The 115,343-nt window shown below is 38.9% G+C and carries 101 protein-coding genes, 1 other RNA gene and 3 pseudogenes (1 of these 105 running past the window's edge); 57 read left to right on the plus strand and 48 right to left on the minus strand.

The window, feature by feature from the left end:
• Positions 1 to 213: 213 nt before the first annotated feature.
• Together murI and rho are read right to left on the minus strand one after the other, a co-directional pair.
• Complete coding sequence (gene murI / locus J5F42_RS02965; RefSeq protein WP_097699206.1) at positions 214 to 981, minus strand: glutamate racemase; 768 nt, start codon at positions 979 to 981, stop codon at positions 214 to 216.
• A 35-nt stretch (positions 982 to 1,016) separates the two neighbouring features.
• Positions 1,017 to 2,333: a transcription termination factor Rho gene (rho, locus tag J5F42_RS02970; RefSeq protein ID WP_001004709.1), complete on the minus strand. Its 1,317-nt coding sequence runs from the start codon at positions 2,331 to 2,333 to the stop codon at positions 1,017 to 1,019.
• Positions 2,334 to 2,597: 264 nt separating this feature from the next.
• Between rho and rpmE the strand changes: the two genes are divergently transcribed.
• The 5 genes from rpmE to J5F42_RS02995 are packed head-to-tail and all read left to right on the plus strand — an operon-like array spanning position 2,598 to position 6,181.
• On the plus strand, positions 2,598 to 2,801 hold the full coding sequence (gene rpmE, locus J5F42_RS02975; protein ID WP_000715278.1) for a 50S ribosomal protein L31: 204 nt from the start codon (positions 2,598 to 2,600) through the stop codon (positions 2,799 to 2,801).
• A gap of 24 nt (positions 2,802 to 2,825) precedes the next feature.
• Positions 2,826 to 3,689, plus strand: coding sequence for a 16S rRNA (cytidine(1402)-2'-O)-methyltransferase (gene rsmI, locus J5F42_RS02980; RefSeq protein WP_283491531.1), 864 nt, complete (start codon positions 2,826 to 2,828; stop codon positions 3,687 to 3,689).
• Between the two features lie 12 nt (positions 3,690 to 3,701).
• Positions 3,702 to 4,385 (plus strand): 23S rRNA (guanosine(2251)-2'-O)-methyltransferase RlmB, encoded by a 684-nt coding sequence (gene rlmB / locus J5F42_RS02985; RefSeq protein WP_283491532.1) that lies wholly within the window; start codon positions 3,702 to 3,704, stop codon positions 4,383 to 4,385.
• Positions 4,386 to 4,397: 12 nt separating this feature from the next.
• Positions 4,398 to 5,363: a sialidase gene (locus tag J5F42_RS02990; protein ID WP_283491533.1), complete on the plus strand. Its 966-nt coding sequence runs from the start codon at positions 4,398 to 4,400 to the stop codon at positions 5,361 to 5,363.
• Positions 5,360 to 6,181, plus strand: coding sequence for a hypothetical protein (locus J5F42_RS02995; protein WP_097699204.1), 822 nt, complete (start codon positions 5,360 to 5,362; stop codon positions 6,179 to 6,181). Before J5F42_RS02990 ends, J5F42_RS02995 begins: the two co-directional genes overlap by 4 nt.
• A 68-nt stretch (positions 6,182 to 6,249) precedes the next feature.
• Here the strand turns inward: J5F42_RS02995 and J5F42_RS03000 are convergent, their stop codons facing one another.
• The 7 genes from J5F42_RS03000 to J5F42_RS03030 form a co-directional block, all read right to left on the minus strand.
• Positions 6,250 to 6,687 carry a hypothetical protein gene (locus tag J5F42_RS03000; protein WP_283491534.1) on the minus strand — a complete coding sequence of 146 codons (438 nt, stop codon included), beginning with the start codon at positions 6,685 to 6,687 and terminating at the stop codon, positions 6,250 to 6,252.
• A gap of 473 nt (positions 6,688 to 7,160) precedes the next feature.
• Complete coding sequence (accA, locus tag J5F42_RS03005) at positions 7,161 to 8,099, minus strand: acetyl-CoA carboxylase carboxyl transferase subunit alpha (protein WP_001029385.1); 939 nt, start codon at positions 8,097 to 8,099, stop codon at positions 7,161 to 7,163.
• Between the two features lie 22 nt (positions 8,100 to 8,121).
• Entirely contained in the window at positions 8,122 to 9,360 is a 1,239-nt protein-coding gene (locus J5F42_RS03010; RefSeq protein ID WP_033604981.1) for a beta-ketoacyl-ACP synthase II, read from the minus strand.
• Between the two features lie 103 nt (positions 9,361 to 9,463).
• A complete protein-coding gene (gene acpP / locus J5F42_RS03015) occupies positions 9,464 to 9,700 on the minus strand; it encodes an acyl carrier protein (RefSeq protein ID WP_001163104.1) in 237 nt (78 codons plus the stop codon).
• Between the two features lie 230 nt (positions 9,701 to 9,930).
• Positions 9,931 to 10,674 (minus strand): 3-oxoacyl-ACP reductase FabG, encoded by a 744-nt coding sequence (gene fabG / locus J5F42_RS03020; RefSeq protein ID WP_001160879.1) that lies wholly within the window; start codon positions 10,672 to 10,674, stop codon positions 9,931 to 9,933.
• Between the two features lie 38 nt (positions 10,675 to 10,712).
• On the minus strand, positions 10,713 to 10,925 hold the full coding sequence (gene rpsU / locus J5F42_RS03025) for a 30S ribosomal protein S21 (protein WP_001117778.1): 213 nt from the start codon (positions 10,923 to 10,925) through the stop codon (positions 10,713 to 10,715).
• A gap of 100 nt (positions 10,926 to 11,025) precedes the next feature.
• Complete coding sequence (locus J5F42_RS03030) at positions 11,026 to 12,276, minus strand: hypothetical protein (protein WP_021173713.1); 1,251 nt, start codon at positions 12,274 to 12,276, stop codon at positions 11,026 to 11,028.
• Positions 12,277 to 12,449: 173 nt separating this feature from the next.
• Between J5F42_RS03030 and J5F42_RS03035 the strand changes: the two genes are divergently transcribed.
• Positions 12,450 to 12,695: a ribbon-helix-helix domain-containing protein gene (locus J5F42_RS03035; protein WP_000418874.1), complete on the plus strand. Its 246-nt coding sequence runs from the start codon at positions 12,450 to 12,452 to the stop codon at positions 12,693 to 12,695.
• A gap of 23 nt (positions 12,696 to 12,718) precedes the next feature.
• Here the strand turns inward: J5F42_RS03035 and J5F42_RS03040 are convergent, their stop codons facing one another.
• Positions 12,719 to 13,366 (minus strand): YkgB family protein, encoded by a 648-nt coding sequence (locus J5F42_RS03040; protein ID WP_001148297.1) that lies wholly within the window; start codon positions 13,364 to 13,366, stop codon positions 12,719 to 12,721.
• A 96-nt stretch (positions 13,367 to 13,462) separates the two neighbouring features.
• On the minus strand, positions 13,463 to 14,284 hold the full coding sequence (dapF, locus tag J5F42_RS03045) for a diaminopimelate epimerase (protein ID WP_078259226.1): 822 nt from the start codon (positions 14,282 to 14,284) through the stop codon (positions 13,463 to 13,465).
• Between the two features lie 114 nt (positions 14,285 to 14,398).
• On the opposite strand from dapF, the gene J5F42_RS03050 reads away from it, so the two are divergent.
• Positions 14,399 to 15,448, plus strand: coding sequence for an AI-2E family transporter (locus tag J5F42_RS03050; protein WP_077657215.1), 1,050 nt, complete (start codon positions 14,399 to 14,401; stop codon positions 15,446 to 15,448).
• A 683-nt stretch (positions 15,449 to 16,131) separates the two neighbouring features.
• On the opposite strand, the gene J5F42_RS03055 is transcribed toward J5F42_RS03050, so the two are convergent.
• The 20 genes from J5F42_RS03055 to J5F42_RS03150 all read right to left on the minus strand — a co-directional run bounded on the left by J5F42_RS03055 (position 16,132) and on the right by J5F42_RS03150 (position 35,065).
• Positions 16,132 to 17,004, minus strand: a complete 873-nt coding sequence (locus J5F42_RS03055) for a radical SAM/SPASM domain-containing protein (protein ID WP_024369377.1) — start codon at positions 17,002 to 17,004, stop codon at positions 16,132 to 16,134.
• A 14-nt stretch (positions 17,005 to 17,018) separates the two neighbouring features.
• Entirely contained in the window at positions 17,019 to 18,119 is a 1,101-nt protein-coding gene (gene ychF, locus J5F42_RS03060) for a redox-regulated ATPase YchF (protein ID WP_097699202.1), read from the minus strand.
• 1 nt (position 18,120) lies between these two features.
• The gene (locus J5F42_RS03065) at positions 18,121 to 19,611 is read right to left on the minus strand and encodes a leucyl aminopeptidase (RefSeq protein ID WP_097699201.1); all 1,491 of its coding nucleotides are present in this window, start codon (positions 19,609 to 19,611) and stop codon (positions 18,121 to 18,123) included.
• A gap of 48 nt (positions 19,612 to 19,659) precedes the next feature.
• Positions 19,660 to 20,238, minus strand: a complete 579-nt coding sequence (locus tag J5F42_RS03070) for a DedA family protein (protein WP_077656835.1) — start codon at positions 20,236 to 20,238, stop codon at positions 19,660 to 19,662.
• Positions 20,239 to 20,252: 14 nt separating this feature from the next.
• Positions 20,253 to 20,792: an adenine phosphoribosyltransferase gene (gene apt / locus J5F42_RS03075; RefSeq protein WP_001006106.1), complete on the minus strand. Its 540-nt coding sequence runs from the start codon at positions 20,790 to 20,792 to the stop codon at positions 20,253 to 20,255.
• 57 nt (positions 20,793 to 20,849) lie between these two features.
• Positions 20,850 to 21,182, minus strand: a complete 333-nt coding sequence (locus tag J5F42_RS03080; RefSeq protein WP_000495089.1) for a hypothetical protein — start codon at positions 21,180 to 21,182, stop codon at positions 20,850 to 20,852.
• Positions 21,183 to 21,233: 51 nt separating this feature from the next.
• On the minus strand, positions 21,234 to 21,689 hold the full coding sequence (gene rpiB, locus J5F42_RS03085) for a ribose 5-phosphate isomerase B (RefSeq protein ID WP_001039764.1): 456 nt from the start codon (positions 21,687 to 21,689) through the stop codon (positions 21,234 to 21,236).
• 20 nt (positions 21,690 to 21,709) lie between these two features.
• On the minus strand, positions 21,710 to 22,408 hold the full coding sequence (locus J5F42_RS03090) for a site-2 protease family protein (RefSeq protein ID WP_097699200.1): 699 nt from the start codon (positions 22,406 to 22,408) through the stop codon (positions 21,710 to 21,712).
• An 8-nt stretch (positions 22,409 to 22,416) separates the two neighbouring features.
• Positions 22,417 to 23,289, minus strand: coding sequence for a signal peptidase I (gene lepB / locus J5F42_RS03095; protein ID WP_283491535.1), 873 nt, complete (start codon positions 23,287 to 23,289; stop codon positions 22,417 to 22,419).
• Positions 23,290 to 24,162: a bifunctional methylenetetrahydrofolate dehydrogenase/methenyltetrahydrofolate cyclohydrolase FolD gene (folD, locus tag J5F42_RS03100; protein WP_187348445.1), complete on the minus strand. Its 873-nt coding sequence runs from the start codon at positions 24,160 to 24,162 to the stop codon at positions 23,290 to 23,292. It lies immediately after the preceding gene.
• 86 nt (positions 24,163 to 24,248) lie between these two features.
• On the minus strand, positions 24,249 to 26,285 hold the full coding sequence (locus J5F42_RS03105) for an LTA synthase family protein (RefSeq protein ID WP_097699197.1): 2,037 nt from the start codon (positions 26,283 to 26,285) through the stop codon (positions 24,249 to 24,251).
• Positions 26,286 to 26,290: 5 nt separating this feature from the next.
• Positions 26,291 to 26,845, minus strand: coding sequence for a 3-deoxy-d-manno-octulosonic acid hydrolase subunit 1 (locus J5F42_RS03110; protein ID WP_097699196.1), 555 nt, complete (start codon positions 26,843 to 26,845; stop codon positions 26,291 to 26,293).
• 6 nt (positions 26,846 to 26,851) lie between these two features.
• Entirely contained in the window at positions 26,852 to 27,970 is a 1,119-nt protein-coding gene (locus J5F42_RS03115; RefSeq protein ID WP_283491536.1) for a 3-deoxy-d-manno-octulosonic acid hydrolase subunit 2, read from the minus strand.
• Entirely contained in the window at positions 27,946 to 28,965 is a 1,020-nt protein-coding gene (gene pyrC, locus J5F42_RS03120) for a dihydroorotase (RefSeq protein WP_097699126.1), read from the minus strand. The genes J5F42_RS03115 and pyrC overlap by 25 nt, the downstream gene beginning before the upstream one ends.
• Positions 28,966 to 28,968: 3 nt before the next feature.
• A complete protein-coding gene (locus J5F42_RS03125) occupies positions 28,969 to 29,931 on the minus strand; it encodes an energy transducer TonB (protein ID WP_001114774.1) in 963 nt (320 codons plus the stop codon).
• Positions 29,915 to 30,796: a hypothetical protein gene (locus J5F42_RS03130; RefSeq protein WP_283491537.1), complete on the minus strand. Its 882-nt coding sequence runs from the start codon at positions 30,794 to 30,796 to the stop codon at positions 29,915 to 29,917. Before J5F42_RS03130 ends, J5F42_RS03125 begins: the two co-directional genes overlap by 17 nt.
• Positions 30,793 to 31,164, minus strand: coding sequence for a flagellar motor switch protein FliN (gene fliN, locus J5F42_RS03135; protein WP_001115284.1), 372 nt, complete (start codon positions 31,162 to 31,164; stop codon positions 30,793 to 30,795). The genes J5F42_RS03130 and fliN overlap by 4 nt, the downstream gene beginning before the upstream one ends.
• Positions 31,165 to 31,245: 81 nt before the next feature.
• The gene (gene nth, locus J5F42_RS03140; RefSeq protein ID WP_185081648.1) at positions 31,246 to 31,896 is read right to left on the minus strand and encodes an endonuclease III; all 651 of its coding nucleotides are present in this window, start codon (positions 31,894 to 31,896) and stop codon (positions 31,246 to 31,248) included.
• 2 nt (positions 31,897 to 31,898) lie between these two features.
• Positions 31,899 to 32,129: a FeoA family protein gene (locus J5F42_RS03145; RefSeq protein WP_001922328.1), complete on the minus strand. Its 231-nt coding sequence runs from the start codon at positions 32,127 to 32,129 to the stop codon at positions 31,899 to 31,901.
• On the minus strand, positions 32,126 to 35,065 hold the full coding sequence (locus tag J5F42_RS03150; RefSeq protein ID WP_283491538.1) for a DUF3971 domain-containing protein: 2,940 nt from the start codon (positions 35,063 to 35,065) through the stop codon (positions 32,126 to 32,128). Before J5F42_RS03150 ends, J5F42_RS03145 begins: the two co-directional genes overlap by 4 nt.
• Here J5F42_RS03150 and mltG point away from each other — a divergent pair.
• The 11 genes from mltG (at position 34,983) to J5F42_RS03205 (ending at position 46,858) form a co-directional block, all read left to right on the plus strand.
• Positions 34,983 to 35,972: an endolytic transglycosylase MltG gene (gene mltG / locus J5F42_RS03155; protein ID WP_097699310.1), complete on the plus strand. Its 990-nt coding sequence runs from the start codon at positions 34,983 to 34,985 to the stop codon at positions 35,970 to 35,972. The two genes, J5F42_RS03150 and mltG, sit on opposite strands and share 83 nt — an antisense overlap.
• A gap of 184 nt (positions 35,973 to 36,156) precedes the next feature.
• The gene (locus J5F42_RS03160; RefSeq protein WP_001096895.1) at positions 36,157 to 36,498 is read left to right on the plus strand and encodes a 4Fe-4S dicluster domain-containing protein; all 342 of its coding nucleotides are present in this window, start codon (positions 36,157 to 36,159) and stop codon (positions 36,496 to 36,498) included.
• On the plus strand, positions 36,498 to 37,625 hold the full coding sequence (locus tag J5F42_RS03165; RefSeq protein WP_097699311.1) for a 2-oxoglutarate synthase subunit alpha: 1,128 nt from the start codon (positions 36,498 to 36,500) through the stop codon (positions 37,623 to 37,625). The genes J5F42_RS03160 and J5F42_RS03165 overlap by 1 nt, the downstream gene beginning before the upstream one ends.
• A 1-nt stretch (position 37,626) precedes the next feature.
• Positions 37,627 to 38,448, plus strand: coding sequence for a 2-oxoglutarate ferredoxin oxidoreductase subunit beta (locus J5F42_RS03170; RefSeq protein ID WP_000885304.1), 822 nt, complete (start codon positions 37,627 to 37,629; stop codon positions 38,446 to 38,448).
• Complete coding sequence (locus J5F42_RS03175; protein ID WP_033589414.1) at positions 38,448 to 39,008, plus strand: 2-oxoglutarate:acceptor oxidoreductase subunit OorC; 561 nt, start codon at positions 38,448 to 38,450, stop codon at positions 39,006 to 39,008. The genes J5F42_RS03170 and J5F42_RS03175 overlap by 1 nt, the downstream gene beginning before the upstream one ends.
• Before the next feature lie 154 nt (positions 39,009 to 39,162).
• Complete coding sequence (locus tag J5F42_RS03180) at positions 39,163 to 42,105, plus strand: restriction endonuclease (RefSeq protein ID WP_283491539.1); 2,943 nt, start codon at positions 39,163 to 39,165, stop codon at positions 42,103 to 42,105.
• The gene (locus J5F42_RS03185; protein WP_283491540.1) at positions 42,102 to 44,051 is read left to right on the plus strand and encodes a site-specific DNA-methyltransferase; all 1,950 of its coding nucleotides are present in this window, start codon (positions 42,102 to 42,104) and stop codon (positions 44,049 to 44,051) included. Before J5F42_RS03180 ends, J5F42_RS03185 begins: the two co-directional genes overlap by 4 nt.
• A 107-nt stretch (positions 44,052 to 44,158) precedes the next feature.
• Complete coding sequence (locus J5F42_RS03190) at positions 44,159 to 44,323, plus strand: hypothetical protein (protein WP_000394803.1); 165 nt, start codon at positions 44,159 to 44,161, stop codon at positions 44,321 to 44,323.
• Between the two features lie 9 nt (positions 44,324 to 44,332).
• On the plus strand, positions 44,333 to 45,805 hold the full coding sequence (locus J5F42_RS03195; protein ID WP_283491541.1) for a disulfide bond formation protein B: 1,473 nt from the start codon (positions 44,333 to 44,335) through the stop codon (positions 45,803 to 45,805).
• A gap of 35 nt (positions 45,806 to 45,840) precedes the next feature.
• Positions 45,841 to 46,156: RNase P RNA component class A (gene rnpB, locus J5F42_RS03200), an RNA gene on the plus strand.
• A gap of 123 nt (positions 46,157 to 46,279) precedes the next feature.
• Positions 46,280 to 46,858 carry a tumor necrosis factor alpha-inducing protein gene (locus J5F42_RS03205; RefSeq protein ID WP_000890826.1) on the plus strand — a complete coding sequence of 193 codons (579 nt, stop codon included), beginning with the start codon at positions 46,280 to 46,282 and terminating at the stop codon, positions 46,856 to 46,858.
• A gap of 2 nt (positions 46,859 to 46,860) precedes the next feature.
• Here the strand turns inward: J5F42_RS03205 and pbp1a are convergent, their stop codons facing one another.
• From pbp1a to J5F42_RS03225, 4 genes are all read right to left on the minus strand, one after another.
• The gene (pbp1a, locus tag J5F42_RS03210; protein WP_283491542.1) at positions 46,861 to 48,843 is read right to left on the minus strand and encodes a penicillin-binding protein 1A; all 1,983 of its coding nucleotides are present in this window, start codon (positions 48,841 to 48,843) and stop codon (positions 46,861 to 46,863) included.
• Positions 48,843 to 49,964 (minus strand): aminotransferase class I/II-fold pyridoxal phosphate-dependent enzyme, encoded by a 1,122-nt coding sequence (locus J5F42_RS03215; RefSeq protein WP_283491543.1) that lies wholly within the window; start codon positions 49,962 to 49,964, stop codon positions 48,843 to 48,845. Before J5F42_RS03215 ends, pbp1a begins: the two co-directional genes overlap by 1 nt.
• Positions 49,965 to 49,986: 22 nt before the next feature.
• On the minus strand, positions 49,987 to 51,288 hold the full coding sequence (gene tlpD / locus J5F42_RS03220; protein ID WP_283491544.1) for a chemotaxis chemoreceptor TlpD: 1,302 nt from the start codon (positions 51,286 to 51,288) through the stop codon (positions 49,987 to 49,989).
• Between the two features lie 71 nt (positions 51,289 to 51,359).
• A complete protein-coding gene (locus tag J5F42_RS03225; protein WP_198973042.1) occupies positions 51,360 to 53,129 on the minus strand; it encodes an ATP-binding cassette domain-containing protein in 1,770 nt (589 codons plus the stop codon).
• Between the two features lie 164 nt (positions 53,130 to 53,293).
• Here J5F42_RS03225 and J5F42_RS03230 point away from each other — a divergent pair, with 164 nt between their 5' ends.
• The 9 genes from J5F42_RS03230 to J5F42_RS03270 all read left to right on the plus strand — a co-directional run bounded on the left by J5F42_RS03230 (position 53,294) and on the right by J5F42_RS03270 (position 72,833).
• Entirely contained in the window at positions 53,294 to 54,826 is a 1,533-nt protein-coding gene (locus J5F42_RS03230) for a flagellin A (protein WP_000885686.1), read from the plus strand.
• A gap of 117 nt (positions 54,827 to 54,943) precedes the next feature.
• Positions 54,944 to 55,600: a 3-methyladenine DNA glycosylase gene (locus tag J5F42_RS03235; RefSeq protein ID WP_283491545.1), complete on the plus strand. Its 657-nt coding sequence runs from the start codon at positions 54,944 to 54,946 to the stop codon at positions 55,598 to 55,600.
• Positions 55,597 to 56,214 carry a hypothetical protein gene (locus tag J5F42_RS03240; protein ID WP_162966107.1) on the plus strand — a complete coding sequence of 206 codons (618 nt, stop codon included), beginning with the start codon at positions 55,597 to 55,599 and terminating at the stop codon, positions 56,212 to 56,214. The genes J5F42_RS03235 and J5F42_RS03240 overlap by 4 nt, the downstream gene beginning before the upstream one ends.
• 68 nt (positions 56,215 to 56,282) lie before the next feature.
• Positions 56,283 to 57,302 (plus strand): uroporphyrinogen decarboxylase, encoded by a 1,020-nt coding sequence (hemE, locus tag J5F42_RS03245; protein ID WP_000576194.1) that lies wholly within the window; start codon positions 56,283 to 56,285, stop codon positions 57,300 to 57,302.
• 9 nt (positions 57,303 to 57,311) lie between these two features.
• Complete coding sequence (gene hefA / locus J5F42_RS03250) at positions 57,312 to 58,745, plus strand: efflux RND transporter outer membrane subunit HefA (protein WP_108369162.1); 1,434 nt, start codon at positions 57,312 to 57,314, stop codon at positions 58,743 to 58,745.
• 9 nt (positions 58,746 to 58,754) lie between these two features.
• Positions 58,755 to 59,459, plus strand: a complete 705-nt coding sequence (hefB, locus tag J5F42_RS03255; RefSeq protein WP_078245622.1) for an efflux RND transporter periplasmic adaptor subunit HefB — start codon at positions 58,755 to 58,757, stop codon at positions 59,457 to 59,459.
• 12 nt (positions 59,460 to 59,471) lie between these two features.
• Complete coding sequence (gene hefC / locus J5F42_RS03260; RefSeq protein ID WP_078265156.1) at positions 59,472 to 62,552, plus strand: efflux RND transporter permease subunit HefC; 3,081 nt, start codon at positions 59,472 to 59,474, stop codon at positions 62,550 to 62,552.
• Positions 62,549 to 63,118 carry an outer membrane beta-barrel protein gene (locus J5F42_RS03265; RefSeq protein WP_097687476.1) on the plus strand — a complete coding sequence of 190 codons (570 nt, stop codon included), beginning with the start codon at positions 62,549 to 62,551 and terminating at the stop codon, positions 63,116 to 63,118. Before hefC ends, J5F42_RS03265 begins: the two co-directional genes overlap by 4 nt.
• A gap of 151 nt (positions 63,119 to 63,269) precedes the next feature.
• Positions 63,270 to 72,833, plus strand: coding sequence for a vacuolating cytotoxin domain-containing protein (locus tag J5F42_RS03270; RefSeq protein WP_283491546.1), 9,564 nt, complete (start codon positions 63,270 to 63,272; stop codon positions 72,831 to 72,833).
• A 65-nt stretch (positions 72,834 to 72,898) separates the two neighbouring features.
• Here the strand turns inward: J5F42_RS03270 and J5F42_RS03275 are convergent, their stop codons facing one another.
• The 4 genes from J5F42_RS03275 to ligA form a co-directional block, all read right to left on the minus strand.
• On the minus strand, positions 72,899 to 73,654 hold the full coding sequence (locus J5F42_RS03275; RefSeq protein WP_097699492.1) for an ABC transporter permease: 756 nt from the start codon (positions 73,652 to 73,654) through the stop codon (positions 72,899 to 72,901).
• On the minus strand, positions 73,654 to 74,355 hold the full coding sequence (locus tag J5F42_RS03280; RefSeq protein ID WP_000625011.1) for an ATP-binding cassette domain-containing protein: 702 nt from the start codon (positions 74,353 to 74,355) through the stop codon (positions 73,654 to 73,656). The genes J5F42_RS03275 and J5F42_RS03280 overlap by 1 nt, the downstream gene beginning before the upstream one ends.
• A gap of 300 nt (positions 74,356 to 74,655) precedes the next feature.
• The gene (locus J5F42_RS03285) at positions 74,656 to 74,988 is read right to left on the minus strand and encodes a hypothetical protein (RefSeq protein ID WP_187933293.1); all 333 of its coding nucleotides are present in this window, start codon (positions 74,986 to 74,988) and stop codon (positions 74,656 to 74,658) included.
• Positions 74,989 to 75,112: 124 nt separating this feature from the next.
• Positions 75,113 to 77,083 (minus strand): NAD-dependent DNA ligase LigA, encoded by a 1,971-nt coding sequence (gene ligA, locus J5F42_RS03290; RefSeq protein ID WP_097699490.1) that lies wholly within the window; start codon positions 77,081 to 77,083, stop codon positions 75,113 to 75,115.
• Positions 77,084 to 77,153: 70 nt separating this feature from the next.
• Here ligA and J5F42_RS03295 point away from each other — a divergent pair, with 70 nt between their 5' ends.
• The 8 genes from J5F42_RS03295 to ppa are packed head-to-tail and all read left to right on the plus strand — an operon-like array spanning position 77,154 to position 83,696.
• Positions 77,154 to 78,095, plus strand: a complete 942-nt coding sequence (locus J5F42_RS03295; RefSeq protein ID WP_283491547.1) for a chemotaxis protein — start codon at positions 77,154 to 77,156, stop codon at positions 78,093 to 78,095.
• Positions 78,096 to 78,129: 34 nt separating this feature from the next.
• Complete coding sequence (aspS, locus tag J5F42_RS03300) at positions 78,130 to 79,863, plus strand: aspartate--tRNA ligase (RefSeq protein WP_097699917.1); 1,734 nt, start codon at positions 78,130 to 78,132, stop codon at positions 79,861 to 79,863.
• 16 nt (positions 79,864 to 79,879) lie between these two features.
• Complete coding sequence (locus J5F42_RS03305) at positions 79,880 to 80,455, plus strand: adenylate kinase (RefSeq protein WP_097699916.1); 576 nt, start codon at positions 79,880 to 79,882, stop codon at positions 80,453 to 80,455.
• A gap of 25 nt (positions 80,456 to 80,480) precedes the next feature.
• Positions 80,481 to 81,113 (plus strand): glycosyltransferase family 25 protein, encoded by a 633-nt coding sequence (locus J5F42_RS03310; protein ID WP_283491548.1) that lies wholly within the window; start codon positions 80,481 to 80,483, stop codon positions 81,111 to 81,113.
• A gap of 26 nt (positions 81,114 to 81,139) precedes the next feature.
• Positions 81,140 to 81,805, plus strand: a complete 666-nt coding sequence (locus J5F42_RS03315; protein ID WP_283491549.1) for a glycosyltransferase family 25 protein — start codon at positions 81,140 to 81,142, stop codon at positions 81,803 to 81,805.
• A gap of 40 nt (positions 81,806 to 81,845) precedes the next feature.
• Positions 81,846 to 82,448 carry a glycosyltransferase family 25 protein gene (locus tag J5F42_RS03320; RefSeq protein WP_283491550.1) on the plus strand — a complete coding sequence of 201 codons (603 nt, stop codon included), beginning with the start codon at positions 81,846 to 81,848 and terminating at the stop codon, positions 82,446 to 82,448.
• Between the two features lie 26 nt (positions 82,449 to 82,474).
• Positions 82,475 to 83,119, plus strand: a complete 645-nt coding sequence (locus J5F42_RS03325) for a glycosyltransferase family 25 protein (RefSeq protein ID WP_283491551.1) — start codon at positions 82,475 to 82,477, stop codon at positions 83,117 to 83,119.
• Between the two features lie 55 nt (positions 83,120 to 83,174).
• Positions 83,175 to 83,696 carry an inorganic diphosphatase gene (gene ppa, locus J5F42_RS03330; RefSeq protein ID WP_001047002.1) on the plus strand — a complete coding sequence of 174 codons (522 nt, stop codon included), beginning with the start codon at positions 83,175 to 83,177 and terminating at the stop codon, positions 83,694 to 83,696.
• A gap of 146 nt (positions 83,697 to 83,842) precedes the next feature.
• Here the strand turns inward: ppa and J5F42_RS03335 are convergent, their stop codons facing one another.
• From J5F42_RS03335 to J5F42_RS03350, 4 genes are read right to left on the minus strand one after another with little or no spacing between them, the layout of a single operon-like run.
• Positions 83,843 to 86,092, minus strand: a complete 2,250-nt coding sequence (locus tag J5F42_RS03335) for an endonuclease MutS2 (RefSeq protein WP_283491552.1) — start codon at positions 86,090 to 86,092, stop codon at positions 83,843 to 83,845.
• Positions 86,085 to 86,465 carry a hypothetical protein gene (locus J5F42_RS03340; protein WP_078298957.1) on the minus strand — a complete coding sequence of 127 codons (381 nt, stop codon included), beginning with the start codon at positions 86,463 to 86,465 and terminating at the stop codon, positions 86,085 to 86,087. Before J5F42_RS03340 ends, J5F42_RS03335 begins: the two co-directional genes overlap by 8 nt.
• The gene (murC, locus tag J5F42_RS03345) at positions 86,465 to 87,814 is read right to left on the minus strand and encodes a UDP-N-acetylmuramate--L-alanine ligase (protein ID WP_097699826.1); all 1,350 of its coding nucleotides are present in this window, start codon (positions 87,812 to 87,814) and stop codon (positions 86,465 to 86,467) included. Before murC ends, J5F42_RS03340 begins: the two co-directional genes overlap by 1 nt.
• Positions 87,807 to 88,934, minus strand: coding sequence for a succinyldiaminopimelate transaminase (locus J5F42_RS03350; RefSeq protein WP_283491553.1), 1,128 nt, complete (start codon positions 88,932 to 88,934; stop codon positions 87,807 to 87,809). The genes murC and J5F42_RS03350 overlap by 8 nt, the downstream gene beginning before the upstream one ends.
• Positions 88,935 to 89,087: 153 nt before the next feature.
• Between J5F42_RS03350 and ispG the strand changes: the two genes are divergently transcribed.
• The 4 genes from ispG (at position 89,088) to J5F42_RS03370 (ending at position 94,728) form a co-directional block, all read left to right on the plus strand.
• Entirely contained in the window at positions 89,088 to 90,167 is a 1,080-nt protein-coding gene (gene ispG, locus J5F42_RS03355; protein ID WP_097699828.1) for a flavodoxin-dependent (E)-4-hydroxy-3-methylbut-2-enyl-diphosphate synthase, read from the plus strand.
• A 2-nt stretch (positions 90,168 to 90,169) separates the two neighbouring features.
• A complete protein-coding gene (locus tag J5F42_RS03360) occupies positions 90,170 to 91,375 on the plus strand; it encodes a 2,3,4,5-tetrahydropyridine-2,6-carboxylate N-succinyltransferase (RefSeq protein WP_283491554.1) in 1,206 nt (401 codons plus the stop codon).
• Between the two features lie 11 nt (positions 91,376 to 91,386).
• On the plus strand, positions 91,387 to 92,445 hold the full coding sequence (locus J5F42_RS03365; protein WP_000914848.1) for a tetratricopeptide repeat protein: 1,059 nt from the start codon (positions 91,387 to 91,389) through the stop codon (positions 92,443 to 92,445).
• Between the two features lie 231 nt (positions 92,446 to 92,676).
• The gene (locus J5F42_RS03370) at positions 92,677 to 94,728 is read left to right on the plus strand and encodes a DUF262 domain-containing protein (RefSeq protein WP_283491555.1); all 2,052 of its coding nucleotides are present in this window, start codon (positions 92,677 to 92,679) and stop codon (positions 94,726 to 94,728) included.
• A 44-nt stretch (positions 94,729 to 94,772) separates the two neighbouring features.
• On the opposite strand, the gene mdaB is transcribed toward J5F42_RS03370, so the two are convergent.
• Entirely contained in the window at positions 94,773 to 95,357 is a 585-nt protein-coding gene (gene mdaB, locus J5F42_RS03375; RefSeq protein WP_283491556.1) for an NADPH:quinone oxidoreductase MdaB, read from the minus strand.
• 159 nt (positions 95,358 to 95,516) lie between these two features.
• Between mdaB and J5F42_RS03380 the strand changes: the two genes are divergently transcribed.
• From J5F42_RS03380 to hydE, 5 genes are read left to right on the plus strand one after another with little or no spacing between them, the layout of a single operon-like run.
• The gene (locus J5F42_RS03380) at positions 95,517 to 96,671 is read left to right on the plus strand and encodes a hydrogenase 1 small subunit (protein WP_000499087.1); all 1,155 of its coding nucleotides are present in this window, start codon (positions 95,517 to 95,519) and stop codon (positions 96,669 to 96,671) included.
• A 9-nt stretch (positions 96,672 to 96,680) separates the two neighbouring features.
• On the plus strand, positions 96,681 to 98,417 hold the full coding sequence (locus J5F42_RS03385; RefSeq protein WP_022576694.1) for a nickel-dependent hydrogenase large subunit: 1,737 nt from the start codon (positions 96,681 to 96,683) through the stop codon (positions 98,415 to 98,417).
• A 12-nt stretch (positions 98,418 to 98,429) separates the two neighbouring features.
• A complete protein-coding gene (gene cybH / locus J5F42_RS03390) occupies positions 98,430 to 99,104 on the plus strand; it encodes a Ni/Fe-hydrogenase, b-type cytochrome subunit (protein WP_075653815.1) in 675 nt (224 codons plus the stop codon).
• Positions 99,101 to 99,637 (plus strand): hydrogenase biosynthesis protein HydD, encoded by a 537-nt coding sequence (gene hydD, locus J5F42_RS03395; protein WP_000078614.1) that lies wholly within the window; start codon positions 99,101 to 99,103, stop codon positions 99,635 to 99,637. The genes cybH and hydD overlap by 4 nt, the downstream gene beginning before the upstream one ends.
• 1 nt (position 99,638) lies before the next feature.
• Positions 99,639 to 101,177 carry a hydrogenase biosynthesis protein HydE gene (gene hydE / locus J5F42_RS03400; RefSeq protein WP_283491557.1) on the plus strand — a complete coding sequence of 513 codons (1,539 nt, stop codon included), beginning with the start codon at positions 99,639 to 99,641 and terminating at the stop codon, positions 101,175 to 101,177.
• A 4-nt stretch (positions 101,178 to 101,181) separates the two neighbouring features.
• Here hydE and J5F42_RS03405 read toward each other — a convergent pair whose 3' ends face one another.
• The gene (locus J5F42_RS03405; protein WP_283491558.1) at positions 101,182 to 101,595 is read right to left on the minus strand and encodes a hypothetical protein; all 414 of its coding nucleotides are present in this window, start codon (positions 101,593 to 101,595) and stop codon (positions 101,182 to 101,184) included.
• A 128-nt stretch (positions 101,596 to 101,723) separates the two neighbouring features.
• Positions 101,724 to 102,155 carry a hypothetical protein gene (locus tag J5F42_RS03410; RefSeq protein WP_203059343.1) on the minus strand — a complete coding sequence of 144 codons (432 nt, stop codon included), beginning with the start codon at positions 102,153 to 102,155 and terminating at the stop codon, positions 101,724 to 101,726.
• 180 nt (positions 102,156 to 102,335) lie between these two features.
• Here J5F42_RS03410 and oipA point away from each other — a divergent pair, with 180 nt between their 5' ends.
• Complete coding sequence (oipA, locus tag J5F42_RS03415) at positions 102,336 to 103,253, plus strand: outer inflammatory protein OipA (protein ID WP_203059345.1); 918 nt, start codon at positions 102,336 to 102,338, stop codon at positions 103,251 to 103,253.
• Between the two features lie 237 nt (positions 103,254 to 103,490).
• Here the strand turns inward: oipA and J5F42_RS03420 are convergent.
• A pseudogene (locus J5F42_RS03420) lies at positions 103,491 to 103,640 on the minus strand (7-cyano-7-deazaguanine synthase); the annotation flags it as partial.
• 126 nt (positions 103,641 to 103,766) lie between these two features.
• Here J5F42_RS03420 and J5F42_RS03425 point away from each other — a divergent pair.
• Positions 103,767 to 104,709: pseudogene (locus J5F42_RS03425) on the plus strand (outer membrane protein).
• A 45-nt stretch (positions 104,710 to 104,754) separates the two neighbouring features.
• On the opposite strand, the gene queC reads toward J5F42_RS03425, so the two are convergent.
• Positions 104,755 to 105,435, minus strand: a complete 681-nt coding sequence (gene queC / locus J5F42_RS03430) for a 7-cyano-7-deazaguanine synthase QueC (RefSeq protein WP_283491559.1) — start codon at positions 105,433 to 105,435, stop codon at positions 104,755 to 104,757.
• Between the two features lie 62 nt (positions 105,436 to 105,497).
• Here queC and J5F42_RS03435 point away from each other — a divergent pair, with 62 nt between their 5' ends.
• The 11 genes and pseudogenes from J5F42_RS03435 to aspA all read left to right on the plus strand — a co-directional run.
• A complete protein-coding gene (locus tag J5F42_RS03435) occupies positions 105,498 to 106,706 on the plus strand; it encodes a CCA tRNA nucleotidyltransferase (protein ID WP_283491560.1) in 1,209 nt (402 codons plus the stop codon).
• A 13-nt stretch (positions 106,707 to 106,719) separates the two neighbouring features.
• A complete protein-coding gene (locus tag J5F42_RS03440) occupies positions 106,720 to 107,223 on the plus strand; it encodes an SRPBCC family protein (protein ID WP_097699170.1) in 504 nt (167 codons plus the stop codon).
• A gap of 14 nt (positions 107,224 to 107,237) precedes the next feature.
• Positions 107,238 to 108,095, plus strand: coding sequence for an NAD(P)-dependent oxidoreductase (locus J5F42_RS03445; RefSeq protein WP_097699169.1), 858 nt, complete (start codon positions 107,238 to 107,240; stop codon positions 108,093 to 108,095).
• Position 108,096: 1 nt separating this feature from the next.
• Positions 108,097 to 108,749 (plus strand): annotated as a pseudogene (gene frxA, locus J5F42_RS03450) (NAD(P)H-dependent flavin oxidoreductase FrxA).
• 165 nt (positions 108,750 to 108,914) lie between these two features.
• Entirely contained in the window at positions 108,915 to 110,234 is a 1,320-nt protein-coding gene (gene gltX / locus J5F42_RS03455; protein ID WP_097699168.1) for a glutamate--tRNA ligase, read from the plus strand.
• Positions 110,231 to 110,524 (plus strand): YggT family protein, encoded by a 294-nt coding sequence (locus tag J5F42_RS03460; protein ID WP_039090505.1) that lies wholly within the window; start codon positions 110,231 to 110,233, stop codon positions 110,522 to 110,524. The genes gltX and J5F42_RS03460 overlap by 4 nt, the downstream gene beginning before the upstream one ends.
• Before the next feature lie 13 nt (positions 110,525 to 110,537).
• Complete coding sequence (locus tag J5F42_RS03465; protein ID WP_283491561.1) at positions 110,538 to 112,220, plus strand: lytic transglycosylase domain-containing protein; 1,683 nt, start codon at positions 110,538 to 110,540, stop codon at positions 112,218 to 112,220.
• A complete protein-coding gene (gene galU, locus J5F42_RS03470) occupies positions 112,217 to 113,038 on the plus strand; it encodes a UTP--glucose-1-phosphate uridylyltransferase GalU (protein WP_079356179.1) in 822 nt (273 codons plus the stop codon). Before J5F42_RS03465 ends, galU begins: the two co-directional genes overlap by 4 nt.
• Before the next feature lie 11 nt (positions 113,039 to 113,049).
• Positions 113,050 to 113,457 carry a hypothetical protein gene (locus tag J5F42_RS03475; protein ID WP_097699166.1) on the plus strand — a complete coding sequence of 136 codons (408 nt, stop codon included), beginning with the start codon at positions 113,050 to 113,052 and terminating at the stop codon, positions 113,455 to 113,457.
• Between the two features lie 2 nt (positions 113,458 to 113,459).
• Positions 113,460 to 114,728 (plus strand): UDP-N-acetylglucosamine 1-carboxyvinyltransferase, encoded by a 1,269-nt coding sequence (gene murA / locus J5F42_RS03480; RefSeq protein ID WP_097693531.1) that lies wholly within the window; start codon positions 113,460 to 113,462, stop codon positions 114,726 to 114,728.
• Between the two features lie 57 nt (positions 114,729 to 114,785).
• On the plus strand, positions 114,786 to 115,343 hold the 5' portion of the coding sequence (aspA, locus tag J5F42_RS03485; RefSeq protein WP_001217488.1) for an aspartate ammonia-lyase. It continues 849 nt past the right edge of the window; only the first 558 of its 1,407 coding nucleotides appear in the window; its start codon is at positions 114,786 to 114,788; its stop codon lies off the right edge, out of view.

The following is a 115,343-nucleotide window of genomic DNA, read 5'->3' on the forward strand; positions in this document are numbered from 1 at the left end:
AGAATTTACGAAGCGATGAGAAGAATATCTTTAGCGCTATTTTGCAAGTCTGTAGATAGGTAATCTTTTCCAAAGATAACCATTAGGCATTATCCGCTTCAAAACGCTTTCATAAATCTCTCTAAAGCGCTTTTTATAATCAACACAATACCCTTATAGTGTGAGAGGCCCTTTTGGGGAATTGAGTTATTTGACCCTAAATTTTTATTAGCGTTACAATTTGAGCCATTCCTTAGCTTGTTTTTCTAGCCAGATCACATCACCGCTCGCATGAAATTCCACTTTAGGGAATGCGCATGCGTTTTTCTTAAGGGCGTATTTTTGCTGCAAATATCCCACAATAGCGTCGCCAGAATGGATGAGTAGGGGGGGTGTTGAAAGGGCAAAATGCTCCATAAAATAGCCCTCAATTTTTTGAGCGATCAAGGGAAAATGCGTGCAACCTAAAATAATCACTTCAGGTAAAATCTTTAAGGGAGTGAAATAATAACGCATGCAAGTCTCTAACAATTCGCCCTCTAAAATACTTTCTTCAATCAAAGGCACAAAAAGAGAAGTGGCTAAATGCGAAACGTTCAAATAGCCTTGTTGTTTTAGGGCGTTGTCATAAGCGTTAGATTGAATCGTCGCTTTTGTCCCTAGCACTAAAATGGGGGCGTTTTTATCTTTTACTTGTTGCTTGATCGCTAAAATGCTTGGCTCAATCACGCCCACAATAGGGATTTTGGAATGCTTTTGCATCTCTTCTAAAGCCAGAGCGCTCGCTGTGTTGCATGCCACAATCAATAATTTAATCTGGTGCGGTTTGAAAAAATCCAAAGCCTCTAAGCCAAATTGCTTGATCGTGGTGGGGTCTTTAGTGCCATAAGGCACTCTAGCGCTATCGCCATAATAGATGATTTCATCAAATAGTTGCGCTTTTAAAAGGCTTTTTAAAACGCTAAACCCTCCCACACCGCTATCAAAAACGCCTATTTTCATGACACTTTTTAATTTAATGGAATTAATTAGGGATTTTATTTTTCATTCATTAAATTTAAAAATTCTTCATTGTCCTTAGTTTGTTGCATTTTAGAATACACAAAGCTTAAGGCTTCTATGTCGTCCATTTGTTGCATCACATTCCTTAAAACCCACACTTTAGTCAAGCGGTCTTTACCAAGCAAGATATTGTCTTTTCGTGTGCCGGATTTTAAAATATCAAAGGCCGGGTAAATGCGCCTGTCTGCAATATTTCTCGCTAAAACGATTTCGCTATTCCCGGTGCCTTTAAATTCTTCAAAAATCACCTCATCCATTCTAGATCCTGTTTCAATCAACGCTGTAGCGATAATCGTCAAGCTCCCGCCTTCTTCAATATTCCTTGCAGCTCCAAAAAAGCGCTTGGGCCTGTGCAAGGCGTTTGCATCCACGCCCCCACTTAAAACCTTACCGCTTGAAGGCGTTACAGCATTATACGCTCTGGCTAAACGGGTGATAGAATCTAATAAAACCACCACATCTTTACCCATTTCCACTCGCCTTTTAGCCCTTTCTAAGACTAATTCAGCGATTCTTATGTGGTTATTGGCGGGCAAATCAAAAGTGGAGCTAAAAACTTGACCCTTAACGCTTCGTTGCATATCCGTAACTTCTTCAGGGCGCTCATCCACTAAAAGGATAATCAATTCCACTTCAGGGTGGTTAGAAGTGATGCCTTGGGCGAGTTCTTTCATCAGTTCCGTTTTCCCAGTCCTTGGTGGCGCGACAATCAAAGCCCTTTGACCTTTCCCCACAGGGCTGAATAAATCTAGCATTCTGCCGGTAACTTTAGTGGGTTCGTATTCTAATTTGATTTGTTCATCAGGGAATAGGGGGGTTAGATTGTCAAACAAAGGGCGGTTTTTAATCTCATCTGAAGGCAAGTAATTGATGGCTTCTATTTTTAAAAGGGCGTAGTATTTTTCCTGATCCTTGGGGGATCGCACTTGACCGGTAACAATATCGCCATTCCTTAAAGCAAAACGCCTGATTTGAGAAGGGCTAACATAAGTGTCATTATGCCCGTCTGAAAAACTCCCATCAAACCCTCTTAAAAAGCCATAGCCATCAGGCATGATTTCTAAAATCCCGGTAAAAAGAATGTATCCGCCTTGCGTGACTTGGGTTTTTAAAATTTCAAACATCAAGTCTTGTCGTTTGAATTCTTGGGGGTTTTCCACTTTGAGCTTGTTAGCGATTTCTAAAAGCTTTTCAGTAGGATAGGTGCGTAAATCTTCAATGTGATAACCGCTCACTGGCGTGTGTGTTTTGACTTTGTGCGAACTTTTGTGCGTAGGCGCGTTTTCGTTCATTAAATTTCCTTTTAACAAAAAGAGGTTTCTAGTTTGTTGCAATTAAGATAAAAATACAAAAAGCTAAAGCATTCTTAAAAAATTAGTGTAACCAAAAGATGCTAATAAGTGACCCATGCCACAAGTGTTGAATTTCGTAATGCTTTGCTATGCTATCATAATTTTTTTAACAAAGTCAAATTTTATTTTAACTTTAGAGTGGTTTTAATTTGTTGTTACTTGCGCTATAATTTTAAGTTTAAATTTAAAAATAAAGGATACTTGATGAAAAAAGGCATTCACCCCGAATATATCCCATGCAAAGTTACTTGCGTAACGAGCGGGAAAGAAATTGAAGTTTTAAGCACCAAACCTGAAATGCGTATTGATATTTCTAGCTTTTGCCACCCTTTCTATACCGGTAGCGATAAGATCGCTGACACTGCAGGGAGAGTAGAGAAATTCAAGCAACGCTACAACTTGAAGTAACTCTTTTAAAAAGCGTGGCTTTTTGTGCTGTATTTTTTGCCCACTCCTATAGGTAATCTCGCTGACATTACGCTACGCGCTTTAGAAGTTTTAGAGCGTTGCGAGATTTTTTTATGCGAGGATACAAGGGTGAGTAAGAGGTTGTTGCACTTGCTCGCACAAAACCCTGTTATTAGCCATTCTTTCCCAAATATCGCTACTAAAAAAAGAGAGTTTATCGCCTTCCATTCGCACAATGACCAGGAATTTTTAAACCAAATAGAGCTTTCTTTTTTTGACAAAGAAATCGCTGTGATGAGCGATGCGGGCATGCCAAGTTTGAGCGATCCATGCATGAGTTTAGCCGCTTACGCTTTGAAACACAACATTCAATACGATGTTTTGCCTGGGGCTAACGCGCTCACTACAGCGTTTTGCGCGAGCGGGTTTTTAGAAGGGCGGTTTTTTTATGCTGGCTTTTTACCCCATAAGAGTAAGGAAAGGCGCTTAAAAATCGCTAAAATTTTAAACGCTTTAGCGTATTTAGAAGAAAAAACCCCGGTGGTTTTTTATGAAAGCCCGCACCGATTGTTGGAGACTTTAAAGGATTTAAACGATTTGGCTCAAGGCATGCATTTGTTTGCGGCTAAAGAGCTTACCAAACTCCACCAGCAATATTATTTAGGAGAAATTTCTCAAATCATAGAGCGGTTGCAAAAAAGCAATATCCAAGGGGAGTGGGTTTTAGTGCTTTTGAATGAGAAAAAAATAGAGCCTTGCATGGGGCTATCGGCGTTATTGGAGTTGGATTTGCCTCCTAAAATTAAGGCTAAAATTGAAGCCGCTATGACGCAAAAAAACGCTAAAGAGCTTTATTTCCAGCGTTTGTTAGAAGAAAAAAATCAATGAAAGGGGTTTAGCATGCAAGCAGTAATTTATGGCAAGCAGGTGATTATGCACCTTCTAAACTCTCATCAAGAAAAATTGCAAGAAATCTATCTTTCTAAAGAAATAGACAAAAAATTTTTTTTCGCGCTCAAAAAAGCATGCCCTAATATCATCAAAGTGGATAATAAAAAAGCGCAAAGCTTGGCTAGGGGGGGGAACCATCAAGGGGTTTTAGCTAAAGTAGAACTGCCATTAGCCGCTTCTTTAAAAGAGGTTAAAAAAGCTCAAAAACTTTTGGTGCTTTGCGGGATTACGGATGTGGGGAATATTGGGGGTATTTTTAGGAGCGCGTATTGCTTAGGAATGGATGGCGTTATTTTAGATTTTGCTAAAGAATTGGCTTATGAGGGGATTGTGCGATCCAGCTTGGGGCTTATGTATGATTTGCCTTTTAGCGTTATGCCTAACACGCTGGATTTAATCAATGAATTGAAAACGAGTGGGTTTTTATGTTTGGGCGCGAGCATGCAAGGCTCTAGTCAAGTAGAAAATCTATCCTTAAAAAAATGCGCTCTTTTTTTGGGGAGCGAGCATGAGGGGTTGTCTAAAAAAATCCTTGCTAAAATGGATGCTATATTGAGCGTAAAAATGCGAAGAGATTTTGATTCGCTCAATGTGAGCGTGGCAGCAGGGATCTTAATGGATAAAATCAACTAGGTGGTCAATTGAATGGAACAGAATAAAAAAAGTTTAGAAAATTTAGATATTTCTGATGTTCAAAACATTTCTAAAGATATTTCTGGTGCGGCATTAGAAGAATTATCGCTTAAAAATTTAGATAAAAATTTGCAGATTTTAAAAGAAGTTGGAGTGGCAGAAATTTGCAAAGCGACTAGAATCGCTTCTAAAAATATCCATTCTATCTTGGAAAAACGCTATGAGTCTTTATCAAGGGTGCATGCTAGGGGTTTTATACAGATTTTAGAACGCGAGTATAAAATTGATTTGAGCGCATGGATGAAAGAATTTGACAAAGTGTGTGTTTTTAAAGAGGGCGTGGGAGAAGAAAAAAATCAAGAAACAGACCCTGAAGAAAAAACAAAAAACCCTTTGAAAGTTGAGATAGATTATAGCATCAATCAGGCCAATACTTCATTATCCAAAAAATCTTCCAAATGGAAACCCTTTGTTTTGGTTTTAGGGGTGATTGTCATTATTTTAGTGGTCGTTATCATTCAAAACAACTCTTCTTTAAAAGAAGAAAGAGAGCAAGAAAGCGCTATTAAATCCGGCACTAAAAAGAATTCTTTCAATGAAGCTAATCCTACAGAAGAAAACAAGCCAGAGCCAACGCCTAAACTAGAAGAAAAACCAAAAGAACACGACAAGCAAGGAAAAGAAGCGATCAAAGAAGATCCTAATACCATTTATATTATCCCTAAAAAAGATATTTGGGTAGAAGTGATTGATTTGGATGAGAAAAAAAACTCCTTTCAAAAGGTTTTTAAAAAAAATTATTCTTTAGAAACCAAAAACCACCGCTTGTTGTTGCATTTTGGGCATGGGCATCTTAGCCTTAAAAACAATAATCAAGAACAAAATTATAACGACAGCAAAGCTAGGCGGTTTTTATACGAGCCAGCTAAAGGCTTGACGCTCATCAATGAGGCCCAATACAAAGCGCTCCAGCGATGAAAAACCTTTTTTTAGCTTTTATTTTAGGAGGGACACTATTAAGCGCTGATGCTTTAAACGATAAGATTGAGAATTTAATGGGGGAGCGGGCTTATCATACGAACAAGCTTTTTTTAGAGCGTTTGTTTAAAAATCGTAAGGATTTCTATATAATGGGGCGTTTGGATTCCTTGAAACTGCTCAACACTCTCAAAGAAAACGGGCTTTTGTCTTTTAATTTTGACAAGCCAAGCATGTTAAAAATCACTTTCAAGGCTTCAAGCAATCCCCTAGCGTTTGCCAAAAGCATCAATAATTCTTTAAGCATGATGGGGTATTCGTATGTTTTGCCTATTAAAATGCAAAGCTCTTCGGGCGAGAATGTTTTTTCATACGAGCTTAAAACGGAATATGTTTTAGACCCTAACATTTTGATAGAGACGATGAAAAGGCATGGTTTTGATTTTATGGATATTAGGCACATATCCTTGAAAGAGTGGGAATACGATTTTTCTTTGCAAGAAGTCAAGCTCCCTAATGCGAGAGCTTTAGTTTTGAGTAGCGATCCTGTGGAGTTTAAGGAAGCGAGCGGGAAATACTGGCTGAGCGTGAATCAAAACGCGTATTTAAAAATAAGCTCTAATAACCCTTTGTGGCAACCCAAAATTATTTTTTATGATGAAAACTTGAAGATCATTCAAATCATTGCTAAAGAAAACAAACAACAAGAAATCGCTCTTAACTTGCTTGATGGCGTGCGTTTTATCCATATCACTGACGCAAAAAACCCTATCATTTTAAAAAATGGGATTAGCGTGGTTTTTGATGCGATGCCTTAAGTAGGGGTAACCCTTATCCAATTGATTGGAATATAAGAAAATACGCTTTCAGGCTTAAAAAAAGAGCCTTAATAATAGCGATCCACCCAATATTTACCAAAAAAAATCTTTTGTATCACACAGCCCACCAATAGATCAGCTCCCGCTTCTATAAAAAAGACAGCCCACCAATTAATAAAACCAAACCATACAAAAAACAAATGCGCTGGTAAAGCGCCAAGCAATAGTGAAACGCCGCTCACAATAGAAATTCCAAAGCGGGTTTTAAAGATCTTACTTTTTTTGCCAAACGCCATGTCTGCTACAAATTCCCCACTAAAAGAAATCAAAAACCACCAAATCAAATGTTCAGGCATCAATAACCAAGCAACTGCACTACTTCTATTAACCGCTGTAATGACAAAAAGTGAGAAAAAATACACGCTTGAAGATGCAAAATGCCTGCCCCTATTCCTTAAAGACCAATTCCTAGAAAAGCGGCTTTTGATTTTTTCATATGTAACCATGGGATTTCTTTCTTTTTTAAAATACTATTAAACCTAGCTTTTGTATTGTAAAATAAGAATGCTTTCATTCAATACGCTGAGCATGATGATTGTCTTTTTGTATTCAAACAAAAGGAGAGAGATAGCAGATTGGTAACACAATGATATTTTTTATATTATTTTACAAACTATGTAAAATACCCGCTTTTTTCTAAAATGATAGCAAGTAGTGAAAAATTTGGCTTTGTTTTTATTGAGCGTTGGTTATAAAAAAATATTGCATTTTTTAAGATTGGATAGTAGAGAGCTTGATTTTATTCAAGCGGTATTTTTTAAAGCGATCTTTAGGGGGGATTTTAGTTGTAGGGGAGAATTATTTCAAAATACCCCTTATTTCTTTAAGAGAATGGGTTTAAAATAAAGTTTAAAAACACAATTTTAAAAATTAAAAAACCAGTTATCAATATTTTATTAAGGCAAAGTTTTTTATAGATCTAATTCATTCCCTCCACAAACGAACCAAGCGACATCAATTTTTGATAGCGGTTGTCAAGGAAATGAGGGTCTTGTTGGATAGTTCTTAGAGCGTCTAAAAAATACTCTTTGATCGTGTTAGCGGCTGAAAATTTGTCTCTATGAGCCCCTTTGCTAGGCTCTAAAATAATATCATCAATAAGCCCCGCCTCCTTTAAGTCTCTAGGCGTGATTTTCATCGCTTTAATAGCCACTTCAGTCTTGCTAGGGTCATCCCAAAGAATTGCCGCACAACCTTCTGGGGATATAACGCTAAAAATGGAATATTCCATCATAGCCAATTTATCAGCTACCGCAATCGCTAACGCACCACCACTACCCCCTTCACCGATAATTACAGAAATAGTAGGGACTTTTAAAGAAGCGAACTCTTGGAGGTTTTTAGCGATCGCTTCACTCTGGCCTCTTTCCTCTGCACCAATCCCCGGATACGCTCCGGCTGTATCCACAAGCATTAGAATAGGCAAATTAAATTTTTCAGCAAACTTTGCCATTTTCAAAGCCTTACGATAGCCACAAGGGTTAGGCATGCCAAAATTTCTTAAGAGCTTGTTTTTAGTCCCTCTGCCTTTTTCTTCTCCGATCACCACAACCGGAACATTATCAATTTTCCCTATAAAACACACGATCGCTTTATCATCGTTATAGTGCCTATCCCCAAAGACTTCATATTTATCTTTTAAGATGAGATCAATGTAATCCATAGCGTAGGGTCTGTCAGGGTGTCTTGCTAATTGGAGTTTTTGAAAATCAGTGAGATTGGAATAAATGCTTTTAACTTCCTTATCCAATCTTTTTTCTAAGATTTCTTTAGCGTCCTCATCGCCTCTAATAAGGGCTAATTCAATTTCATTTTGAATCTCTTTAATATGATTTTCAAAATCTAAATAAATGGCCATTCAAAATCCTAACTTTGTAAAACTAGGCTTTTTTGAAAATCACAACACCATTAGTGCCACCAAAACCAAATGAGTTACTCATCACCGCATCCACTTGCTTTTCTCTGGCCGCATTAGGGATATAATCTAGATCGCATTCTGGGTCAGGCGTTTCTTGATTGATGGTAGGAGGTAAGATTCCTTGATTCATGGCCATGATAGAAATAACGGCTTCTAACGCACCCGCAGCGCCCAAGCAATGCCCAATCTGCCCTTTAGTGGAGCTAACAGGAGGGACTTTTTCTTTAGAACCAAACACATTTTTTAGAGCGATGCTTTCATACCAATCGTTATAATGCGTGCTAGTCCCATGAGCGTTCACATAGCCTACTTCCACTTTCGCCATCTCTAAAGCCATTTTCATGGCTCTAAAAGCCCCTTCACCCTCAGGGGCTGGGGCTGTGATGTGGTTAGCATCGCCGCTCTCGCCATATCCGGCAAATTCTGCATAAATTTTTGCTCCTCTTTTTTTCGCGCTCTCGTATTCTTCAAGCACCAAAGCCCCAGCGCCTTCGCCCATCACAAAACCATTGCGATCCTTATCAAAAGGTCTTGAAGCTTTTTTGGGCTCATCATTCCTTGTAGAAAGGGCTTTAATGCTCGCAAACCCTCCAATCCCTACAGGACAAATGGTGGATTCCGCTCCCACGACGAGCATGCGATCAGCCCCATTAAGCAGAATGGTTTTAACGGCTTCAATAATGGCATGAGTGCCTGCTGCACAAGCCGTTACACTAGAGAGATTAGGCCCTTTAATGCCAAACTCAATGGAAGTGAAACCACCAATCATATTCACTAACGCAGAAGTGATAAAAAAGGGATTGACTTTTCTAGGGCCTTTTTCAAAACAAAAAATGGAATTCGCTTCAATATTGCCTAACCCGCCAATCCCAGAGCCAGAGCTTACGCCCATGCGATTTGCCAATTCTTCAGGGCATCTATTGTGAGCGTCTAAAATCCCACTATCTTTCATCGCCTCTCTTGTGGCTTTCAAGGCTAATTGAATGAAACGACCCGCCTTTTTAACATCTTTGGGATTCATCACCTCTGTAGGGTCAAAGTCAGTGATTTCTCCAGCAATACGCACAGGAAACGCGCTCGCATCAAAACTTTCTATGTGTTTGATACCGCATTCCCCTTTAGCGATCGCTAAAAAAGAATCTTCTTTATTTAAACCTAGCGAATTGATCATTCCCATTCCAGTTACTACAATCCGACGCACCAATAGCTCCTCATTTCAAAAACTTTCATTCAATAAAACTAGATTTTAGCTAAAGCCAAATTTTTGACTAAAACCTGGAGACAAACGCTCCAAGTTAAAAAGATTAAGCTAGTTTATTGTCCTCAATATACTTCACCACATCGCCCACATTGACGATTTTTTCCGCTTGCTCATCGGGAATCTCAATGCCAAACTTTTCTTCTAACGCCATGATCAATTCCACGACATCTAAAGAGTCCGCACCCAAATCCTTCACAAATTCCGCCTCTGGCGTAACTTGCGCCGTATCCACATTCAACTGCTCAGCAATAACTGCCTGAATATCTTCAAATAAAGCCATAATTAAAACTCCCTTGTTTTGTAAAAATTAAATCAACCATTCATTGAAGCGTTTATTTTTGCTCCAAAACATCTAAAATCCTATACAACAAATAAATTACAATGAGAAACAATATTAAGTAAATAATCCCCATTTGATAATAACCTCTTTGTTTTAGAATAACCTCATAATGTTAGCATGATTTTTGCTACTTACAAACTTTTATCGCTAAAAGAATCCTTTGTTTAGGACTACATATAAAGCCCGCCATTGACTTTGAGAGTCTCCCCAGTGATGTAACTAGAGTGATCGCTCAAAAGAAACGCTACCGCTTGCGCCACTTCCTTAGCAGACCCTAGCCTGTTTAAAGGAATGTTTTTAACATAATCCGCTTTGAGTTCGTCTTTCAAATTAGCGTTCATGTCGGTTTCTATAAAGCCTGGCGTTACAGAGTTGAAACGAATATTCCTTAAAGCTCCCTCATAAGCAAAGGACTTGCTCATCGCAATCATCCCCCCCTTACTCGCTGAGTAGTTTGTCTGCCCCATATTACCTCTTTCACCAATGATAGAAGCGACATTAACCACGCTCCCAAAACGACTCTTACTCATCACCTTTAAAGCCTCTCGGCAACCTATAAAAGCTGAAGTGAGATTATTGTCTATGACATGGTGAAAGTCTTCTGTCTTCATTTTGATGGCTAATTTATCGCGCACCACACCAGCGTTATTCACCAAATAAGACAAACCTCCATCGCTTTGAACAATGGTTTGTATCGCTTCAACGAAATCGCTTTCAGAAGTCGCATCAAATTTAATGACGGCCACTTTATAGCCTTTTTCTTCAAGCTCATTTTTCAAAGCGTCAGCCACTTCAGCATTACTGCGGTAGTTGATCCAAACTTTCAGCCCCATAGAAGCGAGAGTTTTGGCGATTTCGGCCCCAATGCCTTTAGAAGCTCCAGTAATGAGAACATTTTTCCCTGTGAATTGCATCATTCAATAATCCTTAAATTTTAAATTCGTTCAAGTTCTTATAGTCTTGATTCATAACGCCTTAACATGTAAAGACGCTTTAAGACCTTCTTTTTAGCGCTGATTTTTTGTTTTTTGCGTTTTTCAGTTTTAGACTCAAAGAATCTCCTTGCACGGCATTCTGTTACCACCAGATTGCGATCGGTTTGCTTTTTGAATCTCCTATAAGCTTCATCAAACGCATCGCCTTCTCTAACCTTAATCCCTGGCATACTGCTATCACCTCTTTTCCATAGCTTAAAATCATTGCTTAACAATGGCTACAAACGAAATAATATTATATAAGACAGATTAACCGATTGTCAAGAATTTTCACTTTTTTCTAGCGATTTTGTTAATAAGGTTATAAGGATCAAAGGCGACCGTCATATACACTTGGTAAGATTCTGACCAAGGCAAGCTCCTATCAAAGCCCCCACGCATCGCATTAAGCACGAAATTGATTCGAACGGACGCGAAGTCGTTTTTCCAATTGTAATAAAAATCAAAACGATTGTATAAATTGGCTTGAAAGAATGGCACGCCACGATAAATAGGCGTGGGGCAATAAGAAGGCGTGCAATACATTTCAACATATTGGTATTGGTTATAAAAAGGCATCTCTGGGGTCTTGGCGAAGAAAAATAAATTGTGTATGCCAAAGCCTTTGTATTGAATCTCCACATCAAATTGTCCCCCCACGCTATTGATAAAAGGCACATTTTTGTGGATTTGCCTTAATCGGCTTAATTCAGAAACCATGCCAAAACTGGCATTGAGCTTTTCCATAAAGGGGGCGATGTCTAAAAGGCTTGTCCCTATGTAAGCGTTAAAATAAAGGCGATCCATAAGATAAATATTATTATTGTCAATCGCTTTTTTTTCATTAAATTGCATGCCATCAGCCCCATTCAAAAGGTATTTGTCTTCATTATGAAACAAGACAAAATTCCCTCCAATACCCAATAGATCCTTAAAGAAATGATAACCGACAGAGCCATTCATTTGAAACCTATCCATCGCATTCCCATAAGGGTTTCTCCCGAATTTACAAGTGTTATAACAATTGCCTCCAAACCAATCTAGCATGAACTCCGCATGCCCATAATAGGGTTTTGAAGGCGAATAATGGTTTTGAAACTGCAATAAAAACCCTCTAGCGTTGGGGTCTATAAACCAATAATAGGGGGCAAAAATATTCAAACCATACCTCCCTAAGAGGTTTTTTCTAGGAAAAATCCCTCCATAAAAAGTAAAATGCTTTCCCTTAGCCTTATAATACATCGTAGGCCCCCAACGATAGGGAAAATTAGTGCTGTAATTATGGAAGTTTTGAAAAAAATACGCCCCCACAGTCAGGCTTTGCTCCACACCTCTTGTATAAAATTGGATCCCAAAATTTGGAGTCAAACGGCTTTTAAGATTGGTGTTAGTATTGACCCAATAAGGCGTTGAGCCTTCATGATCCATGATAAACATATTAAAACCCAGATTGTATTTAAAAATATTCCAATCAAAAGCATGCGAATTAACGGCTAGCAAACAGACTAGAGAAGAATGTTTTAAAAAGGTGTTGATTGCCACTTGTTACCCCTATGTCATCATTATTTTTGATAAAAAAGCTTATCTTGTAACCAATGGGTATTCTAGCACATCTAAAAATATTTTTCTTTAGATTTAATATTAAAATAGCGCTTATTTCATGTTAGAATAGCCGTTATGATGTTACAACATACTAACTAAAAAAGGAAATTTTAATGGAATTAGGAAATAAAAATATAAAACCCGGTCGTAAGCGTGTCGCTGTAGATGAGTTGAAACGCAATTTTTCAGTGACTTTTTATCTCTCTAAAGAAGAGCATGATGTTTTGAGACGCTTGGCTGACGAAGAAGTAGAAAGCGTCAATTCTTTTGTCAAACGCCACATTTTAAAAACGATCATTTACAAAAAAGGCACTAACCAAGATTCTTCTATCAATTGTGATTCTCCTAGTAGGCTTTAAGCCTACTTTAAAGTATTGGCTCTTTAAGAGCAACACCCGCTAGAGCATTTGGTTTTAATCCCTACCGATGAGCGATCCATCAAGCAAAACCCTTTCCCCTCCAAATAGCGTTTCGCATCAAACCCGGCCACAAACAAGCCTCCAGCAAACAACGCCAAGTCTTTAACCACTAGCCTTCCAGCTCCAGAAAGCCATGGGAAATGCTGATTGACAAACACTTCTGGCGTTGTGAATAAAAAAGATAGGGTGGTGATCGTCATTCCAGCGACAAGTAAGCCCCCAACTACGCCCATTAAAGGCATCCAAAGCCCCAAAAGCACCAAAATGCCTAGGATCATGATCGTAATCCCTAAACCTTCAGCCACTAAATAAGTGCGGTTTTCTTTATGCCATTCTTTGTTTTCAACGATTTTAGGGTCATCTTGCATTTCTTCTTGCATGGATTGGGATTCAGACATTTTGTGTTGTTTGTATGCGGGTTTTTCAAATTTATACATGAAAGAAAAGAAAGGGGAGTTAGCCACAAAAGGGGCGATCCCTTCAGCCTCGTAAGGCACAAACTTAAGCCCTCCAATCCAAATAAAAATGATGAAAATAGCTATATGCATCAAATAGCCGCCTAGATTCTGGAGTTTTGTAATCACTTCAAGCAATGATTTTAACGCTTGCATGGTTTTATTCCTTTAGGATATTTTTTATATTGCTAAAAACAGCCTAGGAATGATAGCGCATTATGTTTAATTGCGATAAAATCATTTTAATTACCATTATAAGAAATGATGATCAAAAACACCCATGCCCAAAACGCTCATGCCAATATAACGCGCGATTCCTTTATAAAAAATTTCATCATTTTTTAAAGAAAGCTCTAAAGATTCGTTGCTTTTAGGGATGAGAGTGGCTTTTTTAGGGGTGTTATGAAAAAGGCATGCGGCGATAAAAACCGCTGCCATGCCTGTCCCGCAAGCCAGCGTGAAATCTTCAACCCCTCTTTCATAAGTTTGTAAAAAAATCGTCTCTTTATTTTCTATAAAAGCGATGTTAATATTAGCGTTAAAAGCATGCCTTAAAGCCCTTAATTCCAGTGTGTTAAGAGAAAATAACCATTCTTTATTTTTCACAAACCCCACTAAATGAGGCACTCCTGTATTGATAAGATAGAACATAGGGATATGTTCTAAAACGCTGTCGCTTGAAAAAAATTTTTTGCATCTTAAGGCGGGTATGGTGTCTAGGATTTTGTAGTTACCGAGATTGCTCTCTATAATATTGGGTTCTTCTATGCAAATAGAAATCTCTCTTTTTCCGGCTAAAAAAACATGCTCTTTAGGGGCTATAGCATGTTGGTAGGCAAATAACCCCACGCAACGGCTCGCATTCCCGCACATGCCAGCTTTAGAGCCGTCTGAATTGTAAAAATCCCATTCGTAGTCATAATCTTTACTCGGTAAGACGACCACAAGCCCATCAGCCCCAAAACCCTCATGCCTATGGCACACCTGTTTGGCTAAATTGGAAAAATCTTTTTTTTTAAAACTTTGCGTGATTAAAAAATCATTCCCACTCCCTGAATATTTGTAAAACACCATCTGTATAAGCCTTTTTGATTTTAATTATAGGTTAAAAGAAATTTTTTATCCTTAAAAGAGCGTTTTTTAGCTAACATTTGATAATTTTTGGTTCAGTTTAATGGGGATAATTTCATGAAAGCTCAGTATTTCTTTTGGATTCTTTTTTTGATTGGTTTTTATTGGATGATCTATCTGTATCAAGATTTTTTAATGGATGCGCTGATTGCTGGGCTTTTGTGCGTGGGGTTTTTTCAAGTGAAAGTTTTTTTAGATAAGCGTTTTTTCAATGTTGTCAGTTCGTTTTTATGCGTTTTAATTTTAGCGAGCGTTTTGATCGTGCCGTTGTATTTTATTGTTTATAAAAGTTCTAATATCATTTTTGAAATCAATTTTGAAAAATTTTCAGCCCTAATCAAATGGCTTAAAGGGACAATCACCGAAAATTTGTCGCATTTTCCTGCCATTCATGATGGAGTGAGCAAGTTTTTAGAAAATTTTAGCGCCGCTTCCATCACGGGTTATTTGTTGAAAATAAGCAGCTATGTGGGAAGATACAGCTTGAAACTCGTTACAGACGCTTTATTTATCTTGGGGTTATTGTTTTTCTTTTTTTACTATGGGGAGAAATTTTATCGTTATTTTTTAGGGGTCTTGCCTCTTGAAATGAATCAAAGTAAAAAAATTTTTGAAGAAGTGGCTGGGATTTTACGAATCGTGCTTTTAACTTCTCTCATCACGGTTATTTTAGAGGGCGTGGCGTTTGGGACGATGATAATATGGTTTGGGCATGATGGCTGGTCTTTAGGGATTTTATACGGCCTAGCGTCTTTGGTGCCGGCTGTTGGGGGGGCTTTGATTTGGATCCCTATAGCGATTTATGAGCTTTATCATGGGCATGTGAATGAGGCTATTTTTATCGTTTTGTATTCCATTTTGTTAATTGGTGTGTTGATTGATAGCGTGATCAAGCCAATTTTAATCGTTTTTATCAAAAAAAGAATCTTTAAAACCACCCTTAAAATCAATGAAATATTGATTTTCTTTTCTATGATTGCTGGGATTTCTCAATTTGGTTTTTGGGGGATTATCGTAGGGCCTACCATTACGGCGTTTTTTATCGCACTACTACGATTGTATGAAAATTACTTTATTCAAAAGGAGCAAAAAGCATGCGAGTGTTGAATGGAAATAACGCATGCGTTTACATGCCAATCACGCAAAATAATGACAATGAAAAGTAAAAAATGCGGACATTATCCACTCTTTCATTCCGCCGGCAAGAACGCTTAAAAATTAAGCCAATGGAGTGGGCTTGCTTTGAAATTATAATATAAATCTAATGCAAAGAATGTTGAATAACTAAAAAGTGCAGAAAAAGATCAATTAGTGTTTTGAATCACACAAAGAGAAGCCCACGATTTTTTCGACCCAGCAAAGCTATTACAAAAGAAAAGGACCTTAATTCTTTAAACTCTTTTGCTAATCCTACCATAAAATCCATTCAGCGCGCTAAAACACCCTAACGCATAAAAGGGCTTATACATGGTTAAGGTGGAGCTTTTGAAACATTTGTTTTTTGACAAGCTATTCAGTGGGTTTTTTTAGGGGAGTTAGTCGCTTGCGACCCACTAACGACGACAAAAGCGAGAGAACCATTTGTCTTTTAACCCTTAAAATCTTGATCATTCTAACGCGCCAATCCAAACATAAAAGATAAGAATATCAAAGAGCAAAAAGCTTCGCTATTTATTGCCCAAAGCGCATTAAACCCCACCACGGCTATGAAACCAATAACTAACGAGCTATTAATAGGATTACAAAACGCGCTAAAGGGATAAGTAAAACTTAGCCTTAAGGGAGTGGTTTCATTTTTTATAGCGGATCAAAGGGTAGGAGCAGTTTTTGCATAAGAGTTCTAACGCTTCGCCCTTTAAAAAATGGGTTTTGATAGCCATAGCTTTTTGGCTCTTTAAAACATCTTTTAGGGGCGTATGGTTTAAATCGCCAAGGCTGATATTAGCTTGCGTGTCCATGCAGCATGGCACGACAACGCCATTAGATAAAATAGCGATTTGCTTGATTAGGCCGTAACAATAGGGAATCTTTGATTCTTGTTTTAAAGGATTTTGGGCGTTCAAATTCGGCCATTTAAAGGTCTTTTGGATATTCAAAAAACTTTTTTTAAACAAACGAGCGCGGCCTTGCATTTTTAAACCCTCTAAAGAAACGCATTCAAAGCTTTCTAAAAAAGGCTTGATCAAATTCTGGTGTTTTTCAAGGGTGCTATCTTGAATGCGTAAATTCAAAAACACTTCGCTATTTTTTTCACATTTGTAGCGGCAAAATTCTAAAATCTTTTGGATATAGCGGTGCTGGTTGATTTTGTTATGATTGTCTAGCCCTGCGTCTAAAGAAATAGAGATTTGATAGATCACATCTTGTAGGAGTGTTTCAAAATCGTGCCAATACGCCCCGCTGGTAACCAAATCCACTTTCAAAGAAAAGCGTTTAGCGGTGCTTAAATAGTGGTTTAAATTTTTGAGCTTGCAAGGATCGCCTAAAACATGCAAGGTGATGATTGGGGTTAAGGGGGCCGCTTCTTTACAAACTTTTTCAAACAATTCTAAAGGCATCACGCCTCTGATATTTTTGGGGTTAGGGCAAAAACTACACTGCAACCCGCAAATATCGCTTAACTCTATATAGATTTTTTTAAAAAGTTTCTTGTTGGGTGTCAATTCTTAAAAAGACACTAAACATTGAAGCGAAAATGCAACACATCGCCATCTTGAACGATATAGTCCTTACCTTCAATGCGTAACGCTCCCTTTTCTTTCGCTCCGGCTTCGCCCTTATAAGCGATAAAATCATCATAACTGATGGTTTCAGCTCTAATGAAGCCTTTTTCAAAATCCTTATGGATCACCCCAGCAGCCACAGGCGCGCTAGAACCTTTTTTAATTGTCCATGAACGCACTTCCTTGACTCCAGCGGTAAAATAATTGATCAAGCCTAACTCCTTAAAACTCAAACGAATGGTTTTTTCTAGCCCGCTTTCTTCTACGCCCAAACTTTGCAAAAATTCTTTGACTTCATCTCCACTCATAGAAACCATTTCTTCTTCCAATTTAGCGCACAAGGCAACAAACTCGCTATTTTGCTCTTTCGCATGGTTTTTGACTTTTTTGGCATGCTCATTGAGCGCGTTTAAATCTTCTTCGCCCACATTAGCGACATAGATCATTTTTTTATGAGATAAAAAACGCAATTCCTTGTCCAATTCTAAAAAAGTCTCGCTTGCATTCAAGGGGAAAGTTTTCGCCGGCTTTAATTCTTCTAAATGCGTTTTTAAACTCAAAGCGCATTCTAAAAGATTTTTAGCGTCTTTTGAGCTTTTTAGGGCTTTTTGCAAGCGATCGATCCTTTTGTCTAAAGTGGCAATATCCGCTAAAATCAACTCCAATTCAATGGTCTCTATATCATTCAAAGGGTCAATTTTGTCGTTCACATGCGTGATATTGTCATCTTCAAAACAGCGCACCACTTGCAAGATCACTTCGCATTCCTTAATATTGGCTAAAAATTGATTGCCCAAACCCTCCCCCTTGCTCGCCCCCTTAATCAACCCGGCAATATCCACAAATTCCACCACAGAATGCAAAATGCGTTCAGGCTTTACGATTTGAGCCAACGCATCAAGCCGCTTATCAGGCACATTCACAATGGCTTTATTGGGTTCAATGGTGCAAAAAGGGTAGTTCGCACTTTGGGCGTTTTGGGTTTTGGTGAGCGCGTTAAAGGTGCTGGATTTGCCCACATTAGGCAAACCCACAATGCCTACAGACAAGCCCATTTCAAGCCTTTTTCAAAAGCTCTTCCACAAAAGCTGTGCAAGCTCTCACGCCAGCCCCACTCGCTCCAAAGCTATTCACATCCCATTCTTTTTCCACATAAGCAGGGCCTGCAATGTCAATGTGTAGCCACTTATCCTTAAACTCATCTCTAATAAATTCATTCAAAAACAAGCCCGCCGTGATCGCACCGCCATAGCGTGAAGAAGAAATATTGCACACATCAGCGATTTTAGATTCAATCAATTTCTTTAAATGGCGGTTAAAGGGGAGTTTGGCTAATAATTCGCCGGATTCTAACCCTGAAGTTTCAAAGAGATTTTTTAACTCTTCATTATGCCCCATGATCGCTGAAGTGAATTCGCCTAAGCCCACAACGCATGCCCCAGTAAGGGTCGCAAAATCCACGATCACATCAGGGCTTAAATCTTGAGCGTAGCTCAAACAATCCGCTAAAACCAAACGCCCTTCAGCGTCAGTATTGCGGACTTCTATGCTTTTGCCTTCTTTAGAGATTAAAATATCATCAGGTTTATAAGCAGCCGGGCCTATCATGTTTTCTGTAGCCCCAATAATGCCATGCACTTCAGCTTCCACGCCCAGTTTGGCTAACGCGTTTAAAAGCCCAATCACCGCAGAGCCACCGCCTTTATCCGCTTTCATGGTAACCATGTAATCGGCCGGTTTCAAGCTCAAACCCCCGCAATCATAAGTCAAGCCCTTACCCACTAAAGCGATTTTTTTCTTCGCTTTTTTGGGCTTATAGACTAAATGGATCAAGCGAGGAGGATTGACGCCAAGAGAGGCTTTATTGACCGCTAAAAAGGCGTTCATTTTCTTTTCTTCTAAAAATTTTTCATCATGGACATGGATTTCTAAATGGTTTTCTTTAGCCACTTTTTGCGCCACTTCAGCCATATAAACCGGGGTGCCAATCATAGGGGGGGTATTGACTAAATCTTTAACGATATTCAAGCTTTCTGTCATGATTTCAGCGTATTTTAAAGCTTCTTTAGCGCTCTTTTCTAAAGAATTTGTGCAAGTTTTTTCGCAAGGTTTGTGCAATTCTAAAGCGACAATGGCTTCTTTTAAAACGCTTTCTTTTTTGTTGGATTTAAAAGTGTCGTATTCATACAAGCCTAATTTTAAGCCCAAGAACAACGCTTTCAGGTTTTCTAAAAGCGCGTTATCTTTAGAATGCGTCCCGCAAGTATAAACGCCCACTTTAACGCTTTTAAAAGCGAGTTTTTTAAGGGTGCGAACGGCTAAACACGCGCTCTCTCTCAATAAATGCACATCGTCTTCTTTAACGCCCGCATACAGGATTTTATTTTCTTGGTCTAAAAATACGCCTTCGCCTTCGTATTTAAAGGTTTCTAGCAATTCTTTATTTTTGATCCAAGCGTGATCAAAATCCTTATTAATAATAAAAACTAAACCGCATTCAGCTTTTGCGTTTTCAAAAGTGGTTTTTTCTAATTTGATTTTTAACATAAAGTCTCCTTTTTTTAATTTCATATCTTTCAAGAATTGTATTGCACTCTAGCGGTTTTTCTTACTATAGTATTGGAAATACCACAGCACTAACGCTAAGAAAGATACTAATAGTAATATTAGCGCATAAGGGTGTTTTTTAAGCCACTCTAACGCATGCAATAATTCTTCTCCTAAATACCACGCTAGAATAATGGTAATGCTCGCCCACACCATCGCACTAATGAGGTTGATGATAGCGAATTTTAAAGCGCTATAACGCGTGAGGCCTATGCTAATGGGAATGATGGTGCGCATGCCATACATGTAGCGTTGGATAAAAATGATAAACCAGCCATGTTTTTGCAACAATAAATGGGCTAGGGCTAGTTTTCGGCGTTGTTTTTCTAGCTTTTTTTGGATGTAAGATTTATTGGTGCGCCCGATGTAAAAATAGATCTGATCCCCCACAAAACCCCCAATCCCTGCGACTAAAATGGCTAACCCTAAATGCATATGACCGGTATAGCTGGCAATCCCTGCTAAAATCAGCCCGATTTCGCCTTCTAAAATACTCCACCCAAATAAAATGAGATACCCCCAAGTCGCTGCATGCTGATTCCATAAGTTAATGATGTATTCTTCCAAAATTCACCCTTATTCTAGCACTCTAACAAACAAAAGGTTTTCACGCGTTCTTCTAAAAGTTGGATACCCGGTAATTCTTTTAACCCTATCAAAAAGCATGCTTCTATGCATTCAGCTTGTAGGGCTTTGATAAGCTCAAGGCTCGCTAAAGCTGTGCCTCCAGTGGCTAATAAATCATCAATCAACACCACCCTTACCCCCTTAATTCCCCTAAAAGCGTCAGAGTGGATTTCTATGCTATCGCTCCCGTATTCTAGGCTGTAGCTTTGAGACAAGGTGTGTGCGGGGAGTTTGCCCTTTTTTCTCACAGGCACAAAACCCACCCCAAGCGCATAAGCGAGAGCAGAGCCTAAAATAAACCCCCTAGCTTCAATGCCCACGATAAAGTCTATATTGAGAGCGAGATAGCGTTTTTTGAGCGCGTCAATGAGCTTGTTAAAGAGTTTAGGGTAGTTGAGTAGCGTGGTAATGTCTTTGAATAAAATCCCTTTTTTAGGGTAGTCTTTCACTTCTCTGATGCTTTGTAAAAGTTCTTCTTTGAGCGTTTCATTCATTTTGATTTCCTTTAATATAACGGATTGGTTGTAGAATTTTGGTTTATTATAGCGTTTTTAAAGGAGAGCTTCTATTTTTTGCTCCAATTCTTTAATACGATTTTTATATTTATCCGATTCGCCTTTGTATTCAGAGTTGCGCTGTTTAAGGGCTTTTAGTTCTGTTTTTAACGAGCTCATTTCTTGGGTGAGAATATCAATATTACCCAAAGCTCTTTGGAGTTGCAACTGGTGTTTTTGGATCAAAATTTCAGCTTCTTGTAAGGTGAGCTTCATGGATGCGTTGGTGCGTTCTTGCCGTTTAGCCACGGTTTTAAAAAAGAAAGTACGCACACCCATATAAAGGATAAAAACAATAGCGATAGTGATGATAAACCATTGGGTAAACATTCTGTTAAAATATCCTTTTTAGCGAAACGATGCAATTATACTACATTAGGTTTATGATTTCAGCGATTCATCTAGCTTTTGGATGCGCAACACATGGCGGCCTTGTTCAAATTCTGTAGAGAAAAACGCTTCTAAAATGCTTTCCACCACGCCAATACCGCTAATCTTTTCGCCCAAACACAAGACATTAGCGTTATTGTGCAAGCGAGTCATTTTAGCCATGTAAGCATCAAGGCACAAGGCGGCTCTAATACCCTTAAAACGATTAGCGCCCATGCTCATGCCTATCCCTGTAGCGCACACTAAAATACCATAGCTTTGCGCATTTTCTAAGACCTTTTGGCACACTAATTTGGCGTAATCAGGGTAATCCACCCTCATGGTGGGTAAAAAAGCTTGGATCTTAAAATCCTTGTCTTCTAAAAAATGTTGGACAAACTCTGCAAGATGCAACCCTGCATGATCGCTCCCTATAAAAACTTGAGAAAACTTTAAGGGCTTATTCATAAACTCTCCTTGATAAAAGATTAAGAAAGGAGTAAGGAAAATAAAAATCTTGTGGGCACATGGATAAAAAACTCCGATAAAGGGGGGATAAACAAAAAGATAAACACTACCAAAAAGCCGTAGCGTTCCATTTTAGAAAACCATTCCAATAAAAACGCGCTTTTAAAATGCAACGCTAAAAAGCCTAACGCTTTGGATCCGTCTAAGGGCGGGATAGGGAGGCTGTTGAAAACGCCTAAGACAAGATTATAAAGAATGCCTTGAATGAGAAAGGTTACTAAAGCGAGCTGATAAAGATTCAATTCATTGATGCTTAAAGCGTTGATCCCTAGTTTTTGGAAGCTCAAATGCGTGATGAAAGCGAGCAGAACGGCTAGGGTGAAATTATAAGCCACCCCGGCTAAACTCACCACTACGCATGCCAAAGAGCCTTTTTGAGAGACAATGTAGCGCATATCCACCGGCACGGGTTTAGCCCACCCAAACAAAAAAGGGGCTTGAAAAATGAGTAATAAAGCCGGTAAAAGCACCGAACCCATCATGTCTAAATGCCTGATAGGGTTTAAACTCAAACGATTAGCGTCTTTCGCACTCCTATCCCCAAATAAAAACGCGCTCAAGCCATGCATGATCTCATGCCCTATGATAGCGATTAAAAGGGCTAGGATTTTCATTAAGGTGGTAATAAAACTTTCTAAAGAGAAATCAAAAAATTGCACAAAAAACCTTAACGCGTTGCGTTTTCTTTTTTAATGATTTTTTCTAAGCCTTCAACGCTTTTAAACATGCGTTCCCAACGCACCAGATAGCGTTTTTTGGGGTTATTTTCTGCATCCATTTCCAGGCTATTTTTTAAACTCAAACTGAAATAAACAAACCAAGGCGAACCCACGATGTTTTTATAAGCCACGCTCCCCCAAAAGCGCGAGTCGCTAGAATTATCCCTATTATCGCCGATCATGAAGAATTCATCGTTATTGATTTTCTTGTAAAACACCTTTTCGCCCTCCATTTGAATGAGTTGCATGCTGATATTAGCTTCTGCGCCTTGAGTGGCTAACTGCTCCATTAAATGGAAGGTTTCATTGTCTTTTTGGTAATGGATACCCGGATGCTCACTTTTATAAGGGTTTAAAACAAAAATTTTACCCATAAATTCTTTTGTCATGGCGTTAGGGTAATGTTTAGCGATGTAATTTTTGTCCGTGTCGCTCTCAAAAGGGTGCAAATAAAACCCCTCATTAGTGAATAACACCTCATCGCCTCCAATGGCAAAATTCCTTTTGACATAGTAAGATTTTTTTTCATGGGGAGGGATAAACACCACCACTTCGCCGCGCTTAGGGCGATCCCCCTCTATCAAATGCCCGTTATTTTTAAAATCAGGCATAACAGGAAGCTCAATCCATGGGATTTTAGGAATGGGTATGCCGTAAGAAAATTTTTTGACAAAGAGCATGTCGCCCTCATAGAGCGTGCCTACCATAGAGCGAGAGGGAATGATAAAGGCTTGCGCGATAAAAAAGATAACCAACAGCACAATAATGATCGTCCCCACCCAACTGGAGCAAAATGCATAAACAGAGCGCAAAAATTTCATTTAAAATCCCTTCCTTTGTTGTTTTTCAAAAGCGATTAGAGTGTTTTCTAAAAGCGAAACGATCGTCATAGGCCCCACGCCTTTAGGCACAGGAGTGATAAAACCGGCAACTTTTTGCGCGTTGGTAAAATCCACATCGCCCACGATACGCCCATCGTTCAAATGATTGATCCCAATATCCACCACTACAGCCCCTTTTTTTAACATGCTCGCTTTAATCAAATCAGGCTTACCCACGCCCACGCAGACAATATCAGCGTTTTTAGTGTAAAAACTAATGTCTTTAGTCAAAATATGGCACACGCTCACGCTAGCCCCAGCGTTTAGCATGAGCATGCTCAAAGGCTTTCCAATGATATTGCTCGCCCCGATAATCGCCACATCCTTGCCCTTGATTTCAATGTGATAATGCTCTAAAAGACGCATCACGCCCATAGGGGTGGCTGGCAGAAACGATTCCTTTTGGGTGCAGAGTTTGCCGATATTAAGGGGGTGGAAACCATCCACATCTTTACTAGGGTCAATGGCTTCTAAAATCATTTTAGAATCAATGCTTCTAGGTAGGGGGAGCTGGACTAAAATCCCTGAAATATTTTGATCAGTATTGTAATCCTTAATCAAGGACAGCAATTCGGCTTCAGTAATATTTTCTTGGAGGGTTTTTAAGTCAAAATCCATGCCCACCCTTTCGCATGCTTTGATCTTCATATTGACATAAGTGATACTCGCAGGGTCTTTTCCCACTAAAATCACGGCTAGTTTGGGGCGTTTATGCGTTTGTGTATGGATTATTTGGATTTTATGTTTCAAATCTTTTTCTATATCATAAGCTAACGCTTGCCCGTCTAATAAAACAACGCCCCTATTTGGCATACCCATTTATCCTTTATATAATTAAAATCCTATTATTGTAGCAAAAATCATGCGTTTAATGGAATTAAAAAACTCCCTTTAGCTTGTCAATCTTTAAGATTAGCCCCATGATAGAGCAAGTAATAACTAAGGGCTTTCAAAGATTCTAATTGCTGGTAAAACTTGGAAGCTTCTATTTTGTCGTTTTGTTTATCCTCTGGCTCTTTGTAATTTTTATTCAAATACCTTAACCCCAAACTCGGGTTATAAAAATAATCTTTGGTAGCGATCGCTTCATAACCTAGCGCGTAATTGGGGTGGCTTGGAGGGTTTGTTGTATTGTTAGAAAATAAAGGCTTTCCAAAACTCACAAATTGAAAACCTTTAGGGGCGACTAATTCAACAATCGTAGGGGCGATGTCTAAATGCGATCCGACTTGACTGATTGTTTCAGGCTTTAAAGTAGGGGCATATAAAATAAGCGGCACGGATTTAATGGTATATAAATCGTTTTTAGCGTATTCATAGCTCCTGTCAAAATGATCCCCTGTGATGATAAAAAGCGAGTTAGGGAATTTTTGGCTGGCTTTTTTGATGAAATTGACGATTACTTTGTCATACCAGTAAATATGCCCTAAAGAATTAGCGTCCGGTAGATTTTCTGATTTGGGGGTTTTTTCCACAAATTGTTGGATTTTTTCTAAAGGCACGCCAAAGGCTTTGAGATTCACGTTTTTGATCGCGTGGTTGCTTAAAGTCATGATCATGCTGAAAGTTTTTTCATGGGGGTTGGTGTTTTCTAAAATATAGTCAAATAAAATATTATCATGCACTCCCCAGTTGCTCTCTATGGGTTTGGGGTAGGGCTTGTTTTTGGCAAATTCTAAGAGATGGTTATTGAAATAAAGGGCATGAAAACCTTGTTTTTTGGTGAAACTCGTTAGTTTGTTCCAAATCCCGCTACCCCCATAATAAAAGTTGTTTCTATAACCTAGAGTTTTTGTGATATTGCCAATCGCCATAGGAAAACTAGGGAGGATCACCCCTGAATTGACTAAATTATTATCATTGATATAGGGTAAGCCTGTGATCTGAACATCCAGGCTTTTAACGGTCCGTGGGGCGCTTTCAATAAAAGCAGAAAGCATGTGGGCATGCTCTTTTTTAACCAAATCTTGTAAAGCGCTCGTTAGCCCTATGGAATCAAATTTTTTATCAAAATGCCATGAGCTTAAGGACTCTGAAACGATATAGAAAACATGTTGAATGGTTTGAAGAGAATTGTTGTGGCTTGTCTGAGTTAGCAACTCATAGAGGTTGTTTTGGGGGTTTTCTTTAAGATTGAAATAATTTTTCGCCACTTCTAAAGGCGTTTCTTTAGCAAAATCGCTGAATTTAAGGTTATGGCTTTGTCTGTAATTGCGTGCTAAAAGATAAAGGTTGCGAAACGCCCCGGGGGTAATTTTCATTAAAAAAGGATCTTTGGCTGGCTCTATGCTGAGATCTAAAGACGCGCCCACAAAGCTCAATTGCGCGTTAATGTAAAACATTTGTGTGAGGGAAAAAAGCGCAAATAAAATGAAAGTTTTAAGGGGTTTGGTGTGGGTGGCTTGATAAGCATTTTTGGGTTTAAAAAGGGCGTTTTGGAGTTTGAAATAGATAAAAGAGGTTAAAACGCTAAGGATTATAAAGAGTGAAAAACTAGAAAGAATAGGGTATTCCCCACTCATTTTTAAAATCGTGAGCGTGTCTTCATGCAAAAATTCCAATAAATTTTCATCAAACACATTCCCATAAATGCCATAATAAACAATGTTCGCAATATTTAAAAACAGGATAATAGCGATAGAAAAATACGCCGTAATATTAAGCATTTTGGTTTGGTGTTTAGGGATAAATAACCCTAATAACCCGATGATGATAAAAAGAATCGCTAAGCTTGAGACCACACGATTATCGTATCTGGCTCCATTGAATAGGGTTTTGATGATTTCATCAAAAATAGGGTTTTTTAAAGCATGCTTATAATAGCCAGTATAAAGGATAAAGCCGATACGATTGAACACAAACAACAAGCTCATAAAAAAGGTGAAATAAAAACCTTTTAAAAAGAGCGAAAAAAGGGCATGGGATAGGGATTTCATGAGCGTTAATACAACCTTTTTTTAACAAGATATAAAGTCTTAAAAAAGACAAAAAGAAGCAAGGGGAAATCCAATAAAGAATCTAAGATTTGAAAATTAGAACGCATCAAAAGCGAACTGGATAACGCTACTAAAGCGATCACGCCCAATAAAGGGCTGCTCAAAAACAAACTGCCACAAAAAAGTGCGCTAAAAATAAGAGAAGCCATGAAATGATGGTAGATTGAAAAAGGCAAAAACCCTAAAATATCTATCAAAAGCAACAGATTGAAAAACAGCATGACGCTATAAGATTGCAAGGTTTCTAAAGGGGGCTTTTGGAGGAGGCGGCAAGAAAAGAGCGCATAAGAAAGGATCAAAAGACAGCTAAAGGGGCTTAAGGGGGCTGTAAAACTGCTTAAAAAGGCGTTGAGCGATAGAGAGTCTTTAAAAGCGATATTGCTTAAAATCACGCTTATAAAAGAGAGCGAAAACCTCAAACCCAATGGCTTATTTTTGAAAAAAAAGAAAATTAAAAAAAGCCATACAAAACTCAGCGTGTAAGAAGAAGATATAAACATGATCAATTACTTGAGAAGGGAATTTAAATAAGCCATATTGAAACGGATGTGTTTGATATGAGAGCGGTTATAGGTATAAACAATATCTATAAAATGCGGATTAAGGCTATAGCTTGGGTAACTCACTTCATTCGCTTTGTCCAAAACTTTTAAGGTTTTAAACGAGTTGGAGTTTTCTAATTTAGAAAGCCAAAGTTCTTTACGACGCAGTGATAAATCGCTAGGGTTGTGGATCAAATACAATATTCCATTTAAATTGAGTAAATTCAAAGAATCATCTAAGTTTTTAAGATTTGTAGAAATGGGTTTTTGCCAAGCGGTGGGGGTCTTGCAGGTTTCTAGCATGAGGCTATCTTTAAGAGAATGGTTTCTAAACGCCATGACAGCGCAGTCTTTAAAGGGGGTTAGGCTTGGTTGGAGCTGGTGGTTTAGGGTATTAGGCCTTAAAAGCTCTCTTGGGTTATTTTGTTTGTCAAATTTCAACAACAAGGGGTATTGGGTGGCTAATTCGTGATAGAGTGGTAGCATAAACCCGCCATCAGTGGTGTTTAAAGGTTTATTTTTTATCAAATGGCTTAAGTTTAAAAAAGGGCTTAAAGAGAGTTTTCGCACAAACTTAAAATGAATCGGCTCTAAAGCGCTTTCAAGTTGATAGATTTTAGAAGTGGCCCACCCGCCCATGCTCACCCCTACGACAAACAACAAAATTTTATCGTCATGCAAAAAAAGCAAGGGGTTACCTAGTTTTTTGATGCATTCATGCGAATAATGAGAAAGCTCTTCTTTGGTTAAAATAATGAAAGCTTCGCTCCAGCGATTAATCTTGCCATCAAAAAGATTCGCGCTGATTTTCACATCCCTTGCCCCTTCTTTAGTGCCGCTAAAATAAGCACTCAAGAGGTTATCGTTAGGCAAGCTGATTAAAGAGCTCGCATGCACGCTTAAAGCGTCATTTGGTTTAGGGATAGTGAGTTGCATGAAATAGGGGGGGTTTTGAGTAACAAGGGTTTGATTGTGCGTGAAAGCATAGGGGGGGGTTTGGCGCTTCATTATAATTAAAAATAAAACGATAAAAAGCCCCACAAAAAAGGCGGCATGCTTTAGGCGATTTCTTGAAGGTTCCAAGATAGCGTTTCGCCCCCTCTTAAGATAGCGATTTTTTCATTCAAGCAAAGCGTGTGTGTAGGGACTATAAAGGGTTTTTTAGACAAACGCGCTTTTTTATTAGGCAAATTGTCTAGCCCATAGATTGTTTTAGCGTTATCGCTGATAAAGGCTTGCAAGTTTTCTAAAGCGTTGTGTTTTTCAAAAAGTTCGCATAACGCAGGCAACAAAATAGGGGCAGAAAAGATGCCCGCCGGGATGCTAGCGCTATGCTTTTTAGAGACAAAATGCGGAGCGCTATCAGAGCCAAAAGAGATTTTAGGGTGGGCTTTTAAAGCAAGGGATAAAAGCCTTTCTTGGTCTTTTTTGGTTTTGATTAAAGGCTTGCAAAAACAATGCGGGTTCAAACTCCCCCCTAATAAATCATCTAAAGTCATGCTGATATGGTGTAAGGTCAAAGTTGCATAGAGGTTGTCATGCTTTTCAATCAAAGCGATACTGCGCCAATCGCTCAAATGCTCTATAATGATTTTGAGTTTAGGGAATGAAAGGGCGAAAGTCTCTAAAACGTTATGGCATAAAAATTCTTTATCCAAACAAAACCCAGCTTGTTCTGCATGGATGCATAAAATAAAGCCTAATTTTTGGGCGTTTTCTAAAACCTCTAAAGTCTTTTCACCCAACAAATCCGAAGTGCCGTTTTGCGCGTTTGTGGTCATGCCTTTGGGGTAGAGTTTTAGAAATTTAATGCCTTTTTCGTGAGCGCGTTGCAATTCTTCTAAAGTCAAGTCATCATTGAAATACAAACTCATTAGAGGCTTGAAGTTTGAAGAATGGTTTAAAATTTCTTCTTCGTATTCAAGGGTGGTTGGAGTGTCAATCAAGGGCTTACTGAGGTTTGGCATGATCACTGCGGCGCTAAAAGGCTCGCTAGAATATTTTAACACCGCTTTTAAAAGCGCGTTTTCTCGCACATGCAAGTGGGCGTCTATGGGGTCAAAAAGCGTGATTTCCATTTTCTAATTGCCTCCTAAGTAATAGCGCACTCTAATGCGAATGAGGGTTTTGGTTTTGGGGCGTGGGTAATCCTTATAAGCGATCTGAATGGTCTTTAAGGTGTTGTCATCAAGCATTTTGTATTCAGAGCCAATGATGATTTTAAGATCGGTAATATCGCCATTAGGGTGCAAGTAAAACTCTACCGCATTCGTCCCGTCCTGCCCTAAATAAGCCGCTACTTGAGGGTATTCTAAATATTTTTGCGTGATGCGCCCAATATCTCTTAAATTATTCCTGATGAAATCTTTTTCGGCTGTGCCTAAATCCCCAAATTCTTCGCCATACAATTCATCAATATCCCTTCTAGTCTGGTTATCCAAGCCTTTATTGTTTTCCTGTCTGGGTGGTGCAACTTCTTTAGGTAAGAAAGAAAGCTGGTTAGGGTCAAATTCTTTTTTGACAGGTTTTTTCTCTTCTATTTTTTTCTGCTCTACTTTTTGTTCTACTACTTTTTTCTCTTCTTTTTTCTCCTCTACTATTTTTTTCTCTTCCACTTTTTCCACTTTTTTAAGAGCCTTATGTTTGTGGTTGGGCTTTTTGGGTTCTGGTTTTGGCTTTGGTTTAGGCTCAGGCTTTGGCTTTTCTATGGGTTTTGGCGGGGTTGGCGGAGTTGGGGGCGTGGGTGGGGTGGGGGGTGTTGGGGGTTTTTGGGGGCCAGCCAGCGTGGGTTTAGGAGCGCCTGGGGTGTTTTTATTGGGATCTTGCGAATGGCCTCTTTTTAAAACCAATAAATTTTCAGGATTTAATTTAACAAGCTTGGGTTTTGAAGGAAAAAAATCTTCTCTGTGTTCAAATAAAAAATAAATCAACCAGTGTAACAATACAGATAGAATGAGAGAAAAGAAAAAATTCCTGTTAGAATGATCCACAGGGTCAAAATTTTTCCCTAATTTAGCAGGTTGTAGTTTAGAATTTTCTGGCATATAAATTTCCTAATTTTGAATTCTTTATCTTATTTTCAGCTTCTTTAATCAGTTCTTCTTTAGATGTTTTTGGGCTTATTTTGTCTAAAAGCAGGCCGTATTTATCGCTTAGTAAGACCAAGTAACGCTCCTTATTAGTTTCTATGGAAATGATTTTATGGTTCGCACCAACACGACCCAAAACACTAATTTCTAACTTAAAATCTTTTGCAGAAAAAGACCCTTGTGTGGGAACAATTTTTTTTTTGATTATATACAATATTAAGAGTAAGGCAACAATAACCGCTAGCGCCTTGTAAGCATGGCTTAAATCTAGTGGGGGTTTTAACTCTAGGGTGTTTGAGAGGCTTTGGGGTTGCTCTTTCTCATCTTGGCTTGCGAGATTGGCATGCTGAGATTTTTCTTTCAGGCCAGGCGGTGGGGCTAAATGAAACCCTTTAGGCAAAAAAAGAAAGCGGAGTTGCTTTTTATCCTTGCTGTTTGAGGCTTGGATTTCTAATTCCACTTTAGCTTTTTTAGACAAGAGGTAGATGTCATTTTGATAGGAAAACATTTCTAAGGCATTCAAAGAGGCTTCTTTAAAATCCATCATTTTTTTAGAATCCAGTTTAGCGTTTTTTAAGACGATCACCTTTTGCCCTTCAACTTCCATGATTTTAGGCGTTTTGTTAAAAGGCGTTTCAAAAGTGAGCGTGGTTTGCACGGCCTTTATAGGTGGCGTTGCTGAAGCGTTTGAATCGGGTTGGACTTCTTTTAGCGCATTTTGCCAATGAACCAATTTAATGGGGGCGTCATCATTTAAAGGTATTTTTTCTTCAGCCAGTAACATCAAAGTAGCGCTCAGTAACAAGAACAACAATCTCATGAATTTTTAGCGAGATAATACACAATGGCGTTAGAATCAAGGATTTCATTCAAACGAATGGCTAAATTCCTTTCAAAAACCATCACCTCACCCTTACCAATCACCCGCCCGTTCACAAAAGTATCCACGCTTTCTCCGGCGGGTTTTTGCAAATCAATCACAGAGCCTTTTTCAAAACGCAAAATTTGCAACAAAGGGATTTGCGTAGAGCCAAGTTCTGCACTAAAAACAATCTCCATGTCTAAAAGGTTTTTATAATCGCAGATGAGTTCTTCTAAATAAGTGGAAAGCTCTAGTTCTCTTTCTTTATTCGCTTTCTCTTTTTCTTTTTCGGCTATTTTTAACTTATTAGCTTCTGTTTCTGGCATAAAACTCTACTCTTTCAAGAATGATTTGACTTTGATTATAAAATCTTAATTTTACTATAAATTTTATAACAAATAAAGCCACTACGCCTTAAAGCTAGCTTTAGAAACGCAAAATTCCTTTAAAAAACACGCGCCGCATAAGGGGTTTTTAGCCTTGCAGGTGTAACGGCCAAACAAGATTAAGGCATGGTGGAGTTTGGACAGGTTGTCTTTAAACAGATCGCTGAGTTCTTCTTCGGTTTTAATAGGCGTTTTAGCGTTGCTTAAGCCCAAGCGGTGCGTTGCGCGGAACACATGGGTATCTACCGCTAGATAATTTGCATCAAAGCACACTGAAAGCACCACATTAGCGGTTTTTTGCCCCACGCCATCTAGGCTCATCAATTCTTTTTGCGTAGAGGGGATAACGCCCTTAAAATCCCTAACCACTTTTTGCGCCATACTGATTAAATGCTTGCTTTTGTTGTTGGAATACGAAACGGATTTAATAATCTCTTTAACCTCTTCTAAAGAAGCGAGGGCTAAATCGTTCACGCTCGGGTATTTTTCAAACAGCTTGGGCGTTATTTGATTCACTCTAGCGTCCGTGCATTGAGCGCTTAAAATGGTCGCCACTAACAATTCATAGGGGTTTTTATGGCGCAATTCGGTGGTTTGGTTGGGGTAATGTTTTAAGAGCAGCTCTTTGATTTGTTGGGCTTTTTGGTAAGTTTTAGTGCATTTTAAACCCATTTTCACACGCTTTCTTTGATGACAAGGTATTGCGCTTCATGGGATCTTAAAGCCACTTGAATGCGGTTGATTTTAATTGAAAGCGTGGCTTTTTTCATGGAAGAATGCAAAAGGGTGCATTGAACCCCTTCATGGATACCAAAAGAGAGGAAGCGTTTTTTAAGGGCTTCATCGCAGTTAGCGATTTCTACGATTTCATAAACTTTGTCTTTAATGGCTTCATTGAGCGTCATTTTAATTTCCTTTTTGATTCAATGTTCTTTTTGACTTCATCCACGATGATGTCAATAGGCGTGAAAATACGGCGCAAGATTTTAAAAGGCGCTTGGATAATATCTGATGCTAAAGTTACTTGGGTTTTAGGTTTATCCAGCGTGCCTTTGACATTCACATTAGTGGTGATTTTACCTCCTTTTCCTAAAACAAGATAGCCCACAATAGGGATTTTATTTAAGACATTACTCAAAGCCTTGATAGTGGAAACTTCTAAATTCAAATCCAATTTGTTTTTGTCTAATTCAATGATCCCATTGCCAGCAATATCAAGCGTTTTGCCGACAAGATCAATTTTTTCTAACCCTAAATATTCTTTAGTGATCCCAAAAACAACGGAGCCGGTTTTGATTTGATAGCCATTAGCCCCTAAATGAGGGTTTCTAAAGACAATGAGGGAGGGAATGGTGTTGATGAGATTGACCATGTTTTGCATGAGAGCGAAATTCTTTAAGCTTGTGTTTTGGAATTTCAATTCGCCATTGAAAACCTGATCTTCAAGAGCCCCAATAAGCGTGAATAAGCCTCCTTCTACGAAATCTTTTTGGAGGATAGTGTTGATATAATCCCCGGTAAAATTATGGGCCTTAAGATACAAAGCCCCATGCACTAAATCCGCCATGATCATGGCGTTTTTATAATTGCCATCAATTTTCACTCTGTCATCTTGAGCGACAATATCAAGATTTTCTAAAGGAAAAGGCATTTTTTTATAGATTAACACGACATCTTTAGCATGGATGCGTGTAGAGATAGGGATAATTTTGTGGGCTTTTTCATAGCGTTGTTTAGCGCTAATGAAAATATCTTCATCTTGGATTTCTTTAGAGCTAGGCTTTTCTTTTCGTTCTTTGGAGAATAATCCCGCAATAGCTGGCATCTTACTATCTAAAAAATCATCAATACTCAAATCAATGTTATTAAGAGTAATATCCTTTTGATCCCCCTTAACTTTTATGGATATGCTTTTGCTTGGAGTATAGACAGAAATTTCATCTTTATTAATAGAGCCAAATAAAGAGAGGGAATCAAATTGCTTGCCGTTGCTATGATAGATGGGTAAAGTGATTTTCAAATCCTTAGCAAAAAAATCAATATTAATAAAATCGCTCGTAGAAACTTCTAAAGAGCCGTCTTCTAAGGCGAAATATTTCATAATAGGGGAATAGGGTTTGATTTTTTTCAAATCTTTGATTCTAAAAACATAGGCGTTATCTTTAAATTCGCCCTCTAATAAGAGTTGTGGCACGCTCCATTGCATGTGGTTGGGGTTAGAAAAATCAAAATTCAAAGAAAGGTTTTTAAGAGTGTCTTCTGTGGCGTAGAAAACATCTTTAGTGAATTTGTCTTCACTTTGGGCTTTAATGGTGTCTATGATTTTTCTTCTAAACACCTCTGAGTTTTCACCCTCTTGAATAATAGAATGCAAGCTTTTTAAATCTAAAGAAAATTTAGTAGGCTGTGGGTTATCTTGGTCGTTATTCAAGCCATAAGAACGCATGTTGATATTATTGTTAGTGTTGAATCGTATTTTATGGACTAAAGAATCCAAAGAAAGGATTTTTTTATTCAAATCTAAAGCGATTTTAGCGTCTAAATCCAGCATGTTTTCATAGCGGGTGTGGGTAGTTTCTATGTAGATGTATTGGTATTCTTGGGTAATATCTAAGCTTATATTAGCGTTTTGCGTATAAAGGGGGATATTATAGAGCGAGAGGGTGCCTTCTTGCAAATTAACATTGCCTTGAACGCTAAATAAGGGGGCGGTGTTTTTCAGGAATTGTAAGGTGAGTTTCAAATCCGCACTAGATGGCATGCTGATTTTATCCAAAGGTAAAACGACTTTATAAGCGCTCAATAAATCCTTAATGCTATCGCCATAATAATTAGGGGTCGTTTTTAAAAAAATCTCCAACTTGGGGGCTTCTAACAAATTGGAAAAAGTGGCGTAAGAGCCGGTTAATTCCATGGTTTCATAAGTGATTTTTTGGGGCTGTATGAGAAGCTGTTTGTTTTTGAAGATCAATTCGGTTTTATCCATTTTAATGGGCGATAAGCCATCATTAAAAACGACTGAAGGTTTAATCAAAGTGGCTTTAACTACAGAATTTTCCAAAAGCGATGGGACAAACTCGCTGGGAGTGAAATTGGCTTTGATTAAAGCGTTATCAATCTTAAAGCTAGCAAATTGGATCTTGTCAAAAATCCATGTTTTTAAATTTTTTTGCGATTGGCGTTGGAAAAGAGGCTTTAAAAACGCTAGGCTTTTCATTGGAGAAGTGTTAATTTTTAATTCTATGGTTTTTAAATCGGTTAGCCCTTGCAAATAAATTGCAGCGCTGGGTTCAATTAAAGGCTTGACAATCAAATTGAACGCCATTTTCCTAGCTTTGGGTGAATAGTGGGCGTTGCCATCCACTTGGACTTTAATGTCTTTAAAAAGCAGATTGATGATTTTAAGCTTGATGTTTTTATCATCTTCTAGGGAAAATTCCCCTTTGACTCCTGGAAATTCTAACTCGTATTTATTCCCATCAAAAAAGATATTGGCTTTATTTTTATCATCTAAAATGATTTCTTTGACTTTAAGCTTTTCAAAATAAGACACCGCCCAGATGCCATAACGGATATTTTTAATCAAATCAGAAACTTCTAAATGCTTTTTAGTGGGTTTTTGATGGAAGAAAGAAGAGAGATCAATGCGTTCAATTTCTAAAGAAAGCTTGTTGTTAAGTTTTAAGTATAATTCAGAAATGCCAAGCTTCCCAATTTTTAAATTTTGTATGTGAATGCCGTTTGAAAGGGTTTTGTGAATGACGACTAAAAGAGTGAATACTGCCACAAACAAGATAATGACATTAAATACTTTTTTGGATACATGTTTTCTTTTATTCATCAGTATTCTTTTTTATTTAAGTATACCAATTTATCCTAACAAAGTGGTGGTTGTCCCGCAAGGTTCGCTCAAAAAAGTGTTTTTTTCTTTAAAAGATCAGGGCGTGGATATGAACGCTTTGGATTTGCTTTTTTTACGCCTGATGGGCATGCCTAAAAAAGGTTATATTGACATGGGCGATGGGGCTTTAAGAAAGGGGGATTTTTTAGTCCGTTTGATTAAAGCAAAAGTGGCGCAAAAAAGCGCGACTTTAATCCCTGGAGAAACCCGCTATTTTTTCACGCAAATTTTGAGCGAGACTTACCAACTAGAAACAAGCGATCTCAATGAAGCTTATGAAAGCATTGCGCCACGATTAAACGGCTCTGTGATAGAAGATGGGGTGATATGGCCAGACACTTATCATTTGCCTTTAGGGGAGGACGCTTTTAAAATCATGCAAACTTTAATCAGTCAATCTCTCAAAAAACACGAAGCCTTAAGCAAACAATGGCTTGGATACTACCATAAAGAAGAGTGGTTTGAAAAAATCATTCTCGCTTCCATTGTGCAAAAAGAAGCCGCCAATGTTGAAGAAATGCCCTTGATTGCGAGCGTGATTTTTAACCGCTTGAAAAAAGGCATGCCTTTACAAATGGATGGGGCTTTGAATTATCAGGAATTTTCACACGCTAAAGTAACAAAAGAGCGCATTAAAACCGATAACACCCCCTACAATACCTATAAATTTAAGGGCTTGCCTAAAAATCCTGTAGGGAGCGTGAGCCTAGAAGCGATTAGAGCCGTGGTTTTTCCTAAAAAAACGGATTTCTTGTATTTTGTGAAAATGCCGGATAAAAAACATGCTTTCAGCGCGACTTATAAAGAGCATCTAAAAAACATTAATCTTTCTAATAATCATTTTTAAAATTAAGGTTAATGGGGCGTTTTTTCTTTTAAATTGAGTAAAAAGTGTTTAGTATTTTCTCATTTCAATTTTAAGTTCCTACTATTAAAGCATTTTAGATTTTATTAAAAAAGGCTTGCTACAATTTTAGGCAAATTTTGATTGCTAGGGCTTTAAATACAGCTTTTAGCACAAAGGAGAATGAATGGCTAAAATGAGCGCTCCAGATGGGGTTGCCGTTTGGGTGAATGAAGACAGGTGTAAGGGTTGTGATATTTGCGTATCGGTATGCCCTGCTGGGGTTCTTGGCATGGGGATTGAAAAAGAAAGGGTGCTTGGAAAAGTGGCCAAAGTAGCCTACCCAGAGAGCTGTATCGGTTGCGTGCAATGCGAGTTGCACTGCCCGGATTTTGCGATTTATGTGGCTGACAGGAAGGATTTCAAATTCGCTAAAGTTTCTAAAGAAGCCCAAGAAAGAAGCGAAAAGGTTAAGGCCAATAAATACATGCTCTTAGAAGAGACTATTTTAGAAGGGAGAGGCAAGTAATGCGTGAGATTATTTCTGATGGGAATGAATTAGTCGCTAAAGCGGCGATTGAAGTGGGGTGTCGGTTTTTTGGGGGCTATCCTATCACGCCAAGCTCGGATATTATGCATGCGATGAGCGTGGCTTTACCCAAATGCGGCGGTCATTTTATCCAAATGGAAGATGAAATCAGCGGGATTAGCGTGTCTTTAGGAGCGAGCATGAGCGGGACGAAGTCTATGACAGCAAGCTCTGGGCCTGGCATTTCATTGAAAGTGGAGCAAATCGGTTATTCTTTCATGGCAGAAATCCCTTTAGTGATCGCTGATGTGATGCGTTCAGGCCCATCAACCGGAATGCCCACTCGTGTGGCTCAAGGCGATGTGAATTTCTTAAAACACCCCATACATGGGGATTTTAAAGCCGTTGCGCTCGCTCCTGCTAGTTTGGAAGAAGCTTACACAGAGACCGTTCGTGCGTTCAATTTGGCTGAAATGCTCATGACTCCTGTATTCTTGCTCATGGATGAAACCGTGGGGCATATGTATGGCAAGGTGCAAATCCCGGATTTAGAAGAAGTGCAAAGGATGACCATTAATCGTAAGGAATTTCTGGGCGATAAAAAAGACTACAAGCCTTATGGAGTTGCACAAGATGAGCCGGCTGTTCTAAACCCTTTCTTTAAAGGCTATCGCTACCATGTTTCAGGCTTGCACCATGGGCCTATTGGCTTTCCTACTGAAGACGCTAAAATCGGGGGGGATTTGATTGACAGATTATTCCATAAGATTGAATTCAAGCAAGACATTATTGATGAAAATGAGGAAATGGATTTAGAGGGCGCTGAAATCATTATTATCGCTTATGGCTCGGTTTCTCTAGCGGTTAAAGAAGCCTTGAAAGATTACAACAAAGAAAGCAAGCAAAAAGTCGGCTTTTTCAGGCCTAAAACCTTATGGCCAAGCCCGGCTAAACGCTTGAAAGAAATAGGGGACAAATACGAAAAAATCCTTGTGATTGAATTGAATAAAGGGCAGTATTTAGAAGAAATTGAAAGGGCTATGCAAAGAAAGGTGCATTTCTTTGGGCAAGCCAATGGGCGCACGATTTCGCCCAAACAAATCATCGCAAAGTTGAAGGAGCTTTAAAATGGCGTTTAATTATGATGAATATTTGCGTGTGGATAAAATACCCACTTTGTGGTGTTGGGGCTGTGGCGATGGCGTGATTTTAAAATCCATTATCCGCACGATTGACGCTTTAGGCTGGAAAATGGATGATGTGTGTTTGGTGAGTGGGATTGGTTGTAGCGGGCGCATGAGTTCGTATGTGAATTGCAACACCGTTCATACCACGCATGGTAGGGCTGTAGCGTATGCGACAGGGATTAAATTGGCTAACCCTAGTAAGCATGTGATCGTGGTTTCTGGCGATGGCGATGGCTTTGCTATTGGAGGCAATCACACCATGCATGCATGCAGAAGAAACATTGATTTGAATTTTATTTTAGTGAATAATTTCATTTATGGTTTGACTAACTCCCAAACTTCGCCCACCACGCCTAATGGCATGTGGACGGTTACGGCTCAATGGGGGAATATTGATAACCAATTTGACCCATGCGCTTTAACCACCGCTGCAGGGGCGAGTTTTGTCGCTAGAGAGAGCGTTTTAGACCCTCAAAAATTAGAAAAAGTGCTTAAAGAAGGTTTCTCGCACAAGGGTTTTAGCTTTTTTGATGTCCATAGCAATTGCCATATCAATTTAGGGCGTAAGAATAAAATGGGCGAAGCGTCTCAAATGCTAAAATGGATGGAAAGCCGATTGGTGAGCAAACGCCAATTTGAAGCCATGAGCCCTGAAGAAAGGGTGGATAAATTCCCTACAGGCGTTTTAAAGCATGACACGGACAGGAAAGAATATTGCGAAGCGTATCAAGAAATCATTGAAAAAGCACAAGGAAAACAATAATGGAAGCGCAATTACGATTTACGGGCGTTGGAGGGCAAGGCGTGCTGTTAGCGGGGGAAATTTTAGCTGAAGCTAAGATTGTGAGTGGGGGCTATGGCACTAAGACTTCCACCTACACTTCGCAAGTGCGTGGAGGACCCACTAAGGTGGATATTTTGCTAGATAAAGATGAAATCATTTTCCCTTATGCTAAAGAGGGCGAGATTGATTTCATGCTTTCAGTCGCTCAAATCAGCTACAACCAGTTTAAAAGCGATATTAAAAAAGGCGGTATCGTTGTCATTGATCCCAATTTGGTAACCCCCACTAAAGAAGATGAAGAAAAGTATCAAATTTATAAAATCCCCATTATCAGCATCGCTAAAGATGAAGTGGGTAACATTATCACGCAATCTGTGGTGGCGTTAGCCATTACCGTGGAGCTGACTAAATGCGTAGAAGAAAATATCGTGCTAGACACCATGCTTAAAAAAGTCCCTGCAAAAGTCGCTGAAACGAACAAAAAAGCCTTTGAAATTGGCAAAAAACATGCTTTAGAAGCTTTGAAAGTTAGGGCTTAATGGCTCTAAACTCTTGTTTTGAATTGATTTTCTTAATAAATTTTTGAGAACTTGATTGTAATGGGTTCAAGATAACTCAAGCTCTAAAAAGGGGCTTTGCTTTTTTACCCATTTTAGATTAAGACGCTCGCAAACACCAAAGGCAAAAACACCAATGATTTTTGAAAAGCAAGACTACCAGCAAGAGTGTATTAATAACATTATCACGCTTTTAGATGGCTTTGATTTTAAGCGCCACGATGCCTTAAATCTAAAAGATTGTTTAAGTCAATTCCACGCCACATGCGAAATTCCTGTCAGAAATTTAAGCGGCAAGCTTAATGTTGATATTTTAATGGAGACAGGCACGGGCAAAACTTTCACTTATTTGAATTTGATCTTTGCACTCCATAAGGCTTACAAGCAAAATAAATTCATCATCTTTGTCCCACGCAAAGCCATTTTAGAATCAGTTAAGCAAAATATCCGCCTTACGAAAGATTATTTTTATTTAGAATTCAAACGCCACCTGAAAACCTACACTTATGAAGGGGTTAAATCGCAAAGCAACATTATCAACCATTACATTAAAAACCAAGATGAACTGAGTGTCTTGCTCCTCACTAACAGCGCGATTGACAAGGAGGGAAACATACTCAATAAAAACAGCGAAAACCTTTTTAACACTAAAAGCATTTTTGAAAATATCGCTGATTTAAAGCCTATTTCCATCATAGACGAGCCGCATTTGCTTAAGGGTGAGGCGTTTGGTAAGTATTTTGGTAAAATAGGTGCGCTTTATTTTCGCTTTGGGGCGACTTTTGCCAAAGAAAAAGAGCATGCTTTAAGCAATGTCGCCTTTTGTTTGGATTCAATCAGCGCGTTTAGAAATTACCTTGTCAAACAAATCCGTGTCCATTCTGTCATGCAAGATGCGCAAAGCCCGTTTTTGCTCAATGCGGATTCAAAAAGCGCAAAAATTGCCTTTTACAAAGCGGGCATTCTTAAACAAATCACGCTTTCAAAAGGAGAGGATTTAGGCAAAATTAACGCTTCTTTTAACGGCGTTAGCTTGGTCAAAACCACCAAAGATAAGGCTTATTTGAGTAATGGCGCTACGCTTGAAAAGGCTTCTTATAAACTCACGCAAGATGAAATCAGCACTCTTTTAGAAAAAGCCATTGACTTGCATTTTGAAAAAGAGGCGTTTTTATTTGATCAAAATATTAAAGCGTTAAGTCTGTTTTTTATCCCAAAAATTGAGGATTTTAGGCAAATTGATAACAAAGGCACGCCCTTTATTAAAACCGAATTTGAAAGGCTTTACAAACTCAAACGCGCTTCAATTCTAACAAAGGAAAATTTATCGCCAAGCTATAGAGAATATTTAGCGAGAGATTTTGATGATAGCGGTAATTTACGCGTCCATCAAGGCTATTTTAGCGGCGATAGCATAGCGCTCAATAAGGGCAAAAAAGAAAGCAGCAAAGAAAATATTGAAGCCAACGACATTAAAATGATTTTAAGCGAAAAAGAAAAACTGCTTTCATTTCAAACGCCTTTGCGTTTTATTTTTAGCGTGTGGGCTTTGCAAGAGGGTTGGGATAATCCAAACATTTTTACCCTTATTAAATTGGCAAGCTCCACCAGCGAAACAAGCCGCCATCAGCAAGTGGGGCGCGGGTTAAGGATCGCACTTAATCAAGAGGGCAAGCGCGTTACGCATGGATTTTTAAAAGGCAATGACAACGCCTTTTATAAAATAAACTACCTTGATATGCTAGTGAGTGGCGAAGAAGTGGGCTTTATAGAGGATTTGCAAAAAGAGATTGAAGCGAGCAGTTTTATTGGTGGTGGCAGCATGCTAGACAGAGAGAAGTTAGCCAGGTTAGGGCTTAATGAAAGAAAGATCAATAAATTTTGCGATGCATTAGAAACATTAAACGCCGTAGAATTTGACGAAACAAACAACGCTTACAAAATCATTGCCCCTATTTGCGAGATAATGCAAAACAACGAAGAAAGGATAAAAAGCTTTTTAAGCGATGAAGAATATCACGCCGTTTTAAGCGCCTTTAAAATGGCTGAAAATCCAACCAACAAGTGCGATCAAGTTATAAACGCCAATCAGTCTCCAGAAAAAGTCAAAATCCGCCAAAATTTAGCTAAGGAATTTAAAGAGTTATGGCAAACCATCAACGCGCAAAGCCAGTTAAGCTATCAAAATATCCAAAAAAACAAGCTGATAGAATCTATCGCCAAAGCGTTTAATGAAAGCCAAGTGGTGCATGAGATAATCACTTTTGAAAGCAAAAGGTATGATGCAAAAACAAATCAAATCATCACAGAGCAATCAAACACCCTAAAAATCAAAAACTACGCTAACGCCTTACAAAAAGAAATCAACGCGCTTCTGCTTGACTTTGCCAAAGATGAGCGCTTACCCTTAAAATTCACGCTTGAACTCTACAACGCTTTAAACAAAGAGCATTTTACAAACTCACCCAAAAAAGCCTTTAAATTGCTTAAAGGCATCATTAAAGATAAGTTGCATGAAAATTTGCTTTCTTGCGTGAGTTATGGATTTTGCCAAAACGCCTTTTCTAACACGGCTTTTGATAAAACCGATCCGCTTTATTTTGAAGATGGCTCGCCAAAAAATGAGATTGAAAAACACAAATTAGGCAAATACAAAAGCGCGCAAACTCCAAACCAAAACTATCTTTATGAGACGATCATTTATGATTCTAAAATTGAAGAAGAAGTGAGTGAAGAGCGGGTGCAAACACTGGAAGGTAAAAGAATAGAAGTTTTTGCCAAGCTCCCTAAATTTAAAATCCCAACGCCTTATAAAAACTATGAGCCTGATTTTGCTTATTTGCTTAAAGATGAAAAGGGTGCAAAAATCTTTTTTGTTTGCGAAACCAAAGGCTATGACAAAGAAAGCGATATCCCACCAGATGAAAAGCGTAAAATGGACTACGCTAAGATCTTTTTTGAAACGCTATCTCAAAATTTAAAGAACGCAAAAAAAGAAATACGAGTCGTTTTTGCCACACGCATTAACAAACAAGATTTATTGAGCGCGCTTAAAAGTGCATTAAAGGAAACGCCATGACAGACAAAAATCAAGCCAAAAAAATGGGTATCAACATTATCCAAAGCCAGCAAGAAAATAACCCCCTTTTTGACATGCTTTTAAAGAACTTCCCGCAAACGATAAAAGACGGACAAGTGAGCTTAAGCGCTATCAAAATGCTTTTAGGCTTTAATGAAAGCATGAACGATATCAGCGGCTATGAGCTCACTTGGACGGGAAAAGGGCTTGCCAACGCTCTTTATTCTGAACCTTGCCAAAAACAACTCAAATTACAAGAAAGTTTTACGCCCCAAACTTCAGCCAACAAACACTCCAACAACGCTATTATCATAGGCGACAATCTTGATGTGCTCAAACTTTTAAAATCCGCTTACAGCGAAAAAATCAAAATGATTTACATTGATCCGCCCTACAACACTGGAAACGATGATTTTATTTATCCGGATAATTTCAGGCAAGATTATCAAAAGATTTTAAGGGAAGTGGGTTTAATGGAAATAGATGAAAACGGAAAGGAAACAGAAAGCGAGAGCTTGAAATTTTTTAAAAACACTCAAGGGAGCGGAACGCATAGCGGTTGGCTCTCTTTCATGCTACCTCGCCTAAAACTCGCACGCGATTTGCTTAAAGAAGATGGCGTGATTTTTATTAGCATTGACGATAACGAATGCGCGAATTTAAAAATCTTGTGCGATGAAATTTTTGGGGAGGATAATTTTGTGGCTGAAATTGTTAGGAATACTAATAGTTCTAAAAATCAAAGTTTGTTTGTTTCTGTTTCGCATGAGTATTGTTTAATTTATGCAAAAGATATTTCATTTTTAAGTAAAAAACATGAGAATGATAAATGGCAAGTTCCAAAAAATAATGTTAAAGAATATTATTCAAGGGTTAAGACTTTACAAAATAAAGATTTAAGTAATGATGAAATTACAGAAGAATTAAAAGAACTAACAAAATATCCAAGATTTATGGATTTTACAAATTATTGGTATTTTGATGAAAAAGGACTTTATCGTAAGGATAATTTGGGAGGTGTAAAGAATGGTAATAAGTTTAAGATTATAAACCCCTTGACTAATCAAGAAGATCCTATTCCGCCCGGTGGCTTTAGATATTCCAAAGAAAAATTACAAGAGTTAATCAAAGACAATCGCATTCATTTCCATACAGATGGGAGTTTGCCTACTCTTAAAAGATATTTAGATGAAAATCATACACAGCGTCCTAAATCTATAATGAGTGATGATCAACGCCCTGACTATGCTCTATTACAAGAATTGTTTAATGGGATTATGGTTTTTGATAATCCTAAGCAAATGGCATTTATGCAGAGAATTATTGGGATTGCTACCGAAAAAGGCGACATCATCTTAGATTTTTTCGCCGGGAGCGGGACGACCGCGCATGCGGTGATGGAATTAAACGCAGAAGATAAAGGCAATAGGGAATTTATTTTAGTTCAAATTGACGAAGAGATAAAAGAAGATAAAAGTGCTTATGATTTTTGTAAGAATGTTTTAAAAAGCACAAAGCCTGTCATTAGCGATATTACCATAGAAAGGGTTAAAAGAGCCGCTCAAAAAATCATCGAATCTTCAAAAGATAGCGGTTTGGATTTAGGCTTTAAAGTTTATACCTTACAAGACAAAGCGCAAATTACAAACGACAAAGAAGAAATAACGCTTTTCAACCATTCTCATTTAACGCCCTTTGACAAAGCCCTAAATTTAGCCTTACAATGCGGCAAAACGCTCGATCAAGCGCTAGAGATTATCATCAAAGACAAACTCTACAAATGCGAAGACGCTTACTTTTGTATCGTGTGCGATAAAGAAGCGCAAGAATATTTAGCCAAAAGCAAAAACGAAATGATATTTTTAGACGGCTATGAAGAGATTGATTTAGAAGCCTTTCTCAATCTCAACGCTAGCTTTAAAGAGCGTTTAAGCGTGGTGTATTGATTGGAAATAAAAGGGGTTAAAACCGCTTGAGTGGTCTCGCTTCTAATCTTTTATTTATCCAATAGTTTGTTTTTGAGTATAATCCTACGAAAATTTTAAGGAACGGCATGGAGTTTTTAGGACTGATTTTAAGTCTGGCCGCTATTTTGATAGCGTTTAAAAAGCCTGAAAAAGAAAATTGGGCGTTTGGGATTTTGATTGTGGTGTGGTTAGTGGAGCTTATTATTTTTATAGCCCACAGCTCTAGCGTTTTGCCTAACATGAATCTATAAGGGGGATACATGGATAAAGAAGCTAAATTTTACAATCTTTTTTCTTTGGCAATTTTAGGGATTTTGATCTTTCCTGTGGGTTTGGCGAATTTTTATTTTGGCTATGTTTTGAAGGATTCGCCTTGTATTTTTTGCTGGGCGCAACGCATCAACATGATTTTAATAGGGGCGGTGGCGCTTTTGGTGGTGCGTTTTGGGTTTAAGCCTAAATACATTGCCTTGCTGTTGCTCATGGCTAGTAGCGGGCTATATGAGAGCTTTTATCATACGGGTAGTCATGCTTTAGAAGATGTGGGGCAGGGCTTTGCACTCGCTATTTTGGGCTTGCACACGCAGTTTTGGGCGCTTTTTGTCTTTTTTAGCGTGGTGGCGCTTTTAGCGGTCTTGCTCTTTTTTGCCCCTAATACCCAACTTTTTAAAGATGATTCGTTAAACGCACTCCAAAAAAGCGCTTTTTATGTTTTCCTTATAGTGGTGGGTTCTAACGCCGTGCAAGCGTTTATTTCTACCGGGCCTTTCCCTTACATAGGGCAAAGCGATCCGGTGCGTTTTTCTTGGAATTTGAAAGAATCGGTCTGGTCTATGGAGAATTGGGATCATTTGAAATTCCCAAGAAGCGTTTTAGGCAGAAGAGATGTGGGCGAGCCTTTGAAATTGAGCACTTTGCCTAAAGATAATGATTACGAGCATTCGCCTTTAGAAATTACAAAAACTCTAAAGATTGAAAAAAAAGAAGAACTTCCCTTAAAACTGAATGGAGCGATCACGGATTTGAATTTCAATGAAGACAAGGCGATTCTTACTACAGAAAACCAAGGGCTTTATCTTGTAAGTAACGATTTGAAAACCACTCATAGCCATATGGTGTTGGATAGCTATTACAGCGCGACGGTGGGGTCGTTCGTGGGGGCGGATTTTAACGAAGATGAAAACATTGTGATCATGGGCAATAATAAAACGAGCGTAGAAATCACTCCTAACAAAAACGCTAACGCGCTTAAAAATTTCCCTTATTTTTTAGAAGGGGCCAACTCTTTTGATGAAGTGGAACGCAGCCGCTTGAAAACTTCTAGGGCGAAAAACTATTATGTTAGCGCTGCAAGAAGAGGGGTTAAATTCACTTATTTGATCACTGCTCCTAACAAGCGTTATAAGGATTTGATTATTATTTCCATGCTTAATAGCGACAAACAAGCGCATGGGGAGTTTTTACTTGAACTAGGCAATGCCAAACTTAAAGAAAAAAGGAAATTGGGCGAGTTAGTCATCAGCGCGTTAGCTTTAAAGGATAACAAGCTTTATGCGTTCAGTAAGGAATTTAACACGCTTTTAGTCATAGACCCTACAAAAGAAGAGATCCTTGAAGTTTATGGTTTGCCTAAAGAGATTAAAAATATCAGCGCTGGGGGATTTAGGGATAATGAGCTTATCCTTGTGAGCTATGAGAATGATAAAAATATTCTCTATACCCTTAATTTTTAAACTCTTTTAAAGCTACTTTTTTCTAATATATTAACGCATTAGAAGATGGTCGCTATTTTAGAATAGAGGAAAGTCCGGGCTACATTAGACAAAATTCCATCTAACGGATGGCTAGCGCAAGCTAAGGGAAAGTGCCACAGAAAGCAAACCGCCTTTTTAAGGTAAGGGTGAAAGGGTGGGGTAAGAGCCCACCAGAGCTAAAGCAATTTAGCTTGTTTGGGCAAACCCAATTTGTAGCAAGAAGCGCATGGTAAGTCTAAATTGATACACGCTTCGCTTGAGGAATATTGCAAAATATTTCCCAGATAAATGGCCATCCATTGACAGAACCCGGCTTATTCTAATGCTCAACTGCGTGTTGATTTTTTAATAAAGTTTCAATCATTTTATTTTTTTTATTTTTTTACCTAATTGTTGTTTAAAATCTTAAAGATTTGTGTTACACTCTGTAAAATCAAAATCAAAGGAGATAGCGTGTTAGAAAAATCTTTTTTAAAAAGCAAGCAATTATTTTTATGCGGATTGGGTGTTTTGATGTTGCAGGCTTGCACTTGCCCAAACACTTCACAAAGGAATTCTTTCTTGCAAGATGTGCCTTATTGGATGTTGCAAAATCGCAGTGAGTATATCACGCAAGGGGTGGATAGCTCGCACATTGTGGATGGTAAGAAAACTGAAGAGATAGAAAAAATCGCTACCAAAAGAGCGACAATAAGAGTGGCACAAAATATTGTGCATAAACTCAAAGAGGCTTACCTTTCTAAATCCAACCGCATCAAGCAAAAGATCACTAATGAAATGTTTATCCAAATGACACAGCCCATTTATGATAGCTTGATGAATGTGGATCGTTTAGGGATTTATATCAATCCTAACAATGAGGAAGTGTTTGCGTTAGTGCGTGCGCGTGGTTTTGATAAGGACGCTTTGAGTGAAGGGTTGCATAAAATGGCCTTAGACAATCAAGCGGTGAGTATCCTTGTTACTAAAGTGGAAGAAATCTTTAAAGATTCTGTCAATTACGGAGATGTTAAAGTCCCTATAGCCATGTAGGATTAGAACAACAAGCGTTCCTCGCTATCGTCTGTTCTTTTGGGGGTGGGGGTGATGGAATTGGGGGTTGAGTAGTAGGGGATTTTATCTACGATTTCTTTACGCAATCCTTTGGGGACATCAAACTTTCTTTTTAAAGAGGGTTCAATCGCTAAAATATTGCGCATGAAATACGAATACACAGGCGCGCTCACAACGCCTCCTGTCGCTCCTTTGCCAATAGGCGTGTTATCGTCCCTCCCAAACCAGATCGTGCTTTGTAAGGTGGGGGTAAAGCCAATGAACCAAGCGTCAATATTGTTGTTAGAAGTCCCGGTTTTACCAGCGATTTCCAAGCCTTTAATGCGAGCCAAACTCCCTGTGCCGTTTTCTACCGCATTCATCAGCGCTGAAAGGGTTAAAAAAGCTTGTTCTTTGGAAGTGATCTTTTTGGTTTCCATAGGCGTGAAAGTTTTGACTTCGTTTTGTTGGTTGGTGATGCTTTCAATGAGCATGGGTTTGAGCATGGTGCCGTAATTAGAAAATAGAGAATACTTTTCAGCCGCATCAATGGGTGAGATAGCAAAGCTCCCTAACACAATAGACAAATCTTTAGGGAGATTTTTAAACCCCATGTCGCTTAAAGATTGATAAATTTTTTCAAAGCCAAGCTGATCGCTTAAATTGATCGTAGCCAGATTTAACGAATGGCTCAAGGCTTCTTGCAAGGTTACAAGCCCTAAAAATTTGCGAGTATAATTGCTAGGGTGCCATGCGTGGTTTTGCGCGCTGTTTTTACTATAATTGCCATTTTCAAAATTTCGCGCGGTATCAGGGATTTTAGAAGTCGTGGAATAGCCATTATCAAAGGCGATTTGATACAAAAAAGGCTTGATCGCACTCCCAAATTGCCGTTTGGCTTGCGTGGCGCGATTGAAAGCGCTTTTTTTATAATCAATCCCCCCCACTAAAGCTAAAATCTTACCGGTGCTCGTTTCTGTAACTATCATGCTGGCGTTTAAGTTGTCTTCATCTTCATCATTAGATGCGTTAGTTTTTGGCTTCTCTTTAGCGATTTTTTCTAAGATTTTTTGATGCCCAAAACGCAAGGACTCTAACGCTAAGCGTTGGTAATCCAAATCTATCGTAAGCTTTATGGTATAGCCTTGAGTTTTTAGCCCGTCTAATTGATCCAATTGCTTCAATACTTCATCCACGACATAGGGAGCGATATTTTGCGTGGAAGTTTGGTTATAAACGATTGGCACTTCATTGAGAGCGCCTTTGAGCTGGTTAGAAGAAATCCAGCCTAAAGAATACAACCGCCTTAAAATATCATTAGCCCTAGAGAGTGAAAATTCTAAGTTTTTAGTGGGGTCATAAAAACTCGGAGCTCTGGGTAAGGCGACTAACATGGCGATTTCTTTAAGCGTGAGTTTGTCAAGAGGTTTTTTAAAATACCCTAAGCTTGCGGTTTTCACGCCATAATACCCATGCCCAAAAAAAGTTTGGTTCAAATAACGCTCTAAAATTTCTTCTTTGCTTAAGACTTTTTCAATGCGTATGGAGATGATAGCTTCTTTGAGCTTTCTGGTCAGGGTTTTTTCTCGTGTGAGCACCATGTTTTTAACGAGCTGTTGGGTTAGGGTGCTACCCCCTTCAGTGTAGCGACCGCTTTTAGCGTTTTTAATCATAGCGCGCATGATAGCGTCTAAATTGATCCCCCCATGTTCAAAAAAGAGGGTGTCTTCTACCGCTAAAAGGCTTTCAATGAATCGTGGGGGGATTTCTTCAAAACGCGCATAAAAACGAAATTCCTTATCATAGATATTAGCGATCAAACGCCCTTTTCGGTCTAAAATCTGTGAAGCGACGCCCGGGCGATAATCTTTAATCTTAGCAATATCCTTATCCGTAGTTACCCAAACTTGAGCGATAAGAATGGCTAACAACCCTATGATAATCAAAAATAAAACGATAAAACCATAAAAAATCTTTTTTAGCATTAATCACTCTTAAAAGAAGATTGTATTTTAGAATAATTTAAAAGGGTGTTCGCAAGATCTTTAGTGTCTTCTAAGCTGTTTTTGAGGGATAAAGAGACTCGTAAAAGGGGTTTAGAAACCGTAGGAGGGCGGATAGCTCCCACTAAAAACCCTTTTTCTTTCAAAAAATGATGGGCGTTTAAAAGATCGGGATTGTTTTCAAACTCTAAAGTAAAAAATCCTGCGAGCGTTCTAATACCTAAAGTTTCAAAAATAATCTGTTGGTGTTTGCTAAGCTCATTTTTTAATTCTTGTTTTTGCGCGATAAAGTATTCTAAATGGGCTAAAGTTAAAGCGGTGTCTAACAGGCTTAAAGCGGTGGTGTAAATCACGCTTTTAGCGCGATTGGTTAAAAACTCTATGGTTTGTAAGGGGGCTAAAATACACGCCCCATAGCTCGCAAGCGCTTTAGAAAAAGTGCTGAGCTTAATGATTTTGTCTTTTTCTTTGATGCGATGATATTCTAAAAAACCCAACAAATTCTCGCCGATAGTCCCAAAACTATGGGCTTCATCCACGATTAAAAAAGCGTTAGGGATTTCTTGAATTATTTCATAAAAATCATAAGGAGCGATACTCGCATCCATAGAATAAACCCCCTCAATGGCTATGAATTTGAGCTTGTTTTTAGGGGCGTTAAAGAGTTTTTGTTTCAAATCTTTAATATCATTGTGCGAGAAAAAGATCACTTGATTAGGCTTAATCTTAGTGCTAAAGATCCCGCTCGCATGGTAGTGTGCGTCCATGAATAAGAGAGCGTTTTTGACTAAAAGGGTGTCTATTAAAGCCAGATTGCCCAAAAAACCACTCCCCACTAAAAGAGCGCTTTCAAATTCTAACAAATCCGCTAATCGTTCTTCTAATTCTGCATGCAAAGGGTGGTAGCCATTGACTAGCATGGAAGCCTTGGGGGAATGAGAAACAAAGGATTGGAGCTTATTAAAAGCGTTTTGAAGCAAATCTTTTTTAACGCTCAAACCCAAATAATCGTTAGAAGCGTAATCCTTTAATAAAGGGTCAAACAACTCTCTTTTGCGGTATCGTTTAACATGGTGCAAGGCTTCTAAGGATTTAGAAAACATCAAAACGCTTCATTGAATGGAATCATTCGCCTTTTTGAATTTTTTCAATGATTTTATTGAGTTCATCTTGTTTTTCGTAAAACATCTTATCAATATTTTCTTTAACATGCTTAGCACTATCTTCCATTAAATGCACTTTATGTTCTAGGTATTTTGAATCGGTAACATGATCTTCTTGAACGGCTTTAACCAAATCATTAGCTTCAGCATGCACGCTCGCATGGTGGCTTTCTAAAGCTCTATAGCCTGAAGTGTTAGCAAAGTTTTCTTTACCCGCGCCCTCATAATACCATTTGCCTAAACGGCAACTCTTATGGCTGGTAATGTCAAAGGAATTGAGACCAAAAACCATGCCATAAAGATTGTTTTTAAAGACCACATGATCCAGTTTGGCCAGACCGCAAAACACCCGGTTATTGATATTGTAGATGGTGTATTTTGCCACTTGTGCGACAATCATGTTATTTTTTACGGTGGATTTAAGCTCTTCCACATCGCCCTTAATAGAGCTTACAATAGAATTAATGTCATGGGTATTGGTTTGAATATCGTTGGCTTCTTGTTGCATGCTTTTAACCACGACAGCGATTTCTTTAGTGGCTTTTTGGGTTTTTTCAGCGAGCTTTCTCACCTCATCAGCCACCACCGCAAACCCTCTGCCATGTTCACCCGCTCGTGCGGCCTCAATAGCGGCGTTTAGGGCTAAGAGATTGGTTTGCTCTGCAATATCATCAATCAAAGAAATGACTTGAGTGATTTCATTGCTCCGTTGGTTGAGAGAGTCCGCTAATGAAGTGGCGTTTTGCATCTTTTCATAAAGCGATTCGATGTCTTGACCCGTTTTATTAACGGTCCCTAATCCTTCAGTAGAATGCGCTTCGCCATTTTTAGCCGCATTCAAGAGCAAGCCGGTTTCTTGATGGAAATACTGCATGCTTTCTTGCGCGTTCTCTAAGCCTTCTTTTAAGCTCGCGCAAAAAGTCTTAAACAAATCGCTTTTATGGTATTCCCCCACACCCCCTGTTTTTTTGGCTAGTGAAAAATACTGCACGCCATCAATATTTTGGCTTTTTAAAGAATAAGAAACGCCTTGTAAATTAACGCTCTCTGCATTTTCTTTAAAATGAACGCTTTGCTCTTCTAGATTGCTTAAGCCTGCAAGATTCCCGCTTTTAAAAACGACTTTATTGTTTTTAATGCCTACAAAACCTTCATGCAAGCACAAATTTAAAAGGCTTTGATAGAGATTGACTTCCTTTTTTAACTCCGTAATTTCAGAATCTTTTTGACTGATTTGAAGTTGCAACTGTTTATTCCCAAACATGGTGGCATTCCTTATTTAAATTTGAATCTTTTGGGATTATACCCAAAATTACCAAATATTTTAATCGCTCGTTAGTATTGCTGCTTCAAATACAATTCAGAGAATAAGCCCTGTTTCTTTATAAGGGTTTTAAAGTTGCCCTGTTCTATAAGTTTGCCTTTGTCTAACACAATAATTTCATCAGCCTGTTTGACGCTGCCCATACGGTGTGTAATGATTAAAGCAATCTTAGATTGCGATTTTTTAAAAATAAAATCCAAAAACTCTTTTTCTATAATGGGGTCAATAGCACTACTTGGTTCATCTAAAACAACACAATGACTTGGTTTTAAAAAGGCTCTTATAGTGGCTATGCGTTGCTTTTGACCCAGAGAAAAATCTACACCATTATATTGTGTTCCAAATAATGCGTTGCTATAATCATTAAGACAATTTTGAAAATTTTCATCAAAAGATTTTAGCATTTCTCTCTTTTGCTTTAATTGCTCTCTTGTGGGGCTGTTTTGCATGAAAAGATTATCATCAATGCTATACCCAGCATAAAGAGAAAAATCTTGGAATACAGCGCTCATTTGTTGGTGGTAGCTATTTAGCTCTAAATCTTGTAACGAGTATTTGTTATTGATAATAATTTGACCTGAATTTGGGATATAAAACCCTAGCAATAATTTAATCAGCGTGGTTTTTCCGCTAGCATTCTTGCCGACTAGTGCATAAATTTTATCAGAGTGTAAAGAGAGATTAAAGTTTTCAAAAATAAGTTTTGAATTAGGATAAGAGAAACTAATGTTTTCAAATGTAATGCTATGGATTTTTTCTTCTAATCTGATTTGTGATTCTGGTTTTGGTGTTTTGTAATCTAATATATAAAAATAATTTTCAAAGTATTTATTGATAGCAAAAAACCACTTTCCATAAAATGATAAATCTTGTAGTTGCTGCTCAGTAGAGCTAAACGCTTGGATATACCCAGCAATTGCCCCCACACCAATAGATTTTGAAAGGATAATAAAAACCATTAGAAAAAATAGTGCGATACTTAGAGTGGTGATTAAAATATCAGCATATATGGTAAGCATTAAGTTTTTTTGGGCGATTTTCACAAAATGATTGATATATAATTCTTTGTTTTCAATAAATTTATGATGAAAATTTAGCATGAAGTTAAATAATAGGTTGTCCTTGTTCTTTTGGTTATCTAGTCCAGAATATAGATAATTTTGTATGCTCTCTTTTTTGTCTTGAAGCTTATCTATGGAAGCACTATGTTTTTTTGCTATATGATTGGAGATGAAAATACAAGGCACTGTTGCAAAAATCATTATAAAGGGTAGATAAATACTAATGGAAAATAATATCCCAAACAGACTGATAAGCCCTATAATGCGTTGTAGATTAAAAAAAAGATTACTGACATAATTTAGGGGGCGGATGTGCAGTCCGTTATGGATAGTGTTAAGCTTGATAGTATGGTCTTTATTCTCAAAAAAACTTAGATTTTTAACTTGTGTGAGTTTATTAGCAAGCTGAGTGATGATGTTTATAGAAAATTGTTCGGCAATAATGGTTTGCAAGCTTGATAAAATTCCTGAGAATACATGCGTTAAAAACAGCAAGGCTCCCCATAGTAGCAAAGTTGGTAACAGCAAGCTGTATTCAAAATGCGTATGCTTTTGTAATAGATTTACCACAATATCAATCAATCTTATCATAACAAGGATATTTAGAGATGGAATAATGCCGACAAACAGCACTATAATTGACGCCAATACAACACATTTTGGTGAGCTTTTATAGAGTAAAATGAAAGTCCTTAGAGGAATGCTTTTTATCGTATCCATCGGTGTCTGAATTCAATAATCAAATTTTCTTTATTATAGCCCATTTTCATGCTCCTAATTTTACTTTTAAAATAAAGCCCTTTAAAATTTCAAACTTTAACCGATTATAGTTCCAACCAAAAGCAAGGATGCCTTTGGGTTTTTTATAACAAGGAGTTACAACAATGGCTTTTCGGGTCAATACAAATATCAATGCGATGAATGCGCATGTGCAATCCGCACTCACTCAAAACGCACTTAAAACTTCATTGGAGAGATTGAGTTCAGGTTTAAGGATCAATAAAGCGGCTGATGACGCATCAGGCATGACGGTGGCGGATTCTTTGCGTTCGCAAGCGAGCAGTTTGGGTCAAGCGATTGCCAACACGAATGACGGCATGGGGATTATCCAGGTTGCGGATAAGGCTATGGATGAGCAGTTAAAAATCTTAGACACCGTTAAGGTTAAAGCGACTCAAGCGGCTCAAGACGGGCAAACTACGGAATCTCGTAAAGCGATTCAATCTGACATCGTTCGTTTGATTCAAGGTTTAGACAACATCGGTAATACGACTACTTATAATGGGCAAGCGTTATTGTCTGGTCAATTCACTAACAAAGAATTCCAAGTAGGGGCTTATTCTAACCAAAGCATTAAGGCTTCTATCGGCTCTACCACTTCCGATAAAATCGGTCAGGTTCGTATCGCTACAGGCGCGTTAATCACGGCTTCTGGGGATATTAGCTTGACTTTTAAACAAGTGGATGGCGTGAATGATGTAACTTTAGAGAGCGTAAAAGTCTCTAGTTCAGCAGGCACAGGGATTGGCGTGTTAGCAGAAGTGATTAACAAGAACTCTAACCGAACAGGCGTTAAAGCTTATGCGAGCGTTATCACCACGAGCGATGTGGCGGTCCAGTCAGGAAGTTTGAGTAATTTAACCTTAAATGGGATCCATTTGGGTAATATCGCAGATATTAAGAAAAACGACTCAGACGGAAGGTTAGTCGCAGCGATCAATGCGGTCACTTCAGAAACCGGCGTGGAAGCTTATACGGATCAAAAAGGGCGCTTGAATTTGCGCAGTATAGATGGTCGTGGGATTGAAATCAAAACCGACAGCGTCAGTAATGGGCCTAGTGCTTTAACGATGGTTAATGGCGGTCAGGATTTAACAAAAGGCTCTACAAACTATGGAAGGCTTTCTCTCACACGCTTAGACGCTAAGAGCATCAATGTCGTTTCAGCTTCTGACTCGCAACATTTAGGCTTCACAGCGATTGGTTTTGGGGAATCTCAAGTGGCAGAAACCACGGTGAATTTGCGCGATGTTACTGGGAATTTTAACGCTAATGTCAAATCAGCCAGTGGCGCGAACTATAACGCCGTCATCGCTAGCGGTAATCAAAGCTTGGGATCTGGGGTTACAACCTTAAGAGGCGCGATGGTGGTGATTGATATTGCCGAATCAGCGATGAAAATGTTGGATAAAGTCCGATCTGATTTAGGTTCTGTGCAAAATCAAATGATTAGCACCGTGAATAATATCAGCATCACTCAAGTGAATGTTAAAGCGGCTGAATCTCAAATCAGGGATGTGGATTTCGCTGAAGAGAGCGCGAATTTCAACAAAAACAACATTTTGGCGCAATCAGGTAGCTATGCGATGAGTCAAGCCAATACCGTTCAACAAAATATCTTAAGGCTTTTAACTTAGTTTTAAGAAAGGTGTTTGTATGGGGCTAACGCTTTAAGCGTTGGCTTTTCGCTTTCATTTTTGCTTCTTTTTTAATAAAATACTCTTTTTGATTCCTTTTTATTACAGGCGGTTATTGTGTTGGATAGTTTTGAGATTTTAAAGGCTTTAAAGAGCTTGGATTTATTGAAAAACGCCCCTGCTTGGTGGTGGCCTAACGCTTTGAAATTTGAAGCTCTACTAGGGGCGGTTTTAACGCAAAATACTAAATTTGAAGCCGTTTTGAAATCTTTAGAAAATCTAAAAAACGCTTTCATTTTAGAAAATGATGATGAGATCAATCTTAGAAAAATCGCTTCTATAGAGTTTTCAAAGCTTGCAGAGTGTGTCCGCCCTAGCGGGTTTTATAACCAAAAAGCCAAACGACTGATTGATTTGAGCAAGAATATTTTAAAAGACTTTCAAAGTTTTGAAAATTTTAAACAAGAAGTAACCAGAGAGTGGCTTTTAGACCAAAAGGGCGTTGGCAAAGAAAGCGCGGATGCGATTTTATGCTATGCGTGCGCTAAAGAAGTGATGATGGTGGATAAATACAGCTATCTTTTTTTAAAAAAAATAGGCATAGAGATAGAAGATTATGACGAATTGCAACATTTTTTTGAAAAAGGCGTTCAAGAGAATTTAAATTCCGCTTTAGCGCTTTATGAAAACACCATTCCTTTAGCGCAACTTTATGCGAGATTCCATGGAAAGATTGTGGAATTTTCCAAACAAAAATTGGAATTAAAACTTTGATTTTTAGATTTTTTTTAATTTTAAGCCTTTTAAAAGGCGTTTTACTGGCTAAAAAGGATTGGAATTTTTTCAAACCTTTAGAGCCTACTAAAAAATATTTTGGCTCTTTTAAAATCGGCTATCTTTACCAGCATGCAGAAACGACTAAAAGATCCCCCATCCGCCCTAAAAACCGCCCGCCTATTTTAATGGATAAAATTTACCATGACGCTTCTTTAGGCTTTCAAGCAGGGTTCGTTTTAAAAAAGAAAGCTTTATTAGGGGGGTATTTGGATGCAGGAATGGGCGATTCGTATTTCATGAGCGCTGGGCTAGTCGCTGGGGTTAGGCTTTTTAAGGGGTGGGTTATCCCTAAAATTGCATTAGGCTATCAGCTCCAAATTTTAGGGGCTAAGATTGATAAGTATCAATTCAATATCCAATCAGCGGTGGGGAGTGTGGGTTTGTTTTTCAATGCGGCTAAAAATTTTGGCTTGAGCATAGAAGCAAGGGGCGGTATCCCTTTTTATTTTATCCAAAGCAAATTTTCTAAGGCTTTTGGCACGCCACGATTGAATATTTATTCTATTGGTATCACTTTCACTTTTTATGATTTTACGAGATTTTTAGGGTAAAATATTCATTTTGAAAAATAACTATAGAGTATAAAAACCATAATCAGACAAACCTTTAAGGATTTATGATGATTTTCATTGATGCATGTTTTAGAAAGGAAACACCTTATACGCCTATTTGGATGATGAGGCAAGCGGGGCGTTACCTTAGCGAATACCAAGAGAGCCGAAAGAAAGCGGGGAGTTTCTTGGAATTGTGTAAAAATAGCGATTTAGCCACAGAAGTTACCTTACAGCCGGTAGAGATTTTGGGCGTGGATGCGGCTATTTTGTTTAGCGATATTTTAGTAGTGCCTTTGGAAATGGGCTTGAATTTGGAGTTTATCCCCAAAAAGGGACCGCATTTTTTAGAGACGATTACAGATTTAAAAAGCGTGGAAAGCCTAAAAGTAGGGGCTTATAAACAACTAAACTATGTCTATGATACGATTTCTCAAACGCGCCAAAAGCTTTCTAAAGAGAAAGCGTTAATCGGTTTTTGCGGATCGCCTTGGACTTTAGCGACTTACATGATAGAAGGTGAGGGGAGCAAATCGTATGCCAAAAGCAAGAAAATGCTCTATAGCGAGCCTGAAGTTTTAAAAGCGCTTTTAGAAAAATTAAGCCTTGAATTGATAGAGTATTTGAGCCTTCAAATCCAAGCAGGGGTCAATGCAGTGATGATCTTTGACTCATGGGCTAGCGCTTTAGAAAAAGAAGCGTATTTGAAATTCAGTTGGGATTATTTGAAAAAAATCTCTAAAGAGCTTAAAAAACGCTATGCGCATATCCCGGTTATCCTTTTCCCTAAAGGCATTGGCGCTTATTTGGATAGCATAGACGGGGAATTTGATGTGTTTGGCGTGGATTGGGGCACGCCTTTAGAGGTGGCAAAAAAGATTTTAGGCGATAAGTATGTTTTGCAAGGGAATTTAGAACCCACCCGCCTTTATGATAAAAACGCTTTAGAAGAAGGGGTTGAAAGGATTCTAAAAGTCATGGGCAATCAAGGGCATATTTTTAATTTAGGGCATGGGATGTTACCGGATTTACCCAGAGAAAACGCAAAATATTTAGTGCAATTAGTGCATGCTAAAACCAGGCGATAGGGGGGATTGATGAAAACTATTATAAGATATGTTAGTTTATGGGGCTTGTGTGCGGCTTTAACTCTAGCGCAAACCCCCTCTAAAACCCCAGATGAAATCAAGCAAATCCTTAACAATTATAGCCACAAGAATTTAAAACTCATTGATCCGCCGACAAGTTCTTTAGAAGCGACACCGAGTTTTTTATCCTCGCCTAAAGAAACAGCGACCACGATCAATCAAGAGATCGCTAAATACCATGAAAAAAGCGATAAAGCCGCTTTGGGGCTTTATGAATTGCTAAAAGGAGCTACCACTAATCTCAGTTTGCAAGCGCAAGAACTCAGTGTCAAGCAAGCGATGAAGAACCACACCATCGCCAAAGCGATGTTTTTGCCCACTTTGAACGCGAGTTATAATTTTAAAAATGAAGCTAGGGATACTCCAGAATATAAGCATTATAACACCCAACAACTCCAAGCTCAAGTCACATTGAATGTGTTTAATGGCTTTAGCAATGTGAATAATGTCAAAGAAAAGTCTGCGACTTACCGCTCCACTGTGGCTAATTTAGAATATAGCCGCCAGAGCGTGTATTTGCAAGTGGTGCAACAATACTACGAGTATTTTAACAACCTCGCTCGCATGATTGCTTTGCAAAAGAAGTTGGAACAAATCAAAACAGACATTAAAAGGGTTACCAAGCTCTATGACAAAGGGCTAACCACGATTGATGATTTGCAAAGCTTAAAAGCGCAAGGGAATCTGAGCGAATACGATATTTTAGACATGCAATTTGCTTTGGAGCAAAACCGCTTGACTTTAGAATACCTCACCAATCTCAGTGTGAAAAATTTGAAAAAGACCACGATTGATGCGCCTAATTTGCAATTGAGAGAAAGGCAAGATTTAGTCTCTTTAAGGGAGCAGATTTCCGCACTCAGATACCAAAACAAACAACTCAATTATTACCCCAAAATAGATGTGTTTGACTCATGGCTTTTTTGGATCCAAAAACCCGCTTATGCCACAGGGCGTTTTGGGAATTTCTACCCCGGTCAGCAAAATACGGCTGGGGTTACTGCGACTTTGAATATTTTTGATGATATAGGGTTGAGTTTGCAAAAACAATCCATCATGTTAGGCCAATTAGCGAATGAAAAGAATTTAGCGTATAAAAAATTAGAGCAAGAAAAAGACGAACAGCTTTACAGGAAGTCGCTTGATATTGCCAGAGCCAAGATTGAATCTTCCAAGGCCAGTTTGGATGCGGCTAATCTTTCTTTTGCCAATATTAAAAGGAAATACGACGCTAATTTAGTGGATTTCACCACCTATTTAAGAGGCTTAACCACGCGCTTTGATGCAGAAGTGGCTTACAATTTAGCGCTCAACAATTATGAAGTGCAAAAAGCCAATTACATTTTCAACAGCGGGCATAAAATAGACGACTATGTGCATTAAGGGATAAAAATGATACGAAAAATTTTAATAGGACTTTTTTTGAGTTTTTTGAGCATGGAAGCTGGCGAAAAAGTGTATGCGATTTTCAACGTGAAAGCGATACAAGATTCCAAACTCACCTTAGACAGCACAGGGATTGTGGATAGCATTAAGGTTACTGAGGGGAGCGTGGTCAAAAAGGGCGATGTTTTGTTGCTTTTGTATAATCAAGACAAACAGGCTCAGAGCGATTCTACCGAACAACAACTCATTTTCGCTAAAAAGCAATACCAACGATACAGCAAAATTGGGGGCGCTGTGGATAAAAACACTCTAGAGAGTTATGAGTTCAATTATAGGCGCTTGGAATCAGATTACGCTTATTCTATTGCGGTATTGAATAAAACCATTTTAAGAGCCCCTTTTGATGGCGTGATAGCGAGCAAAAACATTCAGGTGGGCGAGGGGGTGAGCGCGAATAACACGGTGTTATTGAGATTAGTCAGCCATGCTAGGAAATTGGTTATTGAATTTGATTCTAAATATATTAATGCAGTCAAAGTGGGGGACACTTACACTTATTCTATAGACGGGGATTCTAACCAGCATGAAGCTAAAATCACTAAGATTTACCCCACGGTTGATGAAAACACCAGAAAAGTGAGCGCTGAAGCCCTTTTGTCTAAGCCTATGGCAGTGGGGCTTTTTGGCGATGGGTTTATCCAAACGAAATAATAGGATATTTTGATGTATAAAACAGCGATTAATCGTCCTATTACGACCTTGATGTTTGCTTTGGCGATTGTCTTTTTTGGGACTATGGGTTTTAAAAAATTGAGCGTGGCGCTTTTCCCTAAAATTGATCTGCCTACAGTGGTGGTTACTACGACTTATCCTGGGGCTAGCGCTGAAATCATAGAGAGTAAGGTAACCGATAAGATTGAAGAAGCGGTGATGGGGATTGATGGGATCAAAAAGGTTACTTCTACGAGTTCTAAAAATGTGAGTATCGTCGTCATTGAATTTGAGTTAGAAAAACCTAATGAAGAAGCCTTAAACGATGTGGTTAATAAAATTTCTTCGGTGCGTTTTGATGATTCTAACATTAAAAAACCCTCTATCAATAAATTTGATACCGACAGCCAAGCCATTATTTCATTGTTTGTGAGCAGTTCAAGCGTGCCGGCTACAACCCTTAATGACTACGCTAAAAACACCATTAAGCCCATGCTCCAAAAAATCAATGGGGTAGGGGGCGTGCAGCTCAACGGCTTTAGGGAGCGCCAGATTAGGATTTATGCAGATCCCACTTTGATGAATAAATACAACCTGACTTATGCGGATCTTTTCAGCACGCTTAAAGCGGAGAATGTGGAAATTGATGGGGGGCGCATTGTCAATAGCCAAAGGGAATTGTCTATTTTGATTAATGCGAATAGTTATAGCGTTGCGGATGTAGAAAAGATCCAAGTGGGTAATCATGTGCGTCTTGGCGATATTGCAAAAATTGAAATCGGTTTGGAAGAAGACAACACTTTTGCGAGCTTTAAAGACAAACCCGGTGTGATTTTAGAAATCCAAAAGATTGCCGGAGCGAATGAAATTGAAATCGTGGATAGGGTGTATGAAGCTTTAAAACACATTCAAGCCATTAGCCCTAGCTATGAAATCAGACCCTTTTTAGACACCACGAGCTATATCCGCACCTCTATTGAAGACGTGAAATTTGACCTAGTCTTAGGGGCGATTTTAGCGGTTTTAGTGGTGTTTGCGTTCTTGCGTAACGGCACGATCACCCTTGTTTCAGCGATCTCTATCCCTATTTCTATCATGGGGACTTTTGCGCTCATCCAATGGATGGGTTTTTCATTAAACATGCTCACCATGGTGGCTTTAACGCTAGCGATAGGGATCATCATTGATGATGCGATCGTGGTGATTGAAAACATCCATAAAAAGCTAGAAATGGGCATGAGCAAACGAAAAGCGAGCTATGAGGGGGTGAGGGAAATTGGTTTTGCTCTAGTGGCGATTTCAGCGATGCTACTCTCTGTGTTTGTGCCTATAGGGAACATGAAAGGCATTATTGGGCGCTTTTTCCAAAGCTTTGGGATCACGGTGGCTTTAGCGATCGCTCTATCGTATGTGGTGGTCGTTACGATTATCCCCATGGTAAGCTCAGTCGTGGTCAATCCCAGGCATTCTCGTTTTTATGTGTGGAGTGAGCCTTTTTTTAAGGCTTTAGAGTCTCGTTATACCAAGTTGCTCCAATGGGTATTAAACCACAAGCTCATTATCTCTATAGCGGTGGTTTTGGTGTTTGTGGGTTCGCTTTTTGTGGCTTCTAAATTGGGTATGGAGTTCATGCTGAAAGAAGATAGGGGGAGGTTTTTAGTGTGGCTTAAGGCTAAACCGGGCGTGAGCATAGATTACATGACACAAAAGAGTAAGATCTTTCAAAAAGCGATTGAAAAACATGCTGAAGTGGAATTCACCACCTTGCAAGTGGGTTATGGCACCACGCAAAACCCTTTTAAGGCTAAGATTTTTGTGCAACTCAAGCCTTTAAAAGAGCGTAAAAAAGAGAATCAATTGGGGCAATTTGAGTTGATGAGCGCTTTAAGGAAGGAATTAAAAAGCATGCCTGAAGCTAAAGGTTTAGATACTATTAATCTTTCTGAAGTCTCGCTTTTAGGTGGCGGTGGGGATAGTTCGCCCTTCCAAACTTTTGTGTTTTCCCATTCTCAAGAAGCGGTGGATAAAAGCGTGGCGAATTTGAAAAAATTCTTATTGGAAAGCCCTGAATTAAAAGGCAAAATTGAAGGCTATCATACGAGCACGAGCGAATCGCAACCGCAATTGCAACTCAAAATCTTAAGACAAAACGCCAACAAATACGGCGTGAGCGCTCAAACCATTGGAGCAGTGGTGAGCTCTGCTTTCTCTGGGACTTCTCAAGCGAGCGTGTTCAAAGAAGATGGTAAAGAATACGACATGATCATTAGAGTGCCTGATGACAAGCGCGTTTCTGTAGAAGACATCAAACGCTTGCAAGTGCGTAACAAATACGATAAATTGATGTTTTTAGACGCTTTAGTGGAAATCACAGAAACTAAAAGCCCGTCCAGTATTTCTCGTTATAACCGCCAACGCAGCGTTACGGTGCTCGCTCAACCTAAAGCGGGTATCTCTTTAGGGGAAATTTTAACGCAAGTGAGTAAAAACACTAAAGAATGGCTGGTTGAAGGGGCGAATTACAGATTCACCGGTGAAGCGGATAACGCTAAAGAGACTAATGGGGAGTTTTTGATCGCTCTAGCGACAGCGTTTGTGTTGATTTATATGATTTTAGCGGCGTTGTATGAGTCCATTTTAGAGCCTTTTATCATCATGGTTACCATGCCTTTAAGCTTTTCAGGGGCGTTTTTTGCTCTAGGTTTAGTGCATCAGCCTTTGAGCATGTTCTCTATGATAGGCTTGATTTTGCTCATTGGTATGGTGGGTAAAAACGCCACGCTTTTAATTGATGTGGCGAATGAAGAGCGTAAAAAAGGTTTGAATATCCAAGAAGCTATTTTATTTGCCGGCAAAACCCGTTTAAGACCGATTTTAATGACGACCATTGCGATGGTTTGCGGCATGTTGCCTTTAGCGTTGGCGAGTGGGGATGGAGCGGCGATGAAATCCCCTATAGGGATTGCGATGAGTGGGGGCTTAATGATTTCTATGGTGTTAAGCTTACTCATTGTGCCGGTGTTTTATCGTTTGCTCGCTCCCATAGACGATAAAATCAAGCGGTTTTATCAAAACCAAAAAACTTTAGAATGAAAAAGATTGTTTTCATTTTAGCTTTATGGGTGGGTTTGTCAGGGGCGTTTGAGCCTAAAAAAAGTCATATTTATTTTGGGGCTATGGTGGGTTTAGCCCCCATTAAAATAACCCCAAAACCGGCTAGTGATTCTTCTTATACGGCTTTTTTATGGGGGGCTAAAGGGGGGTATCAATTCGCTTTTTTTAAAGCTCTAGCACTAAGGGGTGAATTTTTCTACCTTATGGCAATCAAACCCACCGCACTGCACACGATTAACACTTCTTTATTGAGCTTAAATATTGATGTGTTGAGCGATTTTTACACTTACAAAAAATACAGCTTTGGGGTGTATGGGGGGCTTGGGATAGGGTATTTTTATCAAAGCAACCATTTAGGCATGAAAAATAGTTCGTTTATGGGTTATAACGGCTTGTTTAATGTGGGGCTTGGTAGCACAATCGATCGCCACCACCGCGTAGAGCTTGGGGCTAAGATCCCTTTTTCAAACACCAGAAATTCTTTTAAAAATTCTTATTTTTTAGAGAGCGTTTTTATCCATGCGGCTTATAGCTATATGTTTTAAGAGAGAATAAAAAATAGCCTATTGGTGGTCGTTATCAATAAGATAAGATCCTTAATGATATAAGGAGATCGTGCCGTTTTTAATTAAATTGTATAATGGATAGCATCAAAAAATATAACAACGAGTATGATCACATGAAAGGGTTCAAAATATGACTTATAGAAGTAGCAAAACAGATTTAAAGAATGAACGCTTTAGTAAAAACCGCTCTTTTAAGGGCATTAAAAAGAAAATCGCTAAAAAATATACAATCAAAAACTCGCCTTTGACAATTTACTCCTTAAAAACGCATTCAAATCTTTCTCTATCCATTAATAAAAAAATCTTCTTAGGGCTTGGGTTTGTTTCGGCTTTGAGCGCTGAAGATTATAATAGTTCGGTGTATTGGCTCAACAGCGTGAATGAAAACAATAACAACAAATCCTACTATATCAGCCCTTTACGCACTTGGGCTGGGGGGAATAGGAGTTTTACGCAAAATTATAACAATAGTCAATTATACATAGGGACAAAAAACGCTTCCGCAACGCCTAATAATTCTTCTGTGTGGTTTGGGGAAAAGGGCTATGTAGGTTTTATTACAGGGGTTTTTAAGGCAAAAGACATTTTTATCACAGGGGCTGTTGGCTCAGGTAATGAGTGGAAAACCGGTGGGGGGGCGATACTGGTTTTTGAAAGCTCAAACGAACTAAACACTAATGGGGCTTATTTTCAAAATAACAGAGCCGGGACACAAACTTCTTGGATCAATTTGATTTCCAATCATAGCGTGCATTTGACAAACACGGATTTTGGCAACCAAACCCCTAATGGAGGCTTTAATGCTATGGGGCGAAAGATTACTTATAATGGTGGGATTGTCAATGGCGGGAATTTTGGCTTTGATAACGTGGATAGCAACGGCGCAACCACCATTAGCGGGGTAACTTTCAATAATAATGGCGCGCTCACTTATAAGGGTGGGAATGGTATTGGGGGGAGCATCACTTTCACTAACTCTAATATCAATCATTACAAGCTCAATCTTAACGCTAATAGCGTTACCTTTAATAACAGCATTTTAGGGAGTATGCCTAATGGCAACACTAATACTATAGGGAATGCCTATATTCTTAATGCAAATAATATTACTTTTAATAATTTGACCTTCAATGGGGGGTGGTTCGTTTTTAATAGACCTGATGCTCATGTTAATTTTCAAGGCACAACCACGATCAATAACCCCACTTCACCCTTTGTCAATATGACCGGTAAGGTTACTATTAATCCTAATGCGATTTTTAACATTCAAAATTACACGCCTAGTATAGGGAGTGCTTACACGCTCTTTAGCATGAAAAATGGCTCTATCGCTTATAATGATGTGGGTAATTTATGGAATATCATCAGACTTAAAAACACGCAAGCCACAAAAGACAACAGCAAAAACGCCACTTCCAATAATAACACCCACACTTACTATGTAACCTACAATTTAGGCGGCACGCTCTATAATTTCAGACAAATTTTTAGCCCTAATTCTATTGTTTTACAATCCGTCTATTATGGCACGAACAATATTTATTACACCAATAGCGTGAATATCCATGACAATGTCTTTAATTTAAAAAATATTAACGATGATAGGGCTGATACGATTTTTTATCTTAACGGCTTGAACACTTGGAATTACACTAATGCGAGATTTGCGCAAACCTATGGCGGGAAAAATAGCGCTTTAGTCTTTAACGCTACGACTCCTTGGGCTAATGGCAGTATCCCTAAATCTAACAGCACGGTGCGTTTTGGGGGGTATGAGGGAGTCAATTGGGGGAAAACAGGCTATATCACCGGCACTTTCACAGCCGATAGGGTTTATATCACCGGTAACATGATGTCTGGTAACGGCGCTCAAACCGGTGGGGGGGCGACTTTGAATTTTGTGGGCGCAACTGAAATTAATATCGCTGGGGCTGATTTTAAAAACCTAAAAACCACTTCACAAAACTCTTACATGACTTTTATCGCTTTAGGGGATAGCTCTGGGAGCGGCAAGATCAATGTTTCTCAGTCTGATTTTTACGATTGGACGGGTGGGGGGTATGATTTTACCGGTAATGGCGCTTTTGATAGCGTGAATTTCAACAAGGCTTATTACAAATTTCAAGGCGCTGAAAATTCTTACCATTTTAAAAACACGAATTTTTTAGCAGGGAATTTTAAGTTTCAAGGCAAGACCACCATTGAAAAATCCGTTTTAGATGACGCTTCTTACACTTTTGAGGGCACGAATAACACCTTTAATGAAGACAAATTTAATAGCGGTTCGTTTAATTTCAACCACGCAGAGCAAACAAACGCTTTTAATAACAACTCGTTTAATGGCGGATCGTTTAGTTTTAACGCTAAGCAAGTGGATTTTAGTGGGAACTCGTTCAATGGGGGCGTGTTTAATTTCAATAATACCCCTAAAGTCAGTTTTACTGATGACACTTTCAATGCGAATAACCAATTTAAAATAAACGGCGCTCAAACGGATTTTACTTTCAATAAGGGCGTTGTTTTCAACATGCAAGGGCTTTTGAACAGCTTAAGCGTAGGCACGACTTATCAATTGCTTAACGCTAAAAGCGTGGATTATAAAAATAATAATAACGCTTTGTATCAAATGTTGCGCTGGACGAGTGGGGAAAACCCTAGCGGTAAATTAGTGGATGAAAATAAAACCACGCCAAGCAGCGCTAAGATTTATAATGTCCAATTCATTGATAACGGCTTGACTTACTACATCAAAGAAAATTTTAATAACGGGATCACGCTCACTCGTTTATGCACTCTAGGCTATACGCATTGCGTGAGTATCAATAATGATGTATTCCATCTTAAAAATATCAATAACAACGCCAGTAACACCGTGTTCTATCTCAACGGCATGACGACTTGGAAGATCGCTGGCACAGGCGTTTTCACGCAAGATTATAGCGGTGCTAACAGCGTTTTAGTGTTCAACCAGACCACCCCTTTTCTTGCTGGGGCGAATCCCACTTCTAATAGCGTGGTGAGTTTTGGGAAAACTTCAGGGGCTGAATGGGGGTTAGTGGGCTATATTCAAGGCGTTTTTAAAGCCAATCAAATTGATATTACCGGCACGATTCGCTCCGGTAACGGCGCTCAAACCGGTGGGGGGGCGACTTTAGTGTTTAACGCTGAAAAGCGTTTGAATATCGCTAACGCTAATTTGAATAACGATAAAGCCGGTTTGCAAGATTCATGGATGAATTTCATTGTCAATAACGGCAACTTGAATGTAACAAACGCCAATTTTAGCAACCAAACCCCGCATGGGGGCTTTAACCTTAAGGCCAATAACATTACTTGGGATAAAGGCTCTGTGAATGGAGGGGGGAATTTTGGCGTGGATAACGCTAGTGCTAACGGAAATGCTGTGATTAAGAATGTTAATTTTAGCGATAACGGCACCTTGATTTATAAAGGGGGTGAAAACAGCGCCGGAAATTCTTTAACTTTAGAAAACAACACCTTCAATTCTTATAATATCAACGCCAGAGTGCAAAACCTTATTTTCAACAACAACTCGTTTAATGGTGGCAGCTATTCGTTTAATGACACTAAAAACACCACTTTTAAAGGCATAAACACGCTCATTAACAGCGATCCTTTCAGCCGCCTTAAAGGATCAGTTTCTATTGAAAATGATAGTATTTTTAATATTGAAAGGAATTTGACCGATAAAACCACTTACACGCTTTTAAGCGGGGATAGCATCAAATACAATAACCAAGCTTTAGCGGATAATGCTTTTTCGCAAAATTTATGGAATTTGATCCATTATGGTGGCGAGAGAGGGACTTTATTAAGGACGGAGAAAAACACTTATTTTGTGCAATTCACCCAAAGCAACGGCCAAAAATTTGTTTTTGAAGAAACTTTTAATCCTGGCTCTATCACCTATAAATATTTTACTATCCATTCTTCACTTTTTCACACAGACGCTGATTCTAAGGATATTTGGAGTCAGGTGAGGAAGCAATTTGATTTCATTCCAGGAAAAACCCCCGTGTGCGTTGGGGTGTGCTATATCGCGCCTTATAAAAATCAAAACCTTATCGGCTCTAGCGCTTTTGCATGGTCGCTGAATTTTGGGGCTACAGTGGTGGGGACTTTGCTTTTAGGGAGCGCGCAAGAAAAAGCCAATAACAATGGCGGATCGATCTGGTTTGGTAAGAATAATTTGTTGTATTTGCATGGCAATTTCAACGCGACTAATATCTTTTTAACGAATAACTTTAATGTCGGCAACCCTAACGCCGGCGGTGGGGCAACGATCAATTTTAACGCTGATGAAACCTTGAGCGCTGACGGGTTGAATTACACGAATTTCCAAACCGTGGCTTTAGGCTTACAAACTAGTGCGAGCCAGCATTCATGGGCGAATTTTAATTCCAGGCTTTCTATGGAAATTAAAAACTCTAATTTTAGGGATTTCACATGGGGAGGCTTTAATTTTAACTCAGGGCGTATCGCTTTTGAAAACACCACTTTTAGCGGTTGGACTAATATTAACGGAGCGACTGAAAGCGGCTCTTCGTATGTGAACATGGTTGCAAATACGGATTTGATTTTCACTGATTCTATTTTAGGAGGGGGCATTCGCTATGATTTGAAAGCTAATAATATTATTTTCAATAACTCTCAAATAGTCATTGATGTGTCTAAAAATGTGAATCAGTCTTCATTGAATGGGAATGTTACTTTCAATCATTCCAGGCTTTCAGTCAAGCCCAACGCTGCTATTAATATTGGGGGTAGCCAAACCCAAACGACTTTAGAAAACGCTTCAAGCCTTTCTTTTTACAACAACAGCGTAGCGAATTTTAACGGCACGACCACTTTTAAGGGTATATCTTATTTGAATTTGAACCCTAACGCTCAATTAAGTTTCAATCAAGCGAATTTCAATAACGCTAATGTAACCTTTTATGGCATCCCGCTATTTGGCAAAACGCCTGATTTTGGCAACTCCACACGCCTGATTAATTTCAAAGGGAATACAAATTTCAATCAAGCGACACTCAATTTAAGGGCTAAAAATATCCACATCAATTTCCAAGGCGCTTCTACTTTTGAAAATAACTCTACGATGAATTTGGCTGAAAGTTCTCAAGCGAGTTTTAATACGCTTAGCGTAGAGGGGGAAACGAATTTCAACCTCAATAACTCAAGCTTGTTGAATTTCAATGGCGATAGCGTTTTTAACGCTCCTGTGAGTTTTTACGCTAATAATTCTCAAATTTCTTTCACTAAATTAGCGACCTTTAATGCAGACGCTTCATTTGATTTAAGCAACAACAGCACCCTGAATTTTCAAAGCGTTCTTTTAAACAGCGCTCTAAACCTTTTAGGCAATGGCACTAACGCTCTAGCTATTAATGCAAGCGGGAATTTCAGCTTTGGATCTCAAGGCGTTTTGAATCTGTCTAATGTGAATTTGTTTGATGCAAAAAACAAGCCCTTAGTTTATAATATTTTACAAGCTCAAAATATTCAGGGTTTGATGGGGAATAACGGCTATGAGAAGATCCGTTTTTATGGCATACAGATTGACAAGGCTGACTACTCGTTTAATAACGGCGTTCATTCTTGGAGTTTTATTAACCCGCTCAACACGACTGAAACCATTACTGAAACCTTGTATAACAACCGCTTGAAAGTGCAGATCTCTCAAAACGGCGTTTCTAATAATGCGATGTTCAATCTCGCTCCCAACTTGTATGATTACCAACAAAACCCTTATGATGAAAGCTCTAATTCCTATAATTACACAAGCGATAAGGCTGGCACTTATTATTTGAGTAGCAGTATCAAAGGCTTTGGTAAGAATAATGAGATACCCGGGACTTATAACGCGCAAAACCAACCCTTACAAGCCTTACACATCTATAATCAGGCTATCACCAAACAGGATTTAAGCGTGATCGCTAATTTAGGTAAGGAATTTTTGCCTAAAGTGGCTAAGCTTATCGCTTCAGGGGCTTTAGACAATCTCAATCTCAATAGCCCGGATAGCTTTGAAACGATTTTTGGTATCTTAAAAGAATATGGCATTACTTTAAACCAAGCGAATTGGAAGAGTTTATTGAAGATCATCAATAATTTTTCTAACACGACTAATTATCATTTTTCTCAAGGCAATCTCGTTGTAGGAGCGATCAAAGAAGGGCAAACGAACACGAATAGCGTGGTGTGGTTTGGAGGCGATGGCTATAAAGAGCCATGCGCAGTTGGGGACAACACTTGCCAGATGTTTAGGCAGACTAATTTAGGGCAATTGCTCCATTCTAGCGCGCCTTATTTAGGCTATATTAACGCTAATTTTAAGGCTAAAAACATTTACATTACCGGAACCATCGGCAGCGGGAACGCTTGGGGGAGCGGAGGGAGCACGAATGTGTCTTTTGAAAGCGACACTAATTTGGTGCTTAATCAAGCCAATATTGACGCTCAAGGGACCGATAAAATCTTTTCTTACTTGGGGAAAGAGGGCGTTGATAAGCTTTTTGGGGAAAAGGGCTTGGGGAATATCCTTTCTAACATGGTTTATGAAGAGAGTTTGAATAACAACGCTATCCCTAAAGATTTAGCCAACATGATCCCTAAAGATTTTGGCTCTAAAACTTTAAGCTCCTTGCTTGGCCCTGATGAAGTGAGTAGCCTTTTAGGCGTGAGCGCTTTTAAAAACGCGATCATGGAAATTTTAAATTCTAAAACGGTGGGCGATGTTTTTGGCGAGAACGGGCTTTTAAACGCGCTAGATCCTATAAAAAGAAAAGAAATTGATCGGATGCTCTTAGAACAAATCCAAGCCCATGCTTCAGGGTTTGAAAAATTCATCGTTAAAACTTTAGGGATTCAAAATGTAGAGAATTTCATCAATACTTGGTATGGCAAGCAAAGTTTGAGTTCTTTTGCCAATAATTTTGTGCCTGGAGGCTTGAATCAAGCTCTTGATAAAATAGGTTCTAGCTCTGATGCCAAAGACTTACAGAGTTTCTTGGATAAAACGACTTTTGGGGATATTCTCAATCAAATGATCAATCAAGCCCCCTTGATCAATAAGCTCATTTCTTGGCTCGGCCCACAGGATTTAAGCGTGTTAGTCAATATCGCTCTAAATAGCATCACTAACCCTAGTAAGGAATTATTGGGCGCGATTTCTGGCATGGGTCAAAAAGTGCTGAACGATTTGCTAGGCGAAGGCGTAGTGAATAAAATCATGAGCAATCAAGTCTTAGGGCAAATGATTAATAAAATCATCGCCGATAAGGGCTTTGGCGGCGTTTATCATCAAGGTTTGGGATCCATACTGCCTAAATCCTTACAAGATGAGTTGAAACAATTGGGCTTTGGAACTTTACTAGGCTCTAGAGGATTACACAATCTCTGGCAAAAAGGGAATTTCAATTTCGTGGCTAAAAACCATGTGTTTGTGAATAACAGCTCGTTTAGTAACGCCACAGGGGGGGAATTGAATTTTGTAGCGGGCAAGTCCATTATCTTTAACGGGAAAAACACCATTAATTTCACGCAATATCAGGGCAGGCTTTCTTTTGTATCTCAAGATTTTTCTAACATTTCACTAGATACCTTAAACGCTACCAATGGTTTAATGCTTAACGCGCCACGAAACGATATTAGCGTTCAAAAAGGTCAGATTTGCGTGAATGTCTTAAATTGCATGAGCGAGAAAAAAACTAATTCTTCAACTTCAAGCACTCCAACCGATGAAACTTTAGAAGTGAATGCTAATAATTTCGCTTTTTTAGGAACCATTAAAGCGAATGGCTTAGTGGATTTTTCAAAAGTCTTACAAAATACCACGATCGGGACTTTGGATTTAGAGCCAAACGCTACTTTTAAAGCGAATAATTTGATCGTGAATAACGCTTTTAACAACAACTCTAATTACAGGGCTGATATTAGCGGTAATCTCAATGTGGTAAAAGGAGCGGCTCTCAGCACGAATGAAAATGGTTTGAATGTTGGGGGGAATTTTAAGAGCGAAGGGTCATTAATCTTTAATCTTAATAACCCCACCCATCAAACGATTATTAATGTAACTCGCACTTCTACGATCATGTCTTATAACAATCAGGCTTTAATCCATTTTAACACTCAAAAGCAAGGTGCTTACACGCTTATCAACGCTAAACGCATGGTTTATGGCTATGATAATCAAACGATTCTTGGAGGGAGCTTGAGCGATTACCTCAAGCTTTACACTCTCATTGATTTTAACGGCAAACGCATGCAATTAAAGGGCGATTCACTAAGCTATGACAACCAACCGGTCAATATTAAAGATGGGGGTCTTGTGGTGAGCTTTAAAGACAATCAAGGGCAAATGGTGTATTCATCTATCCTTTATGATAAAGTTCAAGTTAGCGTCTCGGATAAACCCATGGATATTCATGCCCCTAGTTTGGAGTATTACATTAAATACATTCAAGGCAGCGCTGGTTTGAATGCGATCAAATCCGCGGGCAATAATTCTATCATGTGGCTGAATGAGCTTTTTGTGGCTAAGGGGGGTAATCCCTTGTTTGCACCTTATTATTTGCAAGACACGCCCACCAAACACATTGTGACTTTAATGAAAGATATTACCAGCGCTTTAGGCATGCTTTCTAAACCCAATCTTAAAAACAATTCCACCGATGCTTTACAGCTCAGCACTTACACGCAACAAATGAGCCGTTTAGCCAAGCTTTCTAATTTCGCTTCTTTTGACTCAACGGATTTTAGCGAACGCTTGAGCAGTCTCAAAAACCAAAGATTTGCTGACGCTACCCCTAATGCGATGGATGTGATTTTAAAATACTCTCAAAGGGATAAATTGAAAAACAACCTTTGGGCGACCGGTGTTGGGGGCGTGAGCTTTGTGGAAAATGGCACAGGAACGCTCTATGGTGTCAATGTGGGCTATGATCGCTTTGTTAGAGGGGTAATTGTTGGAGGGTATGCGGCTTATGGGTATAGCGGGTTTTATGAGCGCATCACTAATTCTAAATCCGATAATGTGGATGTGGGCTTGTATGCGAGGGCTTTCATTAAAAAGAGCGAGCTGACCTTTAGCGTTAATGAAACTTGGGGGGCTAATAAAACCCAAATCAGTTCCGCCGACACTTTACTCTCTATGATCAATCAGTCTTATAAATACAACACATGGACGACGAACGCGAGAGTTAATTACGGGTATGATTTCATGTTTAAAAACAAAAGCATCATCTTAAAACCTCAAATTGGTTTAAGGTATTACTATATTGGCATGACTGGTTTAGATGGAGTGATGAATAACGCGCTTTATAACCAGTTTAAAGCGAACGCCGATCCGTCTAAAAAATCCGTTTTAACGATTGATCTTGCTTTGGAGAACCGCCATTATTTCAGCACAAACTCTTATTTTTATGCGATTGGCGGCTTTGGTAAAGACTTATTAGTTAATTCTATGGGGGATAAATTGGTGCGTTTTATTGGTAACAACACTTTGAGTTACAGGAAAGGCGAGCTTTATAACACTTTTGCGAGCATCACTACAGGCGGGGAAGTGAGGTTGTTTAAAAGCTTTTATGCGAATGCTGGGGTGGGGGCTAGGTTTGGATTGGACTACAAAATGATCAATATCACCGGAAACATTGGAATGCGTTTAGCGTTTTAAGGGGGTGCTAGGGCTTACCCAAAATAAGCACTTTTAAGATTAATGGGGCTGGTGGGATTAAGGGTTTAACGCATGCGTTCTTTTGGTGTTAGTAACATGCGATTAGCGCTTAGTAAAAATAAAATAATGCCACCAATAATGAAAAATGTTGAAGTTGCTAAAACCAGTATAGTATCAATCCCTTGAAAAGCTTTGATTAGAAGTTGATTAAGGTAGTAAAAAATAGATGTTTTGATAAATAATTGACCAATATTAGGTAGGTATTCTAAAGGAACAAAAACATTACAAGACATTAGCGCATAGAGATTGATGATATTACAAAATCCTAAGATGCTTTGTTCGTTTTGAAAAATTCTAGCTACAAAAATGGCCAAGCAAAAACAAAACAATGCACTTGAAAAAACACTAACAAACCCCAAAATAAGCGCTTTAAAATTAAGAATAGTGATGATATTGAGCATATAAAAAGAGAGAACAATAAAGATAAAAGCATATAGGATTACAACGATTAGTCTTGAAGCGATTAATGCTAGAGTTATTTGTTTGAAAGTTGCTGGTGATAGCATGTAGAACAAGAATATATTATGCGATCTAGAGCTTGTTATAGTTTGAGTGAGACCAAAGATCGCGCTAGAAATAATAAGAAGTCCCATTAGACCTATAATGTTATTAAAGTAAAAAATTTCAGTGGTATTTTTTGAAAAAACAAAAATTAGTAATAGAAGCATTAAAATAGGATAAATAAAAGTCCAAAATAACGCACTTGTATTGGTGAGATAAGATTTGATTTCAAGTTTTAGGATAGATAGAATTGCTCCCACTAAATATCCTTTAGTAATGCTAATAAGTCTTTTGTGGTTGGTTTTTCTTTAAAGTTAAAAGTTTTAGCTACAGATTTTAATATAGAATTTAAAGGTTTGTATTGAGCAATGTTGCCATTCTTAAGGAACAATACCCATTCGCAACTATCTAAGACAATAGGATCATGAGTGGCGATGATACTTGTAAGTTGTTGGGTGTTGCGCAAGCTTATGAGATTTGATAGTCTTATAAGAGCGTTTTGCTCTAAACTAGTTTCTGGTTCATCCATAATAATTAATTGGGGGTGGTGGCTAAGAGCTAAGTCAATCTTTAAGCGCTGTTTTTGTCCATCGCTTAGGTGTTCGTAGGTTTTATTCAAAAGATTTTTTTCAAATAGATTTGGAGTGCAGTTTTTGTGAAAAAATTGATAGAATTTAAAAAGGTCGTTTGCGTTTAATCCAGGTGGGTAGTTGAATAGGTTAGAGACAACTCCCAATTGCTTGCGTTGTGGTATAACATTGTCGTGGTATGGAATATTATTGTTTTGTGCTTTAAAATTATAGTCTGATCTAATGCCTAGAATAGTGTTGATAAGCGTTGATTTTCCAGCACCATTTGTGCCAATAATGGCTGTACTAGTATGACTTTTAAATGAAAAATCTTGTATATTTAAAGCGTTTTTAAACATGGTTTTTGGGTGTATGCTGATGTTAGAAATCATAAAATCCCCTTATTAGACAATGATTTAAAATCCCATTTAAAGTTATTATATTCAAATGATGGTTTTATTGAGTGCAGTATTACTAAAAAAATAACTGATATTTGTTAAAACAAGCTAAAAGCGTTACTGACAGACACGATTTAAGCGAGTGAAACGACTTTTCAACTAAAAGCTAAATAAAACAACGGACAAAATCAAGGCTTTAAATAAGAAAGACCCCAAAAAAGCTAGAGAAACGGAGTTTTTGATTTCTTATTATCAAAACCCTAAATACCCTCTCGTTTTTTGCCCGCTATTGGTTTATGGGTGTTTTAGCATATAAAACTCCAACGCTTTTTCAAAGAGGAGCGATCGATTAGGAAAACCTTTCTCTTTCATGTATTCATCCACTTTAGCCATAAAACTGGGCGAAAGTAAAACGCTATGATTGATTCTTCGCTCTTTACTTGTTTTTTCTTCGTATTCTATCTCTTCTATTTCGGCTAACAAACTGGGCGAGAGCGAAATGTTAAAACTGCTCCTTCGTTCGCTACCCACCTTTATTTCTGCTTCTAGCTCGGCTAATTCGGTTAGCAACCTTTTGCGTTTGGCTTGTAAAGCCTGAATGGTTGTGTGCACTTTATGGTGTTCCATTATTGCTCCTTAAAATATCTTCATTTTTCGCATTCTACTATAAAATAGGATTTTGTGAGTAAATTCATTAAGAATGAAAATTGGAATTTTTCTTTAGAATTTAACCAGGTATTTGATTTTAATTTTAATCCAATTCCTTAAGGCGCTTTAATAATTCTTCTTCATTCAAAACGCTCACGCCATGTTTTTTTGCTAGAGCGAGTTTTGAGCCGGGGTTTTCTCCAGCGATTAAAAAATCGGTTTTAGCGCTCACGCTTGAAGCAATTTTTGCCCCCAAATTTTCTAATGTTTGAGCGTATTCTTGCCGTGGTTTAGAAAGCGTGCCGGTTAAAACAATCGTTTTATCACTGAAAACAGAAGAACTTTTTTGCTTTTCTTCAGCCATATCGCTGTTTTTAGGGTTCAACAACTCAAATAACGATCGGATAAATTCCTGATTGCTCGCATAAAAATTGACTAAAGAATGCGCCATTTCCACCCCAAAGCCTTCCATTTCCAAAAACTCGGCTTCGCTTTTTTCTAACACATTTAAGCCGTATTTGGCCAGCGTTTTACTCGCTCCCTTACCAATATGCTCAATCCCTAAAGCGTTGATCAAACGCCATAAAGGAGGGTTTTTGCTCTTTTGAATAGCGTCTAATAGATTTTGAGCTTTTTTGATTTTGAATTTGTCTAGCCGCATTAAATCTTCTAATTTTAAAGCATACAAATCCAAGGCGTTAACAATGAGTTTTTCTTCAAAAAGTTGCTCTATGACTTTATCGCCCAAGCCTTGAATGTTTAAAGCGTCCTTAGAAGCGAAATGAATCAAGCTTTCTTTCAACCTTGCCGGGCAATTAAGGTTTTGACAATAAGTAAAAATCTCTTCGCATAAAAGCTCATGTGAACATATAGGGCAAACTTTGGGGCGTTCAATTTTGTGTTGCGAGCCGTCTCTATAAGATTCTAAAGGCTTGATGATTTTAGGGATCACATCGCCGCTTCTAATGACGACGACCCTATCATTGAGCATGATATTCTTTTTTTCAATTTCAGAATAATTGTGCAAGGTTGCTTTCGTAACCATAGCTCCAGCGATTTCTACAGGCTCTAAAAGAGCGACTGGGGTTATCGCCCCGCTGCGCCCCACTTGGTTAATGACTCCTATGATTTTGGTGTGTTTTTCTAGAGCCGGGAATTTATAAGCGCAGGCGAATTTAGGGGATTTTTGCGTGTAGCCTAGCTCCTTTTGAATATCTAATTCATTCACAACGATCACCATGCCGTCTAAAAGGGCAAAAAAGCCCTCCCTTTCTTTAATCAGGGTGTGGTAACTTTCTTCTATTTCTTGGTGGTTTTTGTTTAGGCTTAAGTATTGAATAGCGCTAAAACCCAACGATACAATAAAATCCAAACACTCCTTAAAGCTTAGGAAATTCAAAGAATGCTTGCCCACGCCCCAAGGGATGAATTGCAATTTACGCTTTTTAGTGATTTTGCTATCAAGTTGCCTTAAACTCCCTGATGCGGCATTTCTGGGGTTAGCGAATAGGGGTTCATTAGCGTCTAGGCGTTCTTTGTTTAAAGCGTCAAAATCCTCTTTAGCAATGATCACTTCGCCCCTGATTTCTATTTCTCCATTATAAGCGATAGCGTGGGGGATATTAGCGATGTGTTTAGCGTTGTGGGTAACAAGCTCCCCTTCTAAGCCATTACCCCTAGTGGTTGCGCTCACTAGCTTGCCATGTTGATACAAAAGATTGAGTGAAACCCCATCAAGTTTGGGCGAACACACGAATGAAGCGTTAGGATAAACTTTTAAAATGCGCTGCAACCACGCTTGCAATTCACTTTGATTGAACACATCATCTAAGCTCCACATTCGCATTAAATGGGGGTTTTTACTGAACTCATTGGTGGCAGTAGCCCCCACTTTTTGGGTAGGGGAGTTAGCCTGAATGCGATTAGGGTTTTCTTCTTCATAAGCTTTTAATTCTTGGTAAAGTTCATCATAGACCGCATCGCTTACGATTGACTCATCAAGGTTGTAATAATGGTGCGATAGGGTGTTTAAATATTCAATTCTTTCTAAATATTCTTTTTGGCTTTTTATCATTAAAAACCTTTTAAACTAAATTAGGGTAGTATTATAACATTTAATCTTTGATAGGGCTTAGGGGAAATAGGTGGTAAAAGATATTGATAAAACGACTTCGTTGCACTTGAACAACGAAGTGCAGTTTCTGTGTTTTAGATTAGATGCAGAAAAAGACGCCCAACTTTATGGCATGAATATTTTTAAGATCCGAGAAATTATCCATTATGACGGAGAGGTTACAGAGATTCTTGGAGGGAGCGATGGCGTGATGCTCGGGTTTCTTAGCGTTAGGGGCGAGTCTATCCCTTTAGTGGATGTGAAAAGGTGGTTGCATTATAACGCTAATGATCCGAGCCGCAATTTAACAGAATGCAGCGTTAAAGATGACCATAATTTAGTGATCGTGTGTCATTTTTCTAACCATTCCATCGCTCTAAAAATTTTAAAAATTGAAAGGATCATCCATAAAAATTGGACTGAGATTAGCGCTGGGGACAAACAAGGCATTAATGAAGAGGGTAAGCTTAGTGCTATCACCCGTTTTGATAAAGAACGAGTGGTGCAGATCTTAGATGTGGAAAAGATGATTAGCGATGTTTTCCCTAGCTTGAAAGATTTAGACGATTTGACTTTGCGTTGCATAGAAGCCATTCAAAGCCAAAAACTCATTTTAATCGCTGAAGATTCCTTAAGCGCTCTTAAAACCCTAGAAAAAATCGTTCAAACTTTAGAATTGCGTTATTTAGCCTTTCCAAATGGGAGGGAATTGTTGGATTATTTGTATGAAAAAGAACATTACCAACAAGTCGGCGTGGTTATTACGGATTTAGAAATGCCTAACGTTTCAGGGTTTGAAGTGCTAAAAACCATTAAAGCTGATCATAGAACTGAGCATCTTCCTGTGATTATCAATTCGTCCATGAGCAGCGATTCTAACCGCCAGTTAGCCCAATCTTTAGAAGCGGATGGTTTTGTGGTAAAATCTAACATTCTTGAAATCCATGAAATGCTTAAAAAAACGCTTTCATAAATTTAATTTTTGTTTTAATTTAAAGGGATAAAACATGCGAAGTCATTTTTGCACAGAAATTAGTGAAAAAGATGTGGGTAAAATCATCAAAGTGGCCGGGTGGTGTAACACTTATAGAGACCATGGAGGCGTGGTTTTTATTGATTTAAGGGATAAAAGCGGTTTAGTGCAATTAGTCTGTGATCCTAGCTCTAAGGCTTATGAAAAGGCTTTAGAAGTCAGGAGTGAATTTGTGCTAGTGGCTAAAGGAAGAGTGCGTTTGAGAGGCGCTGGGTTAGAAAACCCTAAACTAAAAACGGGTAAAATTGAAATTGTTTTAGAAGAGTTAGTCATTGAAAATAAAAGCGCTACCCCACCGATTGAAATCGGCAATAAAAATGTGAATGAAGATTTGCGCTTGAAATACCGCTATTTGGATTTACGCTCTTTGAACGCTTATGAAATCTTTAAATTGCGCAGCGAAGTGGCTTTAATCGCTCGTAACGCTTTAGCCCAAAAGGGTTTTTTAGAGATTGAAACCCCCATTTTGTCTAAAACCACGCCTGAGGGGGCTAGGGATTATTTAGTGCCAAGTAGGGTGCATGAGGGTGAATTTTTCGCGCTCCCTCAAAGCCCGCAATTGTTCAAACAGCTTTTAATGGTGGGGGGAATGGACAGGTATTTTCAAATCGCTCGTTGCTTTAGAGATGAAGATTTGAGAGCGGACAGGCAGCCAGAATTCACGCAAATTGATGCGGAAATGAGTTTTTGTAGTGAAAATGATGTGATGGGCGTGGTGGAAGATTTGTTGCAAGAGATTTTTAAAGCGATTGGGCATAATATTTCTAAACCTTTTAAACGCATGCCCTATAAGGAAGCGATGGAAAATTACGGGAGCGATAAGCCGGATTTACGCTTTGAATTGCCTTTAATAGAAGTGGGGGATTGTTTTATAGACAGCTCAAACGCTATTTTTTCTAATATCGCGCAAGATCCTAAAAATAAACGCATTAAAGCTTTAAATGTCAAAGGGGCTGATGCGCTTTTTAGCCGCAGCGTTTTAAAAGAATTAGAAGAATTTGTGCGCCAGTTTGGGGCTCAAGGCTTGGCGTATTTGCAAATTAAAGAATATGAAATTAAAGGGCCTTTAGTTAAATTTTTGAGCGAAAAGGGGCTTAAGAATATTTTAGAAAGGACTGATGCGCAAGTCGGGGATATTGTCTTTTTTGGAGCGGGGGATAAAAAAATCGTGTTAGATTACATGGGGCGCTTGCGCTTGAAAGTGGCTGAAACGCTTGATTTGATTGATAAAGACGCTTTGAATTTCTTATGGGTGGTCAATTTCCCCATGTTTGAAAAAACCGAAAACGGCTATCATGCTGCACACCACCCTTTTACGATGCCTAAAAATATAGAATGCAAAGATTTAGAAGAGGTTGAAGCGCATGCGTATGATGTGGTGCTTAATGGCGTGGAGCTTGGTGGGGGAAGCATAAGGATCCATAAAGAAGAAATGCAAAAAAAAGTCTTTGAAAAAATCAATATCCACGAAGAGGAAGCACAAAAGAAATTTGGCTTTTTATTAGAAGCGTTAAAGTTTGGCGCTCCTCCTCATGGGGGCTTTGCGATAGGCTTTGATCGCTTGATCATGCTAATGACAAAATCTAGCAGCATTAGAGATGTGATCGCTTTCCCTAAAACGCAAAAAGCTTCATGCTTATTGACGAACGCGCCTAGCCCCATTAATGAAGAGCAACTAAGGGAATTACACATTCGCTTGAGAAAATAATTTAAAAGGATATGATATGAAACAACTATTTTTGATTATTGGAGCCCCAGGGAGTGGTAAAACCACTGATGCAGAGCTTATCGCTAAGAATAACAGCGAAACAATCGCTCATTTTTCTACCGGGGATTTATTAAGGGCTGAGAGCGCTAAAAAGACCGAGCGAGGCTTATTGATTGAGAAATTCACTTCTCAAGGCGAATTAGTGCCTTTAGAGATTGTGGTAGAAACGATCCTTTCAGCGATTAAAAGTTCTAGCAAAGGGATCATTTTAATTGATGGCTATCCTAGGAGCGTAGAACAAATGCAGGCTTTGGATAAGGAATTGAACGCTCAAAACGAAGTGGTTTTGAAAAGCGTGATTGAAGTAGAAGTGAGTGAAAACACCGCTAAAGAAAGGGTTTTAGGGCGCTCTAGGGGGGCTGATGATAATGAAAGGGTGTTTCATAACCGCATGCGGGTGTTTTTAGATCCCTTAGCTGAAATCCAAAATTTCTACAAGGCTAAGCATTTGCATAAAATCATCAATGGCGAAAGAAGTATTGAAGAAATCGTGAATGAAATGCAAAAATATATTTTGTCTTTTGGGAATTAAAATGCGCTCTTAAGGAGAATGAGCTGTGATTTCTGTCTATATCATTTCTTTAAAAGAAAGTCAAAGGCGTTTGGATACTGAAAAACTCGTTTTAGAATCCAATGAAAAGTTTAAAGGCCGTTGTGTTTTTCAAATCTTTGACGCTATTAGCCCTAAACACGAAGATTTTGAAAAATTTATTCAAGAGTTTTATGATGCGCAGAGCATGTTAAAATCCGATTGGTTCCATTCTGATTGGTGTTGTGGAGAATTATTGCCTCAAGAATTTGGGTGTTATTTAAGCCATTATCTTTTGTGGAAAGAATGCGTCAAATTAAACCAACCGGTCGTCATTTTAGAAGATGATGTAGCGCTAGAGTCTAATTTCATGCAAGCCTTAGAAGATTGCTTGAAAAGTCCTTTTGATTTTGTCAAGCTTTTTGGGTGGTATTGGAATTTTCATAAAACCAATTTGTGCACGCTCCCCTTAGAGAGAGATGCTGTAGAATCTGTGGGAGAGACACCTATTGAAGATCATGTAAAGACTGAAGCACCTGAAACGCCTATTGAAAATTATGAAGTTACCCCCCCCCCCCCAATCCCACACAAGATGCGCAACAAGATTTTATTATTGAAACGCAACAAGACCCTAAAGAACTATCTGAGCCTTGCAAAATAGCGCCCCAAAAAACCTCTTTTAATCCAGTGGTTTTTAAAAAAATTAAAAGAAAACTCAACCGCTTTATTGGAAGTATTTTAGCTCGGACAGAAGTGTATAAGAATATCGTAGGAAAATACGATGAACTCACCAAAAAATACGATGAACTCAATAAGAATATTGCGGAAAAATACGATGAACTCACAGGAAAATACGATGAACTCACAGGAAAATACGATGAACTCACAGGAAAATACGAATCCTTATTGGCAAAAGAGGCAAACATTAAAGAGACCTTTTGGGAAAGGCGTGCTGATAGTGAAAAAGAAGCCTTTTTTTTAGAGCATTTTTACCTCACTAGCGTGTATGTGGCTTCTACGGCAGGATACTATATCACGCCTAAAGGAGCTAAAACTTTTATAGAGGCCACAGAGCGTTTTAAAATCATAGAGCCGGTGGATATGTTCATAAACAACCCCACTTACCATGATGTGGCTACTCTTACTTACTTGCCTTTGCCTGTTTCTTTGAACAAGCATTGCAAAATCAGCACCATCCAAAATCTAAAAAAATCCGACATTTCATTGAGCGGCCCTAAAAAGTCTTACTTGGATAATCTTCTTTATGATCAATTAAACACTAGAAAGTGCTTAAAAGCCTTTCACAAATACAGCAGACAATACGCTCCTTTAAAAACCCCTAAAGAGGTTTAAAAAGAAATTTTATGGTAGAATGCCATATTTAGGAGTTCATTTGACACAAGTTTATATCATTTCTTTAAAAGAAAGTCAAAGGCGTTTGGATACTGAAAAACTCGTTTCAGAATCCAATGAAAAGTTTAAAGGCCGCTGTGTTTTCCAAATCTTTGACGCTACTAGCCCTAAACACGAAGATTTTGAAAAATTCGTTCAAGAGCTTTATGATTCTTCAAGTTTGTTAAAATCCGATTGGTTCCATTCTGATTATTGTTATCAAGAATTATTGCCCCAAGAATTTGGGTGCTATTTAAGCCATTATCTTTTATGGAAAGAATGCGTTAAATTAAACCAACCGGTCGTCATTTTAGAAGATGACATAGCGCTAGAGTCTAATTTCATGCAAGCCTTAGAAGATTGCTTGAAAAGCCCTTTTGATTTTGTGAGACTCTATGGGCATTATTGGGGAGGTCATAAAACCAATTTGCACGCTCTCCCTATCTATACAGAGGCTGAAGAGGCTGAAGTGCCTATGGAAAAAACGCCTATTGAAAATTATGAAGTTACCCCCCCCCCCCCAATCCCGCACAAGATGCGCAACAAGACTCTATTATTGAAACGCAACAAGACCCCAAAGAACTATCTGAGCCTTGCAAAATAGCACCCCAAAAAATCTCTTCTAATCAAGTGGTTTTTAAAAAAATTAAAAGAAAACTCAACCGCTTCATTGGAAGCATTTTAGCTCGGACGGAAGTGTATAAGAAACTCACCGAAAAATACGATGAACTCAATAAGAATATTGCTGAAAAATACGACGAACTCATGGGAAAATACGATGAACTCACAGGAAAATACGATGAACTCACAGGAAAATACGAATCCTTATTGGCAAAAGAGGCAAACATTAAAGAGACCTTTTGGGAAAGGCGTGCTGATAGTGAAAAAGAAGCGCTATTTTTAGAGCATTTTTACCTCACGAGCGTGTATGTGGCCACTACGGCAGGCTACTACCTCACGCCTAAAGGAGCTAAAACTTTTATAGAAGCCACGGATCGTTTTAAAATCATAGAGCCGGTGGATATGTTTATGAACAACCCCACTTACCATAATGTTGCGAATTTTACCTATTTGCCTTGCCCTGTTTCTTTAAACAAGCATGCTTTCAATAGCACCATTCAAAATGCAAAAAAGCCTGACATTTCATTAAAACCCCCTAGAAAATCTTATTTTGATAATCTTTTTTATCATAAATTCAACGCTCAAAAGTGTTTAAAAGCCTTTCACAAATACAGCAAGCAATACGCTCCTTTAAAAACCCCTAAAGAGGTTTAAAAAGAGCGGGCTTTATGTTAGAATAATTCTTTTTTATTATTCAAAGGAGATTGCAATGAATTTAGACCAATTAGAAGTGAGCCATGACGCTGATTCTTTGTGCGTGGTGATTGAAATATCCAAGCATTCTAATATCAAGTATGAATTGGATAAAGAAAGCGGGGCTTTAATGGTGGATAGGGTGCTTTATGGGGCGCAAAATTACCCCGCAAATTACGGCTTTGTGCCTAACACTTTAGGATCTGATGGCGACCCTGTAGATGCACTGGTTTTAAGCGATGTGGCTTTTCAAGCCGGAAGCGTAGTGAAAGCGCGCTTGGTTGGGGTTTTAAACATGGAAGATGAAAGCGGGATGGATGAAAAATTACTCGCTCTACCCATAGATAAAATTGATCCCACGCATTCCTATGTCAAGGATATTGATGATTTATCCAAACACACTTTAGATAAAATCAAACATTTTTTTGAAACTTACAAGGATTTAGAGCCTAATAAATGGGTGAAAGTCAAGGGGTTTGAAAACAAAGAGAGCGCGATTAAGGTTTTAGAAAAAGCCATAAAAGCCTATCAAGGCTAAAGATTTAAGGGTTTTGGATCAATTAAGCGATAAGCCCTTTTTAACGCTCTTTTAAAAGGCTTTGTTTTCATTATTGGGTGTTGGTGTAAAATAGGGTAGTTTAAAGCGGATTTTTATATTAATTTCTCATAAAAAAGCGCCAAAAACTACAATTTAACGATTTTAACCCCACTGCCGCCTAAATTAATGGGAGCGTCGCTAAAGCTCACCACTTTGGGGTGGTTTTTTAGAAATTCTTTCACGAACTTTTCTAAAATCCCGCTCCCCTTGCCGTGGCAAATCAGTACTTCTTCAAAGCCCCCTAAAAGCGCATCATTTAAAAAAGCGTCTAGTAAATCTAGGGCTTCTTCGCTGCGTTGCCCCCTTAAATCAAGGCGCAAGCTCGCTTCTTTAGGTTTGGGGATGGTTGTTTTAGGGAGTTTGAATTTGTTTTTAGAGGGTTTTTGGATTTGTTTCAACCAACTCCCATGCGCTTTCAAGCGCATGCCAAGATCGGTTTCTACCAAATAATAGCCCTTGTCTAAAATTTGCATAATCAGCACGCTTTCATTTTTATAACGCGCTTTTTCGTTAATTTGAAAGCTCGTTATCGTTTGGGGGATCTCTTGGTCTGTTTTATGCTTGTTTAAAATCTCGCTCGCTTTATGGATTTCTTTATGCATGGAGCTGGTATCTTTTGAAGCGACTTCGCTTTTTAAGATATTTAAGGCTTGTTGGTAGGATTTTTCCAATTCCAATTTTTTATGGTGAAAGATTTCTTTTTGTTTTTCCACTTCTAAAAGCCATGCGTTTTTTAAATCTTCTTGCTCTTTTAAAGCGTCCTCTAAATGTTCATTTTTTTGTTTCAATTCCCTTTCTAACGCGCTGGAATTTTCAATCAAAATGTTCAATTTTTCCTTATCTTCGCCATAGAAGGCTTTCGCTTTTTCAATCAAAAAAGGCGGCACGCCATAGCGCAAAGCGGTTTCAAACGCATAGCTTTTGCCAATAACCCCTTTTAAAAAAGTGTAAGTGGGCCGTTCTTTTTCTTCATCATAAAGAGCGGCTAGTAATTCCACTTCCTTGTTTTCTGCCATTAACACGCTCAGGCGTTTGTGGTGCGTGGTGATAATGATTTGGTTGTTTTGTTTAAGCAATTTTTCTAACAGGGTTTTATACAAGCTGCTCGCTTCATCAGCGTCAGTCCCTAGCTCAATTTCATCAACGCCTAAAAGCATGTTTTCTTTGGATAAAAGAGCGCTAAATTGCTTCATTCTGCCTGCAAAAGTAGAAATATTGTTCGCGCTGTTTTGGGGGTCATTAATAATGGCGTGGATTTCTTTAAAATAGGGGATAATGGAATGATGGGCGTTGATTTTCATAGGAATGAGATGCTTGCTCAAAAAAGCTGCGCTTAAAAGCGATTTTAAGAGCATGGTTTTCCCGCCCGCATTCACGCCGGTAACAGCGAGCATGGATTTTTCAAACTTCAAATTTAAGGGTTTTGGTTCTTTTAAAATGGGGTGTGAAAAGTTTTCTAAAACCATTTTTTTTTGCGTAAAGCTTGGCATGACAAATTCTAAATTGTAGGCTTTAGCGAAATTAAGCCGGGCTTGCAAGCTGTCTAAAAAATCAAATTCTTTAAAAAGGAATTTTAAAAATAAAAGGTGTTTTTGCAAGCTATGGCTTAGAGTTTGGCACATTTCAATAATACAGCAATCTATTTCATTACCAATTTGCGCGATTTTTTGGGCGATTTTTTGCGCGCTTTCAGGCAAAAGATAAAAATAACCATTAGCACTCCTTTCTAGCACAACGCCTTTAATCGCGCTAGAAAACCCGCTTTTTAATAAAAGGCATTCATAACCATGCTTAAGGTGGCTTTGCGTATCCACTAAATAAGGGGCAAGCTCTTTAGAATGGGCATAATGGTGAATGATTTTTACACTCTCTTTTTTAAGGCGGTTCAAGCTTTCATTCAAAGCGTCTAGGGTAGCGTTCGCCCCTTGTTTGATTTTCCCATCATCATCCAATAAAGCGATCAGATCGTTAAAAAAAGGGGGTAAAATAATAGCGTTAAGGCGTTCATGAAATTTTAAATGCGTGAAAGTTTTAAAAGCGTTTTGCAAAATGACAATGTAGCGCAATCGTTTGACAATCTCAAAAATTTCATCTAAATGGAGCGTCCCTAATTTGGTGAGTTTGATAAGAATAAGTTCGCTTTCTTTCACGCTTTTAGGGGTAGGCAAACCGATCGCATCCACTTCGTTTAAATAAGTGAAAGCCTGTTTGAGATCGTTTTCTAAAGCAATAGAATCTCTTTCTTTTGCAAAAAAGGTTTTAAAAAGAACGATAAACTCTTTTAAATCCAGGCTTTCTTCTAGGGGTTTGGGTGGGGTATTATTATTATTATTCATTGGGGTTCATTGGGGGTTGGATTAAGGGATCTTTTTGAAGCGTCTGACAAGAATCCAAATCCACAAGAACGTCTTTCATAGGGGTTTGTTTTTTACCTAAAAAGCTCAAAGTCCCGCTCACTAAATTAAAGGTTTGGTTATTCACTTTAATGCCTTTACACAACAAGGTTTCCCCCCTTAAAAACGCTCTTTGCAAAGCGATTTCTCGTTGGTTTTGTTGGTTTTGTTGATAAGTATAAACGCTGATGCTCGCTCCTATAATCCCTACGATTAAAAAAGCTAAAATCTTTTGTTTGGGGCTAGCTAAACCAAAATCCCTTAAAACTAAAAACAATAAAATTAGCGTTAAAAATAAAACAACCGCTACGCCCATTACATTTCGCCTCTCAATTGATAGGTAATATCCCCCGCTCCAAAGCCTATCACAAAGCCTTTTTCAATCGTTTCTACCACATTATCATTGACTAACAGCTCTAAAAAATCCCCCTTTTTACGCACCCTGTCTATAAAGGTGGGGTTATAATGTTTAAAATGGGCTTTCAAATCAATGTCTCTTTTGACTTCACTCGCGCTATAAACGGGTAAAATGATCAATCTGTCGCAATGCTCTAAAAAACATTTTTTAAATTCTTCTAAATTGTCCATTAAGCGAGAGTATTTGTGCGCTTGCCAGATCACAATAATTTTTTCTTGCGTGTTCAATAAGTTAGCATAAATCCTAGCGCTTTTTAAAGTGGCGCTAATTTCAGTAGGGTGGTGGGCGTAATCATCAATGAGGATGAGATCGTTTTTTTGCAAAATATCAAAGCGTTTTTTAATGCCTTTGAAATTCAATAAATTATTTCTAATTTCTTCTAAATCCAATTCATCTAAAGCGCTTAAAATCGCTAAACTCGCATTCGTGGCGTTATGTTCGCCTAACCCCCACACCAAAAAAGCCCCCAAATCTTTCAATTCAAACGAAGTGTAAGGCTCGCCGTCTTTTAAAATGTATTGGATATTATAAATGTCTTTTTTTTCTAAAACAATGGCGTCTTTAGAATAGTTTTTTAAAAAAGGATCTTCTTTATAAATCACTCTTTTTTGAGCATGGTCTAAAAAATATTTATAAGCGAAGAAAAAGCGCTCTAAATCGTGATCATAATGCTCTAAATGTTCTGGCTCTGTGTTAGGCACAATCGCGCAAAAAGGGTTGGAAAACAAAAAACTTGAATCGCTCTCATCGGCTTCAAAAACCAAGCTATCATTCGCGCTCTCTCGCACATTGGAATCAAACTCTTTAGAATGCGCCCCAATAATCGCTCCAAAAAAGGGGCAAATCGCGCTCAACATGGCCGTGATACTGCTCTTTCCATGAGCCCCGCACACGCTAAAAACGCGCTTGTCTTTAAGGATAGAATACAAAGCGTCTTTGCGAGACAAAATAGGGATTTCTAATTCCTTAGCCCTTTGTATTTCGGTATTGTCTTCTTTGATAATGGCTGAATGGATGATAACATCTTGATTGTTGATTGCCTTTGGATCATGCGGGATATTAATTTCTACGCCTAAAGCTTTCAAATACTTAACGCTAGGGCTTATGGCAATATCAGAGCCGCTGATTGTAGCCCCTTGCGCTTTAAGGTATTTGGCTAAGCCTGAAATGCCAATCCCCCCTATACCGATAAAATGGATCTTGCAATCTTGAAGGTTTTTGAGTAAAACTTTTGGGGTTTCAAGCATGGTTTTCTCGGTAAGTTTCTATGATTTCTAAAGGCTTTTCTAAAAGGGGGGTGTCATAGACAAGGGCTAAACGCACATAGTCAGTGCCGATACGATTACGCCCTAAATACAAAGCCGGTAAAGTAGTAATGCCTTCATTTTGATAAAGTCTTTTAGCAAAATTTTCGCCGTTTTGAACGGGCAGATACACATAAAAACTATAAGGATAAATGAGCGTGTTTTTAAAGATTTTTCGCGCTAGTTTCAAATTATTCGCATAAATATTGCGGAAAAATTCTGCATGCTCATCATCTAGCCAAGCGATTTCACTGGCCTTTTGGATCGCATTAGCGCTCGTATAGCCTAAATAAGTGCGAAACGCTTTGTATTTTTCTAAAATGCGACTATCCCCAGCGATAAAACCACTCCTTAGGCCTGGAGCGCTAGATCGTTTGGAGAGCGAATGGATCACTAAAACATTTTTGAACGCTTCATTACCAACCAGCATGCAAGCTTCTAAAAGCGAAGGAGGAGGCGTATTTTCATAAATTTCACTATAACATTCATCATTAATTAAAATAAAATCATGTTTTAAGGCGAGTTTGACCCAACTAATCAGCTCTTCTAAAGAAAGGGCTCTTCCGGTGGGGTTGTTAGGGGAATTTAAGATCACTAAATCCACTTCTTGCAACTCCTTTTCATTCAAGCCTGGCGTGAAACCATTTTCTTTAGTTAAGGGCATTAAAAGGCTTTTAGCTCTAGTGAATTGGGCTGATCCTTCATAGATTTGATAAAAGGGGTTAGGGTAGGCGATAGTGGGGTTTTGATAATCAAATAAAACAAAACTAGGGAAATTGAACAACACTTCCCTAGATCCTAGCGTGGAAACTAATTCGTTTTCTTTCAATTCTACCTTGAAACGGCGTTTAAAAAAACCCCTTTGAGCCGCCCTCAGACTTTCTTCAAACGCGCTTTTAGGGTAGATATTGAGCGAATGGGTGTGGCTTTTGAGGGCGTCTTGAATGAATTTGGGCGTTTCAAATCGCGGCTCGCCGATGCCTAAATCTAACCCCTTTTTTTTAGGGGTGATTTCTTTAAACAAGGCTCTTAATCGTTCAAAAGGATAAGGCTCAAAGGTCATAGGGCTACTTTAATCTTAAAATGGAATGGTTAATCTTATCTAAAATTTAAGCGTTTATCATTGAAAGCGTTAAAAAAGAGCGAAAGAGAGCATAAAAGAAAGGGCATAAAAGAGTATAATAGCGCATAAGAATTTAACTGATGAAGAGGTTTGATGCTAGAAAATAGAGTTAAGACCAAGCAAATTTTTATCGGTGGCGTGGCCATAGGAGGTGATGCTCCCATAAGCACGCAAAGCATGACCTTTAGCAAAACCGCTGATATTGAAAGCACTAAAAATCAAATTGACAGACTCAAACTCGCCGGGGCTGATTTAGTGAGGGTAGCGGTGAGTAATGAAAAGGACGCCCTAGCCTTAAGAGAATTGAAAAAAATGTCTCCTTTGCCTTTAATTGCTGATATCCATTTCCATTATAAATTCGCTCTCATTGCCGCTCAAAGCGTAGATGCGATCAGGATCAATCCCGGAAACATCGGATCTAAAGACAAGATCAAAGCGGTGGTTGATGCTTGTAAAGAAAAAAACATTCCCATAAGAATTGGCGTGAATGCCGGGAGTTTAGAAAAGCAGTTTGATCAAAAATACGGACCCACCCCAAAAGGCATGGTAGAAAGCGCTTTGTATAACGCCAAACTTTTAGAAGATTTGGATTTTACCAATTTTAAGATTTCTTTAAAAGCGAGCGATGTGATGCGCACCTTAGAAGCTTACAGGATGCTACGACCTCTTGTGATCTATCCTTTCCATTTGGGGGTTACTGAAGCGGGGAATCTTTTTAGCTCCAGTATCAAATCCGCTATGGCTTTAGGTGGGCTTTTAATGGAGGGCATTGGGGATACGATGCGCGTATCCATCACAGGGGAATTAGAAAATGAAATCAAAGTGGCTAGAGCGATTTTACGCCATAGCGGGCGTTTGAAAGAGGGGATTAATTGGATTTCTTGCCCCACTTGCGGGAGGATTGAAGCCAATTTAGTGGATATGGCGAGCAAGGTAGAAAAACGCTTAAGCCACATTAAAACCCCTTTAGACATTAGCGTGATGGGTTGCGTGGTGAATGCTTTAGGTGAAGCCAAGCATGCAGACATGGCGATCGCTTTTGGGAATCGCAGCGGTTTGATCATTAAAGAGGGTAAAGTCATTCACAAACTGGCTGAAAAGGATTTGTTTGAAACCTTTGTGATAGAAGTGGAAAATTTAGCTAAAGAAAGAGAAAAAAGTTTAAAGGATTAGGCATGATGAATAAGTTTAAAAATTTTGTGAGCAACTACCAGCAATCTAATAGCTATAAAGAACCTTTAGGTTTTGGCATTGCCAGAGTGGATATTGCTCCTATTTCTAAAAAGATTTTATGCGCCACTTACCCCGTTTTGAACTGGAAAGAGGAAAATTTAGGCTCTTATGCGGTGTTTTGTAATTCGCTTTCTAAAGACAAAATCCTAAAAGAGAGCGCGAGCGAGCGCGTCGTTGAGATTGATGAAAGTTTTGTGTTAAAAGCGCTGGATTTTTATACGCCCTTTTTGAATGAAGCCTATTCTAATAAAATGGCTCATAAGAATATCCAAGTGGTTTTAGAGCTTTTAAAGGCTTTAGAAGAAAATCGTTTGAAAAATAATAATGGGGAGTCTCTTTATCGCTTGGTGATCCTGTATGAAGATAAGCCTTGCGAGAGCGTGGAGAGCGCGTATATGAAACTTTTAGCGCTTTCTTTAGGGAAAGCCCCTTTGAGGAGTTTGAATTTAGAGGGCATTTTTAATCAGCTTTCTAATGCGGCTTGGAGCGGCAACAAGCCTTATGAATTGGAATGGCTCAGAATGAACGAAGTGGCTTTAAAAATGCGAGGCCATTTCCCTAGCATTGATTTTATAGATAAATTCCCGCGCTATTTGATGCAATTAATCCCTGAGTTTGACAATATCCGCTTATTGGATAGCTCAAAAACGCGCTTTGGGGCGTATTTAGGGACCGGAGGTTACACTCAAATGCCCGGGGCTAGTTACGTGAATTTTAACGCAGGGGCTATGGGAGTGTGCATGAATGAGGGGCGTATTTCTTCATCAGTGGTGGTTGGAGCAGGCACTGATATTGGTGGGGGAGCTAGCGTTTTAGGCGTTTTAAGCGGAGGGAATAACAACCCCATTAGCATCGGGAAAAATTGTTTGCTAGGGGCTAATAGCGTTACCGGGATTAGTTTAGGCGATGGCTGTATTGTGGATGCAGGCGTTGCCATACTAGCCGGGAGCGTGATAGAAATTGAAGAAAATGAGTTTAAAAAGCTTTTAGAAGTGAATAGCGCTTTAGAAAAACATGCGAACAACCTTTACAAAGGCAAGGAGCTTTCCGGAAAAAATGGCGTGCATTTTCGTTCCAATAGCCAAAATGGCAAGCTGATCGCTTTTAGGAGCGTGAAAAAAATTGAGTTGAATCAAAACCTGCATTAAGGATTAAAAGAATGCTCAAAAAAAGTTTGTTATTGCTTGTTTTTTTAATCTTACAGCTTAGTGGCGCTGAAGAAAACAATCAAGCCCCAAAAAACACGCCCCCTGAATTAAACCCTGCTAACGCTAAGGGCGCGCCAAACCCTAACACCCAAATCACCCCTAAAAACGATAACTCTAACCTGTTAGACAAATTAGGATCGCCTGAAAACGCTCAAACCGAGCTTTCTGCTGGTATTGAATTGGCTAAAAAGGGCGATTATCAAGGGGCTTTCAAGCTTTTTTCCCAATCGTGTGATAATGGTAATGCGGCCGGGTGTTTTGCGGTGGGGGCGATGTATGCTAATGGGGTAGGGATCCAAACGAACAGATTAAAAGCCGCTCGCTACTATGAAATGGGTTGCAGTGGGGGCGATGCGACCGCTTGCGCGAATTTGGCTCAAATGTATGAAAACAAAAAAAACGCTGATTCAAACGATAAAGAAAACGCTTTGCAATTGTATGCGGTGGCTTGTCAAGGGGGGGATATGCTCGCATGCAATAATTTGGGGTGGATGTTTGCTAATGGGAGTGGGGTCCCAAAAGATTATTACAAAGCGATGAGTTATTATAAATTTTCATGCGAAAACGGGAACGATATGGGGTGCTATAATCTTGGCTTGATGTCTAATGTGAATAATATTTATGGCATTGATAAAGCACAACTCAGTCAAGTGGATTTGAATTATTTGGCTTGTAACGCTGGGGATATGATGGGGTGCGCGAATTTGGGCTGGATTTATGCGAATGGGGATTTAGGGGCTCCGTTAAATAACCACTACGCGGCGAAATATTTCCAAATGGCATGCGATGGGGGGATTTTGGGGAGCTGTAACAATTTAGGCGTGCTGTATCAAAAGGGTTTAGGCGTGCCTCAAGACGATCAAAGGGCTTTGGATTTATTCTCGTATGCGTGCGATAATGGTTTTGAGTCAAGCTGCCGTAATTATGGGAATTTCAAAGAGCATTTATTGCGCGTGAATCCTAATTACGGGCGCTTGTTCATGCCATACAATTCTTATGAGATACCCTAGTAATAGCAATTTCTTAAGGGGATAGGGGGTATTTTGAAATCATTCTCGCCCCATAACTAAACCCCCCAAAGATCGCATTTTTAAGAGGTTACTACTTGCTTTGCACAAAGCTCTTTTATTTTTTTGAATAAATTCAGCCACAAATTGCGGTTTTTTCAAAAGTTTAAGCTCTTTTTTTTTTTTTTGATTTAATACTCGGTGTGATTTTGATCTTATTTAAAAGGAAGAGCTATGAAAGCAACAGAAAGCACCATTAACGACTTTTTTGCCCTAACAGGCACGATCTTTTCTATCCCTGTATATCAGAGGAACTACACTTGGGAAGAAGAAAATTGTGAAAAATTGCTGCAAGATATTGTCAGTATTTCTCAAAATAAGAAAACGCATTTCATGGGTTCTATCACTTATATTTTGCATCGGATTGATGATGAAAAGAGCTTAAGACAACTGCAAGAATTTGTTATCATTGACGGGCAGCAAAGGGTTACCACTCTCATGCTTTTGCTTAAAGCCATAGAAACAAAGATACCAAATGAAGGGATAAAAAAAGAGATTGGTAATCTACTCAATCTTTCGGGACAAAGGCTGCGTCTCAAACCCATTAAAAGCGACAAAGAAGCCTTTGATTTAGTCATGCAAAATCGATCGCATGAAATACAAGGCGTATCACACATTAGGAATAATTATAAATTTTTCACCAAAGAGCTTGACGATTATATCAGCAAAGGGTATCGCATAGAAGAGATTTATGGGGCGTTTTTGTGGCTTAAAATCGTAGCCATAGGCTTAAAGTTGGGCGAAGACGATCCGCAAGTGGTGTTTGAAAGCATCAACGCTACAGGCGTGCAATTAAAAGGGCTAGATCTTATCCGCAACTATCTGATGATGGGAGAAAATTCCAAAAACCAGAAACATCTCTATGATACTTATTGGGTTCCTTTAGAGGAATGGCTTGGCGAAAGGGATTTGAATGATTTCATCAAAACCTATTTGAGAATCTATTTTGAAGATAAATTAAAAAAAGAAGAGCGTGAAGTGTATTACGCGCTAAAAGCCCACCACAGAGACAATTTCTCTGATGATATACAAGGTCTTATGAGCGATATGCGTGAGTATGGCAGAATCTATCAAATCTTTTTAGACAGGGATCATTATTTTTTAGATCGTGGAGACCCGCAGCAGTTAGCGAATTTACGCCTGCGTATTAAGGATCTTGTGAAAATCAAATTTGGCGTGGCAAAGCCCTTTATTTTGCGTTGTGCCAGAGACTTTGAAGAAGGCAAGTTAGATTATGAAAATTTCTGCGAAATTTTGCAAATCCTTATCAGCTACTTCGTGCGCCGGAGCGTGTGCGGGGATCCTGCCCCTGCACTTGCTGAACTTCTTTATTCTTTATACAGACAGCTAGGGGAAGATGTTTCAGCCGATGCGTTGAAGCGGTATTTGGGCAAGAGCGTTGGACGAACGGCGTTCCCCAATGACGATAAAATTAAAGCGGCGTTTCTTGTGCGTAACGCTTATGCAGCGAATCAAGTGTGCAAATTCATTTTGCTTGAGATAGAAAAATTGAGTAACGCCGAACCGCCAAGAGAAGAAAATCTGGAAGTGGAGCATTTCTACCCCAAAACCCCCACCCAAGAATGGCGCGATAGGGTGGGGGACTATTTCACTTTTGAGCAAGACTACCTCAATAATTTTGGGAATCTAACCTTATCAGGGCAAAATCAAAGGCTTGGCAACAAATCTTACGAGGCAAAAATAGCGCTTATGGAAGAATACGGCTCCTTGCATTTAAACGACTATTTTATCAATAACACCCATTCTTGGGGGATAGAGGAAGTGAAGGCTAGGAGCGGATATTTAGCGGATCAATTCTGTCAAGTAGGATTGTTTAAAGATTTGCCTAAAGAATACCGCGCAAGAGAGCTTCACAAAACCCTTGATGATGACTTAACTAACCATAATCTTCAAAGCGTCAAGCTCCCCAATGATCAAAGGCGCATGGCAAGAAACGCTAAGGAATTGGCTAGCGTTGTCATAGACTACTTGCTAGAAAATGCCAGAGAAGCCTTTGAAAGCTATACAGACGATGAGTCTCAAAGATATATTTGTTGGGATAAAGCAAAAGCGCAATTAAGGGATAGAGATGGCACTTTGGTTGTGCCTTTTGAAAAATACGGATTTTACTTTGTAAGCAATGCGAGTTATCAAACTACGGGCAGTAATCTTAAAGATCTTATCTTAGGCTGCAATCTCAATCCCAGAGACTTTGTTGTGGAATGAACAAGCCCCCAAAAAATGGGGGTTAAAAAGCCCTTATTTTAAAATCACTTACCAAAAGCTTGGTGCAAATGCGTGGTTAGGGAGTTAAGATACTGCTCCACTTGGGGGTTTTTCATCACATCGTTGCAAATAAAAGTGGGCAACGCTGAAAGCCCTAAAAACTGGAACGCCTTATGCAAATGCAAATACACAACATCCACACCCACCCCTTCAAAAAATTCATTAGGATCGTTAAAGGCTTCAATGGGAGCGTTCCAAGTCAAGCTCAACATGTATTTTTTACCATGCATCAAGCCCCCTTTCCCGTAGTTTTTAGTGGGGTTTTGCGAACTTCTGCCATCGCTAGCATAAAGCTTCCCATGCCCTGAAGTGAAGACTTCATCAATGTATTTTTTCACAATCCAAGGCTCGCCCATCCACCAGCCAGGCATTTGCCAAATCGTCGCATCAGCGCTAAAGACTTTCTCCACTTCTTGAGCATGTTCATAGCCTTCATCCACGATTGTTGTATCCACTTCTAGCCTTAAAGACTCTAGAGTCTTTTTTGCATGTTGGGTCAAAGTTTCATTGAGTTTCCCCCCAGAGCTCCCGAACGCTTTGGCCCCATTAATGATGAGTACTTTTTTCATTTTGTTCCTTTTTTAATAAAATAGAGGGGAATTCTATCCAAATGAAACTTAATATTAAAGAAATTCCCTCAATCTAAATAAAAACTAAAAAACAATCAATTGTAGCTGTATTATTTTTATTATGTTAAGATAATGAAAATTTCTAATTAAGGAGTGGCGATGTTCTACGATGAAAAAAAGACCTATCAAAGGATTGAAGAACGCCTTGAGATAGTCAGCTCGTTTAACGCTCATAACGAGCATAAAAACTTGCAAGACGAGTTTAAGGGTGCGGGCATTTCTAGGCGCGATTTGTTGAAGTGGGCGGGCATGATGAGCGCGACTCTAGCTTTACCGGCTAGCTTTGCTCCCTTGACTTTGAAAGCGGTGGAAGTGGCTAACAGATTGCCCGTGATTTGGTTGCACATGGCAGAATGCACCGGCTGTAGCGAGAGCTTGTTAAGGAGCGCAGACCCCACCATTGATAGCATTATCTTTGATTACATCAACCTAGAATACCATGAGACCATCATGGTAGCGAGCGGTTTTCAAGCTGAAAAAAGCTTGCATGACGCCATAGAAAAGCATAAAAACAATTACATTTTAATGGTAGAAGGCGGTATCCCCCAAGGCACAGAATACTTTCTCACTCAAGGCCCAAACGCTGAAACGGGGGCTGAAGAATGTAGGAAAGCCGCTCAATATGCAGCCGCTATTTTTGCCATAGGTACATGCTCAAGTTTTGGGGGCGTGCAAGCGGCTTATCCTAACCCCTCTAACGCGCAACCCTTACACAAAATCATTGATAAACCCGTGATCAATGTTCCCGGTTGCCCGCCTAGTGAAAAAAATATCGTGGGTAATGTGCTTTATTACTTGATGTTTGGGGCTCTCCCTAAATTGGATGCGTATAACCGCCCCTCTTGGGCTTATGGGAATAGGATTCATGATTTGTGCGAAAGGAGAGGGCATTTTGATGCGGGCGAGTTTGTGGAGCATTTTGGCGATGAAAACGCTAAAAGGGGCTTTTGTTTGTATAAAATGGGCTGTAAAGGGCCTTACACTTTCAACAATTGCTCCAAACTCCGCTTCAATTCACACACCTCTTGGCCCATAGGTGCAGGGCATGGGTGCATAGGGTGTTCTGAGCCTAATTTTTGGGATACGATGAGTCCTTTTGAAGAGCCTTTGGCGAATCGCTCCATTAAAACCGCCTTTGATGGCTTAGGGGCTGATAAAGTGGCCGATAAAGTCGGCACGACTTTGCTGAGTGCAACCGCTATTGGCATTGTCGCGCATGCGCTCCTTTCTAAAGCGATCAAAAACAAAGAGTAAGGGATTAACATGTCAAAAAAAATCGTAGTCGATCCTATCACTAGGATTGAGGGGCATTTAAGGATTGAGGTGATTGTAGATGATGATAATGTGATCACCGATGCGTTTTCTTCTTCTACGCTTTTTAGGGGGCTAGAGACCATTATTAAAGGCAGAGATCCACGAGATGCAGGCTTCATCGCTCAAAGGATTTGTGGGGTATGCACTTATTCGCATTATAAGGCTGGTATCACTGCGGTAGAAAACGCTCTAGGCATCACCCCCCCATTAAACGCGCAATTGGTGCGATCTTTGATGAACATGGCGTTGCTTTTTCATGACCATGTGGTGCATTTTTATACTTTGCATGGGCTTGATTGGTGCGATATTATGAGCGCTTTAAAAGCCGATCCCATTCAAGCGGCAAAACTCTCTTTCAAATACAGCCCTTATCCCATTAATACCGGTGCGGGCGAATTAAAAGCGGTTCAAAAACGCTTGAATGATTTCGCTAAAGGCGGATCTTTAGGGCCTTTTAGTAATGGCTATTATGGGCATAAAACCTATCGTTTAAGCCCAGAGCAAAATTTAATCGTCTTAAGCCACTACCTTAAGCTTTTAGAAATCCAAAGGGAAGCGGCGAAAATGACCGCTATTTTTGGGGCCAAACAGCCTCACCCACAAAGCCTAACGGTGGGGGGTGTTACGAGTGTTATGGATATATTGGATCCGACGAGATTGGCGGAGTGGAAGAGCAAGTTTGAAGTGGTGGCCAATTTTATCAACCATGCTTACTACCCTGATTTGGTGATGGCAGGCGAAATGTTCGCTAACGAGCAATCCGTTATTAAAGGCTGCGGCTTAAGGAATTTTATCGCTTATGAAGAAGTGTTGCTCGGGAAGGATAAATACCTTTTGAGTAGTGGGGTGGTGCTTGATGGGGATATTTCTAAATTACACCCCATTGATGAAAGTTTGATTAAAGAAGAGGTTACGCATTCTTGGTATCAATATGAAGACACTAAAGAAGTGCAACTCCACCCTTATGACGGGCAAACGAACCCGCATTATACCGGTTTAAAAGACGGCGAGAGCGTGGGGATTGAAAATAAAATCATCCCTGCTAAAGTGCTTGACACTAAAAATAAATATTCTTGGATAAAATCGCCCAGATACGATAGTAAGCCCATGGAAGTAGGCCCTTTAAGTTCCGTAGTGGTAGGGTTAGCGGCGAAAAACCCTTATGTTACTGAAGTGGCTACGAAGTTTTTAAAAGACACTAAACTGCCTTTAGAGGCGTTGTTTTCAACGCTTGGGCGCACAGCTGCAAGGTGTATTGAAGCTAAAACGATTGCTGATAATGGCCTTTTGGCGTTTGATGCACTAGTGGAAAATCTAAAGAGCGATCAAAGCACTTGCGCTCCTTATCACATTGATAAAAATCAAGAATATAAAGGGCGCTACATTGGTCAAGTGCCAAGGGGCATGCTAAGCCATTGGGTGCGTATTAAAAACGGCGTGGTGGAAAATTATCAAGCGGTAGTGCCTTCCACTTGGAATGCGGGGCCTAGGGATTCCAAAAACCAAAGAGGGGCTTATGAAATGAGCTTGATTGGCACTAAAATCGCTGATTTAACCCAGCCTTTAGAAATCATTAGGACTATCCATTCTTTTGACCCATGCATCGCATGCTCAGTGCATGTGATGGATTTTAAAGGGCAGTCTTTGAACGAGTTTAAAGTAGAGCCTAATTTCGCTAAATTCTAAAAAGGGTTACGCATGGATAAAATGAATAAGGTCGTTTTACACAAAGAGTATTCAGGTTTTGTGCGCTTTTTCCATTGGGTTAGGGCTTTGAGTATTTTTACTTTAATCGCTACAGGGTTTTACATCGCTTACCCTTTTTTGCAGCCTAATTCCAGCTTTTATAAAGGGGTGTATCTTTTACAAGCTTATGTGCGCTCTTTTCATGTCATGTTTGGGTTTTTACTCATTAGCGCATTAATCTTTAGAACCTATCTTTTTTTCACTAAAGAAAGCTTGATGGAACGCAGGAGTTTTGGCCAACTTTTAAGCCCAAAAGCTTGGATTGATCAGATGAAAGCGTATTTTCTTATCAGCGGCAAACCCCACACTAAAGGATTGTATAACCCTATCCAGCTCGTGGCTTATTTCACTTTAGTTGTTTTGATCGTATTGATGAGTTTGAGCGGGGTGGTGCTGTATTATAATGTCTATCATGCGGGGCTTGGGGCGTTTTTAGCAAGCGCTTTTAAGTGGTTTGAAGCGCTTTGTGGGGGGTTAGCGAACGTGCGTTTTATCCACCACTTAGCGACTTGGGGATTTATTTTGTTTGTCCCTGTGCATGTTTATATGGTGTTTTTCCATTCTATCAGGTATGAAAGTTCGGGGGCGGATTCTATGATTAATGGCTATGGTTACACCAAAGAATGAGTCAAAAAATCCTAATTCTAGGCATTGGAAATATCCTTTTTGGCGATGAAGGGATTGGGGTGCATCTAGCCCACTATCTTAAAAAGAATTTTTCTTTTTTCCCTAGCGTGGATATTGTGGATGGGGGGACTATGGCTCAGCAACTCATTCCTTTGATCACTTCGTATGAAAAGGTTTTGATTTTGGATTGCGTGAGCGCTAAAGGCGTTGAAATTGGATCAGTTTATGCCTTTGATTTTAAGGACGCTCCTAAAGAAATCACATGGGCTGGGAGCGCGCATGAAGTGGAAATGCTGCACACTTTAAGGCTCACGGAGTTTTTAGGGGATTTGCCTAAAACTTTTATCGTGGGGCTTGTGCCTTTTGTGATAGGGAGCGAGACCACTTTCAAGCTCTCAAGCGAAATGTTAAACGCTTTAGAAACAGCCTTAAAAGCCATAGAAACCCAACTCAACGCATGGGGGGTTAAAATGCAACGCACCGATCACATCGCCTTAGATTGTATCGCTGAACTCTCTTATAAGGGTTTTTGAATTGGCGTTTGTCTTTCTTTTTAAATGCGTTAATGAAAAAACAAGCCTGAATTTTATGCCCCTTTTAGAGCAAATAGCGTTCCATTTGCAAGCGCGTTTTTATAGCGTTTATAAGGATAATACCACTTCTTTCTACCTTCAAGCGAACGCTGAGATCACTTTAGAATTCGCACAAAAATTAAGTGAGATCTTACCCTTTTCTTTAGATTTTAGCTTTTTGTCTTTAAAAGAAATCACAGAGCCTTTAGATGAAAATCTTTTCCAAACAACAAGCCTTTCAAAGCCCCTTTTTATGAACGCTAAAGAGCATCAAGATTTTTTAGACAAAAATTCATCTTTGTATGCCAATGCGTTAGGTTTTGTCAAAAACACCGCTTTTAAGGGAGATATAATCCATAGCCCTAAAGAGCTTATAGATTGCTTAACCCAATTAAAAGGCATGCTCAAAACACAGGATTTTATCCCTATTTTCACTTCTAGGGGGGTATTATCTTTTTCTTTAAAAAAGCCCTCTCCAAGCGTTATTTTTAGCGATCTTTCTAGCGTTTTGAGTTGCACTAAATTGCCTTTAGAAGACGCTAAATATTTGGCTAGTTTGGAAAAACCCTCCATCAAAGCCCCATTAAAAAGCGTGTTTAAGGACACTTTTAAAAACGATGAAATCATAGCCCAACTACCCTATGACCCCATATTGAATTTATTGTGCCATATTTTACAAGATGAGGGCATAGAATTTGTTTTTATGCATGAAAGCCGTTCTTGTGAAGCGCTGTTACATTATGAAGCGCTTTTTAAAACCCCTAAACGCTTGATCACACCCACTAAAAAATTCGTGCTAGAAAACAACCTTTCTACCCTTCCCTTTAAAGATGAATTAGAGTTTTTAAGCGCAACCCCCAATTCTATCGTTTTGTATTTTAGTTCCAAGCGCCCTACAAGGTTGTTATTGCATGCTAATGGTTCTTTAAAAACGCTTTTAAGCGTTAGTTTTGATTTCAATCAAATATTTAACATTCTCAAACAAGATGAAAAAGCCTCTAGAATGCTAAAAAACTACGCTACTAAATTCCCTGATTTTTACGCGCGCCTTTTAGAGCTTTCTAAATACAATCTAGGGGGCGCGAATTTATTGGATTTTTTTCGCATTTTAGGGTTTGTTTTGGGTTATAGCGAGGATTTTTGCACGCAGAGCGTTATTTCTTTGGCTAAAGAATGCTTACGCCCTAAAGGCCCTAGGATTGATTATAAAATCCTTAAAGACGATTCTTTCAAAATGGCTTTAAATTTTTCAAAGATCATGCACAGCGCGATGAGTTTCAGGCTCGCAGGCGTGGAAAATGAAATTTTGAGTTTGGGGATTTTGGATTCTTTAGCGGAGTTTTTAGGGAATTTCATTTGGGATAACGCGCAAAATTTTAGCGTCCAAGAAGTAACGATCGCTGGGGATTTCTTTGGCGAAAAAGTGTTTTTGGATTTGTTTGTGCGGTATTTCCCTAAAACTCTAACCCTTAAAACGCATGAGTTTTTGGATTATGAATAAGGGCTTAAAAGCGGATGTGCATCATCAACCCGCCGTCCATGTATTGGGTTTTTTTGCTTTTAGTCCTTTCAAAATAAGGCCCAAAAGACAAGGTCTTATTGAAGTCAATGATTGGCATGCTCATGCCTTCTGAAATGCGATTTTTGGGGAGTTGTTTGTAAAACTTTTTATCGCTTTTTTTATGGCTTTTAAGCTTAGGGCTTTTTTCTAAATCTATGCCTTCTAAAGCACTATTTTTAGTGAAATCATAAAGCTTTTTGTCGTTTTTAGCCTCGGTTTTTAATCCATGGTTTTTATGGAGTTTGTAAAACTTTTTACTGCTTTTTTTGTCGTTTTTGGTTTCGGTTTCTAAATCCGCTGCGAACGTGCTACTATAAGCCACAAGCGATACAAGAAATAAATTTCTAACTATACGCATAAGAATATCTCCTCTTAATATAGTTTTTTTCTATCACACCACCCTAGCATGTTAGAAATAACCATTAGAAAATATAAGCGTGTTTGAGCAAAAACACCAACACCACCACGCTTTCTAAAGCCACTCAATCAATAAAAAGCGTAAGGGAAGTATCCAGGCGCTCCATACCCATAAGGCCCATAAGGCATGAGACCTGACCCATAAGGCATGAAACCATAGGGCATGTAGTAATAGGGCATGTAATAGCCTCCATACATCCCATTTTGCATGGGCGAATTGAGGTTATCCACTGAATTGTAAAAGCCGTTTAAAGAGCCATAAGCGTTATAATTAGTGAAACGATTGATTAAAGGCGTGGTGTGCGCATCAATAGTGGCGTTTTCTTGCTGGATGGCGTTTTCTTCTCTGGCGACTTCTTGGGCTTTGGTTTCTTTAGGATCTTTAACTATCACTTCTTCTATAGGCACATTCGCCCCACAAGCGCTTAACAAATAGGCTAAAAGGCCGGTGTTTAAAAAAAGAATGATTTTAGAAAGATGAGCGGAATTGTTTTGATGCATGGGTTTTCCTAAATTTTAAAATAACTAAAGATTAACATGTTTTTGATTTAATGTTGGTTAAGCGGTGGTTTTTAGGGTTATTTCATTTTAACTTTGTTTTTCATTAAAACCCCATACTAAAATCTTATTTTATGATAAAATACCTAGCAATAATATCAAATCTTAAACCAAAGAAAAACCATGAAAAAAGCCCTCTTGCTAACTCTCTCTCTCTCGTTTTGGCTCCACGCTGAAAGGAACGGATTTTATTTAGGTTTGAATTTTGCAGAAGGAAGCTATATTCAAGGACAAGGTAGCATCGGCGAAAAAGCTTCAGCAGAAAACGCCTTAAATCAAGCGATCAATAACGCAAAAAATTCATTATTCCCTAACACAAAAGCCATAAGAGATGCAGAAAACGCCTTAAATGCAGTGAAAGATTCAACAAAAATCGCTAACCGATTCGCAGGAAATGGCGGGTCTGGCGGTATTTTCAATGAACTCAGCTTGGGGTATAAATATTTTTTGGGCAAAAAAAGGATTATAGGGTTTAGGCACTCTCTTTTTTTCGGTTACCAACTTGGTGGCGTTGGTTCTGTTCCTGGCAGCGGTTTAATAGCTTTTTTACCCTATGGTTTCAATACGGATTTGCTCATTAATTGGACCAACGATAAGCGAGCGTCTCAAGAATACGTTGAACGAAGGGTAAAAGGGCTCTCTATATTTTACAAAGATATGACCGGCAGAACGCTAGACGCTGATACATTAAAAAGAGCGTCAAGACACATAATCAGAAAATCTTCAGGGCTTGTGATTGGCATGGAACTAGGGGGTAGCACTTGGTTTGCGAGTAACAATCTCACCCCTTTCAATCAAGTCAAGAGCCGCACGATTTTTCAGTTACAAGGGAAATTTGGCGTTCGTTTTAGTAGTGATGAATACGATATTGATCGCTATGGCGATGAAAACTATCTTGGGGGTTCTAGTGTTGAATTAGGGGTTAAAGTGCCAGCTTTTAAAGTCAATTACTATAGCGATAATTATGGGGATAAATTGGATTATAAAAGAGTGGTGAGCGTTTATCTTAACTATACATATAACTTTAAAAACAAACATTAAAACATGCTTTTTACTGCTCTTTGATTGTTTTGTAAAAACGCTCAAAGGCATTTTTTAAACAAAAATATAAAACAGCTTGATCTTAATCAAGCGACAATCTCTTAAAAAAACGCTCTTTTTGGGTTAGGGGTTTTAGTTGGGGGTTGTAGGGGGAATTATTTCAAAATCCCCTGTTCTCTTAAGAAATTTATTATAAAAACAAAGTTTTAAAAACCCCATTCTTTAAAAAATTATTTTTTACAGCTTAGCTTGAAACTCTTCAAAGCCTTTTTTCCTCAATTGGCATGCCGGGCATTTATCGCAGCCATAGCCATAAGCATGCAAAATCTTTCGCTCTCCTTGATAGCAGGTGTGCGTTTCTTTGATGATCAAATCTAAAGTCCCTAATTAAGCGGTGGTTTTTAGGGTTATTTCATTTTAACTTTGTTTTTCATTAAAACCCCAATAACTAAAATCCTATTTTTATGATAAAATACCTAGCAATAATATCAAATCTTAAACCAAAGAAAAACCATGAAAAAAGCCCTCTTACTAACTCTCTCTCTCTCTCTCGTTTTGGCTCCACGCTGAAAGGAATGGATTTTATTTAGGTTTAAATGCTCTAGAAGGAAGCTACATTCAAGAACAAGGTAGTATCGGCGAAAGAATTTTAGCAGAAACCGCCTTAAATCAAGCGATCAAAAACGCAAACGATTACCCCTTTGAAAAACCATTAGCAAAATATGTAGAAGATGCGCAAAACGCTTTTAACAAAGTGAAAGATTCAAACAAAATCGCTCTCCAATTAAAAGGAAAGGGTGGAACGGGCGGTGTTCTTAATGAACTCAGCTTTGGGTATAAATATTTTTTGGGTAAAAAAAGGATTATAGGGTTTAGGCACTCTCTTTTTTTCGGTTACCAAACTAGTAAGCTTGCTTATGCTCCTTTCGCCAGTTTAATAGCTGTTTCACCCTTGAGTTTGCTCACTTTTAGTTCTATTTCTTATTCTAATATCGGTTCAATCGTTTTTTTACCCTATGGTTTCAATACGGATTTGCTTATCAATTTAATCGAAATCGGCGATAATAAGCGAGCGTCCCAAGAATCCGGCAGAACGCTAGACGCTAATGCATTAGAAAGAGCATCATGGCGCGTATCCAAAGAGTATTCTTTAGGGCTTGTGATTGGCATGGATATAGGGGCTAGCACTTGGTTTTCAAGTAACAATCTCTATCCGTTTTCAAGTATAACTCTCAACCCTTTCAATCAAGTCAAGAGCCGCACGATTTTTCAGTTGCAAGGAAAATTTGGCATTCGTTGGAATCAAGTTCTTGGAAATCTTAGTTATAGTGTTGAATTAGGGGTTAAAGTGCCAGCCTTTAAAGTCAATTACTATAGCGATAATTATGGGGATAAATTGGATTATAAAAGAGTGGTGAGCGTTTATCTTAACTATGCATATAACTTTAGAAATTAAAACACGCTTTTTAATGCTCTTTAGTTGGTTTTTTAAAACAAAGCCTTATTTTTTATTAGATTCAAACTCTTCATAGCCTTTTTTTCTCAGTTGGCATGCTGGGCATTTATCGCAGCCATAGCCATAAGCATGCAAAATCTTTCGCTCTCCTTGGTAGCAGGTGTGCGTTTCTTTGATGACTAAATCTAAGACGCCCAAATCTTTAGCCATTTGAAATTCTTGCGCTTTATTCAAAAACATTAAAGGCGTTACAATTTTAATCGCCGTGTTTGATCCTAAATTTAGGGCATGCTCGATGCTTTTAATAAAATCTTCTTTACAATCCGGATAGCCGCTAAAATCCGCTTGCGAAACCCCTAAAGCGATGTTACTAGCCCCTAGTTTTTGCGCGTAAGAATGCAAAAGGGTGATAAAAATAGCGTTACGATTAGGCACAAAAGAGTTGGGTAAATCTTTATTTTGCACATGCGAATGCCCTATTAAATCGTTAGAGTTTTTAAAAAGTGCGGAGTGGGTAATATTCTCTAAAAAATCTAACGAAATGATTTCATAAGGGAGTTGCAAAAGAGAAGCGATTTTTTGAGCGCATTCTAATTCCACAGAGTGTTTTTGCGCGTAATCAAACCCCACTAAACAGACTTTTTTAAAACGCTTTTTCGCCCATACGGCTAAAGTGGTGCTGTCTTGCCCGCCGCTAAAACCGATCACGCAAATTTCTTGTTCCATCAACATTCCTTAAAAATTCTAAAAAGATATAATAACACAAAGAAATTTTAAGAGTAAAAAGCGTGTTTGAGTTAGAAAAAGAATTAAAAGAATTGTTTGATATTTATGAAAAATCCCCTTATGAGCTTTACTTGGTAGGGGGGTGCGTGCGCGATTGTTTGATGGGCATTACTCCCAAAGATTACGATTTAACCTCAAACGCTTTAGTCAATGAAAGTAAAGAGCTTCTTTTAAAACGCCATTTTAGGGTGTTAGAAACCGGCATCAAACATGGCACGATCACGGCTCTTAAAAACCATCAAAGTTATGAAATCACAACTTTTAGAATGGAAAAGGGGCATATCAAACACCGAAAGCCTAAAGAATTGGTTTTTAGCACTCATTTAACAGATGATTTAAAGCGGCGCGATTTTAGCATGAATGCGATCGCTTATAGCCCTACAAAAGGGCTGATTGATCCTTTTAAAGGGCAGAATGCGATTGAAAATCAAATAATTGAATGCGTGGGGGGAGCGCGATTAAGGTTTTTTGAAGACGCTTTAAGGATTTTAAGATCGCTGCGATTTAGCGCAACTTTAGGCTTTAAGATAGCAGCAAGCACTAAAGAAGCGGTTTTTGCGTGTAAGGATTTGTTAAAACACCTCTCCAAAGAACGCTTACAAAGTGAATTGAATAAGCTTCTTATGGGGAAAAACGCCTATGAAGTGGCTAAAGAATATCAAGAAATTTTAGAGTTGGTTACTCAAGAAACAATAGAAAATTTAGGGTTTTTAAAAAACGCGCCTTTCAATCTGGAATTAAGATTGTTAGGGTTTTTTAAAGATCAAAAAAGTTTAGAAAATCTACGATACCCTAAAAAAACATGTGTTTTATTTACTCAAGCTAAAGAATGCCATAAAGCTTTTTTAAATATTCATAATAAAACAGAGTTAAAATTTTTATTAAAAAACTACGATTTAGAACCTTTTAATTTGGCTTTAGATTTTTATGTGCTCAAAAACCCCAAACATGCTTTAAAAATTAAAAGATTGTTAAAAGAAATCTTTGATTCTAACGAGCCTTTTAAAAAAGAACATTTAGCCCTTAAGGGCGGTGCACTCCAAAACTTGGGTTATCAGCACCAAAAAATCGGCGAAATTTTAAACGCATGCCTAAATTTAGTCATCGCTCACCCTAAAAACAACGCTTTAGAATGGCTGATAAAATGGGTTAAAGATCATTATTTACCTAATGATGCTATAAATCACTCGCCAATAGGCAGAAAAAATTAAAAACAGAGAAAACATGATAACGATGAATGCGATTCAATGGCCTGAAAAATGGATTCCAGGAGAGACTGATAATTTTGTGTCCAATGAAGTCATTGTCAAAGGTTTGGATTTTAATAAAGTGGTGCAACACTTAAGAGATGCGTCTTGTTGGGAAAAGTATTACAAAAATTCAGGGAATATCCACATGCATAATCAAGACAATACTATTCTTAAAGACAAGACTCGTTTCCGTTTTGAAACTTTTGGCTTTCTCATTGAAGCGCAAGTGGAAGAGTTTGAATTGAAAGACACCATACTGCGTTTGGCTTGGAGAGGTTGGAATGAAGCTAAAGGCGATGAGTATCTTGAAGCCTATCACGCATGGCTAGTTGAAAAATTAGACAATGATTGTGTGCGTATTTTAACCCAAGAAACTCAGTTAGGAGTCCCTGCTAAAGCTTTAGCGAAATCTGTGCCTAATACGATGCTAAATGGCCATCAAGCTTGGTTAGATGGTTTAGTGGCGTATTCACGCTAATAAGTGAGGGTTAAATGAAAATCGGATGGATTGGACTTGGGGCTATGGGGACTCCTATGGCGGCTCGTTTGTGCGATGCAGGTTTAAAAGTATCAGTTTATAACCGAACAGAGAGCAAAGCAGCCCCTTTAAAAGAAAAAGGCGTAGCGGTTTATACTAACCCTATAGATTTGGCCGCTAAAGTTGATCTGATTTTTACCATGCTTTCGGATAAAACGGCGATTGATGCTGTTTTAGCGCCAAAATTTTGGGAACAGATGTCTGAAAAAATCGTGGTGAATATGAGCACCATCGCCCCTTTGGAAAGCTTATCTTTAGAAAAAACCGCTCAAAAGCATCAAGTAACTTACCTTGAAGCGCCCGTTTCAGGATCGGTTGGTGCGGCCAAAGCTGGGGCGTTATTGATTTTGGCAGCCGGTGAAGAAGAGGTGGTTGCTCAACTCAAACCTATTTTTGCACATTTGGGGAGTCAAACTTTTTATTTAGGAAAAGTTGGTCAAGGGGCAGGGGCTAAATTATCCATCAATAGCCTTTTGGCTCAAATGGGGGTTGCTTATTCAGAAGCTTTGTTATTAGCCAAACATTTAGGGGTTGATGCAGAGTTATTTTTACAAATTATTGGCCAATCTGGCATGAATTCGCCTCTCTTTCAAGCTAAAAAAGGCATGTGGCTACAAGATAGCTATCCGGCCGCTTTCAGTTTGAAACTCATGCTCAAGGACATTCGTTTAGCTAACAATGAAGCAGGAGAGGCGATAAAGTTGCCATTCTTATTTCAAGCAGAAGAGCTTTATTCTCAAGCAGAAAAATCCGGTTTAGGTGCATTGGATATGGCAGCCGTTTATCATTATTTAGAAAAAGGAGAACATTAAAATGGACAGAGAACAAGTGGTTGCTTTACAGCACCAACGATTTGCTGCAAAAAATACGATCCTAATCGTCGTATTTCCCAAAAGGATTGGGAAGCTTTGGTTGAAGTGGGGAGATTAGCCCCTTCTTCAATCGGGCTTGAACCATGGAAAATGCTTTTATTAAAGAATGAACGCATGAAAGAAGATTTAAAACCGATGGCCTGGGGGGCGCTTTTTGGTTTAGAGGGAGCGAGCCATTTTGTCATTTATCTTGCGCGAAAAGGCGTTACTTATGACAGCGATTATGTTAAGAAAGTGATGCATGAGGTTAAAAAAAGGGATTATGACACCAATTCCAGGTTCGCTCAAATCATCAAAAATTTCCAAGAGAACGATATGAAACTCAATAGCGAACGATCTTTGTTTGATTGGGCTAGCAAGCAGACTTATATCCAAATGGCGAACATGATGATGGCAGCGGCCATGTTAGGGATTGATTCTTGCCCGATTGAAGGGTATGATCAAGAAAAAGTGGAGGCTTATTTAGAGGAAAAAGGCTATCTGAACACGGCGGAATTTGGCGTGTCGGTAATGGCTTGTTTTGGTTATCGCAATCAAGAAATCACCCCTAAAACCCGTTGGAAGACAGAAGTTATTTATGAAGTGATTGAATAAAAAACGCTGTTAGCTTTTTGATAACCAACCATAAAGAGCTTGGCGTTAGCCAAGCGCTAATCTCTTAAATGATGCCCATTCATGTTTGATAAAAACAGAACTACCACAACACAATTAAGTATTCTTTAGGTATAATCAAAAACTATTTTTAAATAAAGGGTTTTTATGCTTCGTTTTGCGCCTTCGCCTACAGGGGATATGCACATAGGGAATTTAAGGGCAGCCATTTTCAACTACATTGTGGCCAAACAGCAACATAAACCCTTTCTTATTCGCATTGAAGACACAGACAAAGAGCGTAACATTGAAGGCAAAGACCAGGAAATTTTAGAGATTTTAAAGCTTATGGGGGTAAGTTGGGACAAGCTCGTGTATCAAAGCCATAACATAGATTATCACAGAGAAATGGCGGAAAAATTACTGAAAGAAAATAAAGCGTTTTATTGTTATGCGAGCGCGGAGTTTTTAGAAAAAGAAAAAGAAAAAGCCAAGAATGAAAAACGCCCTTTCAGGTATTTAGACGAGTGGGCGGCTTTAGAAAAAGACAAGTGCCATGCCCCTGTGGTGCGTTTAAAAGCCCCAAATCATGCGGTGTCTTTCAACGATGCGATTAAAAAAGAAGTGAGATTTGAGCCTTATGAATTGGATTCTTTTGTGCTTTTGAGAAAGGATAAAAGCCCTACTTATAATTTCGCTTGTGCATGCGATGATTTGCTCTATGAAATCAGTCTGATCATTAGAGGCGAAGATCATGTGAGTAACACCCCTAAACAAATTTTAATCCAGCAAGCTTTAGGCTCAAACGATCCGATTGTTTATGCACATTTGCCCATTATTTTAGATGAAGTAAGCGGTAAAAAGATGAGCAAAAGAGACGAAGCGTCCAGCGTGAAATGGCTTTTGAATCAAGGGTTTTTACCGGTTGCGATTGCGAATTACCTCATCACTATCGGTAATAAAGTGCCTAAGGAAGTTTTTAGCCTTGATGAAGCGATAGAATGGTTTGATTTAGAAAACCTTTCTAATTCCCCAGCTCATTTTAATTTAAAATATTTAAAACACTTAAACCACGAGCATTTAAAGCTTTTAGACGATGAAAAGTTATTAGAACTCACTTCAATAAAAGATAAAAACCTCCTAGGGCTTTTAAGATTGTTTATAGAAGAATGCGGCACGCTTTTAGAATTGAAAGAAAAAATTTCGTTGTTTTTAGAGCCAAAGGATATTGTTAAAACTTATGAAAATGAAGATTTTAAAGAGCGTTGTTTAGCGCTTTTTAACGCTCTAAAAAGCATGGATTTTCAAGCCTATAAGGATTTTGAAAGTTTTAAAAAAGAAGCCATGCGATTGAGCCAGCTTAAGGGTAAGGATTTTTTCAAACCTTTGCGCATTCTTTTAACCGGGAACTCGCATGGCATTGAGTTGCCTTTGATTTTCCCCTATATCCAAAGCCACTATCAAGAAATTTTAAGGCTAAAAGCATGATTTTTTCTACCCTTATCAATGCGATAGCGGTGATTTTAAGCTCGCTCATTACGATTTATATGTGGGTGGTGATCATTTATTCGCTTCTAGGCTTCGTGCAGCCTAACCCTAATAACCCCATCATGCAAATCCTCGCTCGCTTGTGTGAGCCGGTGTTTTATTTTTTACGCTCTAGATTCAAGCTGGTGTTTAACGGGTTGGATTTCGCTCCTTTAGTGGTGGTCATCGTTTTGAAATTCTTGGATCTCACGCTCATTCAGTGGCTTTTCATGCTCGCTAAAAACCTTTAAAGAAAATAACCGCATGCGTTTTTTTACCTTGTTTTTTATCGGTATGCTTGGCGTTGGTTTTTCTCAAACCGAGTTCAATTTAAAAGATTTAGAAAAAAAGCCCGCCGGGATCGTTAGGGATTATTATTTGTGGCGTTATATTAGCGATAAAAAAACCACTTTAGAAAACGCTAAAAAAGCCTATGAATTGACCCAAAACAAAAACAACGCCCTACAAAAAGCCATGCAAGAAAAAGGCTCAGACAATGCAGAAAAAAACCCTGATGTTAAATTGCCTGAAGATATTTATTGCAAACAAATTACCCTAGAAAGCATGTTAGAAACAACAGACACTTTCCAAGCGAGTTGTATCGCTATCGCTTTAAAATCAAAAATCAAAGATTTTGATAAAATCCCCATCCAAACCATCAAGCCCTTACAAGAAAAAATCAAAGAGGCTTACCCCATTCTTTATGAAGAATTAGAAATTTTGCAAAGTAAGCATGTGAGCGCTTCTTTATTTAAGGCTAATGTGCAAGTGTTTAGCGCGCTTTTCAATCATTTGAGTTATGAAAAAAAGCTCCAAATTTTTGAAGAGCGTATCCCCATTAAAGAATTAAACCGCCTTTTAGATGAAGATTACCCGGCGTTTAACCGCTTGATCTATCAAGTCATCTTAGATCCTAAATTGGATCATTTTAAAGACGCTCTGGCTAAAAGTAACGCCACCCAAAGCAACGCGCAAACCTTTTTTATTCTAGGGATTAACGAAATCTTGCGCAAAAAACCCTCTAAAGCGCTCAAGTATTTTGAACGCTCAGAAGCGGTTGTCAAGGACGATGATTTTTCAAAAGACAGGGCGATTTTTTGGCAATATTTAGCCTCTAAAAAGAAAAAAACCCTAGAGAGCCTCTCACAAAGCCCAGCCCTAAACCTCTATAGCCTTTATGCGAGCCGAAAACTCAAAACCACGCCCAGTTATCGCATCATTTCACGCATCCAGAATTTAAGCCAAGAGGACCCTCCTTTTGACACGCATGACCCTTTTTTATGGCAAATTTTTAAGGAAAAAACCTTGAGTTTGAAAGATGAGGGCGCGTTTAATGCGATGCTAAAAAGCTTGTATTATGAAAAAAGCGCTCCTGAATTGACCTACCTTTTAAGCCAACGCAATAAAGACAAGATTTATTATTATTTATCCCCTTATGAGGGCATTATTGAATGGCAAAATGTTGATGAAAAGGCTATGGCGTATGCGATCGCTAGGCAAGAAAGTTTCTTGCTCCCGGCTTTAATCTCTCGCTCCTTTGCTCTAGGGCTTATGCAAATCATGCCCTTTAATGTAGGGCCTTTCGCTAAAAGCCTTGGCATGGATAACATTGATCTAAACGACATGTTTAACCCCAATATCGCCCTCAAATTTGGTAATTATTACTTGAACCATTTGAAAAAAGAATTCAACCACCCCCTTTTTGTCGCCTACGCCTATAATGCTGGGCCTGGGTTTTTAAGGAGGTGGTTAGAAAGCTCCAAACGATTCAAAGAAAAAAATCATTTTGAGCCATGGCTTAGCATGGAGCTTATGCCTTATAGCGAGACTCGCATGTATGGCTTTAGGGTCATGCTCAATTACTTGATTTATCAAGAAATTTTTGGGAATTTCATCCCTATTGATGGATTTTTAGAACAAACTCTTAACTCAAAGGACAAACCATGATTAAAAAATGCCTTTTTCCTGCCGCGGGCTATGGCACGCGCTTTTTGCCGATCACTAAAACCATTCCTAAAGAAATGCTGCCCATTGTGGATAAGCCTTTAATCCAATACGCTGTAGAAGAAGCGATGGAAGCGGGCTGTGAAGTGATGGCGATCGTTACGGGGAGGAATAAACGAAGCTTAGAAGATTATTTTGACACGAGCTATGAAATAGAGCATCAAATCCAAGGCACTAACAAAGAAAACGCTCTAAAAAGCATTCGTAACATTATAGAAAAATGCTGTTTTTCCTATGTGCGCCAAAAGCAAATGAAAGGCCTAGGGCATGCGATTTTAACCGGAGAAGCTCTCATAGGCAATGAGCCTTTTGCGGTGATTTTAGCCGATGACTTATGCATAAGCCATGATCACCCAAGCGTGTTAAAACAAATGACTTCATTGTATCAAAAATACCAATGCCCCATTGTAGCCATTGAAGAAGTGGCACTAGAAGAAGTTTCAAAATACGGCGTGATCAGGGGCGAATTGTTAGAAGAGGGGGTGTATGAGATTAAAGACATGGTGGAAAAACCAAGCCAAGAAGACGCCCCAAGCAACCTAGCCGTGATAGGGCGCTACATTTTGACTCCGGATATTTTTGAAATTTTAAGCGAGACGAAACCGGGTAAAAACAATGAAATCCAAATCACGGATGCTTTACTCACTCAAGCCAAAAAAAAACGCATCATCGCTTACCAATTCAAAGGCAAACGATACGATTGCGGGAGCGTGGAAGGCTATATTGAAGCGAGTAACGCTTATTATAAAAAACGCTTATAAATCTTATCAACATGGGCAATTTGACTTATTACGCTTACATGTATTTGATCCTCTTTGTATGCTTGCTGCCTGTGTTATTGGTGGGGCTTGTTTGGAGGCTTACTCGCCCCCCTTTAAAGCAAAATATTCCTAATAAAAGCCTTTCTTTAGAATATTTAAACGAGCAAATCAAAAACCTTAAAAGCGTGCTAGCTTTAGAAAAACTGAAAAACGACTTCAATGAGCGCTTTAAAATTTGCCCCAAAGACAAAGAAACTCTGTGGCTAGAAACGATCCAAAAATTAGTCGCTTCAGAATTTTTTGAATTAGAAGACGCTATTAATTTTGGGCAAGAATTAGAAAACGCTAACCCTAATTACCAACAAAAAATCGCTAACGCTACCGGCTTAGCCCTTAAGAATAAAAAAGAAAAAGGATAGAATTGGATTTTTTAGAGATTGTAGGACAAGTCCCTTTAAAAGGGGGGGTAGAAATTTCAGGGGCGAAAAATTCCGCACTCCCCATTTTAGCTGCCACGCTTTTAAGCCGCCAAGAAGTCAAAATCAATTCTTTGCCCCAAGTGGTGGATATAAAGGCGATGGCGTTATTGTTGCAAAATTTAGGCACAAGCTTAGAATGGCTTGATCCTAACACGCTCCAAATTTGCGCCAAATCCCTGCACCACACCGAAGCCACTTACGATTTGGTGCGTAAAATGCGTGCTTCTATTTTGGTTTTAGGCCCACTATTAGCGCGTTTTAAAGAATGCTTAGTGAGTTTGCCCGGTGGGTGCGCTATAGGAGCAAGGCCTGTGGATTTGCACCTAAAAGCGATGCAACAATTAGGGGCTGAAATCAAAATTGAGCAAGGCTATATCCATGCAAAAGCCCCTAAAGGCTTGAAAGGGAATGATATTTTATTTGATAAAATCAGCGTTACAGGCACAGAAAACGCCCTCATGGCAGCAAGTCTTGCTAAAGGGATCACGCGCATCATTAACGCCGCTAAAGAGCCAGAGATCGCTCAATTGTGCGCGTTTTTACAAAGCGGAGGCGTAGAAATTGAGGGCGTTGGCAGCAGCGAGTTAAAGATTAGGGGGGTAGAAAATGACGCTTTAAATTTAAAAGACATTCAAATCATACCCGATAGGATTGAAGCAGGCACTTATTTGTGCGTGGGGGCTATCACTAACAGCCAGCTTAAAATCAATCGTATCATCCCTAACCATATTCAAGCGATCACGGACAAGCTCATAGAAATTGGTTTTTCGCTAAACATTCAAGAAAATTCTATAGAAATTTATCCGGCCAAACAACGACAAGCCTTTGAAATCACCACGAAAGAATACCCGGGCTTTCCCACAGACATGCAAGCGCAATTCATGGCGTTAGCCACGCAGTGTTTGGGGACGAGCGTGATTGAAGAAACGCTTTTTGAAAACCGCTTCATGCATGCAAGCGAATTGCAACGCTTGGGGGCTAGTATTAGCCTGAAAACGAATGTGGCTACCATTAGCGGATCCACAGAGCTTACCGGAAGCGATGTGATGGCGACCGATTTAAGGGCTTCTTCGGCTCTCGTTTTAGCCGCTTTAGTGGCTAAGGGCGTGAGTAGGGTGCATAGGATTTACCACTTGGATAGGGGTTATGAGAGATTAGAGGATAAAATCAACGCTTTAGGGGCAAAAGTATTGCGCTTAAAAGAAAAATAATCCAAGATTTGGTTACAATAGCTAGAATATTTTTTAATTATTACATAAGGAGCTTTTATGCGTATTGAGCATGATTTCATTGGGCAAATGGAAATTAGCGATGAAGTTTATTACGGGATCCAGACTTTAAGAGCGAGTGAAAATTTTTTCATCACCAACGACAAGCTTTGCAGTTATCCTGTTTTTATCAAATCTTTCGCTCAAGTCAAAAAAGCGGCCGCTTTAGCGAACGCGCAATTAGGGCTGATTGATGAAAAGCTTAAGATTGCGATTTGCCATGCGTGCGATTTGCTCATTGATGGCAAATACCATGATCAATTCATTGTGGATATGATTCAAGGGGGGGCTGGCACAAGCACGAACATGAATATGAATGAAGTGATTGCTAATTTGGCTTTAGAATACATGGGGCATCAAAAGGGCGAGTATCAATTTTGCCACCCAAACGACCATGTCAACCGCTCTCAATCCACTAATGACGCTTATCCTAGCGCGTTAAAAATCGCTATTTATGAGCGTTTGAGTAATTTAGTCGCTCCCATGAAGGCTTTAAGGGACGCTTTCGCTCAAAAAGCTAAGGAATTTTCCCATGTGATTAAAATGGGGCGCACCCAG

It is taken from the genome of Helicobacter pylori (assembly GCF_030062585.1).
In the GTDB taxonomy this organism is placed as follows: Bacteria; Campylobacterota; Campylobacteria; order Campylobacterales; family Helicobacteraceae; genus Helicobacter; species Helicobacter pylori_CN.

What these genes read in the sequence shown, in the direction of transcription:
- J5F42_RS03040 (WP_001148297.1), bottom strand. Translation starts at nt 13,366, where the DNA reads ATGCAAGCGTTAAAATCATTGCTTGAAGTGATTACAAAACTCCAGAAT.
- mdaB (WP_283491556.1), bottom strand. Translation starts at nt 95,357, where the DNA reads ATGAAAAAAGTACTCATCATTAATGGGGCCAAAGCGTTCGGGAGCTCT.
- J5F42_RS03105 (WP_097699197.1), bottom strand. Translation starts at nt 26,285, where the DNA reads ATGAAATCCCTATCCCATGCCCTTTTTTCGCTCTTTTTAAAAGGTTTT.
- J5F42_RS03350 (WP_283491553.1), bottom strand. Translation starts at nt 88,934, where the DNA reads ATGACCTTTGAGCCTTATCCTTTTGAACGATTAAGAGCCTTGTTTAAA.
- pyrC (WP_097699126.1), bottom strand. Translation starts at nt 28,965, where the DNA reads ATGGAAATCACGCTTTTTGACCCCATAGACGCCCACTTGCATGTGCGA.
- mltG (WP_097699310.1), top strand. Translation starts at nt 34,983, where the DNA reads ATGACGACTAAAAGAGTGAATACTGCCACAAACAAGATAATGACATTA.
- J5F42_RS03365 (WP_000914848.1), top strand. Translation starts at nt 91,387, where the DNA reads ATGCTCAAAAAAAGTTTGTTATTGCTTGTTTTTTTAATCTTACAGCTT.
- J5F42_RS03125 (WP_001114774.1), bottom strand. Translation starts at nt 29,931, where the DNA reads ATGCCAGAAAATTCTAAACTACAACCTGCTAAATTAGGGAAAAATTTT.
- J5F42_RS03160 (WP_001096895.1), top strand. Translation starts at nt 36,157, where the DNA reads ATGGCTAAAATGAGCGCTCCAGATGGGGTTGCCGTTTGGGTGAATGAA.
- folD (WP_187348445.1), bottom strand. Translation starts at nt 24,162, where the DNA reads ATGCCAAATAGGGGCGTTGTTTTATTAGACGGGCAAGCGTTAGCTTAT.
- J5F42_RS03225 (WP_198973042.1), bottom strand. Translation starts at nt 53,129, where the DNA reads ATGGATACGATAAAAAGCATTCCTCTAAGGACTTTCATTTTACTCTAT.
- J5F42_RS03080 (WP_000495089.1), bottom strand. Translation starts at nt 21,182, where the DNA reads ATGTTTACCCAATGGTTTATCATCACTATCGCTATTGTTTTTATCCTT.
- ppa (WP_001047002.1), top strand. Translation starts at nt 83,175, where the DNA reads ATGAATTTAGACCAATTAGAAGTGAGCCATGACGCTGATTCTTTGTGC.
- J5F42_RS02990 (WP_283491533.1), top strand. Translation starts at nt 4,398, where the DNA reads ATGGAACAGAATAAAAAAAGTTTAGAAAATTTAGATATTTCTGATGTT.
- J5F42_RS03035 (WP_000418874.1), top strand. Translation starts at nt 12,450, where the DNA reads ATGGAATTAGGAAATAAAAATATAAAACCCGGTCGTAAGCGTGTCGCT.
- hydD (WP_000078614.1), top strand. Translation starts at nt 99,101, where the DNA reads ATGAGTCAAAAAATCCTAATTCTAGGCATTGGAAATATCCTTTTTGGC.
- rho (WP_001004709.1), bottom strand. Translation starts at nt 2,333, where the DNA reads ATGAACGAAAACGCGCCTACGCACAAAAGTTCGCACAAAGTCAAAACA.
- fliN (WP_001115284.1), bottom strand. Translation starts at nt 31,164, where the DNA reads ATGCCAGAAACAGAAGCTAATAAGTTAAAAATAGCCGAAAAAGAAAAA.
- J5F42_RS03360 (WP_283491554.1), top strand. Translation starts at nt 90,170, where the DNA reads ATGATGAATAAGTTTAAAAATTTTGTGAGCAACTACCAGCAATCTAAT.
- J5F42_RS03050 (WP_077657215.1), top strand. Translation starts at nt 14,399, where the DNA reads ATGAAAGCTCAGTATTTCTTTTGGATTCTTTTTTTGATTGGTTTTTAT.
- J5F42_RS03215 (WP_283491543.1), bottom strand. Translation starts at nt 49,964, where the DNA reads ATGTTTTCTAAATCCTTAGAAGCCTTGCACCATGTTAAACGATACCGC.
- J5F42_RS03385 (WP_022576694.1), top strand. Translation starts at nt 96,681, where the DNA reads ATGTCAAAAAAAATCGTAGTCGATCCTATCACTAGGATTGAGGGGCAT.
- oipA (WP_203059345.1), top strand. Translation starts at nt 102,336, where the DNA reads ATGAAAAAAGCCCTCTTGCTAACTCTCTCTCTCTCGTTTTGGCTCCAC.
- dapF (WP_078259226.1), bottom strand. Translation starts at nt 14,284, where the DNA reads ATGGTGTTTTACAAATATTCAGGGAGTGGGAATGATTTTTTAATCACG.
- queC (WP_283491559.1), bottom strand. Translation starts at nt 105,435, where the DNA reads ATGGAACAAGAAATTTGCGTGATCGGTTTTAGCGGCGGGCAAGACAGC.
- J5F42_RS03380 (WP_000499087.1), top strand. Translation starts at nt 95,517, where the DNA reads ATGTTCTACGATGAAAAAAAGACCTATCAAAGGATTGAAGAACGCCTT.
- J5F42_RS03305 (WP_097699916.1), top strand. Translation starts at nt 79,880, where the DNA reads ATGAAACAACTATTTTTGATTATTGGAGCCCCAGGGAGTGGTAAAACC.
- aspS (WP_097699917.1), top strand. Translation starts at nt 78,130, where the DNA reads ATGCGAAGTCATTTTTGCACAGAAATTAGTGAAAAAGATGTGGGTAAA.
- J5F42_RS03440 (WP_097699170.1), top strand. Translation starts at nt 106,720, where the DNA reads ATGATAACGATGAATGCGATTCAATGGCCTGAAAAATGGATTCCAGGA.
- J5F42_RS03000 (WP_283491534.1), bottom strand. Translation starts at nt 6,687, where the DNA reads ATGGTTACATATGAAAAAATCAAAAGCCGCTTTTCTAGGAATTGGTCT.
- J5F42_RS03280 (WP_000625011.1), bottom strand. Translation starts at nt 74,355, where the DNA reads ATGATTTCTAACATCAGCATACACCCAAAAACCATGTTTAAAAACGCT.
- J5F42_RS03370 (WP_283491555.1), top strand. Translation starts at nt 92,677, where the DNA reads ATGAAAGCAACAGAAAGCACCATTAACGACTTTTTTGCCCTAACAGGC.
- hefB (WP_078245622.1), top strand. Translation starts at nt 58,755, where the DNA reads ATGATACGAAAAATTTTAATAGGACTTTTTTTGAGTTTTTTGAGCATG.
- J5F42_RS03180 (WP_283491539.1), top strand. Translation starts at nt 39,163, where the DNA reads ATGATTTTTGAAAAGCAAGACTACCAGCAAGAGTGTATTAATAACATT.
- J5F42_RS03265 (WP_097687476.1), top strand. Translation starts at nt 62,549, where the DNA reads ATGAAAAAGATTGTTTTCATTTTAGCTTTATGGGTGGGTTTGTCAGGG.
- murI (WP_097699206.1), bottom strand. Translation starts at nt 981, where the DNA reads ATGAAAATAGGCGTTTTTGATAGCGGTGTGGGAGGGTTTAGCGTTTTA.
- J5F42_RS03405 (WP_283491558.1), bottom strand. Translation starts at nt 101,595, where the DNA reads ATGCGTATAGTTAGAAATTTATTTCTTGTATCGCTTGTGGCTTATAGT.
- murC (WP_097699826.1), bottom strand. Translation starts at nt 87,814, where the DNA reads ATGCTTGAAACCCCAAAAGTTTTACTCAAAAACCTTCAAGATTGCAAG.
- acpP (WP_001163104.1), bottom strand. Translation starts at nt 9,700, where the DNA reads ATGGCTTTATTTGAAGATATTCAGGCAGTTATTGCTGAGCAGTTGAAT.
- hefA (WP_108369162.1), top strand. Translation starts at nt 57,312, where the DNA reads ATGAAAACTATTATAAGATATGTTAGTTTATGGGGCTTGTGTGCGGCT.
- ychF (WP_097699202.1), bottom strand. Translation starts at nt 18,119, where the DNA reads ATGGGCTTGTCTGTAGGCATTGTGGGTTTGCCTAATGTGGGCAAATCC.
- tlpD (WP_283491544.1), bottom strand. Translation starts at nt 51,288, where the DNA reads ATGTTTGGGAATAAACAGTTGCAACTTCAAATCAGTCAAAAAGATTCT.
- J5F42_RS03195 (WP_283491541.1), top strand. Translation starts at nt 44,333, where the DNA reads ATGGATAAAGAAGCTAAATTTTACAATCTTTTTTCTTTGGCAATTTTA.
- rlmB (WP_283491532.1), top strand. Translation starts at nt 3,702, where the DNA reads ATGCAAGCAGTAATTTATGGCAAGCAGGTGATTATGCACCTTCTAAAC.
- J5F42_RS03285 (WP_187933293.1), bottom strand. Translation starts at nt 74,988, where the DNA reads ATGGAACACCATAAAGTGCACACAACCATTCAGGCTTTACAAGCCAAA.
- nth (WP_185081648.1), bottom strand. Translation starts at nt 31,896, where the DNA reads ATGGGTTTAAAATGCACTAAAACTTACCAAAAAGCCCAACAAATCAAA.
- J5F42_RS03335 (WP_283491552.1), bottom strand. Translation starts at nt 86,092, where the DNA reads ATGAATAATAATAATAATACCCCACCCAAACCCCTAGAAGAAAGCCTG.
- J5F42_RS03145 (WP_001922328.1), bottom strand. Translation starts at nt 32,129, where the DNA reads ATGACGCTCAATGAAGCCATTAAAGACAAAGTTTATGAAATCGTAGAA.
- J5F42_RS03130 (WP_283491537.1), bottom strand. Translation starts at nt 30,796, where the DNA reads ATGAGATTGTTGTTCTTGTTACTGAGCGCTACTTTGATGTTACTGGCT.
- hefC (WP_078265156.1), top strand. Translation starts at nt 59,472, where the DNA reads ATGTATAAAACAGCGATTAATCGTCCTATTACGACCTTGATGTTTGCT.
- cybH (WP_075653815.1), top strand. Translation starts at nt 98,430, where the DNA reads ATGGATAAAATGAATAAGGTCGTTTTACACAAAGAGTATTCAGGTTTT.
- rpmE (WP_000715278.1), top strand. Translation starts at nt 2,598, where the DNA reads ATGAAAAAAGGCATTCACCCCGAATATATCCCATGCAAAGTTACTTGC.
- ispG (WP_097699828.1), top strand. Translation starts at nt 89,088, where the DNA reads ATGCTAGAAAATAGAGTTAAGACCAAGCAAATTTTTATCGGTGGCGTG.
- accA (WP_001029385.1), bottom strand. Translation starts at nt 8,099, where the DNA reads ATGGCCATTTATTTAGATTTTGAAAATCATATTAAAGAGATTCAAAAT.
- rpsU (WP_001117778.1), bottom strand. Translation starts at nt 10,925, where the DNA reads ATGCCAGGGATTAAGGTTAGAGAAGGCGATGCGTTTGATGAAGCTTAT.
- hemE (WP_000576194.1), top strand. Translation starts at nt 56,283, where the DNA reads ATGATTTTCATTGATGCATGTTTTAGAAAGGAAACACCTTATACGCCT.
- rpiB (WP_001039764.1), bottom strand. Translation starts at nt 21,689, where the DNA reads ATGAATAAGCCCTTAAAGTTTTCTCAAGTTTTTATAGGGAGCGATCAT.
- J5F42_RS02995 (WP_097699204.1), top strand. Translation starts at nt 5,360, where the DNA reads ATGAAAAACCTTTTTTTAGCTTTTATTTTAGGAGGGACACTATTAAGC.
- J5F42_RS03150 (WP_283491538.1), bottom strand. Translation starts at nt 35,065, where the DNA reads ATGAATAAAAGAAAACATGTATCCAAAAAAGTATTTAATGTCATTATC.
- J5F42_RS03475 (WP_097699166.1), top strand. Translation starts at nt 113,050, where the DNA reads ATGGGCAATTTGACTTATTACGCTTACATGTATTTGATCCTCTTTGTA.
- J5F42_RS03230 (WP_000885686.1), top strand. Translation starts at nt 53,294, where the DNA reads ATGGCTTTTCGGGTCAATACAAATATCAATGCGATGAATGCGCATGTG.
- ligA (WP_097699490.1), bottom strand. Translation starts at nt 77,083, where the DNA reads ATGATAAAAAGCCAAAAAGAATATTTAGAAAGAATTGAATATTTAAAC.
- J5F42_RS03110 (WP_097699196.1), bottom strand. Translation starts at nt 26,845, where the DNA reads ATGTTTATATCTTCTTCTTACACGCTGAGTTTTGTATGGCTTTTTTTA.
- J5F42_RS03170 (WP_000885304.1), top strand. Translation starts at nt 37,627, where the DNA reads ATGGCGTTTAATTATGATGAATATTTGCGTGTGGATAAAATACCCACT.
- J5F42_RS03185 (WP_283491540.1), top strand. Translation starts at nt 42,102, where the DNA reads ATGACAGACAAAAATCAAGCCAAAAAAATGGGTATCAACATTATCCAA.
- J5F42_RS03175 (WP_033589414.1), top strand. Translation starts at nt 38,448, where the DNA reads ATGGAAGCGCAATTACGATTTACGGGCGTTGGAGGGCAAGGCGTGCTG.
- J5F42_RS03410 (WP_203059343.1), bottom strand. Translation starts at nt 102,155, where the DNA reads ATGCATCAAAACAATTCCGCTCATCTTTCTAAAATCATTCTTTTTTTA.
- J5F42_RS03445 (WP_097699169.1), top strand. Translation starts at nt 107,238, where the DNA reads ATGAAAATCGGATGGATTGGACTTGGGGCTATGGGGACTCCTATGGCG.
- J5F42_RS03065 (WP_097699201.1), bottom strand. Translation starts at nt 19,611, where the DNA reads ATGTTAAAAATCAAATTAGAAAAAACCACTTTTGAAAACGCAAAAGCT.
- J5F42_RS03460 (WP_039090505.1), top strand. Translation starts at nt 110,231, where the DNA reads ATGATTTTTTCTACCCTTATCAATGCGATAGCGGTGATTTTAAGCTCG.
- galU (WP_079356179.1), top strand. Translation starts at nt 112,217, where the DNA reads ATGATTAAAAAATGCCTTTTTCCTGCCGCGGGCTATGGCACGCGCTTT.
- lepB (WP_283491535.1), bottom strand. Translation starts at nt 23,289, where the DNA reads ATGAAATTTTTGCGCTCTGTTTATGCATTTTGCTCCAGTTGGGTGGGG.
- J5F42_RS03465 (WP_283491561.1), top strand. Translation starts at nt 110,538, where the DNA reads ATGCGTTTTTTTACCTTGTTTTTTATCGGTATGCTTGGCGTTGGTTTT.
- J5F42_RS03270 (WP_283491546.1), top strand. Translation starts at nt 63,270, where the DNA reads ATGACTTATAGAAGTAGCAAAACAGATTTAAAGAATGAACGCTTTAGT.
- gltX (WP_097699168.1), top strand. Translation starts at nt 108,915, where the DNA reads ATGCTTCGTTTTGCGCCTTCGCCTACAGGGGATATGCACATAGGGAAT.
- pbp1a (WP_283491542.1), bottom strand. Translation starts at nt 48,843, where the DNA reads ATGCTAAAAAAGATTTTTTATGGTTTTATCGTTTTATTTTTGATTATC.
- J5F42_RS03340 (WP_078298957.1), bottom strand. Translation starts at nt 86,465, where the DNA reads ATGGGCGTAGCGGTTGTTTTATTTTTAACGCTAATTTTATTGTTTTTA.
- J5F42_RS03190 (WP_000394803.1), top strand. Translation starts at nt 44,159, where the DNA reads ATGGAGTTTTTAGGACTGATTTTAAGTCTGGCCGCTATTTTGATAGCG.
- apt (WP_001006106.1), bottom strand. Translation starts at nt 20,792, where the DNA reads ATGAATGAAACGCTCAAAGAAGAACTTTTACAAAGCATCAGAGAAGTG.
- fabG (WP_001160879.1), bottom strand. Translation starts at nt 10,674, where the DNA reads ATGCAATTCACAGGGAAAAATGTTCTCATTACTGGAGCTTCTAAAGGC.
- J5F42_RS03165 (WP_097699311.1), top strand. Translation starts at nt 36,498, where the DNA reads ATGCGTGAGATTATTTCTGATGGGAATGAATTAGTCGCTAAAGCGGCG.